A 115,343-nucleotide genomic window follows, 5' to 3' on the forward strand; every position below is an offset into this window, starting at 1 on the left:
CGATGGCTTCAACAAAAAAGGCCGTTCCTTCATACGAGAAAGGCATCCCGAAAATGGGGCCTGCATGTTCCATAAATGTGGGCCATAGCATTCCGAGTTCAAACGAAAGAACTGTTCCGGATACGGCACCAACAGCAAAAAAGATGGCGACACCCTTTGCCCAGGCTTTGGCCAAATCAAGGTAAACAGGATTGTTGGTCCGAAGCCACTTCCATTCAGCCACAAACATAAACCACGGCATCACCATGCCTATACAGGCAAAAACAATATGAAACCCAAGAGAGACGGCCATCTGCAAACGTGCAGCCAAAAACTCATCCATAGTGCGATTTTTTAAACAATTAATTTTACTCCTTGAACACCTAAAAAGGCTTTCTGTTTGATGCCGGAAAAGATAAAAAAGAAGCCAATTAATTATCAGGAACTTGTAAGGCCATTTTTATGGGCGCTAGTAGGAGGGAAGGGGGCTGGGGGAAGAATAAGGAGGACACTGCTGGTTTTTGTTTGCCTTGTAGCGAAGAGCGTATTTTCTCCTTTTGTCAAATTCGTGATAGGAGCACATAGACGAGCCAGAAGGATCTACTTGATTTACTCCCTGACCTCTGCCTTTCTAATGGCCGAACGGAAAAACTCCAACACTTCTTCTTTTACCACTTGAGGGTGTTGATGGCCAATTTGAGGATACGTTTTTACGGTGGCGTTTATTCTGTGATTGCGATAAATTTCGCGGCAACGGTTCCATCGTTGAGGTTGCATCTCTTCTCCCAACAGCAGGTAAATTAAATCACGCTCATCAGTATCGTAGCCATCGGAAAAGGGAATGGCATCATTGTCGTCCAACTCACCCATAAACAAAAATTGCGGAAGCGATTGAAATGCTTGGTTGTTAAAGGTTTTTTCAAAGCGGCTTTCAAAATCATGGGTTCCCAAGGGATAGCTCAAGGGTTTTCCCAGGAGACTGTCTGTTGGAAGCATTAGCAGACCATTGAGTCCTCCGGCAGCAAGCGCCAAAATCTCTTCAGGATGCAGAAGGGAAAAACGGTTGGCAAACGTTCCTGAAGCCGAAAAACCAGTCATTAAAATCTTGTCATTTGTAATAAATCCCATGCTATTTAAGCGTTTTTTTGCATCATCAATCATTGCCAGGAGTTGCAGATCCAAGCGCTCGAGTTCATTATCGTGCTGGTTCATGACATCGCGGTCGAGGGCGTGCGTATATATCTGCCAATCTGTTTTTGACCTTGGAAATACCGGGACCAGTAGCGGATGTTGAAGTTGCTGAGCGATGTAATTCCCCAGATAATAGGAGTTGGAAGCCAGCCTTCGTGCTTTTTCCAGATGCTCTTCAAACTTGTCGCTGGCAAATCCGGAGTTATTGGGTTCTACAATCAGGTAGTGCTCCTTATCCGCAGGCATTTCGTTGGGGAGGAAGACGAAATAAGGGAAATTGAATCCCTGTTGTTGGTTGGCTTCGACATAAACTAATTGACCTTTCTCTTTGGAACAAGAGCAGAGCAAGAATACCAGGATGAAAAACAGTGGACTATATCTCATTGCTTTTTGTTTTCAATGGATTAGTCTTTTTGATTCAGGAAATATTACACTTTTGTAGGAAATTACTAGCACCCATAAGTCCAGACGAGTTATTGCGGAACAATCTGAAGTACCCTGTCGGGGCTGTTGGTTAATACGTAAAGTTGTCCGTTTGGTCCGAATTTAAGGTCGCGAATCCGGCCCATTCCTTTCAGCAGAATTTCTTGTCTCCTGACCTTTTCACCCCGAAGCTCCAGTCGGCGAAGCTCCTGAAACGCCAGCCCTCCAAGCAGCAGGTTGTTATGCCATTTGGGGAATAAGGGGCTGGTTACAAACTCAGTGGGACAAACGGCAATGGAAGGTGTCCACTGCACCACGGGTTGCTCCATCCCTTTCTTTCGATTCTTTCTGGAAATGACTTCTCCGTTGTATCCGATTCCGTGGGTAATGACCGGCCAACCATAGTTGGCTCCTTTTTGCAAAATGTTCAGTTCGTCGCCTCCTTGCGGCCCATGATCTGTTGACCAAATGGCTCCGGTTTGGGGGTGAAGTGCCAGTCCTTGCGTGTTACGATTTCCCAGGGTGTAAATCGCCGGTAGGGCATTGGGTGTGTCAACAAAGGGATTGTCTATCGGAATAGCCCCGTCCGGATGAATGCGAAAGACCTTACCGGAAGGTTTGTTCAGTTTTTGCGAGTCTTTGGCCCGCCCCATATCACCAATGGAAAAATACAGAAGCCCTTCCCGATCGAAAAGCAGGCGGCACCCCCAGCGGTCTCCATGCACCACCTTTTGGGAATCGGGCACTTCAAACAGGGTTTGCTCTTGCTGCCAATGGTTATTGCTAATTTTTCCACGTACGATTTTAGTCATCCCCAGTGCTTCTTTGTCTTTGGGGTGTCCATTGGTGTGGCTATAGGCCAGGTAGATCCATCTGTTTTCGTCGAAATCCGGATCCAGGGCAATGTCCATAAAACCTCCGGTACTGCTTGCCAAGTGAGGCTTAGGCAGCCCTTCGATGAAGCTGGTATCCAATTTTCCTTGAATGAGCCATTTCAATCGTCCCTTTTTTTCAGAAATCAGGGCACTGTCCGAATTAACAAATTCAATTCCCCAGGGAGTGGTTAAATGCTCAACCACTATCTTTTCGATTTTCAGCGTGTATTGGTTGGTTTCAATGGTTTCCGGCTCCGTATTAACTTCAAAAGCTTCTTGGGTGCCTTGTGTTTCAATCAGGTAGTTTGTAATGGCATCGACCTCCTTATTGGTTAGGGCTTTTTCCCAACTGATCATGGTGGTACTGGGAATGCCAAATTTTACAGTACTTCTGATGTAGTCTCTTCCTTCTTCGTTTTTCCAGTGCGGATTAAGGAGCTTAACGCCGGAGCTGGTGCCTTCCAGGTTTAGTCCGTGGCACCCGGCGCAGTGGGTTTTATAAAGTTCCTGTCCGTTGGGTGATTGACAGGAATAGAAGATAAAAATGAAGCTTGAAACAAACGTGGAAAACAGTAAATTTTTCATAAAGGGCGCAATAAGCACGTTTCACACATACCATATTTTTGGATATGTGTGTGTCTTTTATTTTTCCATCCACGCTAAATTATGGTCATAAACAAACTTTAAGAGTTTATGTTTTATGTTGTTTCGAATTCATTTTTGAATGGCTTGTGTATCTAAACCAGAGATTTCTGTTTTTGCAGGATGTAAAAAAAGGCCTTTCATTGCTGAAAGGCCTTTGGGCTGTATCATGTGTTGTGTTCTGCTTACTCAAGATAGGTGTAGCCATACAAACCAGAACGGTAGTTGGATAGGAACTCTTTCCCTTCGGTAGCCGAAATGGTCCCTGCTTTTACCGATGAAGTTACCCAGGTTTCTACGGTGCGTACCATCTTCTTCGGATTGTATTGCACGTAATCCAATACTTCGGCCACGGTTTCGCCGTCAATGATCTGGTCGATGGAGTAGCTGTCTCCGTCAACTGAAACGTGTACGGCATTCGTATCGCCAAACAGGTTGTGCAGGTCGCCCAGAATTTCCTGGTAGGCTCCCACTAAGAACACGCCGATGTAATAAGGCTCTTTCGCTTTTAATTTGTGCACTGGCAAATAGTGCGAAAGGTTCCGGGTTGAAATAAAGTTATCGATTTGGCCATCTGAATCGCAGGTAATATCCTGCAGGGTGGCTGCACGATCTGGTTTTTCATCCAACCGATGAATCGGCATAATCGGGAAAATCTGATCAATTGCCCAGGAATCGGGTAAAGACTGGAACAAGGAGAAGTTGCAAAAGTACTTATCTGCCAGTAATTTATCCAGCTGATGCAATTCATGTGGGACATGTCTGATTTTCCCAATCATTTCCTGAATTTCGCGGGCGATGGACCAGAATAAACGTTCCACCTGGGCACGTGTTTTCAGGTCGAGCAGGCCAAGACTGAAGCGGTCCAGGGCTTCTTCCCTGATTTGTTGGGCATCGTGCCAGGTTTCGAGCATCCGGGGCTGATTAATCGCATCCCAGAGTGAATAAAGTTCTTTTACCAATTCATGATCATCTTCTTGTAGGTCAATTTCCTCTTCCCAGGCAGGTAGCGAAGCCGATTCCAACACTTCAAAAATAAGCACCGAATGATGGGCCGTGAGCGAACGTCCGGACTCGGTAATGATGTTCGGATGTGGAATGTTATTTTTTTCGCTGACATCCACCATCGTTGAAATGGCATCGTTTACGTATTCCTGAATGCTGTAATTGACGCTGCTTTCATTGTTGGCAGAACGGGTTCCGTCATAGTCAACGCCCAAGCCACCGCCAATGTCAACAAACTCAATGTTGAAGCCATTTAAACACATTTGGGCATAAAACTGCGAGGCTTCGCGCAAGGCTATTTTGATACGACGAATTTTATTAACCTGACTTCCGATGTGAAAGTGAACCAATTTAAGGCAGTCTTCCAATTCATTCTCTTTCAGGTATTCCATGGCGTCAAGCAATTCGCTCGAAGTCAGTCCGAATTTGCTGCCATCGCCACCAGAATTTTCCCACTTGCCACTTCCTGAGCTTGCCAGTTTAATCCGGATACCCAGATTCGGCTTAATCTTCAGCCTGCGTGCAATTCGCGCTATCAGCTTTAGCTCGTTCATTTTTTCAACAACGATGTAGATGCGCCGTCCCATTTTTTGGGCTAGCAAGGCCAGTTCAATGTAATCTTCATCTTTATAGCCATTGCAGATAATCAGCGAATCGTTGTTGGTGTTGGTGGCAATTACTGCGTGCAGCTCCGGTTTTGACCCGGCCTCAAGTCCAATGTTAAATTTTCGGCCATGACTTACAATCTCTTCCACAACAGGTCGCATTTGATTGACCTTGATGGGATAGATGATGAAGTTCTGGGCTTTGTAATTGTACTCTTTGGCAGCAAGTTTAAAGCAGTTTGCCATTTTCTCAATCCGACTATCAAGAATATCCGGAAAGCGGATTAACATTGGAGCAGCAACATCCCTGATTTGCAGTTCGTCGACGAGTTCTTTCAAATCAATCTTCACACCGTCTTTCTGGGGGGTAACTACGACATTGCCTTTTTCATTCACTGAAAAATAATTGATTCCCCAACCATTTATGTTGTAGAGCTCCTCTGTGTCTTCAATGCGCCATTTTCTCATATTTATTCGTACTGGAATTGTTCTTTATATCTTTTTAAATTTGGGCCCAAATATAGTTCTTCAAGCAATACAAAAAGCAATATTAAAACGCAAAAGCGAGTCACGCAATTTTTTTTGCCTAAAAAGCTGTTTGGAAGGGAAATAATCTGGGCTTTGTACAAGTTTAAGGCTTTGTTTTGGAGGGGAAAAGTGACTGGCGGAATTTTAACGTCAGGATCGTGCTTCGGATTCCGATTTTTTTCTTGGGAATTGTGGTTCTTTTGACTCCGATTTGGTCGGGCTTTTGCCAGGCCGTGGAAAATGAATCCAATTTACGAAGGCATGTGAGTGTTTTGGGGCATTAAGTCGTATTAAAGAAACTGTGAAACGTTAATTTCGTAATCAGACAAACGATGCGTTGATCCGCGAATTAATGCATTGTATTCTGTATTTGCCAAAAGTTTTGCGTTGGAAAGGGAAGCTTCCCGGGCAGGTTGTTTTCTTTGCAGCTCATATTGCCCAAATGAATAGGAAAGAAGAACGAGAATTATTTCAACTGAATAGAAAATATAAAAAATGAGAACGAGAAGAGATTTTCTGAAAAAAGGAACGTTAACTGTAACCGGACTGGCCGTAGCCGGATCGGGTAGTTTACTGGCAGCAAGCAAGCCAGCGTCTTATGTAACAAACCGGCCAGCTTCCGGAGAAAGACATTTTACGTCGAAAGCGGTAGAGGAAACCATTGTGGCAACTAAAGCCAGGTTGAAGGATCCGAAACTGGCCTGGATGTTTGAAAACTGTTTCCCAAATACGCTGGATACGACTGTTGAATATGGAACAAAAAATGGAAAGCCCGACACTTTCGTGATTACCGGTGATATTCATGCCATGTGGCTGCGCGACTCAACGGCTCAGGTGTGGCCCTACATGCCCTTGGCTAAAAAAGACAAGGAATTGCAATCGTTGCTAGCCGGGGTTGTTAATCGTCAAACACAATGTATTTTGATCGATCCGTATGCCAATGCTTTCAATAAAACAAAAGAAGAAGAGGTGCATTGGATGAGTGACTTAACTGATATGAAACCGGGCTTGCATGAGCGAAAATGGGAAATTGACTCGCTGTGTTATGCGGTTCGGTTGGCCTACAATTATTGGAAAACCACCGGAGATGCCTCTGTTTTTGATGCCGATTGGCAGAAAGCTGCGAAATTGATTTTGAAAACATTCCTGGAGCAACAACGAAAGGATGGTTTGGGACCATACAAATTCATGCGTGAAACAGCCCGTCAGTTGGATACCTTGTCTAATTTGGGATATGGTCGTCCGTTAAAAGCAGTAGGATTGATCAATTCTTCTTTCCGCCCTTCGGATGATGCAGCTACTTATGGTTTTCTCATTCCCTCTAACTTATTCGCAGTGGTGTCTCTTCGTCAAATGGCCGAAATCAGCGAAGAAGTTACCGGTGAAAAGTCGTTTGCCAAAGATTGCCTGAAACTGGCTGCGGAAGTGGATGAAGCCATTCGCGCGTATGGCGTGGTGGAGCACCCTAAATATGGTAAGGTGTATGCTTTTGAAGTAGATGGTTATGGGAATCATACGTTTATGGATGATGCCAATGTTCCCAGTTTGCTAGCGTTGCCCTACCTGGGGCTGGTGGATCAAGCGGATGAAATCTATCAGAATACACGTAAATTGGTTTGGAGCGAGGACAATCCTTACTTTTTTAAGGGAAAAGCAGCTGAAGGCATTGGTGGACCGCATGTAGGCTATTACATGGTGTGGCCCATGAGTATTATTATGAAAGCCATGACCAGTTCAGATGACAAAGAGATTGCCTGGTGTGTAAAAACATTGCGTAATACGGATGCCGACACTGGTTTTATGCATGAAACCTTTCATATGGATGATCCGACAAACTTTACCCGGTCCTGGTTTGCATGGGCCAATACGCTGTTTGGCGAGTTAATTTTGAAGTTGGTGCAGGAAGGAAAAGAAGACCTGCTGAGCTAATAGCTTTTTCCGCTTGGCGGGAAGAATGATAAAAAAAGGGCACGATGCTTATCAAAATACGATAGCTATCGGGCCCTTTTTTACTGAGGATTAGAGAAGGTTCACATCGTTTCGTGCTGTTTTATTCTTGATTTGTTCCCGACAAGGGAATAAAACGAGCTGAAAGGTCGGGATCAGCCATGTCCTTATCCAGCGGATACATGGGGCGAATGATGCGTTGATAGTCCAACCGTTCCAAGTCCTGGTCAACACCACCTGGCGTAAGCGCAAGCAGCCAGTCGGCCTGCATGTTGTACAATTCAGGAACAAGGTAGCCAATTTTAACCATCACAATGTCGGCTTCCCTTGGATTTAGTCCAAGTCTTGTAAAGTCGGCTTCGGTATGGTAGGGCTTACGCTTTTTGGTCACAATTACATCGACACTTCCCACGCGCACCACAACTTCAGTTTCGGCATTCTTATCGCCCTGAACAATGGCTTGAACCGTGCCTGAAATGGGCAGTGGCGGTGCGTAACGATCATCCACCATAGCTCCAACCGTGCCACTCACTTGCTTGCCTACTCCGGCTTCAAGGGCCTTTTCAATAAAGTCGGGTCCCGGAATGGAAGCATAAATCAGCGAAGGGCCGTTGGCGGATTTAAACTCCGGCCTTTTCAATACTTCAGTTAAAGTCCAGGTAACATCGCCGGCTCCTCCGGCTGTGGGGTTGTCACCTGAGTCACTAATGAAAAATGGTTTCTTTGTGCTTTTGATGGCTTGATCCAGACACTCTTCGAGGTTACCGGTGGGGGCTACAAAAGAAAACTCTTTGCGTACATCCCAGAAGTGTTGAGCCAGCTTTTCAGCTACTTCTCCAACTTGGTTCTGGTCATCTCCATAAGCCATCACCACTGCGTGGTTACGAGGCTCATCGGCCCAGGCATAACCAACCCAAATGGCTGCGTCAATGACACCATCTTTTGCTGTTGCCGGAGCTACTTCCTGGTATAGGCTTTTGGCGGGCTCAATACGTGTGCTGGTTTTTTCTCCGGGCAATAAAATAGGAACAGGAATCCAGGCTTTATAAGCAGGTTTGCCTTTTTCGTTTTCAACCCGGTCAAGCAGGTTCTCCAGTGCCCGTTGCCGCGACTCCCAGGCATCTTCGTGTGGTGCCATGCGGTAGCAGGTAATCATATCCGAGTTTTCGGCCAAACGCAAAGAGACATTTCCGTGAAGGTCCATGGAGGTGGAGATTAGTGTTTCGTAACCGATGACATCGCGGATGCATTGGATAAAATCACCCTCCGGATCATCCAGTCCAACGACGCTCATGGCGCCGTGAATATCTAAAAAGAGTCCGTCGTAGGGCTTGTTTTTTTCCAGCAGGTCGAGGGTTTGTCCCACCAACGATTCATAGGTTTCGCGGGTAACAGTACCTCCCGGAAGTGAACGGCTCAGTTTTGTGGGCGACCATTCGGCGCGCTGATAAAGCGAAGAGTCGGAAAAAAACGGGTAATAGGAAAAAATTTCGTCACCTTCCCAGGTGTGAAAGGCATCTTCGTGGGTTCTTGCCGGGGAAAAGGTGCTTGATTCTATTCCCAGACCGGCAATGGCAATGTGTGGTTTTTTATCCTGGTGGCCCGATTGACTACAGCCGAAAGTCATGGCAACCAATGATAAAACAATAAGTCTTAATTTTCTTTTCATACCAGTGTATTTTCTAAGTGGTTAATACAGAGTCGGCTGCTGTTCTGAAAAATCGTCACAGGAGAAAGCCGATTTGAAGCACTAATTTAAGCATATTAGGAACCGTTTCATTATTTATTTCGGATGAATTTGGGAACTATTTTGCAGCCTTGGGCTGTTTGTTTTGGGCCGGCTTTAACCGGGGCTTTTCATTTTCACCAGAATAGCAATTGTATTGCCGTTGAAGGATTATTGCCTGTAGGTTGTTGGGGAGGTGTTTGCAGAAAAAAAAACATCCTTCAGCAAAAATAAACTGAAGGATGTTTGTCGGCATCTATGGTGGATGACTAAAGCTTAGTTGGCTTATTTAGCCCACCACAATTTAGTTGCCTGAATATCCTGCCCTTGCGAGCTTAAAGCTTGCTGCAGGTTGTCGTTGTTGGTGCTGTATGGGCTTGAGCCATAACGCATGCGTTGTGGATAAGCTCCATTCAAGTTACCCGGACCAAAGATATCAAAGTCACTGATTCCCTCGGCTAGAGATGCCGGGTAGCCATTTTTTCGAACAATGGACCAGGCTTCAAAACCTTCGGTGTAGTTGGCCAGCCAGCGTTGGACGACTACTTTTTCCATATCATTAGCTCCATCAAGATTGGCCATTGGTGAGCTGGCCAGGAAGTCTTCAACGTCGGCTTCTTCCACATCCCAAAGCAAGAGAGCGTGTCGTAGTCCTTCGCGATACAGCGTGTTGGCCGTTCCGCTGCCATAGCCGAGAAGAACAGCGTGTGCTTGCATAAGGTATGATTCCGCAGTGGTCAGTACTATTTCAGGAGCGATGTCGGCTCCTTCGTTTTTTGCCTGAATAATATACTGCGCGGGCTTACTGAAAAATTCATAGCGTGCGTAGGAAGGCATTCTGGACCCCATGCGGACTGGTTGGCCTACATAGTAGGTGTTCTCGGCCATTGAAATGACCGATTCGCCTTGCGCATTGGTGGTTTCTGTAAACTCAGCGCCAGCGTCGGTAAGTGCTGCCAGAATGAAATTTTTGCGTTTGGCATACAATTCATTCGAGTCGCTTTCGGGTTTGGGAATCGTAATTTCGCTTCCGCCAACAGCGGGTTGAGCATATTTGGAGAGGCGAGGATCTCCATTTTTCTGAAGGTAATTAATAACCAGATTGCTAACAGTCCAGTCAGAACCTACACCAAAGTTATACCACACATCGCCATAGCAAGAGCTGTTCCATTGGTCAATTAGGGCATCTTTCGGAAGCAGGCAGTTGTCTGTTTCATCGCTAAGCAAAGGTTGCGCCATTGCTTCATTGATGGCCTGTTCTGCAAAAGTGGCTCCACTGGCACCAAGTGCGCGCAAGGCAACCTTTAGTTTGAGTGTGTTGGCTAGTTTTTTCCACTGTTGCAGGTTCCCTCCATAAAACAGGTCGTTTTCACCCAAATCTTCCGTTCCAACCCCGGTGCTGCTTTCGCTGCCAATCAGGTTCATGGCTTCCGTAAGGTCATTGATAATGCCTTGGTAGATGTCGGCCTGGGCGTCGAACTTGGGTTGCAGAATTTCCAGGTTGCCACTCTCAGAATACGGAACTTGCCCGAAGGTGTCTGTAAATTTTTGGTAAAACATACTTTTCATAATCAGAGCAGTGGCGTATGTTAGCGGATTTTCCAGGTCACCACCTGGCTCAGTGAGTTGCAGGTAGGTGTTAATGGTACTATTGTATCCTTCAAAATAATCCCAGGCGGCATCGGTATACCCTGAATTGTAGGTATATCCGAGTTCGTCGGACCACCAGGACCCACTAAACCCGAAGCAGAACATACCGGCATAGCGGTCGGCATGAATTAACTGGGCGCGCCAGTAAGGGAACCGGTTGGGTGCAAATAGTTGCACTTGCGTTCCGGTGATGAAGTATTTGGCTGATATTTGATCGCCAAGAATTGCGTTGGGGTCTTTATTTATTTCCTCAAAATCTGAAGTACATTGAGTCAACCCGAAAACGGCAATTATTGCTATAAGATATCTTGTTAATTTCATAATCGTCATTTTTAAAGCTTTAGAAATTTAAATTTAGGTTGAAACCAACACTCCGGGCTGTTGGTAGTGGATAGTAAACCAGCCCTTGTGAGTAAGATGAAGTACTGTAGCTTGACTCCGGGTCAAAGTTGTCCACCTTCTTGTGAATGAAAAACAAGTTGCGGCCAACAACGCCAATGGATGCTTTCTGAATGAATGTATCGGTCAGCCAGGCGGAGGGCAGGTTCCATACCAGTGAAACTTCTCGCAAGCGAATATTAGTTTGATCGTAGATGTATTCAGAAGTGATGTCGTTTATATTTCCCCAATAATCCTGTGCAGAAATGCTTTGAGAATTCTGCTGCCAGGAAGGAGCTTCAGTTGTACCTGTATTAATTACTCCGTCAACAACGATGCCTGATTCGCGGTATTGTAAGGAGCGTTTGCTGGTTCCTGATCCATCCATGGCAGCATCGGTACCGGCATACACTTCGCCACCAAAACGACCGTCAATCAGGAAGCTGAAGCGCAGATTCCGGTAGGTGAGGGTGTTGGTAAGTCCGCCAGTCCAGTCGGGTTGGTAGTTTCCTAACTTGGAGTATTCGCTGCTGGCTTGTGGTTTGCCATCGGCTGTAAGCACAACGTCTCCGTTTTCATTAGTTTCCCAGGTTTTTCCGTAGATATCACCAAACCCACCTCCAACTGTTGCTTTAACCAGGACAATGCCTGAGTTTGTTGTTGAGAAGGTAAAATCGTCTGTTCCTTCGATCAGCTCATTCAGTTTGTTTTTGTTTTTTGAAAAGTTGACCGAAACATCCCAGGTAAGATCCATTGTTTTTACTGGCGTTCCACCAAGCATTACTTCAAAACCTTTGTTCTCAATTTCGCCTACATTGTCTTTCATAGCGCTGTAGCCAGTTGATTGTGAAATTGGGACATTCATAATCAGGTCTTTTGAAAGAATTTTGTAGTAGGAAAGATCGGCAAACAGTCGGCTATCCAGGAAACGGAACTCGCCACCCACTTCAAAGGAGTTAACCTCTTCGGGAAGCAGTTCGGGATTGAACTTGGTTGAGTTGCGCGACATGGTTGTGCGTCCGAGGTAAGAACTGCTAATGCTGGCCAATGAATAGGTATCATAAAGCTGGTAAGGACTGGTGTCGTTACCAACTTGTGCCCAGCTGGCGCGAACTTTAGAGTAGTTCATCACAGAATCTTCTAATTTCAGCAGGTCATTAAACAAGATGGATGCACTGACTGATGGGTAAAAATAGGACCAGTTGTGGCTTGGAAGTGTGGATGACCAGTCGTTACGCGCAGACAAGTCAAGGTAGAACCAACGATCGTAGGCCAGGCTAATTGTTCCATAAAGGGAACTGATTTGCTTTTTCTGCAAAGGAGTAAAGCCCGGAGTGATAACACTGGCGCTGGAAATTGGAGGGCCGTCAGGGATCCTGAACTTTTCTCCGGAAACACTGTGTCCCCGATAGGTTTGGTGCATGTAGTTACCACCAAAACTGGCATTCAGATTAATGGTTTCAGTCAGATCTCTTTTCAGCATTAGCAAAAAGTCGGAGTTGGTTTCCTGAATTTGCGTTTCGCTGTACGAGAAGGCTCCGGTGGCTTCGTACCAATGGCCGAATTGGGTGACGCTTTCGATGTTCATTGTGGTAAAGTCAGTACCGGTACGGATATAGGCTGAAAGCCAATCGGTAAAGTCGTACTGAATCTTGGCAAATCCCTGGAACCGGTCTTTCCAGTCTTTCCGTATGTCGTGGAAAACGGTCCAATAAGGGTTGGCATTGAGTGAAGTGGCTGAAACGGAACTCAGCGTTACAGGATCCTGATAGTTCTTATAATCATTAATATCAACATTTCGCGGAATATTGTACAGCGTGCTCATAATTCCCTCGGTACCCAGTGTGGGCCTGTTCTTGCCATATTGCTTGAAGTATGTTGCTTTGGCATCAATCGACAGCTTGTCGGATAACTTGGCAAACCCTCTCAAGTTGAAGTTGTTCCGTTCAAGTCTCGAATTTGGAATCATTGAGTTGATCTGGGAATTCGTATATGAAAAACGGATATTCAGGTCAGTATTACCAGCCGTTAGTGCCAGGGTATTGATATAGGTCGACCCTGTGTCAAAAAAGTCTTTGACATTATCGGGGTACCCCAGGTAGGGGCGATTTTCTCCGGTGTAATAGAGCTGACTTGTTCCATCTAACATGGGGCCCCAGGAACCACCAGCGGTTTTTAAGTCAGCCACTGTGGAAGGGATATAGCCTTGTGTTCCCTGTCCGTATTGATTTTGGTAATCGGGGAGGAGCATTGGTCTTTCGAAGGTGGTATTGGAGCTAAATGCCACGCCTACTCCTTTCTGGGCAGATCCTTTTTTGGTGGTTATCATGATTACCCCGTTCGCAGCCCGTGATCCATACAAGGCCGCAGCATTGGGGCCTTTCAGAATGGAGATGGATGCGATATCGTCCGGGTTAACGTCAGCAATACCTGATCCATAGTCGGTTTTGGAGTACTCACCTGGATTATTTTCGGAGGCAGATCCGAAACCGCTGTTGTCCATCGGGATACCATCAACTACATAGAGCGGCTGGTTGTTACCGGTAAGTGAGTTGTTTCCGCGGATGATTACCCGTGAGCTACTTCCCGGTCCAAAAGAGCCTTGGGTGATGGTAACACCCGCTACCCGTCCGGATAATGAATTGATGGGGTTGGTTTCTTTGGCTGTGGACATTTCATCGCTTCCGACTTCGGTAACAGCATATCCCAACGATTTTTTCTCGCGGGAGATACCCAAAGCGGTAACCACAACTTCTTCTAACCCTTTGGTGGTGGGTTCCAAAACAACGTTGTAGGTCATTGTTTGCATGACGGTTGTCCGATGTGTTTGCATTCCTAAAAAGGAAAAGAGGACAACCGATTCGACGGGAACATCAAGAGTGTATACTCCATCGGCATTGGTTATGGTGCCACTATTTGTTCCTTCAATAAGTACTGAAACTCCGGGGAGTGGAGTTCCGTCTTCTGAGCTGGTAACCGTACCGGACAGGGTAGCGACTTGAGCTGCCAGGAAACTGGTACCTGCAAAGAATAATGTTATAACTAACAAATACTTTTTCAACCATTTCATTTTTTGATTCATAAAGCAAATTTTAGATGGTTAATAATTCCAAATTCTATGGGTCTGTTAGTTGGTTGTTGGTTGGAAGGGAGGCCGGGTGGTAAATCCCGTGTACCTTTAGGAAGAGCTTTGCACTTGGAATAGCGAGCCTGAAGGACTCTGTCTTGCAGTATTTATTTTAACGCTGCCTGATCGCTGTTTTAGTTCTGATTTATAGGGGATAAGGCTAATCTGTCAAGATTTGTGGCAGATTGAGTTATTACCTTCTGGGGGAAAGGTCGCATGAGAGTAAGATGCACCTGCGTTTGCTTTGTGTTGCCTGGGCAGTGCATGGTGGGCTGGTTTACGTTGCTTTTAGTGCGAATACTTAGGTGTTGTGTTTTTTGCAGAGTGGGGGTGGGGAGTAGGTAGTTGGTTAGTTGTGGTAGGTTGTGGTTTGTGTAAAAAGCTGTGGCATAGTGATTTTGATCAGTCTCCTTAAAAAGAAAATGATTTAACTGCTTCCAAAGGCCATAGTGCTTCGTTTTTCTTATGGCTAATCGTTTTGTGTTATTTTTTTTGTTTAAAGCCATGTTCTGCCAGTTAGTTGTGAGTTCTTAAAATATCTTCCAAAGAACAAGTGTAACTGAAATTATAAACAGAACTAAATTAGAAAAAAGAAATTTAAAATTAAACATTTTTTAACAGAAATATCAGGACTGGTTAATCTCGTTGTTGTTTTGTATCGTAATGATACTGAATTAAATATGTGGTTTTGTTTGGTGCGTGAGGGAGTGTTTTTAGCTAAAAAAAGGCCGTCTCAAAACGATGATGAGACGGCCTTTATCAATTAGCGAGTAGTAGTGTTATTGCTTTTTAGCCCACCACAGCGGTGTCAATACAGCATCAGCTCCACCAAGGAAACCAACTGCTTGCTGGTAGCCATCCGCGTTGCTGTTTACCAGGCTTGAAGGGTATTTCAAGCGTTGAGGGAAGAACTTAACGCTGTTTGTCATGTAATTTGACGAGCTAAGTTCAGGAAGATCTGTTATTGGCAGGTCAACTGCAGGATTCTCGAAGAATGGCAGCCCTAAACGACGGTGATCATTCCATGCTTCCAAAGGCAACCAAGGCAATTGAGCAAGGTATTTTTGCGTGATAATTTTAGTCAGCGCATCATTTTTAATTTGTCCGTTTTCGTAAATCGTGTTGTTCGGATAGTCAAAAGTTACTGTGCCCGCTTCATTGGTATAACCATCAACAAAGTTCATGGTAAAACCTCCGGTTGGTTCAGTAGTGTGATCAAAGCTTACTGAAGTTCCAACGCGGTTGTAGGCTTCAGAAGCCAGGTAGTCATCAGCAAAAGCTGATAATTCCCAGTAAGCAAAACTTGCTTTAACACCATTTTCGTAGGCTGCTTTAGCATCAATAGGTGTATTCCAGCCTCTGACAGCTGCTTCAGCGATCAGGAAGTAAGTTTCCCAGTTGGCAAAGAAGATACGCTCTGATTCGCTGCCTCTGAACTCCTGGCTCAGACGAGGGTTCGTTCCTGAGAAGAATGAAACCTGGTTTTTGGCTGATTTTTTACCCCAGGCACCAAGAGGCGCAGCGTTCCAGGTAAAGGTTGCATCAATTTCTTTTACAACTTCATCGTTATCATCCACCAAATTGCGGACAACGGTTCTAGCGTCATTGGTCCATGAAGGATAGAAACTGAAATTTGAATTCAAATTCAACGTATCTCCAGGAATGCTGAAAGCTTTGTAAGCACGAGGATCCATAACTTTGTGAAGACCATCAAACCAGTATCCGGCAGATGGGTCATTGGTCATGGTAGTCAGATGATCAGTAAATCTTTGTCCCATGTAGTCAGCAGGCTTAATTTGGCTGTGCATTTCTACAGGAAGAACTTCTTCTGAATCAATTCCACCTAAGCCAATGTAAAGGTTATTAAGCGTTGCAGACAAAAGTTGGCTGTTCCATTCTCTACTCATTACTCCGGTCAGGTTATCCCAACCCGGTTTTTCAGCAATTTTGAAGTTGTCATCAGCTTCCAGAATCAACTGTTGAGCTGCGGCTGCTTCAAACTCTGCTTGTGCTTTTGCCGGATCAACTTCAGACAAACGCATGGCCAGACGAAGTCTCATGGAGTTACCGTATTTAATCCATTGACTGTAGTTAAATCCGTAAGCCTGGTCGTATTTAGTAATTGACTCGGGCAGGACCACTTCAGTATTGATATTAGCGGTAGCATCGGCCAGTTCGGCCAGCATGTGGTAATATACATCCTGTAGGCTGGCAAATTCAGGGTTCTCTCCACTGAAGGCATCAATTGGCATCGGACCGAAATTGTCTGCAAATTCACTCATCAGGTAAACCCGCCAAATCCGGGCAATATGCATTAGGTTTTCAGTATAAGGCAATGCTGAGCCTGCTGCAATTTTTTCTTGAGCTGTTGTAATGGCCAGACTAGATGATTTTAACCAGCCAGATAGCGAGTTGTAGTAATCGTTACTCCAGCCGTCGCTGTATGAACCAAGTGCCAAAGCCCCGTTTACACGGTGTTGTCTTGAGGCCGTTTTCCAATAGAGTACGAAAGCTCTTTCGGCTACGTGTGGGTTTTGCTGTGCTCCAATGATGGAGTTGTTTATAATGTATTCAACTTGAACTTGATCGGCACTTGCTGCTTTGGGGTCAATGTTTACCTCGTCAAAGTCGGAGCAAGAAAAAAGTAACGTGCTGCCAAGTGCTAAAGTGAAAAGTTTTTTTAATGCTTTCATTTTATCTTATTTTAAAATCCCAAGGTGATATTGAATAAAAAGTTTCTTGATGTAGGAGGTGCAGTATTTTCAAAACCTACTGCGTTTGTTCCTGTTGCAAAAGTTGATTCAGGATCAACTCCATTCATGTGACTTTTGATCATCAATACGTTGTTGCAAGAGAATCCTACGCTTGCACGTTGGAAAACTGTTTTTGACAGCAATGACTTAGGCAGTGAGTAGTTCAACTGCAGGGTACGCAATCTGATGTTAGTTGCATCATAAATGTTTGCTTCACCAATTCCCAAGTTTCCTGTTGTGCTGGTAACAGTTGTCCAGTACTGTTGTGCAGTAATGCTTTTGTCATTGGCAACAAATCCGTCGCCGTTGGCAATAACTCCGTCCAGAACCATGTCTTCTCTTGATCCACCGGGAGCAGTAATCTGCGCAGTACCTGCTGCTTGCATCGACTGGTTGGTTGTTGAGAACATCTCTCCGCCAAAGCGACCATCAATCAGGAAGCTCAAAGAAAAGCCTTTGTAAGAGAACGTGTTTGTTAATCCGACCAAAGCATCAGGCTGTTGGCTACCGATTTTTTCTGATTCAGTTGTTCCTTGAGGAAGTCCGTCTTCGGTTAGTAACAGTTTGCCGAAATGAGGGCTGTTAACATCTTCCACACGCAGGAATCTGGTTCCGTGAATCTCACCATATTCTCCGCCTACCTGAGCCAGGATTTTCAAGTTGTCAAAACCTCCCAGATCGTAAACTTGAATGTCGTCATACAGGTCTTCAATCGTGTTTTTGTTGAAGGAATAGTTCAACTGGATATCCCAGTTAAGTCCATCATTGGCATTGTCAATAATGCGACCGTTCACCATCAATTCAACTCCGGTATTTTGAATATCTCCAGCATTGATCTTTTTGCTTGAATAACCACTTTGTGGGTCCATGGGTAAGTTAATCAACTGACGAGTAGCATTTGATTGATACCAGGCAAAGTCGAAACCTAAGCGGTTATTGAAAAAGCGTCCGTCAATACCCACCTCGTATGATTTGATCAACTCGCTTCGTACGCTTGGGTCGTATAATGTATTTCCTACACCTGCTGTTGTATTTCCATTCGGATCTTTATCAATCCAATAGGTGTTATACAATTGGTAAGGAGGAAGGTCGTTACCAACTTCAGCATAAGAAGCTCTCACTTTCGAGAATGTTAACCATGATGGCAAGGAACCGCCTGTTTTGTTAACCATATCAGTAATAACCCATGAGGCGTTTACTGAAGGGTAGAAGAAGGAGCGGTTGTCGGGGTGTAACGAAGATGACCAGTCATTTCTGAATGTTCCTTCCAGGAACAGGTAGCCATCGTAGTTTACTTGCAACAATCCATAAAGAGAGTTAATTTTCTTATGAGAGAATGATTCTCTTACAGTCGGCTTGTCTTTTCCGTTGTTCAGCGCAAATAGGTTAGGAACTTCCAATTCGCCTGAGCTTCCAGAAATGCCGGATGATCTTTGTTCCATCAGGTTACCACCCAAGGTTACCATACCACCAAATTTGCCAAAAACATTGTCTTGTTGTGCTGTCACCAAAGTTGAATAGTTGGTTTCAGTGTGTGTGGATTTTCCCAAGCTATAACGTCCGGTTGCACTTAACGGGCTTCCGCTGTATAGTTTCGTTTCCGTGTTGTTGGTGTACATGTCAGCTCCACCTTTCATCTCCATACTAAGCCAGTCGGTGAACTTGTATTTTAATGATCCGTGGAAAATAAACCGGTCACGAGTATCTTCGTTCAGGTTGTTTTTTTCACCCCAGTATGGATTAACAGCATTTCCACCACCGTACCAGATCATATTGCCCAGTTCATCACTTGCATTTTCAAAGTCTCTGATGTCCATAGAAACTGGAAGCAGATACATGGTTCTGAAGCTGTTTGATGAGTTGTTCCCGGATAACGGTCTGTTGTTGGCAGTAGAGCGAACATACTGAATTTTTGTGTCCAGTACCCAGTTGTCTTTCTCCCCGAAAGTTGACATCGAACGAGTCATCAAGTTGGTCCGGTTAAGTTTAGCACCCGGAATCATACTCTTGTCGTTTGTTTGGGTAACAGAAGTATAAAGCGATGTTTTATTAATCTGTTGCTGGAACGACACATTATTATTCAGGTTGATGCCTGTGTCAAAGAAGTTTTCCACATTGTCATAGGCGTACATCGGAACACTGGTTCCATCCCATTTTACAACAGATTGCCCTGTAATGGCAGGTCCCCAGCTGATGTTCGAACGGTTGTCAAACGAACCGTCTGATCCCTGTCCAAAAGACATTTGCATGTCTGGTGAAATGAATGTTGATTCAAAACCTACAGACGAAGAAACAGTAATGCCCAATCCATCACGTTTTTTTCCGGTTTTGGTTGTAATCAAAATTACACCGTTACCGGCACGTGACCCATAAAGGGCAGCAGCTGATGCACCTTTTAGTACTGACATGCTGGCAATATCTTCGGGGTTAATATCTCCAAGCCCGTTACCCATGTCAGTTGAAGGGTTCCAATAGTCGTTGTTTGAGGCTCCTGTAAAGTTGTCAATCGGCACACCGTCAACAACAATTAAAGGTTGGTTGTCTCCTGTTAAAGAGCTGTATCCCCTCAATACAATTTTTGATGATCCTGCAGGTCCGTTGCTGGATTTAATAACCTGTAAACCGGTTACTTTTCCAGATAGCGCGTTGGTCAGGTTGGCCTCTCTTGATTCCAACAGCGCTTCACCTTTTAGCTCTTGCATCGAGTACCCCAGAGTTTTTTGTTCTCTTTTAATACCCAGAGCCGTAACAACGACTTCTTCCAGACCTGTTGTTTTCGGATTCAATACAACATTGTATGTTTTGGATCCGTCAGCTGTTATTTCGGTTGTTTCCATACCGATAAACGAAAACAGAACGACAGAGCCTTGTGGTACATTAATCGTGTAGTTACCATCCATATCTGTAACCGTTCCATTGGTTGTACCCTGTTGGATAACTGTCACTCCGGGAAGGGGATAGCCATCGTCAGAGCTGGTAACATTACCGCTAATACTCACTTGCTGAGCATGTGCGGCACCAATTCCCATAAAGAGCATTGCTATTGCAAGCAAATACTTTGTAAGCCATTTTAATTTTTGATTCATAGAGATTTGTTTTACATAGTTGTTAAATAAAAAAAGATGTTTATTTGAGAACTTAATTATCCAGGGATTTGTCCCGGAATATTTTTTGAAAGGTCATAACACTTGTTCCTTTTAGCCCCGATTGTTCGCCCATTTCTGAAATTTCAATTTTTACATGGTGTGAAATATTCTCAAGGCAATACTGATTCAAAGCTTGCTGAATGGGCATTAAAATGTATTTCCCGGCTTTTGCCAGTGCCCCATTCAGGACAATGAGCTCAGGATTGTATAGTTGAATGAGGATGGATAGTCCCCAGGCTAATTTTGTACTGATTTTATTTAATAAGGAGATGGCAAGTTCATCGCCGTTTTGCGCACAATCAATAATATCATCAACGGTGATTTTTGAAAGCGCCGACGAAAAACGATTGGTTAACTGCGATACCGTTCCTTTTTTGATTGCTGATGCTGCCATGTCCAGCAGTTTTTGGGTGGAGGCAATGGTTTGAAGACAGCCCTTTTTACCACATTCACACAATTCTCCCTCGGGAAGAATCCGGATGTGGCTGAACTCTCCGGCGCATCCTTTGTCCCCCTGGTAAACTTGTCCGTTTAAGATGATTCCCAGTCCCAGACCCCAGCTCCAGTTTAAAACCAGTGTGTTTCTAGTGTTTTTTGCCTTGCCAAAAATGAATTCACCCAAGGCTTGCATGCGGGCATCATTCTCAATGTAAACCGGCTTATGAAAATGATGGGTTAAACGTTTCCTGATATTTCTGTTCGCCGGATTTTTTATCGTTTGGTTTATGCCGTTTTCAGAATGGATAAGTCCGGGCATGCTTACTCCAATAGCACGGATTTGTTCTCTTTCCAGTCCCGATTCCTCTAGAAGATGGTTAATGGCTGTCTCCATGTGTTCTTCCAGAAGTGGATCATTGATGTTTGTTGAATACTCGTGTATTGCGGTAATTCTCTGATTGAGGCTGTTTATGAGGATGGCTCTGGCTTTATAGTGACCAAACTCAATGGCTACAATGTGATAGGCATTTTCAGCGTGACTGTAGAGTACTGGACGACGACCTCCCTGAGATTCGCCTGTGCCGGTGATACAAACTTTTTTTTCTGAAATTAACTGATCGAGGACTGAACGAACTGTTGGCAAGCTTACGTGCGACTGCTTGCTTAACGATAAAGCAGATTGCGGCGATTGCTTGTACAGGTGAGTAATGATCTGCATCCGTAGCCGGTAGCGTTTCAATTCTCGTATGGCCATATTGTCTGTTTCTTTTTTCCTGTGTAGGACCATGGCTTGATAGTCAATTTACATTGCTTAAATAATTCTTAAAGATTAAGATCTTTTGAAAAAAATTACAAAACGAAACTAGGAAAAGAAAATTTAATTTTAAACTATTTTAACACTAAATGCAGAAAGAAGTTATTGTGGGTGTGTTTTGAGCAAATTGCTTGTTGTTGGTTTGGTTTTGTGTTTGGCTGTTTGGCTGGTTTGCTTTGGGGCTGTCTTCTTGTTTATGGTTGATTTTGTTTTTTGAAGGTATTTTGAAGCGTGAAACTGGTTCTGAGGTCGTTTTTTTACGCTTTATTGAAAAAACTTTAGCAATTAATTAATATTTCCGGTTTCTTTTCGACGCATTTTTAGAAGGTGGATGAAACGTGAAAAGCCTTGGATTTTCATGAATAATTGAAATGGGAAGAGCAAATTATTGGAAAAGTATCTGCGGGATTTTCTAAAAGTTGTTATGTAACATATTTGAGAACTTTCTAACCTTACAATACAAGAGTGTAATCTACTTTTAATAAGTTTGAGACATCTACTAAACATGATGAACTTATTTGTTTGACGATTCAGTGATGATGAGTCGTATCATTTTTATTACAGTTGAAAAAGCAATTTTTAGTCAGAATCGCAATAGTGTAGTTTTTGTGACAAAAGAAAAGTAATCAGTACGTTTAATATCTAATTAACCACTAAATATCAGGAACTAAAAATGAAAGAAATCAAATATACCATTGGACTGGACTATGGATCAGATTCAGTACGTTCATTGCTGGTGAATGTAGAAACTGGAGAGGAGATTTCCAGTGTTGTTTTTGAGTATCCGCGTTGGAAAAAGGGATTGTATTGCGATACTGCTCAGAACCAGTTTCGCCAGCATCCGAAAGACTACCTGGAGGGCTTGGAATACACCATTGTTGAAGCTTTGAAACAAGCTCCGGCAGGAGTGGCTCAAAATGTTGTCGGAATTTCGGTTGATACAACCGGATCAACTCCTGTATCGGTGGATGAAAAAGGAACACCACTAGCATTAACGGCCGGTTTTGAAGAAAATCCGAATGCCATGTTTATGTTATGGAAAGACCATACTGCGGTAAAAGAAGCTGATGAAATCAATGCCTTGGCCCGAAAGTGGGAGATTGACTTTACCAAATTTGAAGGTGGGGTTTATTCTTCGGAATGGTTTTGGGCTAAGTTGTTACATATCTCACGGGTTGATCCGGCCGTTTATCGTGCTGCTAATTCGTGGGTAGAACATTGCGATTGGATTCCGGCAGTACTGACCGGAAATACACGTCCAAAAACCTTGAAACGCAGTCGTTGTGCTGCCGGTCATAAAGCTATGTGGCACGATGCGTTTGGAGGTCTTCCTTCTGAAGAATTTCTGACTGCATTGGATCCGATGTTGGGAGGTTTGCGTGACCGCCTATATAAAGAGACTTTCACTTGTGATGTGGCCGTTGGAAATCTTTCACAGGAGTGGGCCGACAAGTTGGGCCTATCAACCAATGTGGTGATTGGAGTTGGTGCTTTTGACGCCCATTTAGGAGCTATTGGCGCTGAAATTGAACCCTATCATTTAAGCAAGGTGATGGGAACTTCAACCTGCGACATGCTGGTGGCACCCATGGAAGAAATAGGTGATAAGCTGGTATCCGGAATTTGTGGTCAGGTTGATGGCTCCATTATGCCCGGCATGCTGGGAATGGAAGCAGGACAATCTGCTTTTGGTGATATTTACGCCTGGTTTAAGCGGGTGTTGATGTGGCCGGCTGAGCAAATTCTGGCCAATTCATCATTGGTAACAGAAGAGCAACGTCAGGCTTTGCTTGACGAAATGAGTGACAAGGTGATTGTGGAACTCTCTAGGGAAGCTGCTAAAATTGAAATTGCGGAGAGTGGTGTTCTGGCAATCGACTGGATGAATGGCCGTCGTACGCCCGATGCCAACCAAAACCTGAAAGGGGCTATTGCAGGCTTGACATTGGGAACGGATGCACCCCGTATTTTCCGTGCACTGGTTGAAGCCACCGCCTTTGGCTCAAAAGCCATTGTTGATCGCTTTTTACGTGAAGGCGTTCGTATTGATGGCGTTATTGCTCTTGGGGGCGTTGCGAAAAAATCAAAACTAGTGATGCAAATCGTATGCGATGTGTTGAATATGCCAATTAAAGTGGCCCGGTCTGAGCAGGCTTGTGCTTTAGGATCAGCCATGGCTGCTGCCGTTGTAGCCGGTGTTTATGCAACAACCAACGAGGCTCAGAAGAAAATGGGTGGCGGTTTCGAAATGGAATATCATCCCATACCTGAGAATGTCGCGAAGTATCAAAAGCTTTACGAAGACTACCTGGCCTTAGGTGGATTCATTGAAAATAATCTCACAGTAAAATAAAGGTTATTTGTGGTAATTGATTTTACAGAGGCTATTCTTCAGGGAGTGGCCTCTGTTTGTTCAGTATGAGCCAGAATTCAATATGCTTAGGCAGTTGTACTTATTCCTAATAAAATAAAAAAAGCATCTAAATCTATGATTTAAATGCTTTTGTGCCCAGTAAAGGTGCATGTTTCGTAATGTTAATGCGCTTTTATTCAATAGTGTAGATCATTGCCATTTCTTGTGGTCTCGATAAATCACCTTCAACAATATTAAAGAACTTATGCCAACTTAAATATACAAATTGATTAAATTAAATCCAAATCAACCGTTTTATCATTTTATACTGCCGTAATGGTTTTCCTGTGTTTGGAGTGTTTGTAAAAACAGTGGTCTTTATCAATAATTTCATTGCCTTCAGAATCTCCGATAAAGTTTGTTTCTCTTTTCTCTGACCTTTTAAATTTGATAGAATAGAGGATAAGCTTATTCAGATATTCAACTTTGCTGTTAGGTTTGATTTCTGCAGTTTTGGAGGAGTATTTCAAGTCAATTGACAACTATCTTGATTTGACAGTTAGTGTATCTCTTCTCAAGCATGGATAACAACTCCATTGCTGATAGCAAAAAGAAAAAGCTGATTGAATGCTTAGATGGGAGGAGCTTTATGAAAAGATGTTGAAGGAAGAAAATGATTCGAGATAGGAAGGCATGGCAATATGGTGTTGATTTTGTAAGTTTGTCAGCTCAATTAATCTTAAAATTGAATCGACAATAAAAGAATCATATCTGGTATAAAAAACAGAGACGTTGAAATTTTTGAAGAACTGTTTTTTAATTATCACGGTAGACTTGTTCTTTTTGCCAACAAGTTTATTGGTGACATGCAGGTGTCTCGTGATTTGGTACAAGATGCTTTTTTTATGTTGTGGGAAAAGACTGATCAGTTAGATATTAAAAAGTCTCCCAAGGCCTATTTGTACCAATCGGTTAAAAATAGCTGCTTAAATTACAATCGACATTTATCGATCAAAGAAAATGCCGAAGCCGAAATTAGTACAAGAATCGCCGAATTGGAGCGGCAGGTTTATGATGGAACAAAGACGCCATACCTTAGTCTGATAGAGCAAGAATTGGAGGAGAAAATAGCTGAAGTGATTGAACAGATGCCTTCAAAATGCCAAGAAGTCTTCAAAATGAGTCGCTTCGAGGGATTGAAAAACAAGGAGATTGCTGAACGTCTGGGGATTTCTGTTAAAATGGTTGAGAAACATATCTCGAAAGCGTTGGTAATCTTACGTCATGAACTTGCCGAATATGTAGGAGTTTTGTTAGCTATGTTTATTTCAAAAATGTGATTCTTCGATGTCTTTTAATCTTCAATAACCTGATTGTATTTAATCCGTTCCTTCACTGTAGATCGTTTATTCTTTTCACCTTCTCGTTGCTCTTTCAAAAAATATACCTCAAAGAGGTAGGGGTAAACTGTATTCATGTGTCATAGCATTAAACAGAGATACTAATGAGAGAGAAACGATCAATAAAATCATTAATCATTGCTGAGTTAGACGGAGATATCACTAATGCAGAGCGAGCGCGACTGTTGCAGTGGATGTCGCAATCTGATCGTAATGCACGTTACTACACTAAAATAAAAGATTTGTGGGAAAGCTCTGTGGCTGATGTTGCAGAGATGGCGCAAACTACACAAGAGTGGGAGCGATTTAAAAACCGCATAAATACCACTAGACCTGCGGTACTAACTATACGAAGAAGAATTAATTGGTCACTAACCGCAGCTGTGGTTGCTATCGGTTTGCTCGTTGGTAGTTTAATCATGCAAAACTATAAGCAGAAAGTTCCAGTTTATTTGACGACAATAGCACCCAAAGGGTCTGTTTCTCAAACCATCTTACCTGATGGAACACTCATTTACCTGAATGCTGGTTCTGAAATAAAATATGATGTGAATGAAACGAGTAAAAAACGTGAGGTTTTTGTTACGGGCGAGGCTTGGTTCGATGTCAAAAGAAATGAAAAGAAGCCTTTCATCGTTCACACCCCCTATTACAACGTTGAAGTTTTAGGAACCCAATTTAATGTGAAAAACTATGAAGCGGAGCACAGAGTTGTCACTACCCTTGAAAAAGGATCTATCCGAATTTTGTCTTCAGACCATTTAATGTTTAAAGAGGAGATTGTCTTAAAGCCTGGCGAACAATTGGTTTTTGATAAAATCCATCGAAAGATTCAGCGTAAAGAACATGTTGACACACATTTATACACTTCCTGGAAAGATAATAAACTGATTTTCCTTGATATGCTTTTTGGGGATCTGATTAAGCTATTGGAGCGAAAATATGATATTGAAATTGAAGTTGTTGACCAATCAATATTGAATGAACATTATACCGGAACCATCCGAAACGAAACGATACTGGAGGTTTTTGAGATTATAAAACATACTCATCCAATTGAATACCATGTAGAAGAGCGGAAGATAATTATTCAAAAAAAGGTAAAGGGTGAATCCCCTAGTCAAAATTGTAGATAAAAGTCGATGGATGCGCTAACATCCACCGACACTGAAATAAATTAACCGGTGCGCTAACACCATTTTAATAATTTAAAGTCAAACAAATTTATGAAAAAAAAAGTAAAACAATGTTACCCGAGGAGTGGGTGGCACAAACTGTTTCTAATTATGAAATTAGCAGTGATTCTCTTATTGGTGAGTATGCTTCAGGTGACTGCCTCGGTCTATTCGCAAAATAGCAAGTTGTCAGTTAAGGTAAGAAATCAAAGCATTGTAGATGTTTTGAAATCAATTGAGGAGCAAAGTGACTTCCATTTCTTCTATAAGAATGAGCAAATCGATGTAGATAGGAAGGTGTCTATTACAGTTGAGAATAAAACGGTCGAGGAAATATTAGAGACCATATTTGAGGATACTGGAATTGAATACCGTTTTTTTGGAGATAAGTTGATTTTATTGTCAACAAATGATGCAAGATTCAATGGAGGAACAAGAGTTCTGCAGCAAAAAGGAAAAATTAGCGGAAAAGTGGTTGATGAGGAAGGCTTGCCATTACCTGGTGTAACGGTACTTGTAAAAGGAACAACGCAGGGGACAGTTACCAATATGGATGGAAATTATTCTATTTCAAATGTATCTGCCGGCGAAATACTTCATTTTTCGTTTGTGGGGATGCGAACGCAGGAGCTTGTCATTGGTCGGCAGAATAGAATTAATGTAACCATGGAACCCGATGCTATTGGTTTAGAAGAAGTAGTGGCGATTGGTTATGGAACCAAGAGCAAAAGAAAAGTGCTAAATTCAATATCAAAAGTAGATGCAGAAAAACTTGAGAATGCTTCCTACTCAAATATGGGACAAGCATTAGCAGGTGTTTCACCTGGTGTTATTTTGAAACAAAGTGGTGGTGGTCCTGGCAACGATGTCCCTTCAATATCTATTAGGGGCGGAGGTGAACCTTTGTATGTAATTGATGGGGTGGTTAGTTTTAAAAATGATTATGCAAACCTTAGTCCGAACGATGTTCAGGACATTTCAATTTTAAAAGATGCTGGTGCGTCTGCTATTTATGGATCAAGGGCTGCAAATGGAGTAGTTTTGGTTACAACAAAAGAGGCAAAAGGGAACAGCATTAGTTATTCCAATTTGTTTAGTACTTCAACTCCGGCATTGAAACCAGATTTTCTGTCTTCTTACGATTATGCTTCGTTTAACAATGAAATTGCAGGCATGTATGGAATTACCAAGCCTTGGAATGATGAAGCGTTGCAAAAATTCAAAGATGGGACAGATCCCAATTATCCGTCTACCAATTGGTGGGATGAAGTATTTAAACCGGCACCATCACAAAGGCACAACCTAAGCGTAAGTGGCAAAGAGGAATCTATAGATTATTTGTTCTCGCTGTCGTTTCAAGAACAGGGAAGTGCATACAAATCCAGTGATGCACATAATCTTAAAAAATATAACTTTTTATCAAAGGTCGGTAAGTCATACGACAAATTAGGGCTGAAATTTGATTTTACAGTCAGAAGTACATTTACTGATTATAAAGATGTTCCTTTTTCGTACTGGTTTATTTTTGGACATGTGAACAACACATTGCCATATCAAAAGCCTTATGATGAACAAGGCCGCTATTTGGCAATCAACTCAACTAATAATCCGGCTTATGAAACCGATCCGGCTAACGGTTATAATAATTCATGGAATCGTTATTTTAACGGAATTTCTACAGTTACATGGGATGTGCCTTGGGTTAAAGGAATGCAGCTTGGTTTTATGACCAATTACAACCTTAATTTTAGCAAATCTAAACAATGGCGGACTTTACAGCCTGTATATTCCAACGCAGGAGATAAAAATGAGCAGTCAGCGCCAACATTATCTGAATCAAGGGCAACATCAAGGAATTATACTTTGCAGTCATTTATAAAATACGAAAGGACTTTTGGTGATCACAATCTGGATCTCTCTCTTTTTTATGAAGAATCTGAAGGTTATTATTCTAACCTCTCTGCTTCAAGGAGGGATTATGTTTCAGATGCTATTGATTATTTGTTTGCCGGCCCTCAGGACGGACTCACCAACTCAGGAAGTGGCGATGAATATGCGCGAAGGGGATATATTGGGCGTTTAGGCTATGATTATAAAGATAAATACCTGCTATCTGCCAGTTTTCGTTATGATGGATCAGAACGTTTTCGGGAAGATGATCGTTGGGGATTTTTTCCTTCTATTGGTTTAGGATGGAGGATTTCTGAAGAAAGTTTCTATAAAAATCTAATCTCCGAATCAATTATCAACAATATGAAGCTTCGTGCATCTTATGGTGAAACAGGAAACGATGCAGTTGCGCGGTTTGCATTCCTTTCAACATTTCAACCAGTAGAAAAACGTTATTTTTGGGGCGGATCATGGATTGGAGGTTATAGTGACAATGGATTACCTGCGGGAAATATTACCTGGTACACCCAAAAAAGTTACAATGTTGGTTTAGAGACAGATTTTTTTAATAACCGTTTAAAAACTGTATTTGATGGTTTTTATTATCGTACAAATGGTTATTTGGCAAATCCGGAGGATGTTTATACTACGCCTTTGGGAACTTCATTGCCAAAAATTAACTATGGTTCAACTCGTCGCGGTGGCTACGAAATAAATTTAAATTGGAACGATAAAATTGGTGACCTGGAATATTCATTAGGTTTTAACCTAACTCATTATGAAAGTTTCTGGGAACTTAAGCCAGATGAATCGGAATCATCGTTGAAAAATCCAAGAACCCGTGAGACATACGAATCAAACTATACTGGGACAGGATATTCTAGTTTAGGGTATTATAACACAAATCAAGATATTTTAAATAGTCCACGTCGCTTAGGTTCAGTTGATTTGCTTCCGGGCGATTTAAAATATAAAGACCTTAATGGAGACGGGCAAATTAATGGCGATGATTTTGGAAGGATTGGAAACGGAGGTTCTCCTGACTATTACTATGGGATCAATCTTGGTGCATCGTATCGTGGTTTTTACATGTCGGCAGTTATTCAGGGAGCCAGTAATTTCGATATGTGGCTAGACGGCAGATACTCTTACGATGATGGAGGAGCAGACCTTTTAACTGTAAAACCACAAACCGATGTTTGGACCTCTGGCAATCCCAATGCAAGATTCCCACGGATTAATCCAACAGGAAAAAGAGAAAATAATGTGGGGCCAACTTCTGATGCATGGTTGTTAACATTGAGCTATGTAAGGTTGAAAAATATTGAGTTAGGCTATAACTTCAAAATGCCACAACTACAAAAGGTTGGTATTAACGATCTTCGTGTATTTGTTAATGGTACCAATTTATTAACCTATGCCCCAAAAGTTGATGGGATATTTGATCCGGAAGCAAGTGACGGTTTTGGGTATGGTTACCCAGTTGAAAAGGTTATGTCTATTGGTTTAAATGTTAAATTTTAAGAGAAAATAGAAATGAAAAATAAAATAAAATATATTGCATTTCTGGCTTTTTCAATAATAATTGTTGCAGGTTGCCAGGATGATCTATTGGATAAAAAGCCGTTGGATAAAATATCCAGTGCAGATGTTTGGGGAAGTAAAGGCTTGATTGATGGTTATATGGCCGATGTATATGCCCACGTGATACCGATGTACACATTCAATTTTCAAAGTGAGGATGATTGGTCTGACGATATACACTCTGATTTTAACCGTTCAGTAACGCAAGAAGTGATTGATGATTCATACAATGCAGGATGGAACCAATATGGCAAGATCCGTTTGTGCAACCAGGCAATTACAGAACTTGAGAGAAGTGAGGTGCTAAGTGAGCAAGAACAAAAGGAGTCGTTGGCAGAAGCAAAAATGTTAAGGGCAATGACTTACTTTTGGATGGTAAGGCGATTTGGTGGAGTAATGAAAGTAGATCGTGTATTGGAACCTACTGAAGATATGAAATTACCTAGGGCATCCGAATCAGAAATGATTGACTTTATGGTTGAAGACCTAAAATATGCTAAAGACAATTTACCACAAACTTCTCCGAAAGGAAGATTAAACAGGGCTGCAGCACACGCTTTCCTCGTAAGGGTATTGTTGCATGGTTTACGCTACAATGAGGTAATTACAGAAGCCAATGATTTTATAAACGTAAAAGAGAATTATGGCTATGCGATTGATCCTGATTTTAATGGGATACATAATAATTTTGGCGGAGTAAATTCTTCAGATAATATTTTTGTTCGTTATGGAGATTCAGATGGATTGCATATGGAAAATACACCAATGCAATACCGTTTGCCCCTGGCAAATGGAGAAAACGACAAGCCAGAAACAATTAATGACTATGAACCAAGTTATTATGGCTGGGCAATGCAATATCCGACTCAAGATTTAGCTGATGCTTTTTTAATGATTGATGATGATGGAGTAGCTAAAAAATGGTGGGAAACCAATCTATGGCAACAGCATAAAGACGATGGTGAAATGGCAACAGCCTGGATGTACAAAAATAGGGACAATCGTTTCTATGCCACATTAATTTACGATGGTGCAATTTATTCTGGCGATACAATTAACATCCGTCCTCCCTATTGGGCACATCGTTCGCAAATGACCCGTAACCTCCATAGGGCAATGACCGGCTATTTGTTCAGAAAAGGGATGTATGACGACCTTGCTAACTTTGGATGGCCTCCACGTCCGCAAGAATATCATTGGCCATTAATCCGTGTGTCTGAAGTCTATCTGAATTATGCCGAAGCTTTAATCAGGACAGGAAAAGAAGGTGATGCATTACCATACATAAATGCAACGCGTACAATCCATGGCCAATTGCCTGAAGTTACTTCTATAGCAAATATATTAGAGGTATATAAGAATGAAAGACGTTGTGAACTAGCGTTTGAATTGCACCGTTATTGGGACCTTATCCGTTGGGCAAAAGCTGAAAATCTGAATACAGTACCTGAATTAAACGTTGAACCAACGTATATCGATATCAGTTCTGATGGATCTACCTATGCAGTACTCACGGTAAACGGAGATTTTGTTAGTGGCGATCAGGATTTTTACAATACAATTGAAAATAAGGTATATAACAACGGTGGTGTTTTTGCACCTCGGGTATTTACTCAAAAGCGCTTTTATTTTCCTGTTCCCAGAAGTGAAATGCAGGAAAATCCAAATTTAGCACCTCAGAACCCTGGCTGGTAGTATAATTTGTAATGATTTAAAAAAAAATAAGATGAAAAAAAATAAAATATATTTCTTGACCTTTATTGTGGTTTTACTGGCTTTCAGTTCTTGTCGGATGGGCTTGGATGAACTGCCTACCTTTGAAGAAGCTGAAATGACAGATTTTTGGTTTGAATACCGAGAAATTATAACCAAACAGTATCCGGATGGTTCTTCTTATGAACAAGTAGAGTTTACAGATCTTAAATCAGCTTGTTCATTCGAAGTATTAAGTGAGTCAGGAGGGACTGTTGAGGGAAAAGTAACCATAAACAAATCACAAACAGATAAAGATATTAAGCTGTCTAGTATCACTGGTAAAGCAGAGATATCTACAGCTGCAACCATAAGCCCGCTTGATGGCTCTCCCAGGCTTGGTAGCCCAGGAGACTATTCAGGCAAGGTTAGTTATAAGGTTGTTGCTGCTGATGGTAAAACAACCAAAATTTTTGAAATAACTACAGTCTTAAACTAGTTAGTTAGACTTTAATGGGTATGGATGAGACTGCGTTTTATTCATATCCATTTTGTCATTTTGAAGTCGAGTATTAATGTTCTTTATACAATGACATTATCTTAAGTTTTTCATTATAAGCTATTGTTTGTATTCGAAGCATGTATTAGTTGTTGCTTCGAATTATTATTTTAAAATTAATAATATGAAGATAAGTAAAGTCAAGTTGATGGCATTTATTTGCCTTTTGTTTTTTTATTTTAGTACACTGGGACAAATAAATTCCTCAATATTTAAAGTTGATAATGCAACTTATCTCAACAAACATGATATTGTTTATAGAACTCCAGCTTATGAAGGTTTTGAAGGTTTCCCTATAGGTAATGGTGACCTTGGAGGAATGGTGTGGAACCATAAAAATGGGATAGAAATCCAAATCAATAAAAACGATCTGTTTGACCAGCCCAATGCAGAAGCCGGCGCCACCTTGCGTGGAGGAGCTCGTCTTAATATTGATTTTGGGACGCCCACTTTTGAGTGGTTATACCTCAACGATTTTGACGGGCGACTATCGTTAAAAGATGCCGAAGCTACTTTTAATGTCAAAACACCATTTCAGGAAAATAACATCCAGACATGGGTTTCTGCCAATAAAAATGTTTGGTTTATCCGGATAAGTTCGAAGAATATAAACAACGGTAAAACGAAAATTCGTACTTCGCTCGAACGCTGGGGAAGCAGGGCTTTTCCCGGCTGGTATGGCGGCTATACAAAAAATTCGGAAATTGGTTTAGGAAATACACATTCAAAAATTATTGGAACCGACATTGTATTGGAAGAAAGTCTTAGTGGGCTAAATTTTTCAGTTGCATGCCGTTTGATTGGGGATGGTGTTGAAGCACAAAAGATAAGTTCAAACAGGGTCGAACTTGAAACCAAGGTTAATAGGGAGCATGACATTCTTTTGATGGTTTCACTGGTCACTTCCAATGAATCGGAAACACCAACGCAAACCGCAATTGAGTTGTTAAACGAGGCTGAGAATAATGGAATTGAAAATGAGAAGAACCTTCACTCGCAATGGTGGAAGGATTTCTGGAACCAGTCCTTTGTGCATATTGGAGATGATTACCTTGAAAATATTTATTACCTCCGCAGGTATTTGATGGCAAGTAGTTCAAGGGGGAAATATCCGGTTGTTTTTAATGGCGGGCTATGGAACTGGAACCATGATGTGAGAAATTGGGTAACACCTCACCATTGGAACACACAGCAACAATACTGGGGATTGGCACCGCAGAATGATTGCGAATTAATGCTTCCGTATTTAAACACTTATTACCGGATTATGCCGGAAGCGGAAAAACATGCCAAAATGAGGGGCGCAGATAATTCCATTCTTTGGAGTGAGGCACATGATTTTTTTGGTAGTATGACTTTCTGGAACAGAGGGGATATGATTAACAATTTCACCCCTGCCAGTCAGATTGCCGGATTCTTTTGGGAATACTTTCAATATACCTGTGATACTGTATTTTTAGAAAAGAAAGCCTATCCTTTTTTGAAGAAAGCTGCTGAATTTTATGTACAGACCTTACAATGGGATGAATCAAAAAAAGAGTTTTTTATATCTCCTTCGCAGCCGTATGAGAGTCCACGTTCTAACAATCTGAAGAATACGATTACAGACCGTAATATGATCATTTCAACGATGACTGCCTGCATTTCTTCTGCAAAAATACTGGAAAGAGACAATAAAAAAGTTAAAGAATGGCAGCATATCATTGACCATTTGTGGCCTATTCCTTTCCGGGAAGAAGAAGGGATTGGAGAAATTATGCAACTGGGCTATAACCAGGATGGATCGGTTTATCCTAAAAAAGAAGACTATGGAGACTGGACCAATCATTTCAGCGCTAACACTTCGTTGGTCTTTCCTGCAAATATTATTGGCATTGACCAAAAAGGGAGCCGGGAGTACAATGCTGCTGCCAATGTTGTAAAGAGCCATTCACCTTCGAAAAATGCGATATCACCCGATCCGATAGTGGCGGCCCGCTTGGGTTTAGGCGAAGTTGCTTTGGAGCGGATAACCAACCAGGTTCGACGTTTGCAACACTTTCCACAGGGCCTTTTTTATAACATTGACCATTGGTACTATTTGTCTCTGTATGCAGACTCCGTTAAAACACCGGATATTACCACTCAGCGTGACTATCTTTATGATGAGCGGTGTAAATACGAAAAGGGGCATCCTGCAAAGCCGTTTATCCAATGTGGATTAGAACCAATGAGCATATTTACTTCTACAATCAATGAGATGTTATTGCAAAGTAATGAAGGTAAAATCCGGGTTTTCCCAGCGGTTCCGGAAGGTTGGAATCCGGCATTTAAACTTCGGGCAAGGGGAGCATTTATCGTTTCGTCGGAAATGAAAGAAGGAATTGTTGCAGCGGTTCAAATTGAAAGTATAAAGGGAAGTACTTGTAAATTGGTTAATCCTTGGCCAGGTCAAAGGGTTGATGTATTGAATGCGAATGATGAATCTGTAGTTAAGGTAAAAAAGGAAAAGGATGGTCTCATTGTATTTGACACAAAAGCATTGGGAAAATACATTATTGTGATGAAAGGAACAAAGCCATCAATGAATAGAACAGTATTCAAAAGTATTCGAAATGATAAACCAAAATATTTTAAAGAAGCGGTACTTGGGAAAGAGCGGAATTTTTAATCAAGCGTTAAAAGATTATTAAAGAGATGGATAAAAAAAGAATATTAGGAATTCATTATAAGGCAATATTAATGCTGTGTACATTTATCATCTGGGGCGGAGTAACGATAAATGCCCAAACCAAAAACAGATTGGCCACACCATCCCCCGAACAAATCTTGTGGCAGCAAATGGAACAAACCATGTTTATCTGCCTCGACCCATGTACCTGGGAAGGAATTGAACAAGGCAATCACACCTATCCAATTGAAAAAATCAATCCTTCGAAGTTAGATGTCAATCAGTGGCTGGATGCAGCAGAAGCTTTTGGAGCTAAAATGGTTTTATTTGTAGCAAAACACTCCAGTGGCTTTTGTTGGTGGAATACTGAAACTACCGATTACGGTATAAGAAATACTGCGTATAAAAATGGTAAGGGAGATGTACTTAAAGAATTATCAGATGCTTGCTGGCAACGAGGAATTAAATTAGGGATTTACGTTTATCCCGGCGACCTAACCTGGGGAGCTTACCTGGGCGGAGCAGGACGAACCAAAGACCCCGCAAAACAAGAAGGATACAATAAAGTGCTTCGCCAGCAATGGGAAGAAGTTTTATCGCGTTACGGCGAGGCAACCGAAATATGGTTTGATGGGAACTGTATTATCCCCATCGATGATATTAAAGAAAAATATGCCCCCAATGCTATTGTTTTCGGTAGTTCTATGGCAAATATCCGTTGGGTAGGAAATGAGCGTGGCTATGCCCCGTATCCGGCATGGAATACCGTTAAAAAGGAAGATGGAGGAACCGGTTCTGCAACTGCTGCGCATAGCGACCCCAATGGGGATATGTGGATGCCCCTTGAGGTAAACACCACCTTAAAAGACCACTATTGGTTCTGGTCTCCGGAAAACGAAAAACACTTAAAATCATTAGACCAGCTTGTGGAGAACTATTACAAATCTGTTGGTAGAGGTGGGGTGTTTTTACTGAACTCAGCACCCGACACATCTGGTTTGATCCCTGCTGCCGATATGAAATTGTATCAGCAATTGGGAGATGAGATTCGCAGAAGGTTTTCACAAAGTATAAAAGAGACTTCAGGAAAAGGTAAAACTGTAGAACTTGACCTTGGAAAAGTAACTGAAATAGACCACGTAATAACCATGGAGGATATTGCCTTTGGTGAACGCATAAGGAAATATACCCTTGAAGGTTCCAAAGACGGAAACACTTGGTTTGAAATCGTTAAAGGAATTTCAGTAGGACATAAACGCATTGATAAATTTAAACCCGTAAAAGTCCGTAAAATACGTTTCTGTGCCAACGAATATGCAGCGTCACCTGTGATAAAGAAACTGGCTGTTTACATGGTTGGTGATAAAAAGAACTACGACAGGCTAAAAAGCGATAAAGATGATTTTGGTTATTCATGGGAGGCTGGTCAGTCGAAAGAATATATCGATTTGGTGGAAGTTGGAAAAGCTTCAGGTTTTGCTGAAACGACAAACGAGCGACAGTTTACCGTTGATTTATCTAAAATAATTGACCGCCCCGGACAATATGAACTGTTCGTTGCAAAGAAAGTAAATGGTACTACAAATAAACCATCGGAGGCTGCAATTCTTTTGGAGGGAAACGAGACTCCAGGTTTTTGCAAAATCGACTGGGTTTTTGGACGTATGGAATTAAACATTACCGCGCACCCAACCATGAACGAAAATTCAATTAAAGTAATTTTTAATCTGGCTGATAAAGTTCAGGATGAAAAGGTATTCCTGAGAAAAGTAATTTTTAATTAAAATCAGTTCATTATGCTTCCTATAGAACCTCTTTTATTGCTCTAATTTTACTGGCCATTGTTTCATGTAAAAGTGAAATTGTTGAACAGAATAATAGTCTCTTTGCGGAGGCATTGGAAAATGATGACCAAAATATTTTAAAGAAGCTGTGCATGGGAAAGAGCAGAATTATTAATCAAACGTTTTTTAAAATTATAAATGAGTGCAGATGAAAAATAAATATTTAATTGGTATTATCATTCTTATACTGGGCAGTTTGAATATGGTTGCCTGCAAACAAAAAAAAGGCTCTGAATCAGGAAAGACAAAAACTGCAGTAATGGTTAATGCAACAGATACTGCAATTCCACCTAGAATTTCCAGAGAGTTTATTGACCGTTTAGAATATTTGGGCGTCATCCTGGATAGGCCTGGTTATCATACATGGGGGACTTCAGTCGTTCAGGGAGATGATGGTAAATATCATATGTATGCTTGCCAGTGGTCAACAGAATACGGTTTTGGTGCCTGGGATGTAGAATCTGAAGTGAATTACTTCATTGCCGAGAATCCAGAAGGTCCGTATTCTTTTGTAAAGAACATTATTCCATCCAGGCCGGGAGGAGATAAAGAGGGGGTGTGGAATCGCTACACAGCACATAATCCAGAAGTGAAAAGAATTGATGGGAAATATGTATTGATTTATCTTTCCTATCCTGGAATAAACACCGGAGCTGAAGGAAAAATAGGATTGAGAATTGCTGAAAAGCCAGGTGGCCCATGGAAAGATTGTGGCATGATAATGCAGAAGTCGCTTATTGAGGGGGTTCCATCCTATAATAGTTTACGCGGCACTGATAATCCATCGTTGGTTAAATACAACGATAAATATTATTTGTTCTTTATGTATAATTCCAGACTTTATGAAATTGATGGCAGACTTATGGACAATACTTCTTTGGGAGTAGCTGTTGCAGAAAGTCTGGAAGGACCTTATGTTGAACAGACAGTGCCGGTTTTTGCCCCACCTCCGGGGAAAAAAGTTGAAGACCTCTGTGCGTTTGTATCAGAAGATGGTAATATCGTTGCAACTATGTGTGATAACTTTGGGATGTATGCTGAAAATGGAGGTATTTATTGCGAAATGGACCAGTCGCATTTTGCAAAAACAGGTGAAATAAAAATGACTCCAACATCTGTAGCATGGGAAACGCGTCCGGTTATGTTTCCTGAACAGGACTTCAGTAAAGGGAAAGCGGTATATGCCAATAATAAGTTTGAACGCCCAAAAGTAATCAAGGTAGATGGAGTGCCTGCTTATATGTTCTTACCCAGTGGTTTTAATGCAAAAGGCGATCCCTGGACAGTGCTTCATGGTTTCCGAATTCAACCTGAAAATAGTAATTAAACGCCTATTTTCTTATGAAATATATATTAGCAGTTGGCTTTATGGTTTTTCCCCTTTTTCCCTATGCTCAGGAAACAGGCATTAAGTACGTGGAAAATACATACTACGAAGGTACATCGGTGTTAATACCGGAGAATGTGACGAAAGAAGAAATGATTAAGCTGGCGGCTGCAGTAAGGCCATCTGCCAAACAACTTCGCTACCAGGAATATGGAACTATGGGATTTATTCACTTTAACCTGAACACCTTTACCGGAAGACAGTGGGGAACAGGAGTGGAAGACCTAAGCATTTTTAATCCAAAGAGTGTGAATGTTGACCAATGGATGGAAGCCTTTGTCGCAGCTGGTGTAAAGTCGGTAATTATGGTGTGCAAACATCACGATGGGTTCCGGTTGTGGCCCAGTTCTTATCACTCCAGAAATATTTCTAAAACACCTTATAAAGAAGGTAAGGGAGATTTGGTAAAAGAAGTGTCGGAAGCAGCCCAGAGGCACGGACTTCGTTTTTGCGTGTACTATTCTCCGTGGGACAAACAGGAACCATACGGGACGCCTGCTTATAACGATTTGATGGTGGATGAATTGACTGAGCTGTTGACCAATTACGGCTCAGTGGATTTAGTTTGGTTTGATGGTGCAGGTATCAGTACTAAAGTTAGTGGTGTTGAAATGGATTTTGACTGGGACAGGATACATGCTACCATTCATAAGTTACAACCTTCGGCTATTATTTCAGGTGTTGGCCCTGATGTGCGTTGGGTTGGAAATGAAGCCGGTCGGGGGCGCACAACAGAATGGTGTGTTCAAGGGGTTGTTTATGATACAAAAGATTTCCCGGGTGCACATGCCGGTGTACCTACAATGGCACCTGAATTAGGTGATATTAGTCAGTTAATGACATTAAAAGGAATTGATGATATGACCGGAGATACTTCTAAACTCAGGCAATTGACCTGGATGCCGGCAAGGGGTGGTTTACCTGTTCATACCAAATGGTTCTGGAATCCATTGGAGAAGGTGCGTTCGTTAAACTATCTTACTGAGTCATTTTTTAGTACCATTGGCTGTAATTCCGGAGTAATACTGAATATGTCTCCTGATACTACCGGCTTGGTTCCAGAAGAAGATATGGCAGTAATGAAGGCTTTTGGTGAATGGAGAAGAGAGTTGATGGGACATAATTACGCTTTGGGCGCCAGGGCCGAAACGACTCCAACTGGTGAGGGCGGTTACAATGTAAGTTATATGTTTGACGATGATATACGTACCGGCTGGGTAGCTCCTGAAGGGATTGAAACAGCAGAAATAGTGATTAATCTATATGGAGAACAAACTTTCGATGTTGTTTATCTTCAAGAAATGGTGGCTGACTTCGGACAGCGAATTGAAGCGTTTGCAGTGGATGCCATGGTAGATGGCAGGTGGAAGGAGTTGGTAAAAAATACTACTGTTGGTTTTAGACGAATTCAAAGAGTAAAATCAACCACTACAGATAAGATTCGAATTCGGATTCTTTCTTCTCGTTTGTCGCCAAGTTTGGCAACTGTAAAACTATTGAAAGTACCTGAGTTAATAGAGCCTAACAAAATAAATAAGAAAAAAGAGTTATCCAGGGATAACTGGAAAACAGATGCTGCCATTAAGGATGGCGACCTGAATACCTGTTGGACAGGAGAATTGAAAGATGGAAAGCCTGCTTACATTGATATCGATTTAGGAGAAGAAACAACCTTGTCTGTGTTTACTTACATTCCTCCTCAGGGAAGTCCGGAAGAGCTTGGTCGGGTAGAACGATTTGAAGTGTATGTTGGCAATGATCCGGAAAATATCAACTTTAAAGTGGGTGAAGGTAAGAATGAAAACGTGGATAATAATCCTGTGCCACAATCCGTAACCCTCCACAAACTGGCAAAAGGCCGATATTTGCGGTATGTGATGCTTTCTGCAACACGAGGGCAGAACGTGGTGAGAATAGCAGAAATAAAAACTGAATCTTAATATATTTATATTAAACAGTCGAATATGAAAATTAAAGGACACTTATCCTCCTTGTTCATCATGCTGGTTCTTTTTTCATGTACCAACGAAAAGAAAGAAACAAGCACTCAAGCTCTAAAACTCTGGTATAACCAACCGGCTGATGCTACTGTGAAAGACTCTCCCGATGGATGGAAAGACGATCCGGAGTGGCTGAAAGCCCTGCCTTTGGGCAATGGCTCGTTAGGCGTCATGGTTTTTGGCGATGTAAACAAGGAGCGCATTCAGTTAAATGAAGAAAGCATGTGGTCGGGTAGTGTTGATGTCAATGACAATCCCGTGGCAAAGGACGCTCAGGCAAAAATGCGCCAATTGCTTTTTGAAGGGAAGTATAAAGAAGCCACTGAGTTAACAAACAAGACCCAAATTTGCGTCGGAAAAGGTTCCGGGCATGGCAATGGTGCGGAAGTTCCATTTGGTTGTTTCCAGACACTCGGTGATCTGTGGATTGAAAACGGAAAAAATGCTGGCTATGAAAATTATTACCGGGAACTGGATATGAATGATGCCGTTGTCCGTGTAAGGTATTCACAGGAGGGGGTAAGTTTTCAACGGGAAATATTTACAAGCCAACCGGATCAGGCGATGGTTGCCCGTTTTACTGCAGATAAAAAGGGTCAGATTTCTTTCAAATGTTCAATGAGCCGCCCTGAAAGGTTTAAAACATATTCTGAAAATGACCAGTTGGTAATGTCTGGCGCTCTTTCTGATGGTAAGGGAGGAAATGGCTTGCAATACATGGCTCGGTTAAAAGCAGTCAGCAAAAATGGTTCAGTAAGCTATACCGATTCAACAGTAATTGTTGAAAATGCCGATGAAGTTGTGCTTTTTCTTACAGCATCAACAGATTATGTGTTGAGTTATCCTGAATATAAAGGAAGGGAGTACGAGAAGATAACAAACGAAAATATTGAACGTGCTATAAGTAGGCCATATCAGGAGTTACTGGACACTCACAAGAAAGAATACCAGGCCTATTTTAACCGGGTAAGTATTGATTTAACACCAGAAAATAGCATTGATATTCCAACAGACCAACGTGTAATCGATTTTAAGCAAACAAAATCAGATCCTCACTTAGTTGAGTTGTTATTTCAATACGGGCGTTATCTTTTAATTTCTTCGTCCAGACCAGGAACATTGCCGGCTAATTTACAAGGAATTTGGGCCAATAAAATCCAGACACCATGGAACGGAGATTACCATACCGATGTAAATGTGGAAATGAACTATTGGCCGGCAGAAGTAACCAACCTGTCGGAAATGCATTTGCCGTTATTTGATTTAATTGAATCTTTGGTTAAACCAGGTGAGAAAACGGCACAGATACAATACGGGAACAAAGGTTGGGTGATTCACCCAATTACAAATGTATGGGGATACACTTCGCCTGGCGAAATGGCTAGTTGGGGAATGCACACAGGAGGAAGTGCCTGGATTTGTTCTCACATAGGAGAACACTATTTGTTTACTGGCGATAAAGATTTTTTGAGAAGAATGTACCCTGTTTTGAAGGGAGCGGTAGAGTTTTATCTCGATTGGCTGGTTGCTGACCCGAATACAGGTTTGTTGGTTTCCGGTCCGGCAGTTTCGCCAGAGAATAGTTTTATTGCACCTGATGGGAGCCGAAGCCAGATAAGCATGGGGCCAGCTCATGACCAACAGGTAATATGGCAGCTTTTTTCCGATTTTATTTTTGCATCAGAAGAACTCGAACTCGAAAATAAAACCGTTCAGGAAATAAAACAAGCCATCGATATACTTGCCGGTCCGCAGATTGGTTCCGATGGCCGTTTAATGGAATGGATTGAAGAATTTCCGGAGGTGGAGCCAGGACACCGTCATATATCTCACCTTTTTGCCTTGCACCCGGGCAGACAAATTAGTTTGGAGAATACACCTGAATTAGCAAAAGCTGCACAAAAATCGCTGGATTACAGGATTGCCAACGGAGGGGGACATACCGGATGGAGCGCAGCCTGGCTGATTAGTCAATATGCTCGCCTGAACCAGGCAAAGAAAGCAATAGAAAGCCTGAACACTGTTTTGGCGAAAAGTACTTCTCCCAATTTATTTGGACTGCATCCTCCGTTTCAGATGGATGCCAACTTCGGTGCTACCGCTGGAATTGCAGAAATGTTAATCCAAAGTCATGATGGAGCGGTTCATTTGCTGCCAGCCTTACCATCCGAATGGCCAATAGGGGAAGTAAACGGATTAAAAGCCCAAGGTGGTTTTGAAGTTGATATAAAATGGCACAATGGCGAGTTGGTGTCTGCCCATATCTTGTCGAAGTGGCAAAACAAGGTTATTGTAAAGTATAAAGGAGCAAAGGAGATTCTTCATCTGAATACAAATGAAAAAACGGTTTTTGAGGTCAAATAAATTTAGAAGATGAAACTGAAAAGGATCAGCATTTCCTTCAGTAGTGATGAAAAATCCTAATAAGAAAGTTTAAAATAAAAATATAAAACATTATCAGTATGATTCGATTTTTTTTGTTTGGAGTTTTTCTTTTATCTCCGATATTTTTTGTGTTCGGGCAAAGTCTTCCCAAACCTACAGATGTACAATACAAATGGCAAGAACAGGAGCGACTAATGTTTCTGCATTTTGCACCAACAACCTGGTCGGAGGTGGAACAGAATGACAATTCTGTATCATTAGACAGGATTAATCCTACAAAACTGAATACCGATCAGTGGTGCGAAGCAGCGTTGGCTTTTGGCGCAAAACAAATCATATTTGTTGCTAAACATTCGGGTGGTTTTTGTTGGTGGCAAACCGAAACTACCAATTACGGAATAAAAGATACACCCTACAAAAATGGCAGAGGCGATGTGTTGAAGGAAATCGCTGAGTCGTGCAAAAAATATGGCTTGAACCTTGGGGTTTATATCTATCCCGGAGATCGTACCTGGGGAGCAATGATTGGAAGTGGAGGAAAAACTAAAGATCCGGCAAAGCAGGAAGCGTACAACAAGGTTTTTAGAACACAACTTACTGAAGTGCTTTCAAACTACGGAGAGATGCTGGAAGTTTGGTTCGATGGCAGTTGTGTTATTGATGTTTCGGATATAATGGAGCAATATGCCGCAAATTCGGTTGTATTTCAGGGGCCACATGCTACATTGCGCTGGCCTGGTACCGAATCGGGAAAGCTGTTTTACCCCGCATGGAATACCGTCAGAAGTGAAGACCTGAAAACAGGGGTTTCTACTCAAATTCATGGTACTCCGAATGGAGATGTATGGGCCCCGCTTGAAACAAACACAACGCTATACGACCATTATTGGTTTTGGTCGCCCGAGAAAGTAAAAAAACGGAAAACGGTTGATGAGTTGATGGATTGCTATTATAAGTCGGTTGGATATGGAAGTGTATTCTTGTTAAATGCTTCTCCTGATACCACCGGCTTAATTGTTGAAGGAGACATGAAACGCTATAAAGAATTTGGCGACGAAATCAATCGTCGTTTTTCCAATCCCATTGCTGAAATCAATTCTCAAAAGGGAAATGAGCTTGTATTGCAGTTGGATAAACCGACCCGCATTAACCATGCTGTTGTTATGGAAGATTATCGCGAAGGGGAGCGTATCCGTGAATATCGTATTGAAGGTTATTCGGATGGAAAATGGCTTGAGCTAACCAAAGGAATTTCAGTTGGCCGTAAAAAGATTGATTATTTCGATGATGTTGAAGTTGAGCGACTTCGTTTGGTGGTTACGAAGGCAGCTGCGGAACCTCTTATCCGGTCATTTTCCGTTTATCATGTCAGCAACTTTATTCCTCCCAAAAAACAAAGCATGCATGTTTGGTCGAATCCACAAACGGTTGTTTCGTGGAAAAAAACGGATGTGAACAATAACAAACTTGAATTGAAAATTAATCTCGGTGATAAAATAAATGTTCCGGGCCAATATGTTTTAACCGTTTTGCCGGAAATGAAACAAAATGTAAGGGTGGAAAATGCTGCCATGTTTTACGATGGAAATAAAGCCATGCAAGAGTTTGTGCAGATTAAAGACAATAAAATACAAATCAACCAGACGGCTCAAATTACAGGTGAAGCTGATTTATATGTTGAATTTATCATTCATATTGAGCAAGCATGCAATGGAGTAGTTGAGTTTAAACCACTGCAAATAAATTAAGTTATTAGTATGGAACGATCAAATAAATGTTTGGGAAAATTAACCCGGATGAATATGGCCTTAAGTCATCAAGAGCCAGATCGTGTGCCTATTAGCGATTTCTTTTGGGGAAGTTTTGTAAAGCGTTGGCGAAAAGAATTAAACCTGCCTGATGATGCAAGTCCATACACTTATTACGATTTGGATTGGATTGTAACCATGCCAAATATGGACCCGAAAATACAATCGTTCGAAACAATAAAAGAAGATGGTTTGGAGGTAATCGTTAAAACCGGGTTCCGAACAACCATGCGGAAAAAATTTGACATTCCTATGCCTGAATTCATTTCGTGGGAAGTTGATACCATTAAAAAACTGGAAAAATTTGAATTTGATGATCCATATGACAAGAGAAGATATTTTGAAGCTGGCGACAATCAAATCGCCGGAGTTGGAGATGGCTTTGAGCGTAACTCACCGGCCTGGATCGATACGGTAAAAAAGTTACATCCGGATTTCCCGGTTTATGGAAGTATAATAGAATGCTCAGAGTGTTTAACCAGATTATTGGGTCAGGAAAACACACTCTTCTGGATGGGAATGTACTCTGATCAGTTCGGGGTGCAAATAAACCGGATTGGGCAATTTTACCTCGATTGTATGAAAGCTCAGATTAAAGCTGCTGATGGTTTACTCGACGGAATGGTAATATGGGGAGACGTGGCATACAAACAAACCATGTTGTTCGACCCGGAATACTGGAGAATGTATTTCAAACCTTGGGTAAAAGCAATGATAGAAGAGTGCCATAAAAATAACCTGCCCGTTATTTATCACGGATGTGGAAATGTAGAGCTGATTTTTGAAGATTTTATTGAAATGGGACTGGATGCTTATAATCCACTTGAAGTAAAAGCAAACATGGATGCAGTGGAGCTAAAAAAGAAACATGGCAATAAAATAGGCTACTGTGGCAATAATAATATCCAGGTTTGGGAAACAGATGATAAAGAGCAAATTCGTAAAGAAGTGTTATTTAAATTGAATGCAGCCAAAGGTGGTGGATATATTTTTCAGTCCGACCATTCGGTGTCAAGTGATGTGTCAGGTCAAAGCTACGATTACATTGTGAAGCTGGTGCGAGAACATGGAAAATATCCTTTGCACTTAAAGGAATTTGATGAAACTATTTGAATCATTTGTAATTCGGAAGTCAATGAATAGTAAGTTAAATAAACCTGGAAAGTATTAAAGGATACTAAGAGTCATATCCCATGATGTGGCTTTATATAATATTAAAAGTAACACGTGTAATATTCAGGGCTACACAAATTAAACATAATGAATAAAACATAACAATAGTGTATGTATAAATATATTCATCGAATGAAAAGCATATTTACTACAATAATGATATTCTTGACCCTGCATTTAATGGGGCAGCAAAGTGAATTGGTAATTATTCCACAGCCTTCAAGTATCAACGTTAATGATGGCTATTACTCGCTTTCAGAATACAGCACAATTGCAACACAGTCAGACGTTGATTTATCGTTTGAGGTGGCGAATTTGAACAAGCAGATAAAATGGGTCATCGGGACAAATTTAAAGTTAGTCAAAAATGAGACAGAAGCAGAAAATCAGATTGTACTGAAATGCACACAAGGAAATGGTGATTCAGAAGGCTATTCTCTTTCAATTGGTGATAAACAGATAATTATTTCAGCTATTGACCGTACTGGCTTATTTTATGGCATTCAAACTTTATCGCAGATTATAGACAATGCAGACGATGGTCATAAAACGGTTCGGATTCCTTGCGTTAAAATAGATGATAAGCCGAGATTTAAGTACCGTGCCTTGATGCTTGACCCGGCTCGTCATTTTTTACCTGTTGATGATGTGAAGAAATACATCGATGTAATGGCCATGTATAAGTTCAACCACCTGCACCTTCACCTTTCTGATGACCAGGGATGGCGTGTTGAAATTAAAAAATATCCAAAGCTGACAGAAATTGGTTCATTCCGTCCGCAAACAGAAGGAGATGGAATACCTCATTCAGGGTTTTACAAGCAGGAAGAATTGAAGGAGTTGGTTGCTTATGCAAAGGATAGAAAGATTACCATAATTCCTGAAATAGACGTGCCGGGTCATAATTTGGCCGCGGTGGCTGCGTATCCGGAACTGACCTGTTTTGAGGGAGAATATAAAGTAATGACTGTTCCCGGGGTTTCAAAAGATTTGCTTTGTGGTGGAAATGAGCAGGTTTTTGAATTTTTAGATGATGTATTTGGTGAACTGTCCGAAATATTCCCTTCCGATAAGTTCCATATAGGAGGCGATGAAGCTCCACTTGACCATTGGAAAGAGTGTCCAAAATGTAAGATGAAGATGAAGGAACTGGCTATTTCGAAACCTCAGGAATTAATGAGTTACTTCTTCGAAAGGGTGAATGAAATATTTGCAAAATACAATAAAAAGCCACTGATTTGGTATGAGCTGGATGTTCCCGGATATCCCCAAAACAGTACCATGTACTCATGGCGGTTAGGGCTTTCGGATGAGGTAATCAGAAAATCCCGCGAGTTGGGTTATGAATTGATTTGTAGTCCGGGAGAACATGCCTATTTCGATTATCCGCAATGGAAAGGGGAAGAAACCTGTAATTGGATGCCTATACTCAATCTTGAAAAAGTTTATGCGTTTGACCCCGGCTATGGATTGGAAGAAGCAAAACAAGCTCACATTATTGGAGTGGAAGCTACCTTATGGGGAGAATATGTTAAAAATATAGACCGTGCTTTTTATATGACCTGGCCAAGGGCTTTTGCACTGGTCGAAGCCGGTTGGTCGGAAATGGAAAACAGGAGTTGGGAATCCTTTCAAAAGAGGCTTTATCCACAGCTGGAACGATTTAAAAAAATGGGAGTTAATTTTAGGTTCCCGTCAGAATTGAAAATACCATTTAAACAGTAATATTTCAGAAATGTTAAAATCTTCAGTTTTTATCTTGTTTGTACTGCTTTGTTTCTGCTCAATAGCTCAACCCATTAATGACTGGGAAAATCCAGCAGTAACTGGTATTAACAAAGAACCTGTTACTGCATCATTTTCATCATATTCAAATTTTAATGATGCTATCGGTTTTCTTCAGCCAGATACGGAGATATCGCTAAATGGAAAATGGAAATATAATTGGGTAGCAAATCCTGAAGAAAGGCCGCATGATTTTTATAAATCTGATTTTGATATTTCAGGCTGGGATGAAATACAGGTTCCAGGTAATTGGCAGATGCAAGGGTACGGAATCCCAATCTATACAAACATTAAATATCCTTTTAAACGGGAGCAACCTAAAGTTACACTGGAACCACCGGAAGAATATACTGGTTTCAAGCTGAGAAACCCGGTGGGAAGTTATAAACGCAAATTTGCAGTTTCACAGGAATGGAACGGAAAAGAGTTATTCATTCGGTTTGATGGCGTTAAGTCTGCTTTTTATTTATGGATTAATGGTAAAAAGGTTGGCTATAGTCAGGGAAGTATGATCCCGGCAACTTTCAATGTTACAGAATTTGTAAAAACCGGAGAGAACGACCTGGCCGTTGAAGTGTATCGGTGGTCAGACGGTAGTTACCTCGAATGTCAGGATATGTGGCGGCTGAGTGGTATATACCGCGATGTTACCCTGGTGGCCAGAAACAGAACACATATCCGCGATTTTAAGATTACAACTGATTTTGATGAAAATTATGAGGATGCAGAGTTAGCAATTGATGTAAAGCTTAAAAATGCATCGAATGAAATTGCAAAAGGCTTAAAGGTACAGGCAACAGTTTTCGATGCCAATAAAAATATAATTCAGCAAAGCAATACCATTTTGCAAGCACAGCTACCTGAACTTTCTTCGGAAGAGGAGAAAGATATGAGACTGAAAATGTTGGTAAAAAAACCACTTCACTGGAATGCTGAAACACCAAACTTATATACCGTCTTGTTTCAGTTAAAAGATTTACATGGAAATGTAATTGAAAATATTCCGTGGAAGTTTGGTTTCAGGGAAGTTGAAATAGACGGGAACCTATTTAAAATTAACGGACAATTGGTAAAGCTAAAAGGTGTTAACCGCCACGAACACCACCCACGGACCGGACGATATGTTGACAACGAAACCATGCTTGCCGATATAAAATTGTTAAAGCAATGCAACATTAATTTTGTACGCACCAGCCACTATCCTAATCGCATACAATGGTATAAACTCTGTGATGAATATGGTATTTATCTGATGGACGAAGCCAACCAGGAGTCGCATGGCTACAACATCGGGAATAAAATTTTAGGTGATAATCCCGAATGGAAAAAAGCCCATGTTGACCGAGCTGTTTCAATGGTTGAACGTGATAAAAACCACCCAAGTGTAATAATCTGGTCGTTGGGCAATGAAGGAGGTCGTGGACAAAATATGAAAGCTATGGCTGAAAGTATCCGCCAAATTATTTCCAATGCCGTGGTATTTTGCGACAGCGATATGGATGCTTCCGATATGTACGACTTTTCATACATCCATCCTGATAAGGTACGAACAATGGTTGAAGACCATCTCGACCGTCCAATAATTATGCGCGAATATGCCCACGCCATGGGAAATTCTCTTGGTAATTTAAAAGAATACTGGGATGTAATTTACGATTTTGACCGCTTTGCCGGAGGCGCAATTTGGGACTGGGTTGATCAGGGAATTGCGAAACCAATTGATGGTTCGCCTTTAAAATATCCTGAAAACCCGCAACAGTTGGAATTGAATGATAATGAATTTTTTGCCACTGGAGGCGATTTTGGGGATTCGCCAAATGATGCAGAATTTTGCATAAACGGGTTAATTTCACCCGACCGTAAACCTAATCCGCATTATTACGAGGCGCAAAAAATCCATCAATCAATAAAGTTTGAATGGCCTGATGCCGAAAAACCGTCCGTGATAATTACAAACCTATATGATTTTATTAATCTGAATGAGTTTAATTTTGAATGGGAACTTGCCTTAAACGGGAAGGAAATCTCGAAAGGAAAATTAGGATATTTAAATGTTACGCCTGATAAATCAATTATAAAGGACATAGACTTACCGGAACTGAATAATGAAAAAGGCGAATACACGCTAAACATTTTTGCATGCTTAGCAAAAAAGGTTGCTTGGGCAGAACAAGGTTTTGTGGTCGCCAAAGAACAATTTATTTTAAGCGAATATATTACTCCCAAATTGGTGGGAAATGAACATATATTAAAGCTTTCGCAACATGATAAATTAATTGAAATAAAAGGCGAGAACGTTAAAGTAAGCATTGATTCGCAAAATGGTGCTTTAACGGGGTACGTCTTCAATAACAAAGAGTATATAGTTAAGCCGCTTGAACCCTATTTTTGGAAGCCACCCAACGATAATCAGGAAAAGAACAATTATGTGCTTCGCTTGGGCGATTGGAAGGAAGCTGCTCGAAATAGGAAAGTTTTAAAGGTGAATATAGTTGAGGATAAAGAAGACAATCAAGTTGTTGTAACGTTTGCAATTCAACTGGATAAAATTGAAGCCAACTATGATTTAATATATACGGTTTCAGCAAGTGGGGAACTGCAGGTAAACTGCGATTATAATCCAACAGGCAATTCAAACCAGCTAATGCCAAAGTTTGGGTTTCGCATGGCAATCCCAAAACATTATTCCCGGATAGAATGGTACGGAAGAGGGCCGCAGGAGAATTATCCCGACCGGAAGAATGGGGCATTGTTAGGGCTGTATAAATCAGCATTGGATGATTTTATAACACCATACATTTCTCCGCAAGACAATAGCAATCGCTGCGACACACGCTTTGCTCAGTTTACAAGCGAATCGGGAGAAGGAATTAGAATAAATGGCATAAAGCCCTTTTCATTCCGGGCATGGCCATACCTTGAAAGTGATTTGGAAGCAGCTAAACACAACTATGAAATATCCCGTCGTGATTTCATTAACATCAATATTGACTATAAAATTCATGGAGTTGGAGGTGACGATTCATGGGGGGCACGAACACATGAAAAATATACGATTGATGGCAATAAACCTTATGCGTTTGGATTTATTTTGAAACCATCGGAAAATTAATCGCTAAACAATTTACATATATGAAAAACGATACATTTAGATTGATTTTGTTCTTTTCAATAGCATCAATGTTCTCTTGCTCATCCAAAAGAACAAAAGATAAACATCTGGAGCTATGGTACGATAAACCGGCTAATGAATGGATGACCGAAGCTTTGCCTTTTGGAAATGGTTACATGGGGGCTATGTTTTTTGGTGGAGTTGAAAAAGAACAGATTCAGTTTACGGAAGGTACACTATGGAGCGGTGGCCCGCGCTCTAATACGGATTATAATTATGGCAATCGGCCTGAAGCCTGGAAAAACCTTGCAAAAGTACGAAGTTTACTTGATGAAGGAAAAACAAACGAAGCGCACGGGTTGGCCAGCCGGGAACTAACAGGCGTAATTCATAAAAAGAAAGAGGGGGCCATGTTTGGTGATTATGGCGCCCAGCAAACGATGGGCGATCTTTTTGTTGAGATTAAACATACAGGCACGCCGGTCAATTACAAACGTGAACTTGATTTGACCAGCGGAGAAGGACGAGTTTCATATGAAATGGATGGAGAAAGCTACTCCCGGACTTATTTAGGCAGCTATCCCGCAAAAGCCATGGCCTATCGTTTCGAGAGTTCTGCGAAAACAAATTACTCAATTGCGTATAGTTCACCCCACAAAAAGAATAAGGAAGCTTTTTTCAACTCTGTCTATTCTTTTCAAGGTGAAGTTGAAGATAACAGAATGCAGTTTGAAACTTGTTTAAAGGTTGATACCGATGGGGATGTGATTTTTGAAAATGAAAAAATAAATGTATCTGGGGCCAGATACCTGAACCTTTATCATGTAGCTGCAACAGATTATACCTTGCAATTCCCGGAATACACAGGGAACGATTTTCTGGCCAACAATAAAATCGCTTTACAGAAGTTGGAGCAAAAGTCTTTTGATGAAATAAGAACAATACACCAGAAAGATTATAAAAATTTATTTGAACGTGTTGAGTTGAATCTGGGAGAAAACTCCCGCGACAATATTCCTGCCGATCGGCGTTTAACAGAATATGCTAACGGAATGCCCGATCCAGGGTTGGAACAAATTTATTTTCAGTACAGCCGTTATCTCATGATAGCCGCCTCGCGCCCAGGAACCATGCCTTTAAATTTACAGGGAAAATGGAACAACAGCACCAATCCACCCTGGGCCTGCGATTACCACATGAACATTAACCAGCAAATGTTGTACTGGCCTGCAGAGGTTGCCAATTTAGACGAGTGCCACCTTCCGCTATTTGATTATATGGAAAGTTTAGTTGAACCCGGGAAAATTTCTGCAAAGGAATTTTTTAATTCACGTGGCTGGATTGTCAATACAATGAATAACCCATTTGGCTTTACAGCACCGGGGTGGGGATTTCCATGGGGATTTTTCCCCGGTGGTGCAGCCTGGTTGTGCCAGCACGTTTGGGAACACTACGATTTTACACGTGATAAACAGTTTTTGGAAGAAACTGGATTTCCGCTAATGAAAGAAGCCGCTCTCTTTTGGCTAGACTATCTGGTTGAAGATGAAAACGGATATTTGGTATCGTCACCATCTTATTCGCCCGAACACGGTGGAATATCGCTTGGAGCATCAATGGATCATCAAATAGCATGGGATTTATTAAACAATTGCATTGAAGCTTGTAATGTTTTAGGTATTGACGATGAATTTAAACGACAGGCAATAAAAGTAAGAGATAAGATTTTACCGCCAACTATTGGAAGCTGGGGACAGTTGCAAGAGTGGAAAAAGGATGTTGACGACCCAAATAACAAGCATCGGCATGTTTCACATTTGTACGCTCTTCATCCCGGGAAACAAATTACAACCAAAAACACACCTGACCTGTCAGAGGCTGCAAAAGTGAGTCTGAATGCTCGTGGCGATAGTGGAACTGGCTGGTCGCTGGCCTGGAAAGTGAATTTTTGGGCAAGATTAAAAGATGGCGATCGTGCTTATAAACTGTTTAAACGTTTACTACGTCCGACCGGGCAAAAGGGAACAGATATGATGAGCGGGGGCGGTAGCTATTCAAACCTGCTTTGTGCTCATCCCCCGTTTCAGTTAGATGGGAATATGGGTGGGTGTGCTGGAATTGCTGAGATGCTTTTGCAGTCGCACACTGGAACTTTAGAATTGCTCCCTGCCTTACCAACTGCATGGAAAAATGGCCATGTTAAAGGATTGAAAGCACGTGGCGGTTTTATAGTAGATATGGACTGGAGGGATGGAGTATTGGTTTGGGCAAAAATAACAGGGAATCCAGGAGTAATGTCTAAGTATAGGCTTGAGAACGATGTCGTAGAATTTGAGATCCCTGAAAATGGAAATATTATTATTAATTAAATAGTACTAGCAATAATGAGACTGACAATTCGATTAGTTCTGTTAGCCATTGCATTAAATGCAGGCTCTTTCTTACAGGCTCAAAATAAAGTTCTAATAATTGGTATTGATGGCTGTCGACCTGATGGTTTTCTGGCTGCAAAGACTCCTAATTTAGATAAGATATGGGAAAACGGAGCTTATTCCTTTTCTGCCCAAACAGATCCTATCAGTAGCAGTGGAATATGTTGGACTGCAATGTTAACAGGTGTCTGGCATGAAAAACATAATGTGCTTACTAACGAGTATAAGGATCCAAATATAGGGGAGTATCCGCATTTTTATCGTAGAGTGAAAGAGCAGAAACCGGATTTGAAGCTTTATTCAATTGTTAATTGGTCTCCAATCCATAAAATACTACAGAAAGGAGATGCTGATATTGTTAATTACCTTTTGTCGGATGAGAAAGTAACGCAAAGAGTAGTCGATTTACTTCAAAATGATAATCCTGATGCTGTATTTGTTCAATTGGATGAGGTAGACGGAGCAGGACATAGGTACGATTATGTTCCCGAAAGTTCAGAATATTTGAAAGCGATAGAAAAAGCTGATGAGTTAGTTGGAAGCATGATAACGGCCATTAAGAGAAGAGAACTTATAAAAAAAGAGAATTGGCTGATCTTGGTGTCAACAGATCATGGAGGAAGTAAAAAGGGACACGGAAAGGATATTCCTGAGCATACAACAATTTTCTTTATTGCAAATGGGAACGATGTCCAAAAAGGTAAGATCAAACAACAAGTAAATGTAGTTGATGTTGCAGTGACAGCGTTAGAACATTTAGGGATTGAGAGCGAAGAAGATTGGAACTTGGATGGGAAGGTAATTGGTATCAGGTAATAGCAGATTTACAAGTGTCGAATCTTATGCAAAAAAGATTATTGGATTTAGTTGAATAAAAAATAACTGTCTATCAAATAGACAAATCTGCTGTAAAATAATGACAAATGAAGAACACATTACAAAATATGCATGGGGAAAGATTTGAGAGAGAGTTCAATGGAGAGCTATTTAAAATAAATAAATTAGAACAAATAAAAGCTTTATTGTTATGTTTATGTGTCACGTTCTTAAATATTTCTTGTTTAAGAGAACCGAATGTTAAAACTAATCGTGCAGGAATTTGGTTTGATAGTCCCGCTCAAAACTGGAACGAAGCCATCCCTATTGGTAACGGAACCCTTGGCGGGATGGTGTATGGTGGAGTAGAATCGGATACTATAAAAATTAATGAAGAAACACTTTGGTCGGGCGGTCCGCGCGATTTACAGAATTACGAAGCCATTAAACATTTGCCTAAGATTCGTCAGTTACTCAATGACGATAAAACCAAAGAGGCAGAAAGATTGATTAACTCAACAATGCTTGGCGAATACAATGAATGTTACATGCCCATGGGCGATTTGGTAATAAACACAAATTCACAAGAAAAAGCAGAAAATTATATTCGTCAACTTGATTTAGAAACAGGTTTGGTAAATATTAACTATTCGATTGGTGGCGTTCAGTACAAAAAGGAAGTATTTTCTTCTTACCCTGACAAAGTAATTGTTGTTAAATTCACATCCAGCAAAAAAGGACAACTGAATTTCTCTACATCACTAACAAGTTTGTTAAACCATCAGGTAAGTGTTGATGGCAATCAGGTAATTTTAAAGGGAAATGCACCCAAACACGCTTACCCTCATTATCTTGGTGAAAAGCCACCGGTGTACGAAGAAGGACATGGAATGCGTTTCCAAATGAATTTACTGGTTCGTAACAAAGGAGGGCAGGTTAATAAAAATAACAAGGAATTAGTAGTGGAAAATGCTGATGAAGTTGATTTGATTTTAACGGCAGCCACAAGCTTTAATGGTTTCGACAAAAACTCGGTTACCCAAGGGAAAGATTACGAATCGATTTCAAATCAAAAAATTTCAGAATTGCGGAATGTGGATTATGCTGAACTTAAGGAGAATCATATCAGCGATTATTCTGAATTGTATAGTAGGGTAAAACTTAATTTGGGTGAAAGTGAGGCCGCAAACCTACCCATAAATCAACGCATTAAAAAATACAAACCAGGAACCGACCCTGGCTTAACTACTCTATATTTTAATTTTGGACGTTACTTGTTAATTTCCAGCTCCAGACAGGCAAAACATGCTCAGCCTGCACATTTACAGGGAATATGGAGTAGATTGTTAAAACCTGCATGGAGTGCAAACTGGACACTTAATTGTAATGCCCAAATTAATTACTGGGGCGTAGAAATTACCAACCTCTCAGAACTTCACTTACCATTAATTGAGCTTACTAAAGAGCTTACGGTTGATGGTGCACGTACAGCTAAAAATATGTATGGCGCAGGTGGTTGGATTGCACATCATAATGCCGATATCTGGCGAACAACCTCACCAGTTGGCGGAAACGGATTATGGGCTATCTACCAAGTGGGTAGTGCCTGGCTTTGTCACCATCTTTGGGAACATTATGAATTTACGCTTGATAAGAAATACCTAACAGAAGTGTATCCCGTATTAAAAGGGGCAGCTATGTTTTATATGGATAATTTGCAACGAGACCAAGATGGCTTTTGGGTTACTAATCCTTCGGAATCTTTTGAAAACCATTTCCGGAAACCTGATGGTACAATAGGATGGGCTTGTGTTGGTGCAACTCAAGACATGCAAATTATTCGAGATCTTTTTCAGAATTGTAGACAGGCTATTAGAGTACTTGAGAATGACTCTGAATTTGATGTGAAATTGGAAGGTTATTTAAAGGAATTACTGCCTATGAGAATAAGCCCGACTACCGGACGCTTGCAAGAATGGAAAGACGATTGGGAATCAGCATATGCAAATAGTGGGCAGTTAGCTCATGGTTGGGGGCTGGCAGTGGGAAGCCAGATTACACCACGTGGAACACCCGAATTGGCAGAAGCGTTTATTAAAACACTGGAACACCGAAAACCATGGGAACAAAATGAATGTGGAAGCTGGACTGGCAGTTTTGCCGCAAAGTTTTGGGCACGATTAGAAAACGGAGAAATGCTTCAAAAAGTTTTTGATAACCATTTTAGCTGGGCTGTGTTTCCAAACCTGACCTCTAATTTTCGTGGTTTATGGGAAATTGATGGAAATCTTGGGATTATGGCATCTATTGCCGAAATGTTGTTACAAAGCCATTCTGGAGAAATTGTTTTATTGCCAGCATTGCCAAGAAAATATCCAACAGGAGAAGTAAAGGGATTATGTGCTCGAAATGGATTTGAAGTGGATATAAAATGGGAGGATAATGAGCTAACGAAAGCTGTTATTTTTTCAAAGCAAGGAGAAAACTGCAAGGTGAGGTATAAGGAAAAGATTATTGAATTAGATATTAAAAAAGGTGGAAGCCACAGCCTATTTCTAGATGATTATAAATAATGAGAGATGAAATCACGTAAGGCGATTGGAATAATATTAATTTTTGTGTCTCAATGTTTCTGGTTATTAGCCCAACCTAAAACCATCGATCTTTCCGGTAATTGGCAATTTGCACTCGATTCGTTAGGATTGGGAGAAAAAGAGGACTGGTTTAACAAGAACCTTCCATTGCAAATAAAACTCCCCGGAACTACAGACGAAGCTCAACTGGGTGAGAAGCATATTAATAGTACAAACTTATATACCGGAGACCCTGAAATCTGGCAACTGGCACGAAAATACAGGTATATTGGGAAAGCTTGGTACCAAAAAAATATTGAGGTACCAGGCGATTGGGAAGGTGAAAATATCACGCTATTCTTGGAGAGGTGCATGTGGCAAACCAAAGTTTGGGTGAATGGCAGATTTGTGGGTGAAAACCACAGTCTGAATACAGCTCATAAGTTTGAAATAGGAAGCGATTTAAAAACCGGACAAAACACGATTTCATTGCTTGTTGACAATTCACCATATGTACATTTGGGTTCCTGGAGCCATGGTTATTCGCCTGGCATGCAAACTATCTGGAACGGTGTTGTGGGAGAAATAAAACTGATAGCAAAGGATAAGACGTACTTAAAAGATATCCAACTATATCCTTCGTTTAAAAAGCAAGAGTTAAGTATAAAAGGGAAAGTGATAAATACGGGTGACAAATATTTAAAAGGAAATCTGGAGTTTACCATAACAGACAAAGACAGCAATGTAATCCTTTTGCAGGACATGGATTATATTGTGGATAAAGGCAATCAGTATTTTGAAACAATAATTACGCTCAATGAAAAACTGTTGCCATGGGATGAATTTCAGCCTAATCTTTACACCCTTGAGGTAAAGTTGAATTTTGAAGGCAGTAGCGATACAGAGCAAATTCGTTTTGGGCTTCGCGATATTGAAGCTGTTAATGGACGTTTTGTGGTAAATGGGAACAAAATCTTTATGCGTGGGCAGCATGACGGAGGCAGTTCGCCCTTAACCGGATATGCACCTATGGATAAAGCAGAGTGGCTAAGGATTTTTAAAATAGGGAAGGCACATGGATTAAACCACTGGCGTTTTCACTCGTGGTGCCCCCCAAAAGCAGCCTTCGAGGCGGCCGATGAACTCGGCATTTACCTGCAACCTGAGCTAACACTATTTTCACAGGACTGGGAAGGGACATTGGTAGGAACAGATGATGAAAGGGATGCTTTTCTTTTTGAAGAATTAAAGAAATTACTTGAGACCTACGGAAACCATCCTTCTTTTGTTTTTATGTGTATGGGAAATGAATTGCGGGGTGACCCCAAAGTACTGGAAAAGTGGGTGGCCTGGGGTAAAAACCATGACCCAAGGCATTTGTATGCCAGTAATGCCAACCTGGAAGCAATGGGTCTTTACGAAAGGCTTGCAGGAGATGATTACCAGGTTGCCCACGGCGGAAAAAACAAGGGAAAACGCGTGGAACGAAGGATGCATAATTATTTTAATACAGAGTTGCCGAATACACAAAAGGATTTTAGCCACACATTACAGCCTCCATTTAACCAGTGGCCCATCATTAGCCACGAGGTAGGACAGTGGCTGGTCTATCCCGATTTTTCAGAAATTGAAAAATATACAGGCGTCTGGGCTCCACGGAATATGGAAGTTTTGCGTAGCCGCTTGCAACAAAAAGGAATGTTGGAGCAAGCCAACGAATTCTTGATGGCTTCCGGAAAATTATCGGCATTATTGTACCGCGAAGAAATGGAACGCTTGCTCCGGACTCCCGGGATGGGAGGTTATCAATTACTCGATTTACGTGATTACCAGGCGCAGGGAAGTGCATTGATTGGGATGTTGAATGCATTTTGGGAGCCAAAAGGTTTTATTTCAGCCGATGAATTCAAACAATCGAACAACAAGCTCACTTTGCTTTTGAAAATGCCAAAACGTACCTGGCTGAACAATGAAACATTTGATGCAGAATTGGTAGTTTCAAATTACAGCAATTCAGTATTAAACGAATTGGATGTTGAATGGAAGGTCTTGGGTTCCGGCAAAGAATTATTTAAGGGGAAGCTGAATAAATCAATTGTTGAACAAGGTGAAGTTGTTTCAATAGGAAACGTTTTATTTCCTTTAAATGATATCAGAAAAGCTGCCAAACTGGAGGTCAGGCTTGCTGCTCCCGGCTTGCAAATTGAAAATAACTACGACATTTGGGTTTATCCGGAAAACATAGAAGAGGACAATCAAAAAGAAATTGTAATTGCGGCAGAGGCAAGTCCTGAATTACTTGATGAAATTGAGACCGGGGCAACAGTCTTACTTGTGCCGGACAAAGGTTTTGATGCTGAACGGACCCAATTTACTACTCCCTTTTGGTCAACTATTTTGTTTAACTATCAGGTAAAAACCATGGGGCTTCTATGTAATCCCAATCATCCTGTTTTTGCTGATTTCCCAACTGACTTTCATACCAATTGGCAGTGGTGGGAATTATGCAAAGATGCCTCTGCGGTCCGGTTGAACCAAACCGCCAAAGGTTATCAGCCAATTCTTCAGGTAATCGACCATGCAGAGCGCAATGACAAGTTAGGTGCAATTGTTGAAACAAAAATTGGCAAAGGCAAACTATTGGTTTCCACATTCGATATTTTATCTGATTTAGATGAACGACCGGTTGCACGCCAGTTAAAGCACAGTATCCTGAATTATATGAATTCACCTGAATTTAATCCTTCCGAAGCAAAAGGTATTAAGGAAGCCTTTTTTGATGGTGAAGATAAATCGATGGTGAGGTACAAGAAAATAACGGCTACTAACGAAAACTCTGAATCGCCCATTATTTATGCTTTCGATGGTGATGAAAAAACTTTTTGGCAAACAATCAAAAAGGATGGTGAAAAAATTATTATTGAGATTGAATTGCAGGAACCAAGATACATTAAAGGATGTGAATTTTTAATCAATGAGAATCTTAACCCTGGGAAATTTGAAATTTATGTTTTCAATGATAAACAGGATATAGGTGATGTTGTAGTTGCCGGCAATGGAGCCTTAAAATCAACGTTCCAGGCGAAAAGTTGGGATAATGGTTTTACCATTCAGGAAGGGAAGGAAGGTGGGCTTATCCGGATCGAAATGGATCCGGGCACGAGCAGCGGAATGCTGAGTTTGAAAGAATTAAATTGGATTTTAGGCGATTAGTAAACAGATATAATTTAAAAATATAATGATGAAAGAAAAAAAAACAACGGGGTTAAAACAATTGGTTTTATTGGCATTAGTCCTTTTTATTCAGATAGGAAGTTTTGCCCAGAAAAATTTCAATGGCACAATAACAAACCAGCCGGCTACCCGCTGGGAAGAAGCCATGGTAACAGGTAACGGGGTGATGGGGGCTATGATGTACGGTGATCCGTACCAAGAGACCATTGTTATTAACCATTGTGAACTGTTTCTTACGCTTGGTACAAAAGAGTTTGTAAAAGACCTTTCAGCTTCAATGCCCGAAATAAAAAAGGCCGCCCTGCAAGCTGGCAAAAATGGGCCTTCGGTTGCACACCAAATGATGCTGGAAACGGCCAATCAAAAAATTTCATGGACTGACCCCTTCCATCCGGCTTTTACATTTCACATTGAACAGTTCGGGGATTATGGTGAAGTGAAAAACTATCAATTGACCGAGAATTTTGAAACAGGAGAGCTAAAAGCATCCTGGGACAACGAAGCAGGACACTGGGAGCGGAAAATGTTTATTTCCCGCCCCGATAATGTGGTGGTAATGGAATTAACCGGTCCCAAAGGGAAAGTAGATGGTAATTTTTCAATGAAAATGGAACATGAGTTGATTGATGTTGAAATGACAGCAACGGATACCGAGATAAAGGCACATGCTACCTATGTAAAAGGGAAAGGGGGGTACGACAACCTTGTCCGTTTTATTCCAACAGGGGGAAACGTTACGGCTAAGAACAATGAAATAAAAGTTAATGCCGCAGATAAGGTGTTAATTGTCATGCAGGTAGAACCATGGCGTGCACCACTTCCGGAGTCGCAAAGTGAAGTTTGGGCTTTTTCACCAAAGCATCCCGATTTTGTGAATGGATATCCTGAAAACAAGTTGGCTGACATGGAAGCGTATTTGGATGAATTGGCCATGGATTACAAGAGGTTGTTAAAACCACATGCAAAAGCACATGGCGAATTGTTCTCGCGGGTGAAATTAAATTTAGGTGAAACGCAATCTACATCTCAAGAGATGCTAAACTCGGCAGCTGAGAATGGGACAATAACACCGGCTTTGACACAAAAGCTATACGATGCATGCCGGTATTTAATTATTTGTAGCACCGGCAAAAATCCGGCAAACCTGCAGGGGATTTGGACCGGTACCTGGAAGCCAGAGTGGAGTGGGGACTATACCCTCGATTCAAATATTCAACTCGAAATTCAATCCATAATGAGTTGCAATATGCCCGAACTGATGGAAGGTTACTTCAAGTTAATTGAGTCATGGTTGGTGGATAGCCGTTTAAACGCCCAAAAATTATTTGGCTGCCGAGGAATTGTTTCCAATCCAAGGGCTTCAAACACAAACTTGTTCTTGCATTGGGGACGATGGCCCGGCGAACAATCGATTGGTACAATGGGCTGGATGCTGCACTTTTTTTATGATTATTATCGCTTTACCGGAGATAAGGATTTTCTGAAAGAAAGAGTGGTGCCTTTACTTAAAGAAAATGCATTATTCTACGAGGATTTGCTAAAAGGTACAGAAGACGAAAATGGGAAATATACCTTTTGGATTTCATATTCGCCTGAGCAGGATCATTTGCTTTATGCTAACTCTACCTTCGATATTTCGGTATTAAAATCTGTTTTGAGTAACCTTGTCGAATCTTGTGAGCTACTTAACATTGAAAACAACAACTTGCCGAAATGGAAAGCAATGTTGAAGAAACTGCCGGATTACCAAATCAATGAAAAAGGGGAATTGCAGGAGTGGGCTTACGAAGGTACAACGGAGAATTACAACCAACGTCACCATTCTCACTTATTGCCACTTTATCAGTTTTGTGAATTTGACAAAGAAAGTGACCCTGTTTTATGGGCAGCTTCTGAAAAAGCCTTTGAAGGAAAGAAAAAAGGATTTCTAAATAATTGGAAAAACCCGGATAGTAATCACATCACCCATGGAATTATTAATCAGGCACAATGTGCAGCACGTTTAGGGCGGGCTGATGTTGTTCACGAAGTACTATCAAGACTTGTTGCGAAAAAATATGTATTTCCGAGTTTTATGATTTCCTACTGGCCGGATAACAAAGGTTATGGGTTTGATCCCGTCGGTACAATTCCTGATGTGATCAATAATTCTTTGATATTTGCCTGGGATGGAAAATTAGATGTTTTACCAGCATTGCCTAAAGAGTGGGAAAAAGGTTCTCTTGAAAATGTGCTTTTACGTGGACAAATGCAGGTTGAGGAACTTGTCTGGGATGTAAACAAAGGAAAAGTAAGTTTGAATATTAAATCCGAAATTAAACAGGAAATTGAGGTTCGTTTGCCTGAATGCCTGAACTTCAATAACATTGAAATAAATGGGAAACAATACACTTTAGGCTCAGAAAAGCTTATTGTAAAACTATAGCTTGTTTACTTACGGTTTGTTTAAATAATTAATACATTTAGACAATGAAATGCATTTTGATTTTCATCTTGTTACTTGCAATATATGAGATAAATAATCTTAAAGTGCAATTAGAAAAGAACTTTACGGAACGAGGCATTGCACCCTTCTTGTGAGTAAAAGAAAGTTAGTGGAACAAATTGTATTGAAGCAGTTTCAAAGTAAATAGATCTTTTAATGCATGTTTAGGATTAAAATAATATCGAGAGCTTAGTATTTTAGAAAGTAGGATTTGTGCATTTCTTGAGCTGATTTGTGTGATGTATTAAAAGAAAATGCATCATATCATTGTATGGGAATATATCTAACGATTAGCGTCGAAAAATAGTGATCGAAATAAATTATGATAATATCAATGTCGTTTGTTATTCTTTCTTGCCAATTTTTCTGAGTAAACTAGTCTCAAGGCCAAAAATGACCCTTATTGAATTAAGACTTTGGTGATTGTTTAGTAATGGAGTTTGTTTTCTGGAATACTCATTGAAGGACGGAGTTGCTTCATTAACTAAATAATATAGTATGGAAAAAACTAAAATAGCCTTTAATTTTTTTATTATGCTTTTTGTAGGTGTGGTGTTTTTTGCTGCATACTTCACAGCACAGGTAAAATATACCGTTCCCGCCATAGAATGGTAAGAGCCGTTTGGAAATCATCGTGCAGAATTGCAAAACCTAGAGATATTGTTGCCCTTAATTTGTTATGGCGCAAGCATGATAAAAATCTAGAAGACAGGCAATTTATTATAGCGAATGCAGTTACCGGTGATACAATAACCAATATATACCGACATGAGGTAAATAACGAAAGATGTCGAATTGCTTTTGGGCCTATAACACAACCTGGGACTTATCATCTCTATCATTTGCCTTACACTCCGGAATACAAGGATTTTAGTGCAAGGAAATATTTGACAAAAGAAAAAGAACCAGAAAAAGAATGGCTTAACAGAACAGGATTAACAGGTGGAGAGCTACAACTTGATGATCTGCCAAAATGTAGTGTTGATGTTATTCAGGCTAGATCCGAATTTCACTTTTTTTATCCTATGGAGGTTCCTGCTTTGAAAGATGAAATTCAAAAATATGTCAGTAAATACGATGAACCCTATCTTGTGTTTCGGGAAGATCGTATCCGTCCAATTAAAATGTTGGATGCTTTGCCATTAATTTGGCTGCAAAGCCAACCGTCTTTAAGGTTCAGGGGAACGGACTGCAGAAATGAATATTATGCCTTACAGTCTGGTGTTTATGCTTCTAAGGTTTCGTTAAAAGATCTGAAAGTAAATTTTCTGAACTGGTAAATGATTCCGGTGATCGAATACCTGCATCTTCAATGACCTGTTTTAATAAACATGGGGTAGATATTGAGCGAAACCTTTTGTACTTACAGTTAATGTTGGAAAAGGGAAAGTTCAATCGCTATGGATTGGAATTGACATTTTGGAAGAAGCTATTCCGGGAAATTATAAAGGCATTTTTACAGTGGAAGCCGATGGTTTGAAGAGTAAACAGGTTGAAATTAATCTTGAAGTAGAGAATTCTATTTTGACTAACAGAGGTGATGGCGAAACATGCAGGCATTCAGGGGAAAGGTGGCTGAATTCAACAATAGGTATTTACGATGAACCGGTGACACCATGTACAAATATTTCTGTAAAGGAATGAAAATTGTCATGTCTTGCCCGGGATATAGAATTAAACCAGGCAGGATTACCAGAAAAAGTATTGGCATGGGAAAATGATGCACTGGATGGTGCAATTCAGTTTACCATCGAATCAAACAATAAGGTTCTTAATTTGGACTCTAAATCGTTTCAGTACACAAAAGGGAAAATGGAATTGTTGCCTGTGAAGCTATTTCAGAGAATGAAAGCCTTAGATTAACTTGTAAGGGGGCAATGGAATTTGACGGAAGGCTTAGTTACGATTGTATTGTTACAGCAAAAAAGAATATACACCTGCAAGACATCAGGTTGGAGATTCCGTATCGAAAAGATATTGCAGAATATATGATAGGTATGGGAAGAATGGAGGGCTATACTCCTGAATTTGGTAAATCGATATGGCGCAGGGAAGAAGAAAGTTTTTGGTTAGGAAATGCGAAAGGAAGTTTGCACTGTGAACTGTGCGGAGGTTCATATCATGGATCATTGCTGAATTTGTATCAACTTAATCACCCCAGGTCATGGTACAATGGGGTAAATGGCGGTTTTAGAATTGATACGAAAAATGAAACTGTTGAGGCAATGGCTTACAGCGGCTACCGGCCGATGCAAGAAGGAGAAGAAGTGACTAATAAGTTTGCTTTGATTGTTAGTCCTGCGGAACCATATAACCCGAACGATCAATGGAAATATAAATATGAACACAATCCCAAGCCACGCAAAGAGGTAGTAGTTAATGGCAGAAATATGATGAATGTGCATCATGCCAATAAGTACAACAGAGGAAATTGTAACTGCAAATACGAAGGGATTGATCAGCTTGGAGTTGCAAAAAGAAATCGAGTGTTTATAAAAAAAAATGATGAAAAAATAGCCATGATTTGTGGATATGCATAAGGAACCTGAATGTTTAGCCAAGTATCGAGACTGTAAAATAAGCTCTGTTTAATAATATTAATTTAGTGCCGATAGAGAAATTATGGAAAGCGTAGAATTTGAAGCGATGAGTGACAAAGCCCTAGGGCAGTTACGCAATGGGCAATCTCTAACTGGAAAAGATGGTATTTTTGCACCTATTACTGAAAGAGTTTATTGAAAGTGCTCTTGGTGGGGAGATGAGTTCCCATTTGGGAGATTGGGAGCATTTATTAGACAATAATCGTAATGAAAAAAAGCAAAACACTCAAAACTGATTCGAAAGAAATTGAAATTACGACAACACAAGAACGCTAGTGCTGCTTGGAACCGAAACTGGTAAAAAACCATGCCCCTATAATAATTGGATTATAGGGCTGAGATGAGTTTTCTGTACATCTCCAATGAAATCAAAGAGATTTACGATTTCGACATCTCAAATTCTACATTAAACGAGATAGCCGACCGTATCATTCTACAGGTTAAAGCGTGACAAAGCCGCCCATTTGAATCGCTTTACATGATTGTCTACCATTGATGCTATGCACTACAAGGTCAGAGATAAAGGCTGTCTGGTAAGCCGCGTTGTGTATATCGATTTTACTTTTCTCATCTAAATTTTCGACAGCTTAAAGTTGTTTGCTTAGATTTTTCATGCGGAATACACTTGGTGTAACTCCTTCCCATTTCGAAAAAGTGGATGAGAAGTGCTGCGATGAATAAAAACCGCAATCCAGAGCTATACTGGTCAGTGTGCGCACCGGATCTGTTAATAGTTGCTTTGCCTTTTCTAGTCGTATGTAAATTAAATAATTGGCAGGCGTGTAGCCCGTGTGTTCTTTTACAAGCTGGGTTAATGTGGTAATACCTACCTTATTCATGCAGGCCATTTCCTGTAAGGTCCATTTTTTGGCAAGCTTACTTTTTAGCATGGCATCGAAATTTGAAAACCACTTGCGGTTCTCTATCCAAAGACTATCGCGGTTTTGGATGATGCGCACTGTGTTGATCAGAAATTCCTCAACTAAATTGCAAACTCGCTGGTAATACCCGAATTCTTTTGTTTCAAGCTCTTGTTGCAGTTGTATAAAAAGCTGTTTAAATAGTTGGGCTTTCTGAATTATGTGCTTCGGATTTTGAGAAAGCACATTTCCAACTACTTGATTTTCGCAATCAGAAAAACGTGACCAGTTACCCAGATAAAACTGTCCGTTTTCGGTGAAAGTTTCAGGTTTGATAACCATCCAGAATATTTCTCCCAAATCAAGAGCTTCGCGTGGACTACCGTGTTTTTCCCACGGACAGGTTACAAAACCATTGCCTGGAAGAAGCAAATATTTTTGCTCCCCAACAATCCATTCGTATCTTCCTTTGGTGACATAACACAATTCGATTCCTTCATTATAATGCATTTGCAATGGTTTTTGACGAATGTCTTTGTATTCTTCAAAACCAAAGTCGTTGATAAACGGAAACTCCCGCAGAAGTTCAAATCCTGCTGCGTCACTGTCAGTTCGTGAATAGAAAAAGTGCATGTTTGTATAATATCTTTCAGTGTAAAATTATAGTATTTTTTGATTTTGCAAAACGATTTCTTTGTTTTTAATTCTTACTAAAAAAACCATGAATAAACTAATTCCTGAAATGCGTACCCTCCAAAAAGCATTTCAAAACGAGCTGCATCACAATATTTTATCTTTTTGGATAAAGTTTGGTCTTGAAGCTGATGGAGACGGTTTTTACGGTGCAACCGACTTGAATGGAAATCCGATTCTCAATGCTCCCAAATCATGCGTATTGAATGCCCGCATCCTTTGGACATTTGCAGAAGCTGCTAAAGATTTTGGAAATGAAGAGTATGCTAATGTTGCTCACCGTGCATATCAGGTTCTGAAAAATGATTTTGCAGACTCGCAGTATGGTGGATATTTCATGAGTATTGATTCTGAAAATAAACCACTCGATACCATTAAGCACACTTATGCGCAAGCATTTGTTTTATATGCTTTGAGCAAGTATTACGAATTTGCCCCATCGGATGACCTTCTTCAAAAAATAAAAGTCTATTTCTCTTTTTTGGAAGAAAAAGCCAAAGATCAACAACAACTAGGCTACCTTGAGGCCTTCACCCGCGATTGGCAAGTGTATTCCGAAAACCGAATGGCCGATAATAACGAGCCACGGTCGATGAATACGCACCTGCACATCATGGAAGCTTACGCCGCCTGCTATAAAATTTGCAAAGATGAGTTAGTCGAAAAACGACTAAAAGAACTATTGGTATTGTTCATCGAAAAAATTATCCGACCAGACGGGCATCTGGGAATTTTCTTTGATGAAGCGTTTAACGAAACAGAATCTTCGAAAGCAATTTGCTCATTCGGGCACGACATTGAAGCTTCGTGGTTGCTGTGGGAAGCTGCTGAGATTTTGGGTGATCAGGAAATTATTGAAAAGATGAAACCACTTTCAGTAAAAATGCTGAATCGTGTTGATCGCGTGGGAGTGGATAAGGATGGCGGATTATTTCTGGAATCGACTCGCTTTGGCAGCCACGTACGTACCAACAAGCACTGGTGGCCGCAAGCCGAAACAGTGGTGGCCTTTATGAACGGGCTGGAATTGACTTCGGATAAAAAATATTGGGACAAGCTCAAATTGAGTTGGAACTTTATCGATAAGTATATCATTGATCACGAAAACGGAGAGTGGTTCACCAAGGTAAATCGTCTGGGAATTCCGTATCTTATTGAGCCGAAAGACGATCCTTCGCCATATTACCGGAACGATTGGAAAATTGATCCATGGAAGTGCCCATACCACAATGGGCGGGCTATGATGGAACTGATTTCGAGAATTGAAAAGATGATAAGCAGTAAACAAAAACCTTAATCATGAAACTAAACCACATTGTCGTTACACTAATTATTTTATTGACTGGCTTTCAACTGAAAGCGCAGGATGATTCACTGAAAAAATTGGCAACCGAATCAAGCAACTGGTTCGAGGGCTTTCAGAAAAACATCGGAGGTAACGAGTTTACTTATCACAGTTTTCGTAACGATGTATCTGCATCATTGATTACCCGTTGCACCGATGGGGAAATGGGCATTGAATGGGAAACCGCTGTTGTGCCGGAAAACTGGAATAAAAAAAGCACCGGTTTTTTATGGATTGCGGCTATCGATTTAACATCGAACAAGCACATTTTCGATGTGTATGTAAACGGAGAAAAACGCTTTGAAATAACTTCATCGGAACAAAAAAACTGGAAACTGGAAACTGCCGATGGCGGAACACTTTCGTATATCACCCTCGAAACCGACCACAGCAACGATGCGCACGGTTACATGTCAATGATTGCCCCAACCGATTGGCTGAGAAAGGGAGCCGCCCAAACGATTAAAATAGAAGGACGGGCACACAAAGACAATACATGGATCATTGTTTATCAGGCCACCGATGCTCTTTCATTTCTGCAGAACTCGATTGAGTACGATGTTTGGATGGAGATCGAGCTGCGTGAAAACGCAAAAAAGCTTACGGCACAGTTAAAAGCCCCCTTCACGCTTGCCGGCAAAACTCTTCAGTATCGTTCTGATAAGAAAACAAAAACGATTCAACTAAGCGAAAAGGAAGGTTTTGCCATTGGCGAATTAACTCTCCCGCTTTCTGCAAAAAATAAAGCTTTTGCGTTGAATGACCCAATGGGCGAAGTGTTTAAGCTTGATGCGCTGGGAAAAGATTTCAAATCGACTCGCTTGCTGGCAAAAGCTGTTTTACTGAACGAAAGTAAAACCTATGGCGGCAAGACACTGATGACTGCGCGCCGAAATTACAAACCCAATACCGTTTCCGATTTGCTGAAACTCTCGAAGTCGAGCTTGGGAGATGGACAAATATTGCTTATGAACTCGAGCCACCAGGATATTGCCTGGATGGATTCGCCCGAGAAATGTATCATCGAGCGCGACACTATGTTGTTAGCTCCGCTTTTCGAGATGGGACAGAAAGACAAAAGTTACCGCTTCGATGTGGAAGATGTGCTGATGCTGAAAGAATTTGTTGAGCGGCATCCTGAAAAGAAGGAGTTGGTCAGGCAGATGCTTGCTGACGGGCGTATTTCCTGTGGCTCAACCTACATTCAGCCTTATGAAGAGATGTACTCGGGCGAAGCACTGGCACGTCAGTTTTATTTTGGAGCCAAATGGCTGAAAGATCAGTTTAATTACGATGCAACTGTTTATTGGAACGAAGATGTGCCAGGACGCACTCCGCAAATGATGCAGATGATGCGCAAAGCAGGCACCAAATACATGATGATTAGCCGCCACGAGCGTGGTTTGTTCAATTGGTATAGTCCCGATGGATCTTTTGTTACAACATTTACTCCTGGACATTACGGAAATGCTTTTTCAGCACTGCAACGCGATTTTCACGAGTCGGCACAGTTTCTGGCAAATAGCTCTCTCGACTGGGAAAAATATTACAGCCTGAAAACAAAAAGTCCGGTAATTCCTTTATTGTCGGATAACGACATGAGTCCGGCAGTTGATCACAGCAGTTTAGTGCGCAACTGGTCGAATATAAAAGAACTTCAAAATGAAAAAGGGAAGTATGTTCCGGTACAGCTTCCCTCGATAAAGATTGCATCAGCGCCCGAGTTCTTTGATGCTTTGATGGCTCAAAAACCAAAACTTGGAAGCATTAGTGGTGAACGCCCCAATGTGTGGCTTTATATTCATGGTCCCGGGCATCAAAAAGCACTGAAAGCAAGTCGTGAGGGTGATATTTTGCTAACTATGGCCGAAAAATTTGCCACTGCCAATGCGCTGGTTGATGGCTCGTTCGTCAATTACCCGGAAACGGAATTGCGCAATGCCTGGGAAGCCAAAATTTATCCCGACCACGGATGGGGCGGCAAGCAAGGGGATATTACCGATGCTTATTTCCATCAGAAATATGAATTTGCCAAAGCTGAGGCTTTAAGAATTGTGGATAGAAGTTTGAACGAATTGGCTGCGAAAATAAAAACAGAAAGCACGATGGGCCGTCCTTTGGTAGTATTTAACAGCATGAATACCGACCGAACGGATCCGGTTTCGATTGAAGTGCGTTTTGCAAAATCGCAAGCTTTGGGACTTCAACTTCAGGATGCACACGGCAAGGAGATTGATCTTCAGTTAATAAATGTGAAAAACTATTCGGATGGATCGATCCAATCGGCCACTCTAAATTTTATTGCCGAAGAAGTTCCTTCTATAGGTTACAAAACCTTCTATCTGAAAAATAATACAGAAGAATTAGCGACTCAAACATTGGTCTTTTCTCCGGAAGTAGAAAACCGTTTTTACAAACTTCGCTTTGCTAATGGTGGCCTTGCTTCTATTTTTGATAAAGAACTGAATCAGGAGCTGGTCAATTCTGATAAATTTGTAGCTGGTGAAATTTTCACCATGCACTCGGAAGGCAATGGCGCCGGCGAATTTATTGATGTTCAAAAACCCGACATGCTGGGATTCGATAAAACCGGAAACTACAAAACCAATTGGGAGATTGAAGAAAGCGGCGCGGTTTCGACTACCTATAAGTACCGCCAAAAAATACGGCATGCGGTAGTCGAACAACGAATTGTCGTTTTTAATCAACAAAAACGTATTGATTTCGAAACTCAAATATTGAATTGGGAAGGTGTGTTGTACCGCGAATTCCGTATGGCTTTGCCGCTAAACATGACCGATGGCCAAGTGGCTTACGAAGTGCCCTTTGGCGTGGTTGAAGTGGGTGAAGACGAGATTGAAGGAGCAGCCGGCGAACGTTATACAACCATTTGTAAAACGATTCACCCACGTGGCATCGAAAACTGGATCAGCGCTAGCAACGCCCGGTTTGGGGTAACCCTGAGCTCATCGGTAGCAGTGGCCGACTGGATTGATCCCACCGATAAGCCTCTTGCAAATCAGATTTTGCAACCAATATTGTTTGCATCAAGAAGAAGTTGCCATTGGGAAGGCAATGAATATCTGCAAACCGGGAATCACTCGTTTAAGTTTTCCATTACTTCGCACAAACCCGGCTGGGAAAATGGTGCAAACTTTGGTCGTGCTGCAAACGAAACGTTGAAAGCTGTATGGGTTGATCACTCATATGCCGGTGCAAGCCTGCCCGAGTCGTTGAGCTTTTTCCAAATCAACTCGGAGAACGTACTGGTTTCGACAGTAAAAAAAGCTGAAGACAGCAATGATGTTGTTATCCGGATCGCGGAAATGGAAGGAACCGATAAAACAGTTGATCTTGAAAGCTTCAAAAAAATAAGCCAAGCAAAAACGACCAATTTGATTGAAACAGAAGGTGAAAGACTTCCGGTGCAAAACAACCGACTACATCTGAAGTTGGGACACCATGCGATTGAAACCTTCAAAATAAACTACGAAATAAAATGAATAAAAGTCTTCTGATTTCCACATTTGCTGCGGCATTGGGTGGGTTGCTATTTGGATACGATACTGTGATTATTAATGGGGCAATGGTCGATCTGGTTAATTATTTTGAACTCAGCCCCTCCTTGCAGGGATGGACCGTTAGTTCGGCTTTAATTGGCTGCATTTTGGGAACCATCTTGATTGGCAAACCAGGCGATATTTTTGGAGCTAAACGCTTGTTGCAAATCATGGCCGTTTTGTTTTTTATTTCATCTGCCGGATGTGGTCTCGCGTCCAGTATCAGTATGTTTATCATCTCTCGTTTTATTGGGGGGCTGGCTATTGGAGCTTCGTCGGTTTTGTGCACCGTTTATATTTCAGAAATTGCACCTCCAAAGCACCGGGGCATGCTGGCCTCCACCTTTCAGCTAGCTATTGTCGTTGGAATTTTGCTCTCGCTCATCTCCAATTATATGTTGCTGAATATAGGAGAGAACAACTGGCGCTGGATGCTTTTTAGCGGTGCTTTTCCTGCAGTGGCATTTTTTATGATGCTTCTTTTTATCAAGAAGAGTCCTCGTTGGCTGGTGAAAAAAGGGCGCATTGGCGAAGCCCGGGCAATTATTGAAGAGCTTTCGATGCACGAAATTGATACCGAACAAACCATTCGCGAAATTAAGGAATCAATTCATAACGAAAATACAGGAAAGCGAATTCAGCTATTCAAAAAGCCTTATCGGAAAATTATTTTCATCGGAATTTTTGTTGGCATATTCAATCAACTTACAGGGATTGGTGTGGTATTTTACTATTCATCACAGATATTTCGGATTGCAGGTTTCTCTGCCGATAGTTCAATGGCACAAAGTGTTATTTTGGGGGCAACAAACCTAATCTTTACACTAATTGCCATGTCGGTGATTGATAAGGTAGGACGAAAAAAGCTTTTGCTTTTTGGTCAGATGGGAATGGTCGTTGTGCTTGGCTTGTTTGGCTACGGACTGCTTTCAGGCAATATTTCCGGATATTGGTTAGTGGCTTTATTGGTTGGTTATATTGCATTCTTTGCTGCCTCGCAGGGAGTGGTCGTTTGGGTGTTGCTTTCCGAAATGTTCCCGAACATTATACGTGCAAGGGGAGCATCTATGGGGTCATTTGCTAACTGGATGGTTAGTGCTACTCTTAATTTCTTGTTTCCTGTGGTTATCGGATTATTCGGTTCCACACTGGCTGCCCAGCAGCTGGGCATGAGCTATGCCTTTATCTTTTTAGCAGTAGTTTCCCTGATCGGATTTTTCTATCTGAAAAGAAACCTGATTGAAACCAAAGGGAAAACGCTTGAGCAAATTGAAAAAGAAGTACTTTGCTGATAATTCAAAACTTGAATCTTTTATCCTTCAAAAAAATAAACGATGGAAAGACGAAATTTTATAAAATTAACCGGAACTTTTGCTACACTTATGATTGGCTCCGATCTGCTAACAGCTTGCAAAAGTTTAGATAACAGTAATCTCGAAGAAGAACTAAAGATCAAAGCATTTGCAGCTTTCGATCGTTTTTCTGAAATATGGAACTTCAACGATTTTTGGAAACGGGGAAATACCTTCGATGCCTGCCTCTCCTTTGTTGATGCTGTGCTGCAACGTTGGCCTGAAGCACCAAAATCTCAAGAAATGCAACTGAAGGTAAAAGAAATGCTGGAAGAGAATCTGACCTTTTTTAACCGTTTTGATCCGGGTGACTTGTGGGCCGACGATTTTGGCTGGTGGGGACTAATGGGGCTGAATGCTCGTAAACACCTTCAGAAAATGGGTGAGTTAGAACTTGCAGAGAAATACCTGAAACTTTCAACTGATTTGTGTTGGGAATATAAAAAAAAGAATGCCTATGATCATACAACAACCGCTTTGCCTGTTCCTCATGGATGCCGTAATGGCGATGCCAAAGGGGTGAGCAAAGGGGTGAAAAATACAGTAACCAATGTGTTGTTGTTCTTGCTCTCATCGCGCATTTATCGTTTAAGCCTGACTGAAGATATCAGTGACAACGAAAAATACCTCGATATGGCTTACCGTCAATGGTTGTGGTTCGATGAATGGTTTAAACTGGAAGAATATCAGTATCTGAAAAAGCTTAGCAGCGAAGGAGCGTTGGTGCAAGAGCGCCCGATGGCTGAATTTGAGGGGTCGGATTATATGGAAAAAATTCACCCGCCTTGGGCTAAAGGCTGGGTTTGGACTGGTGATCAGGGGATGTTGATTGGTGCACTGACCGACATGCTGGCGGTACGAAAAGAGCTGTCAGCATGGATTGCCGCAAATAATATCGATGCAACTTTTGACGTACTCGCATATGAAAAAAATATTCGCGCGCTTATCCAGTTGCTTGGAGAAGGAATTAAAACAGCTCTGGTTAGCAAGAAAGATGGAATTATCCGTGAAGCCCCATGTTTATCAAGTTTTGGTCCAGCTCACGGAAACGATTATTTGGCCGGACGAGGCATTATGATGCGCTACATCGGATCACCGGAAGAAAGAGCTTTGCTTGGTGTTGATCTTTCCGAAAATATTCTGGCAACGACTGAGGCCATCTGGCAAACCCGCGATGAGTCTAACAATCAATTTCAACCAGAGTTTACAAATGCTGAAAATGATCGGATATACATTGAACAATTCCGTGAACAATGGGGACTGGCAGACGATGTTATTGAGTGGGATTTGAAGAAGATGAAAGAACAAAACAAATTCGGAGTTTGCCAATCAATAGGAATGGATGCTCTGGGAGCAGCTATTAAGTTGCTATGAGAAATATAATTTAATAATTTTTACGAATGAACGGATATGAACGAATACAGGCAGCTCTAAAGGGAGAAAAGCCGGATAAAACACCGGTAATGCTGCATAATTTTATGATGGCGGCTGAAGAGGCCGGAGTGAGCATGGCAACTTATCGGGAAAATCCCAAAGTTGTATCTGACACTTTTATTAAATCGGTTGAAAAATATCAATTTGATGGAGTTTTGGTTGATTTGGATACCGTTACGTTAGCTGGAGCAGTGGGTGTGCCGATTGACTTTCCGGAGCACGAACCAGCAAGGTCTGCCATTGGAAACCTGAATGATTTAAGCGAAGTGAAATCGTTGAAAAAGGTCAATATTGAAAATTATCGCTATGTGCAAAACTGGCTCGAAGCGGTAAGTTTGATCAAGCAACATTTCGGTAATGAGATATTCGTGCGCGGCAATTGCGATCAAGCTCCTTTTTCGCTCGCTAGCATGATGCGTGGTAGCCAGAATTGGATGCTCGACATGCTGATGGAAGAATCCGAAATGATTCAGGAACTACTGGAATATTGCTCCGACATTAGTTGTCAGTTTATTCGCCTGATGGCTCAAACAGGCTGCGACATGGTATCGAATGGTGACAGTCCTGCCGGTCCGGAAATGATTTCCCCTGAGATGTATGAAATGTTTGCCATGCCTTTTGAAAAACGGGTGGTAGATGTTGCTCACGAATGCAAGTTGCCTTACACTCTGCACATTTGTGGAGATACCGAGCCGATTATTGAAGCCATGTTTAAAACTGGTGCCGATGCATTCGAGCTTGACTACAAAACCAATGTGAATAAGGCATTTGAAGTATTTCATGACGATGCTTGTTTCATTGGAAATATCGATCCAAGTTCGGTGCTGGCAATGGGAAGCCCTGAATTGGTTGAAAAGAAAACCATCGAATTGATGAATATCTTCTCGAAAACCAATCGGTTTATTCTGAATGCAGGTTGTGCGATCCCTTCGAATACCCCAGAAGAAAACTTAAGAAGAATGATTCAAACAGCAAGAGAATATTGCTTTTGATAATATAGTTTTATTATGAAGTTGTTTAAATACAAAATGGAATTTCAAATGTTGATATTTGTATTCATCTTGTTATTAACATAATACATGTTTTCTCAGGATTTTCGAGGGAAGGATATATATTAATGTAGTTTTTCAGTTGCTGTCTGATGATGATGGATACCATTTTATAAAAAGCTTAATTTTAGCTTCAGTTTGCTCTTTCTCAAAGTAATCAGCATGTTGGGCTGCAAGTTCTTCTTAATCTGTTTGAAATACTATTTGAAATTCTCGAAATAGATGGGGCTTACTTTTGAAAATAAAAAATAAGAATATTGTGAATCATTAAATTGAAAAGGAACAATTAAAAATATTCCGGGTTGCCGGACAACAATGATTTTTAGCAAAGTAAGATTTTACATCTTTTTCAAAGATCGTACTTTTTTTGAGTTGTTTAATGTTACGACTATTGTAAATAAAAACTAAATCTGAATATTATGAGTGACATATTATCTAAATTATCCGACTGCATTGAATTCGGAAAAATAAACCTTGCATCCCCATTTCCTCCTCAAATGAAAGAACAGGAAGGTGCCGATGAGCTGACTGCAAAAGCCCTTGCGCAAGGAATAAACCCTCAAGATGTTTTGACTCAGGGACTGATGCCCGGGATGGAAAGAGTAGGAGTTAAATTCCGCGAAAATAAAGTTTTTGTACCTCAGGTTTTGATGTCGGCCAAAGCGATGGGGACGGCCATGCTCCATTTAAAGCCTCACTTTCTGTCAGGGGCTGCCAAACAAAAAGGAACATTCATTATTGGAACTGTTTTGGGCGATTTGCATGATATCGGAAAGAATTTGGTAGCTATGATGGTTGAAGGAAGCGGCTACAAGGTAATAGATCTGGGAACCGATGTCGATGCAGCTAAATTTATTGCAGCCTTACGTGAGAATCCGGGGGCAGTGGTTGGATTGTCAGCTTTGCTAACTACGACGATGGTCAATATGGAGAAAATAACCCAAGAGATAAAACAGGCGCTTCCCGATACGTTAGTTACCATTGGTGGTGCCCCCGTGAACAACGATTTTTGCAATAAAATTGGAGCAGATAATTATTCGTCAGATCCACAGGGAGTTGTTGAGTTTTTGAATACTAAAGTTGCCTAAGTTATGAATGGATTGGAGCGTATTGAAAAAGTTTTCCGAATGGAAGAAGTCGACCGGATCCCTTGGGTTCCCTTTGTTGGCGTGCATGGTGGAAAACTGGTTGGTGTTGATGCCGAAGAATATCTCAAATCGGCTGACCGGGTGGTTGACGGAATTAGTAAGGCCGTTGAATTGTATCAGCCGGATGGTATTCCGGTGGTATTCGACCTGCAGATTGAAGCTGAGATATTGGGATGCAAGTTGGTTTGGAGTAAAGAGAATCCGCCTGCAGTGGTGTCGCATCCTTTAGCCGATGGCGTTGAGCTGAGTTCATTGAGTCTTCCTGAAAAATCGGATGGACGTTTCCCGATTGTGTTGGAAGCTACACGTGAACTTCGGGAAAAATACCCTGACGTCGCACTGTATGGATTAATCACCGGGCCATTCACCTTAGCCTTACATCTTTTAGGCACTGAAATCTTCATGAAATTATTTGAAGATCCGGATTACGTGAATGAATTGATGGATTTTTGTACTCAGGTGGGAATTAAACACTCGGAGATGCTATTGGATGCTGGCTGCGATGTTATCGCCGTGGTGGATCCGATGACTAGCCAGATTGATCCCATGTCGTTTGAAACCTTTGTTAGCCCTTATGTAAGTCAGATATTTGATTTTGTTCGGGCAAAGAAAAAATACAGTTCGTTTTTTGTATGCGGACATGCACAGCAAAATATTGAAGTGATGTTTGACTGTCGTCCAGATAATATTTCAATAGACGAGAACATTCCACTGGATTATGTCAAAGAAATTGCACTAAAGAAAGGGATTAGCTTTGGTGGAAACCTGAAGTTGACCAGTGTGTTGCTTTTGGGTAATGAATTGGATTCGAAAAAAGAAGCGGTGGATTGTCTGGACTTGGGAGGAACAAAAGGTTTTATCTTGGCGCCAGGTTGCGACCTGCCAATGGATACTCCCATTGCCAATTTGCAGGCAGTATCCGAGCAGGTTCATAATGAATATGCCCGGCAGGTAACCCGTGAGATGGAACATGTCTCATCGCTGGAGCCCCTTAACCTGGAAGGGCATTGGGTTGAAGGAAAGGTAATTGTTGATATTATCACGCTCGATTCAGCTTCCTGTGCTCCTTGCCAGTATATGGTTGAAGCTGTTAGGAAGGCGGCGAGTGGGTTTGCGGGGAATGTAGAAGTGAACGAGCATAAAATCAAGGATGTGGATGGTATCCGGATGATGATGGCTCTTGGTGTGCAGAATGTCCCAACAACCTGTATTAATGGGAAAGCTGAATTTATCAGCCAAATTCCGAGGAAATCAGAAATTGTGAAAGCCATAAAAAATGTCATGGGGCGATGAGCATTCCTTTGCATTTAGTAACCGGTTTTTTAGGAAGCGGTAAAACATCATTTCTGAATCATTATCTTGAAAATACAGATTCAAAGAGTAATATCGCAATTATTCAGAATGAATTTTCTTCCATCAATATTGATGGAAGAAAATTTCAACAGGATGCAAGTTATCAGGTGTTGGAAATCAATAATGGCTCGGTTTTTTGTGTGTGTCTTCTGGGTTCGTTTATTAAGTCTTTGAATGAATTCGTTGAAAAATATCAACCCGATATGTTGATCATGGAAGCCTCTGGATTATCCGATCCGACAGGGGTAGGGCAGATTTTCCAATCGCCACAGTTGAAAGGGAAAATCTACCTGGAGCATGTGTGGTGTTTGGTTGATGCCTTAAACTTTAAGCGGATGCCATCGCTAAGGTTGCGAATGGAGCATCAGTTGCGTTGCGCCGATACCATCATTATCAATAAAACGGATCAGGTCGGAAACGACACCGATGAAATTGCAACGTGGATTAGACATGTCAATCCTTTTGCTAACCAGTTGAAGGGAGAATATGGACGGGTGGCTACTTCGGGCTTTAAAAAGGCACTAAATCTGTTTCCTGATGATCAGAAAGGTGCCTTAGGAAGGCCTGATGTGGAGTCCGTTGTTATTCGAGGTCATCGAGGGATTCATCTTGAGCAGTTAAGCCGATTTATCGATCGAATAAAAAAGGATTGTATTCGCTCTAAGGGGTTCCTGAAACTTAAAGATGGAGAAGCTATCTTTGTACAGGGTGTCTTTTCAGAGTTTACCTTTCAGGAGATCCCCTCGTTTAAGGGATCGGGAGAATTGGTGCTGATCGGAACATTTAAAGGAACTGAAAATCTTCAAATCATATACGATGAGCATTGTTAAAACAGCAACTGAACTCAAATTTCATTTTAGAGACCTCGTTATTGATCAAGATCAGATCATCAAGCTATTGGGCTATAGTTCGGATTGTTTGCCTGAGCCTTTTGGGAGTTACCTGAATGAGACCATTCGGGATTGCAGCCATCTGGAAGATATTAGAGGCACTTACCAGATTATTGAGGACGTTGAACTTGTGGCCCGGAGATCTTCAATTTTGGCTAACCACCTTGAGTTTAAAGTAGGAAAAACGATACGTAAAGAACTTGAAGGCGCAGAAAAACTGGCTTTTTTTGTTTCTACTGCAGGAAGCACACTTAGTGAAAAAGCGGTTGCCTTGCTTGGGGGAGAAGATCCTGTTTTGGGCTATGTTTATGATATTTTGGGAGGCGCCATTGCCGAAGCAGTGGGAGATAAGCTGCAGCAACTGATCAGGCAAAGGGTTAAAAAGGATGGTTGTAACATTACCAATCGCTACAGTCCCGGGTATTGCCACTGGGATGTTTCTGATCAATACAAACTCTTTCGCTTGCTTGGAGGTAGTCCTAGCGGAGTAAGTTTGACCCCTTCATCACTAATGAATCCGGTCAAATCAATTAGTGGAGTGATTGGCATTGGAAAGGATGTACACTTTCGGGAGTACCAATGTGACTTGTGCCAAATGAAGAATTGTTTTTACAAGAAGTAGTTGTCATGCCCATGGTTGCTTGGCGTTTTATTTTAAGACTTTGTATAGTGATGCAGAAAGAAGATATAATCAAATGGAGACTTTATGAAATAAATTATTAGAATAAGAACTTTATGGTTAGCAGGAGCAGATTCAGAAGTGAGGTTTTCAAATATTTTTCAAGGAGAGTATATATTGGAAATAAAAAGTTGGTTATTTATTTTTTGTTACTTTGTTCAAATCCTTGCACAATTTAATCTTTACGATGTCCCTAAAAATTGGAAATATAGTTGAGAGAGAGCTAATCGTACGATTTATCAATGGTGATATGAAGGCTTTTGATGATATTTATTCCATATTCGATTATAAGCTTCAAAAATTTATATTTTCATTGGTTAAAACAAAAGCGGACACTGAAGATCTTGTTCATGAGGTATTTGTTAAAGTCTGGGAGAACAAGCAGAAGTTAAGGAACCCGGAATCTTTTGATTCCTACCTTTTTACAATAGCGTACAATACTACAGTCAGCTTTTTGAGGAGTAAAGCAAAGAATACGGAGTATATTGAGTATGTTAAGTCGGTTCAGATAGATATTGATGAAGCCGAAGTTTTAGATGGGGTGAATATAGAGGCATTTAATGAAAAACTCAATCTACTGGTAGAGACCTTGCCACCACGTCAGCGTGAAGTTTTTAAAATGAAACATTTTAAGAACTATTCTTACAAAGAAATAGCAGAGACCCTAGGTATTTCTGTTAATACTGTTGAAAATCACATTGTGAAAGCCCACAAATACCTTAAAGAGAACTTAGGGGAAGCCTATTTGTCACTACTTCTCTTCCTATATCTTTTTTTATAAAAAAAATCACGATTGGACTAGTGGTTTTTTAATTTGCTGCGTCTAACCTTTAGTAAGAGTGAAAATTCTTATCGAAAGCCTGTATCTATTTATTCTTTTTTTCAATGCGAGAATGAATTGGTCAGCTAAATCAAAATAGAAATGGACAAAAGACTTCTTCATAAATTTGTATCTGATCAATGCACCTCAAAAGAAATTGATGAATTTTTTGCGAGTCTCGATAAACCACATAAAGTAGATTTAAAGAATAAATCATTATTTGAAAACTACTGGAATGATATCGATATTACTGAGAATCCAAATACCGAAGCTGCGCAAAGGCGGTTGGATCGAATTCACCATTCCATAAACTTAAACCAGTCGAATCCGAAAAGAGATACTAAAACTCTGTTTCTGATTTCGAAAAAACTAAAGGTCTCTCCATTTCTATCAAGGGTAGCCGTATTCCTTTTAATGCCAATTTTGACTTTACTAATCTATACGCATTTTATTCAACCCGAAATTTACTCCCTGTTGAGCATGTCCTCCAAATATGAAATTGAGGCACCTGCTGGTTCCAGAACCCATTTTGTGCTACCTGATGGAACGCAAGTTTGGCTTAATCAAGGCAGTAAACTCGTTTATCCCAAGTGGTTTACAGGAGGTGTTCGAGAGGTTGGGTTGATTGGTGAAGGGTATTTTGATGTCGCTCCGGATAAAAAGAAACCGTTCATTGTTGAATCTAATGGTATGGCGATAAAGGCTGTTGGTACATCGTTCAATGTTAAAGCATACGCTGATGACGATGTTTTTGAAACAACCTTGGAATCAGGGAAAGTGATTGTTTTGAAAAATGCCAATGATAAAAATTCAGAAGTATGCGACATGCAACCAGGAGAGAATTTTTCTTTTAATAAATTAAACAATAAATATTCGATTACAAAGGTGAACACGTCTAAGTATGTGTCGTGGAAAGATGGAAAGCTAGTATTTAAGGATGATGGCTTGGGAGTGGTTGCAGAACGATTATCGCGTTGGTTTAACGTTAAGGTGACTATCGCAGATCCTGATTTAAACTCACTCTCTTATACCGCTACATTTATTGATGAATCATTGGATCAGGTTTTGGAAATGATGAAAATTGTGACACCCATTTCATATACCGTTTCAGGCCGGCATAAACTGTCGGATGGAACATTTTCAGAAAAAGAAATTTTAATCTATAAAAAAGGAGGAAAAGTGGAATAAGAAAAGATTAAAAAAAGCAGCAGGGTAATGCCCCACATCACCCTGCCAGTTTAATTAAAAATTCTCAGAAGAGAGTTATTTCTAACTATTAACAAAACAAATGTATGAAAAAAACAATTCATTTCGTCTTTAGGGCGGGAAATGCGTGTTTTGCGCGAAAATTATTATTATTCATGAAACTAACTACTTTTCTACTATTGTTGTCAGTATTTCAGGTTCTGGGACTCGAATCCTATTCCCAGGAAACAACAATCTCATTGAATTATAAGAGTACCTCGCTACGAGAGATTCTTACAAAAATTGAGGATGAGACAGAGTTCTATTTTCTTTACAGTTCTGCAATGATTGATGTGGATACAAAGGTCAATGTGGAAGTAGAGAAAAAATCGATTCCGGAGGTACTTAATACTGTGTTTAAAGATCTTGGAATTCGATATGATATCAAAGGTCGGCAAGTGCTTCTTTTTGCTGATGATTTTCAGAATAATCACAACTTTGGTTCGCAACAATCGATTTCCATTCAAGGAAAAATCACCGATTCATCAGGTCAGATGTTACCCGGAGTTGCTGTTGTTGTTAAAGGAACCACTATAGGGATTGTTACTGATTTTGACGGAGTCTATAAACTATCCAATGTCCCCGCTGATGCGACTTTAGTTTTCTCGTTTGTGGGTATGAAAACTCAGGAAATAGCAGTCAATGGAAAAGCACAAATTGATGTTACCATGGTTGAAGATGCCATTGGTTTGGAAGAGGTAGTAGCAGTGGGGTATGGTACTTCAACAAAACGAAAACTTACCAGTGCAATTACTGAAGTAGAAACCAAACGTCTTGAAGATGTATCTTTTTCAAATGTAGGAGAATCACTTGCAGGAAGGGCTGATGGTGTAATTGTTTATAAAAAAGGTGGTGAGCCAGGCGCATTACCTACAATCTCAATCCGGGGGGGAGGAGAACCTCTTTATGTTATTGATGGAATTATCTCCAACAAAGAGGTATTTGCAACATTGCTCCCTGAAGACATTAAAGATCTTAACGTTTTAAAGGATGCTGCAGCAACTGCTGTTTACGGTGCAAGAGCAGCAAACGGAATCGTACTTGTTAATACCAGAAGAGGAAGTAAAGGTTCTACGCCAATAATTACTTATAAGGGAACGTACGAAATAAGTCAACCAACAGTTAATCCTGACCGACTTGCTCCACACCAAATTGCTGAAATGACCAATGAAGGTATGACACGAGATGGTTTGGAACCTGCATGGACACCAGATCAGATTGCAAAAATGAAAGATGGCAGCGACCCGGAACATTTTCCAAATACCGATTGGTTTGATTTAGCTTTGAAAAAAAGTGCTCCTCAGCAACGTCATTCGTTATCTGCAACTGGCGGAGGGAAAGTGGCTAATTATTATCTTTCTTTAGGCTATCTCGATCAGGGAAGTATTTACAAAACAGACAACCTAAACTCAAAAAAATATACTTACCGAAGTAATATAACCACCACTTTTGAAAAAATTGGATTGGATGTAGGATTCTTTTTAAGTGGTTCAATCAATAAATACGATGGACCTTCAACCGGACCTAGCCAAATTTTTGGTCACGTTGCACATCGTTTACCTTGGGAACATGCCTATGTTGTTAACGATCCTTCCAAATTAGCAAGGGTTGCCGATTCTCCGATAATTGAATTGGATAAACGTTCTGGGTACGACAGGAAAGAAACTAACTTTAACCATTCGCAGTTACGTTTCGATTGGACTGTGCCAAATGTAAAAGGGTTAACCGTATCAGCTCTTGGTAATTACAGTAGAACCTATAAACACAATAAGTATTGGAAAGCTTATCCCGAATTTTATGATCCAATTACAGGAGAGGTGTCTCCATCTTCTTCTAAACCAAGTTTAAGTACAAGTTTTGAAAAAATTTGGGAGTGGAACCTTGAAGGGCATGTAAACTATAACAGAACTTTTGATAAGCATTCTGTTGGTGCTACTTTGGTATATTCTATGCAAGAAGGTGCCGGGGATTGGTTTAGTGCGTACAGAAGAAACTATGAGTCGTCGGTTGTAGATCAGCTTTTCGCTGGTTCTAACGATGGTAAAACAAATGATGGTAGTGCATGGGAATCAGCACGTAAAGGTGTTGTTGGTAGGTTATCTTACGGTTATAATAATAAGTATTTTATCGAAGGTAGCTTCAGGCGTGATGCAAGTTTGAAATTTGAAGAAGATAAACGTTGGGGATTTTTCCCTTCTGTTTCTGGTACTTGGGTTGTTTCTGAAGAGGGATTTATGCAGGAATTGAATGATAAGGATATTTTTAACTTATTCAAAATACGTTCTTCTTATGGTACTGTTGGGAATGATGGCGATGTAAGTTTGTTTAGTTATATTCCATCTTATAATCTGGTTAATAGTATTTATGCCGAAGGTAGTACAGTTTATAATGGATATCGAGAGGGGGATTTGGTAAGTCAGGATCTGAGTTGGTATACTCAAAAATCATTTAATGTTGGATTTGATTTCGCATCGCTTGGAAATAAGTTGAGCGGGAAATTTGATTATTTCTATGCCAGGACTACCGGTTACTTGGTAAGCCCGGCGGGAAGATATATAACTCCACTTGGAAAAGATTTACCATTAGTAAAATCGGATGGAGCACACCGTAGAGCAGGATTTGAAGCAGCTTTGAGGTATAAAAATAAGATTGGCGAATTGGGATATGAGATTGGTGCCAATATTACCAAGTACGACCAACTTTGGGAAAAGAAAGCAGATGAAAATGAAGTGGATCTTAAAAACCCATTAGTTCGTGTAACACATTCTAAAGATTATTGGGGGAGAGCCTATGTAAACGATGGCTATTACCAAACAGTTGATGAAATACTTAACGCTCCGCGCAGAACCAGCTCATCGGCTACAAAACCAGGCGATATAAGGTATCAGGATATTAACGGTGATGGAAAGCTGGATGGTAACGATTTTGTAAGAACCGGAAGCCAGGATTTTCCTCATGTTTACTACGGACTTGATTTTGTTTTAAAGTATAAAGGTTTAATGGTTGACGCTCTTTTCCAGGGAACAGGTAATAGGTCGTTGTATTTAACACCAGATGTGAATCCATACGTAGCCGGATCTTTCCACGGTGCTGACGATGCAAGATGGACCTACCAGTTGGATTACTGGACGGAGGATAACAAAGATGCGGCTTTCCCAAGATTGGCATCATATCCAAAGCATAATTCTGCCAATAACTATGTAACCTCTGATTTCTGGTTATACGATGTACAGTATTTCAGATTAAAGAGTTTAACCGTTACTTACGACCTAAAACGTGAGTTGCTAAAAGATCTTGATTTCTTCAGCAGTTGTGTGCTAACCTTTAACGGAACTAACCTGTTAACATTCACCAAGTCAGGAATAAAAGATTTCCTTGATGTTGAAACCGCGTCAGCGCAAGGGTATGCTTATCCTGTACAACGTGTTTATTCTTTTGGTGTACGTGTAGGTTTTTAGTGTAATCTTTAAAAATGGAAAAAATGAAAAAAATAATATATAGTTTAGTTCTATTATTAATGATATTTTCTTCTTGTGAAGAAGATATTATGGACAAAAAACCGTTGGATAAGTATTCCGAAATTGATGTTTGGTCTGACAGGAATCTGGCAATGGGATTTGTACGAGATGTTTATAACGATGTTTTAGGTTCTTACTATTGGGATTATACTGATGATTATACAGATAATTCTGTACTATGGAGTTTTGTTGGAAACGCTTCAAACGTAAATCTTGCATTCGACAATATTGATCAGTTCTTTAGCGATGGATACAATCGTTATCCTACTATACGTAAATGTAACCTGATAATTGAAAAAGCAACATCTTCAGAAGGACTTACCGAAGATGATAAAGCTTATTTTGCCGCAGAGGGAAAATTTCTTCGGGGTATGATGTATTTTTGGATGGCCCGCCGTTATGGAGGATTAATGATAGTTGATAAAGTATTGACTCCTGAAGATGAGATGTTGTTATCCCGATCATCATTGGAAGATACCTATGCTTTTATTTTAAAAGATTTGGAAGAGGCTGCTCAGAACTTGCCTGAATCTGCCGCTCCGGGCCGGGCAACTAAAGGTGCTGCTTATGCAATGGTTGCAAGGGCTGCCCTTCAGGCTGCTGCATATACCGGAAATGATTCTTATTTTACAAAAGTAAAAACAGCTGCAGAACAGGTAATTGGTATCGGTTATACTTTGGATGACCAGTTTCAGGATATGCATAACTCCTTTGCTCGTGGGCAAAGTTCGCCTGAAATTATTTTGGCATTCTTTAAGAGTGAAGAGAATAATTCTTTTGAAAGTACTTTAATTCAAGGAATTTGTGGGTTGACTGCAAATGACAGAAACAGACCTGAAGTAACTCCACAATTGGTTGAACCTATGTGGGGATGGCCACAACGTTTTCCTTCCCATAATTTAACTGATGCATATCTGGTTGTTGACACAGATGGTAAAGCAAAAAAATGGGAAGAGTCTTCTTACCACGAAGAATATGTTGCCAATGGAAACAGCGGTTTGGTAAGCGAACTTCTTTACGCCAATCGCGACGCCCGATTTTATGCTACTATTGCCCACGATTCTTCACAATATTTTGTTAATACTATTACAACACGTGAAGATGGCAATATGCATTGGAATTCTAACCATCAATCTTATGGATGGGGATTATCACGCTCAGGTTATTACATAAGGAAAGGCCTTTACGAGGGGAAAATGGTATGGCACAGCGATCCAACTGCTCATCACCGTCCAATAATCAGGTTAGGTGCAGTTTACCTCGATTATGTTGAAGCATTGTTAAAAACAGGTGATAACGGGAAAGCCGTTGAATACTTGAATAAAACACGAACAGTTCACGGTCAATTGCCTGCATTAGATGCCGGATTAAATGCTGAAGAACTTTGGGAAGCATATGAAATTGAAAGACGTGCTGAATTGGCGTTTGAAGAAGATAGGTATTGGTCGCTGATGAGATGGGGAAAATATGAAGGATTGGATATTATTCCTGAACTAAATACTCCAACTACACGTGTTAATATCGCTGCTGATGGTTTGTCATTCTTTGTTGATGATTCAACAGAGGGGAATAACCATATGAGAAAATGGTCGAACAGAAGATATCTTTTCCCAATACCGGAAGGAGAAAGACAACAGAATAGTAACCTTACCCAAAATCCTGGGTGGTAATGTTTAAAATTTAAAAATGATAGCAATGAAGAAATATTATTTATTACTGATACTTATATTGTCACTCGGGTTAAATTCTTGTCTGGAATCGGGACTCGAAGACTTGCCTGCATTTGAAGATGCAGATATCACAAACTTTAATTTTGAAGTACGTTGGAAAGATGCTACGACCGGTGATTTTAGAGTGTATGGATTGCAAAATATCCCTACAATAGATACGGATAACAATACGGTTTCCAATAAAATTACTGTTCCGGCAGCTAATGCAAATTTTCCTGAAGAAATTAGAAATGCGGTTTCGGTGGGAAATATTGTAGGATACTGCGATTTATCAACTGCAGCAACCATTGAGCCGGTTGAAGGTGCACCTAAACTTGGAGTTCCAGGCAATTTCTCCAGCTCAGTGAAATATAAGGTAACTGCTGCCGATAAAAAAACTGAAAAAATATGGACTGTTAATACAACTATTGTAAGCCAATAATAATTTCCGCATAGATTTGGTTTAGTTAGTTAAAGGGGCATCTCTACTTGGATGCCCCTGTTTTTTAATTTTTTATATAATGAAATCAGAAAGACTAAAATCGCTGGACGCCCTTCGTGGTTTTGATATGCTCTGGATTATTGGAGGAGAATTTGTTATCAGAAATCTGGCTAAGGCAACCGATTGGAAAGTGTTTAATGTATTGGCTCAACAAACCATTCATAAAAGCTGGGAAGGATTCCATTTTTATGATTTAATCATGCCATTATTCTTGTTTATGGTTGGCATGTCAATTCCATTTTCTTTCAACAAGAGAATATCGCTGGGAGAATCCCGGAGAACCATTTATTTTCATTCTTTTAAAAGAGCTGTAATATTATTTATTCTCGGAATGGTTTGCCAGTGCAATCTTTTGGCAATTGATCCGGATGACATGTTTCTTATCCATGATACCCTTCAAGCTATTGCAATCGGTTATTTTTTTAGTACACTAATTTATTCAACACTAAAAATAAAAGCACAATTAATTTTTACCTTTGGATTGGTAGGAATTTATTGGGCCATTATGCAGTTTGTTCCAGTACCGGGTTACGAGGCTGGTATATGTACACATGAAATAAATCCCGCAAAATATATCGACAAATTAGTGCTTGGTAAATTTGATGATCCTACCGCAGATTACACATGGGTATTAAGTTCCCTGGGGTTTGTTGCCACTGTAATGACCGGTGTTTTTGCAAGCACAATAATTAGGGCAGAAAAAATTAAAATGCGTTTTGTTCATTCACAAAACTCAATGATTCATAAAACAGTAATACTTGCAATTCTTGGAGCTTGTATGGTTACCGCCGGGCAGGTTCTAAATATTTGGTACCCCATTATAAAACGTCTTTGGAGCGCCTCATTCATCCTTCACTCATCCGGATTAAGCTTTCTGCTAATTTCGGTTTTTTATTACCTCATTGATGTAAAGGGATACCAGCGCTGGGCGTTCTGGCTAAGAGTTATTGGAATGAACAGCATTGCGGTTTATATGGCCAGCTACTTATTTCCATTTCAGAAAATAGGGCACATCTTCATTTTCGGACTGGAACAATATACCGGTAGTTTTTATCCGGTGCTTAACTCAATTGTGTCACTTGCCTTTGTATATCTGATCATGTATTGGATGTACAAGAAAAAAACTTTTGTAAAAGTGTGATAGTTACTGTTTATGTCAACTTATTTGTATGCAATTAAAACAAAAATATAAAATGAGAAATAATTATCTAATCATCCTCTTAATAATTTTGATGATTCCCTACTCAGGAAAGAGTCAGGAAGCAAAAAGCAAAAATGATTTAGCAATAGAAGAGGCTGTAAGTGGAGTCCTAGAACGAACGTTTGGCGACAAACTAAAAGGAATAAAACTGTATGAGATTCCAGAAAAAGATAACCGAGATGTTTTTGAAATTGAAGCTCAAAACGGTAAAGTTTCAATAAGTGGCTCAAGCCCGGTTGCGCTTAGTCGCGGTGTTTATCAGTATATTCGCGATAATAAACTTGGTATGGTTACCTGGAATGGAACACGTCTTGACACTCCAGAAGCCTGGCCGGAAGTGGATAAAACGAGTTTCTCTACTCCATATAAAAATCGTTACTATCTAAATGTTTGTGCATTTGGTTATTCAACTCCTTATTGGGATTGGAACCGATGGGAGAAAGAGATTGACTGGATGGCCCTGCATGGAATGAATTTCCCGTTGGCATTGGTGGCGAATGAAGCAATTGCAACCCGGGTTTGGAAAAAACTTGGACTGAAGAAGGAGCAAATCGATGCATTTTATACGGGGCCTTCATTGTTGCCATGGCAACGCATGGGAAATATAAACGGCCTTGATGGCGATGTACTGTCTGATGAGTGGCACGAAGATCAAATTGCACTTCAGCATAAAATACTAAGCCGAATGAAAGAACTCGGGATGAGTCCTATCGTTCCGGCTTTTGCTGGTTTTGTCCCGAAAGGAATTACCGAAGTTTATCCTGATAATAAATTACTAGAAGTAAGTTGGGGAGGACTTCCTCAGAAATATCATGGTTATCTTTTAAGCCCGGGAACCCCATTGTTTAACAAAATAGGAAAGCTTTTTATTGAAGAATGGGAAAAGGAATTTGGGAAATGTAAATATTTTCTTGCTGATAGTTTTAACGAATTAGATCTACCAAAAACAGATCAGCCGGTAACCGAACTTTTGTCAGACTATGGAAGTGCTATTTATGAATCGTTAAGAGCAGCTAACCCCGATGCAGTTTGGGTTGTGCAAGGTTGGATGTTTACTTACCAACGTAATATCTGGAATAAAGAAACTACCAATGCTCTTTTTAGCCGAATCCCGGACGACAAATTGGTAATTTTGGATTATGCTTACGAATACAACGGCATAGCCTATAAAAACGGGTATAATTACGATGTTTTCGAGGGCTACAACAATAAACCCTGGATTTATGGATTTATGCTGAACAGCGGAGGGAAAACCGGTCACACGGGTGTACACGATTATTATGCGACAAATCCAATTGAGATGTTAAATTCTCCTTACCGAAAAAATCTTTCTGGTTTTGGATTTGCTCCTGAAGGAATAGAAAATAACGATGTTACGTTCGAATTGGTTGCCGATATGGCTTGGCGAAAAGAAGAAATAGATCTTGATACCTGGTATATCGATTATTCAAAAGCACGTTATGGAGCTTGTCCTGAAGCAATGGCTGAAGCATGGCAATTGTTACGCAAAACAAGTTATGGTACGATGACCGACCATCCACGCTTTGGTTTTCAATCTCATGGATTGTGGTTTCAGGGAACAATAAATAAGGATCCACGTGTTTTAGAAGCCATTGAAAAATTTCTTTCGTGTGCCGACGAGTTAAAAGATTCAGAACTCTACAAGGCTGATGCAATGGAATTCGCAGCAACGGCACTTTGCCACAAAGCAGAAGATTGGTTTGGATATGCCTACAATGCGCACCAGTCATTTCAGCCCGAGATTCGTGACGAAGCGGGTGCATGGGCTTTACAATTACTTACCGATGCTGATAGATTGCTTGAAGATCATCCAACATTAAACCTTGAACGCTGGATTAACTTTGCACGCTCGCATAGCAATAATCCTGAGGTGCAGGACAAATACGAACTCGATGCGAGAAGGATTGTAACGGTTTGGGGTGCACCCAAAATAAAATCGGGGGTAAACGATTATGCAGCCCGTATGTGGGGTGGTTTAATTCGCGATTACTACCGCGATAGAATGGCGCTAAATTTAAAATGTTTAAGAGAGAACAAACCCTTTGATAAACGGGCATTTGAAGATGCTTGGGTGTTAAAAAAAGGAGTTAGCGAAATCGAACCTTTTTCAAATCCGCTTGAGGCAGCACAAGAACTGGTAAAAAATGCGATTAATAAACCCATACCTGTAATACCAGAAATTAGTGACCGAATTATTGGCGACTGGACCTCTAGTGAATTGTCAGAAAATTGGATTACAAAAGAATGGGCTATAAAAAGAGAATATATTTCACAAATAAAAGGTGTTAAATTCGAATATATCAAGGGGAGTCAAACCAGTAGAATTCAAATTGTGGAATTGGTTGCCGATGGAAAAGTTATTGCAAGTGACAACCATATCGAGTCAGTTGGACATAATTTGTCACCACAATATGTGCTGGATGTTCCCAATGACACAAAAGCAAATAACGGTCTTGTTTTACGGGTTTCCCTTTCAGCTGCAGAGGATGGGGGGAAAGTCAGTGGTAGGGTTATTTTGATATTAGATAGTGATGAGTAGATCCTATTTGAAAGTGCAACATTTGACAAAATGGGAAGTAAAGTTCATTCCATGAAATGAGCGGAAAGTTAGGTTGATTTTTTTAATCTTAGAGTAATAATTGAATACGACTAAAGATTAAGCATCGGTTAATAGTTGTTTGACTTATGAATTGTACTGAACAGATAAGTAGGCTACTAGAGTAGTATTCCTATGAATTAAATAAGGAATGTGAAATATTTATTGCTTATATTTTCACTTTTGAAGAAAATCCCGAGAGGAAGCTTTTGCTCTCGGGATTTAATTTTGACAAATTAATTATATTGCGATAGAAATAGCTTATCAAAGTAGCATCCTGAAAATCTGAAATTTAATTTGTTAATGGGTTGGTTTTGGGAAGATCCAGAATATTAACACGATTAAATTTTATACTATGGAGATGTATTGGGATATCATCTTTGAACTGAAAATGGAGTTGTCAAAGATAGAGGCCGTCTCGAATAATACTATTGATCAGGTGGAGTATGCCATTGGTCATTGCAAGATTGCTTTGGAAAAATTGCGCAAATTGGTTGTGGTAAAGGGATTCCCCGATCGCGAATCGGAGATTCTGTTTTTCAAGGAAATCAAGCCTGCGGCCTATGGACGGTTACTGTATTATCAATTGGTTTTCGAGATTGAAAGTAAACGCAGAAACGCCGATGTCATGTTAACCAAACGGTACCTTCAGAACTGCCTTTACAAAATCAATGAGTTCATGGAGAAGCGTCATCTGAAAGTACAGTATTACCGTTGTGGCTATAAGCATTTGGATGAGCAGTATTTTCTACGATCAAACGCTGAAATTCCCCTGGAGTTGAAAGACAGCAGAGAGCTATTGGATGAAGCGTTTTTTACCTGGCACGACCATACCTTTTCGGTGATTATGGCCAACGAAATGCTGCTGGATTACCTTGGTAAAGAAATCGAGAAACTCGAAAACCCTGGCAATAATAATGTCAATGGGGCCAATTCAAGCTACCTGTGGTGTGGTAAAAAGATTGACTTGGCAGAGTTGATCTATGCCTTGCATTATGCCAAGATGGTTAATGGAGGAAAAACAACGATTCGGGAGCTTGCGGGAATGTTCGGACAGTTATTTGGGGTGGAGCTGAGTAAGGATATTTACCGGTTCCATGCTGAAATCCAGCAACGAAAAATCGACCGGACCAAGTTTTTGGATTTTTTACGTTCCGTGCTTCAGCAACGGCTGGATGAGGATAACGAATAAATCAGAATATTAACCTTCAAAAAGCTATATATCATGTCAATCGAGACACCAAAAATTCGTAAAAATGTTGATTTGATTAATGCCTTTTCTGGCTGCCCCATGGGCAAACCCTTGGAAGATTGTCCTTTTCGCGCTTACTATGAGCTCAACAATGAACGGGAGCAGATTCTTCAAATTGAAAACATTGAGCAGGAAGAACTGGATCGGATGAGGGAATTTCACCGGGATTGTGTACTGCACTATCGTGAAAGGAAAAGAAAAGGAATGGCAGTGTCTTCGTGATTTTTGCTTTAGTGCCCTAAGTGCTTCGCGATTCACCTGAAAAACCACACATGTCTTGGTGCTACTTTACGATAAAAAACACCTTACCTGACAAGTCCTTGATAACAAATTAATGCTGAAGGCTGCAATTTTGAATGAAATCAAAATGATCGTTTCGATTTAGCGAGTGTAAAGTCAACCTTGGTTGAGTTTTACCGATCGAGAGAAACGACTCCTAATTAATGAATCATTCAAAAGTAAACGCTATGCCATCAGAAATTTTAACCACAGACGATCTTCGTGAGTTCAAAATCGAATTATTCGACGAGCTTAAAAAACTGTTCAAAGAAAACCAGGGGCTGCCTTCCAAGAAGTGGCTTCGTTCGGGCGAAGTCCGTAAGTTGTTGGGTATTTCCCCGGGAACCCTTCAAAATATGCGGGTAAACGGTACGCTTCCCTTTACCAAAATGGGAGGTGTTTTGTACTAACCTGAGTTCGATTATTAACCCACTGAATATAAATGAATTGAATTAAAAATTACCGTTGATTTATTTGAATAAAAGCATGGAATTTACTAATTTAAAAGTCTGATAAACAAATAATTAGAAGTAAAATCCATGCAATTAAGTGACGATAAAATTACCGAAATTTTCTACTTGGCAGACGAATTCTGCAAGGAATTTGAATTAGTAGTTTCAAAACATAGTTTGGGAAATAAACCCAAAAGAACACCCAAAATGAGCCAAAGCGAGGTAATAACCATTATGGTTCTTTTTCATTTTGGTGTATTTAAAAACCTAAAACACTTTTATCAATACTTTGTAAAAGAACATCTTAACTCATATTTTCCACAAACGGTTTCTTACAATAGGTTTGTAGAGTTGATGCAATCTGTTGCCCTACCAATGACTTTGTTCTTAAAGACCTGCTGTTTGGGTTCGTGTACAGGCATTTCTTTTATCGATTCAACACCAATAAGGGTTTGTAAGAACAAGCGAATCCTCCGTCATAAAGTATTCGATGGCATTGCCCAAAGGGGGAAATCGACCATGGGTTACTTCTTTGGCTTCAAGTTGCATTTTGTGATTAACGACAAAGGAGAAATATTGAACTTTGTTATCACACCCGGAAATACCGATGATAGGGAACCATTGAAGGACAAAAAGTTTATTGAGAAACTAAAAGGAAAGCTTTATGCCGACAAAGGCTATGTTTCACAGAAACTTACAGAGGTCCTGTTTGTAGATGGCCTACACCTGATTACCCATATCCGAAACAATATGAAAAACGTGCTGATGGAAATGAAAGACAAGATCTTGCTCCGTAAACGATCCGTAATTGAAACCATTAACGATGAATTGAAAAACATCTGCTCAATTGAACATTCCCGCCACAGATCTTTCGAAAACTTCATCACAAATCTGATTTCAGGGTTAATTGCTTATTACTTTTTTCCTAAAAAGCCTGCAATAAAATATGAGATGATCAAAACCGATCAAATTACTCTTTTTTAAAATCGAACTCAGGTTACTACGATGCTCAGGATATCTACAAGATTCTGGAAAAGAACAAAAGCCAGTCGCTCATTCGATTGGGGCAACGGTAATGAATTACCTCCGGCATCTAAACGGTTTCTTTGAGCGGCTGGCCGGGGATAAACGCCTGTCATCCTACCACATCAGCCTGTACCTGGCCTTGTTTTGGCAATGGAATGCCTGCCGGTTTCAAGACCAGTTTGTAATTTCTAGGGCGGAGATGATGGAGCAGGCCCGGATTGGTTCTGCCAATACCTATGCCCGCTGCATGAAAGAACTAACCGACTGGGGCTACATTCACTACAAATCATCCTCCAACCTGCACCGGGGCAGCGAAGTCCGTTGTATCCGGTTTGATCAGACAACTGACTCACCTGCTGATGCTGATTTTGATACCAGTATCAACGCTGGGACTGCAGAGAATACCGGAAAAGATACAACAGGAGATACCAGTTCTGCCACTAAGCTTAAAACTGATACGACAGGGAAGACAGCAGACGATACCAGTACCAGTTCGAAGACTGCACGAAATGCATCAGTTAATACCGCAGGAAAGACTGGTATTATAGGCGATATCAAAAAAGATACTTCAGCCAATACTACAGATGCTAGTAGTAGGATTACCAGTAGCAAATTGGATACTGCAAAGGATACCTCCAATCCCCAGGATCATTTTACCGGTATACAAGCTGATACCGGAATTGATACAGCAAGTGATACACTTCTTATAAAGAATACAAACAAGAATAAACAAGAAGAGAATCAAAAGAGGGTCGAAAATCATAGAAGTGAAAATCGACTAGAAAAAGTGAACATGGAAAATTGGAGACCTGGGAAGAATCTGGAAACAGAAGAAGAGTCCGGAATTCCGGATTTTTCGGAGGTGTCATTTTTCTTTGAGCAAAATCGATTTCCCAAAAGTGAAGCCCAACAGTTTTATTCCCGTTACCTGTCCCTGGGATGGAAAACCGGAAATGCGCAACGAATTGTTTCCTGGCAAGCCCTTGCCCGGAAATGGATGTTAAACAGCCAAACACAAAAAAATCATGAAAGACCATTCAATCAAATCGGCGCAGGCCGCTTCAGTAGCACGACCGACAAGGATTATTCAGAGCCCTTATGAGCAAATTGCAGCGTTTAAAGGTGGGGTATTCCATTTCAATTTTCAGAGAAGTGTGCTCTGGATGGAAGAAAAAGGGAAAATGTTATTCGGGGATAATTTTGCCATTGCTCCCGCAGATATGAACCTGATCTACAAACTGTTGATCTATGCCATTGGAGACAAGGAGAATGCAGAAAGACTGGGTCTCAGTCTGAGGAAAGGCTTGTTGATTTCGGGTCCAATTGGCTGCGGAAAGAGTTCGCTGGCCAGGCTGATCAGCTATTTTTGTCCGCGCGAAAAACAGTTTATGGTCAAGCCCACCCGGGAAATCAGCTTTGAGTTTGAAAAGAACGGGTATGCAGTGATTAATAATTACAGCAAGGGATCGTATTTTCGGATTGGTGGGGTGCCCGTGCCCAAGGTGTACTGTTTTGACGACCTGGGCCTGGAACAAACCCCCAAGCACTTCGGAAACGAATGCAATGTGATGGCGGAAATCCTGTTGGCCCGCTACGACCTGTTTGTTGCCAAACGTATGCTGACTCATTTGACAACCAACCTTTCGGCCTCGGAACTGGAAGCCATTTACGGGAACCGGATTCGTTCCCGGATGCGCGAAATGTTTAACCTGGTTGCCTTCGATCAAGCGGCGAAAGACAAACGGGTATGATACTCCCTGCGGCCCGTTCACTTCGTTTGCTATGCACTTCGGGAACAAGCCTCGGGCTGCCAGTGAAAGCGGCCTGCCTGGTTTCAACAAGCAGCGTCAGGACAATGCCTGACGAACCGCTCTGTTCTCACACGCAGGCAACTTTCTGCTTTTAACAGGTTTTATCCCTTGATTTTTTAGAGTGTATGATCCTAACTTAAAGGTTTTCCCGTGCACCGGAACCATCGCTCAGGCTCACTCAACCGCTTCCTTTATCCGCTCGCTGCCGCGCACGAAACCAGTCGCTTTTTTGCTCACCTTCACTCCGAATCCGGTTTGCACCTCACGGCAAGAGTCGCCCCGTTTGTTTCGCTTCGCTCCACGCCCGGGCGACACTTGCCTTTAGCCTGCCCACTTCAATAATTTGTCCTTTGAAATTCCCAATCAGCCAAAACCAAAAGGAAAGCCAATTTAACCGGTCTCCCCGAAGTCCTGCGCTGAGCAAACTGCAAGGCCAGAGCAAGTGGCCCACCTTTCCGATTATTTTTCACCGAACCAATTCAACATTTTTGTTTTTGGATTGGTGGCCCAGCCTTGCACTTTTGCCCCGACCGGCTGAGCAATCGGCTTTCTTTCTTTTTTTGCCTTTTTTCTTTCTTTGAGGTAATGGTTTGTGAGCAATTCAAAATCCAATAAAATACCCCATTAAAGACGGGTTTATTTCCCAAAAAAAACCTTGGAACGAACAAAACCATTCAAAGAACCTGAAAATAAAAGCGCTCCCTGTTTTTTGCTTAACCATATAAAACACCCCACCTGACAAAGACTGTACAAAAAGTCAGCGCCTGCTTTCCAACCTTTGTTGCGGTGATTTGAAAAAGTGCTTTTGCCGCTTTCAAACTTCACCAAAGTTTAACCTCTAAAACACGCAGAACATGTTTGGAATTGATCAAATCAGCTGGGGACAGTTTGGCACTTTTATTTTGATACTACTCGCACTCTGGTACCTGTCGGTAATTTTGATGGCTATTGCTCATCAGGCAAGGTTCAAGCGGAATCACCCTTTTGAAGAAGATCAAGCCACCAGCTTTGCTCCGGAAAATTTAAGGCCGATTGCCGTTAGCTCCTTGGATCTTCCTTCACAACTGATCCCATTTTCACTGGAAATGGCTATTGCGCTGCCCGTATCCTTTTACGAGGAGACTGGCCTGGATGAAGGCTATGCCATCAGCTGCTTTGCCCGCCCCAACGATTCCCGTCTTCCTGCAATTCTGGAACAAGTCCAGTATCAACAATAACCCTTAAAAATTTTAGCGATCATGAAAACAAAGGTTCAACGATTCTTTTTCAAGGCAGTCCCCGTGCTTGCAGTTGTTTTTCTCCGTGGTGCTTATGTTTTGGCCCAATCCTCTGCCGGAATTGATCAGGCTACCGCTGAAGTCAGCTCTTATGTCGATCCGGTCTCCAACCTGATTATTGCCATTGGCGCCGTGGTTGGCCTGATTGGCGGTGTGCGTGTTTATATCAAGTGGCAAAGTGGTGACCAGGATACCCAGAAAGCCATCATGGGCTGGTTTGGTGCCTGTCTGTTCCTGATTCTGGTGGGGGTAGTTATCAAATCCTTTTTTGCCTGATGAAAAGCTATCCGGTCAAAAAAGTCGATACCCGTTTGTATATCAAGGGGCTTTCCGGCTCCCTGGTCTTTCGGGCGCTCTATGGGATACTGGCAGCCTTTTTCGGCTTCTCTGGAATCTACATTCTTTGGGGAGTTTTTCCGGCTGTGCTGCTGGTTGTCCCGATGTTCTTTACTTATCTCTACCGGCTGCATAAGATTCAGGCAAAATATGGACCGGAAGGCTGGGATAAAAAACGGACGGCCCGGAAGCTGCCTCAGTTTATCAGTTGTAAACGAAGGATCAAGTGCGCGCATCAAACCCTACAGCCCCTGAAGCCATGAAAATCAACAAGCTTGAAAAAATGCTCCCCATACTGGGATTTAAGGAAGATATCCTGCTCAGTAACAACCTGGATCTGACCCTTGGCTTTCGGCTGGAGCTACCCGAAGTACTGTCCTGTAGCCGGGAAAAGCTGTACCGGCTACACGATACCTTCCAGCGTATGATTAACATGCTGCCCTCGGGAAGCCTGGTACATAAACAAGACCTGTTTTTGGTTCGATCGTTTAACCCACAGGAAAAGATCGCTTTCAGCCGGGGGCATGATACCGGCAGTTTAAATGCCAGCTACCTTCGCCACTTCAAAGGGCGCCAGTCTTTGAGCCACGAATGTTTCCTGTATATCAGCCTGCTGAACCGGGGCCTTTTAAAAAACTACCTGGAGTCGGCTTTGATCTTATCGCGCCGGGAGCATAAGCTGGAGAACCTGCGCTTTGACAGGATTATGGAACTGAAAAGCAACCTGACGGCTGTTTTTACCCAAAACGGAATCGGTTGCCAGCCTCTTACCCTTACTGAAGCAAGCGGAGATGAAAACCGACTGGGCTTAATTGAGCGTTTTTTAAGTCTGAACTTTACCGATGACCATCCGGTGCTGGGTGGAATTGACTTTCGTGACCGGCTGAAGGTGATGGATCAGTTTGTGGAGATCCTGAGTTTGAGCGATTATTCCCATATCCCGGGTGAGCTGCGCCCCTGGACATCGCATCCGCAAACCGGCCTGCCGGTGTCGATGGTGTATCCGGTGAGCTTTCACCTGCCATTTTCACACATCACCAACCAGTTCATCTACCTGCCCGAGCAGCAGGAGATCAAAGCTTACCTGGAAAGTAGCTACAAAAAGATTTTTAGCCTGTCTAAATTCTCCTCGGAGAATAAGGTCAATGCCGGCTTGATTGAATCTTTCCTGGATCAAACGCAAAGCTCGGGAGAGAAGGTTGTGAAAACACATTTTAACCTAATGTTGTTCGATGCGTCTCTGAAGCAGCTGAAACAGCATAAAAGTGAAGCGGCCTCAGCCTTTTCTCTGATGAACTGTTTTCCCTACCGGCACAGCCATGATTTACCACTGTTATTCTTTGCCTGTGTGCCATATTCCACCCAGCTTCCTGAAACGGAGCTGTTCATTACCCAGGTGCCCCAGGCCTGCTGTTTGACCAGCTTTGAAGGTGAAATCCAAAACAGCAGCTCAGCTTTTACCATCTGCCTGTCTGATCGGCTGGAAGGCTGCCCGGTGGATATTGACATCTCGGATGAGCCCATGCAGCGCCACCTGATTCATAACCGTAACAAAATCATCATTGGTGGATCAGGTTCCGGGAAATCGTTTTTCACCAACCATTTGCTGCGTCAATATGCTGAAAGCGAAAACTGCCACATTGTTTTGCTGGATGTGGGACGAAGCTATGAGCTGCTGACCCGCTACCTGGATGAACGGCTCAAAGCCCGGGGAGGAGCTATGATGGTGGAGTTCACCGCAGAGAACCCCATTTCGTTTAATCCTTTTATGCTGGATGGACAACCTGATATTGAGCACAAACAGACCATCCTGTCGGTGATCTACACGATTTACAAAGAAAACCTGTCGGAAATGGAGAAAGATGTGATTGCCCATTCAGTCACGGCCTTTTTTGATTCCGATCGGGTAAGCGAACGCTCCTTTAACGGGTATTATGAGTTTTGCCGGGATTTTATCCCTCAGCTGGTGAAAGAACAAGCCCTTCGGTTCAATGTCAACGAATTCTTCTTTCTGCTTTCGAAATTTTACCGGGGAGGGGAGTACGACTATTTGCTGAACCGGCCCATGAATACCGATGAATTTTTCCGTTGTCCGTTTCTGGTATTCGAGCTTGATGCGATCAAAGACCATGCGGTGATCTTTCCGGTAGCTACCCTGATTATCATCGATATCTTTCTGCAGAAGATGCGGCGGCTGAAAGGCGTGCGCAAAGTCATCTGCATTGAAGAAGCCTGGAAGGCCATTGCCACCCCGCAAATGGCTTCGTACATCAAATATTTCTTTAAAACCATCCGGAAATTTTTTGGAGAGGCGATGGTGGTTACCCAGGAGGTGGACGATGTGATCTCTTCTCCGGTGATTCGTGATGCGGTGATCAATAATGCAGATACCCGCATTCTGTTAGACATGAGTAAGTTCCGCAATAAGTTTGACAGTATCAGTAAAACACTGGGATTGTCGGAGTTTCAGAAAGAACAAATCCTGTCGATCAACCGGAACCTGCCTGCAGGGCGCAAGCTGAAGGAAGTATTTATCGGTCTGGGCAGTTACTCGCAGGTCTATGCCCTGGAAGTCAGCCGACCGGAATACTATTGCTATACCTCTGAGCAACGTGAAAAGGAGGAGGTGCTGAACAGCCTTTCCCGAGGGGCTGGTACTTGCTTTTTAGAAACCTTAAAATCCATTTGTCATGAACTTTAACTACAATGTGAAATCCCTGTTTTTAGCCTTGGTTGTGCTGATGTTAACGCACTGCCTGACAGTTGACAATGCACGAGCTCAGGCCCCGGTAACCGATGTGGGAGCCGGGATCCAACGTGAAGCCCTTTGGGATCAGGAAAAGGGAATTCTATCCGAAATCAACTGGTACAACATCCTGATCAAAGTCCTGAACGGAGATATCAAGGGATTGACCGGTGAGCTGTTAGGCATTGACCAGCAGATGCTGGAAAGCCTGCAGAAAGTATCTTCTCTGATCAAAGACTACAAGCGGGTGAAGGAAACCAAGGACATGCTGGATAAAATCATCCAGGTGTATACCGAAAAGCTTCCCCTGCTGGTGGAGGATGAGAATTTTTCGCCGCGCCAGGCTGAAGCTATCGTGCAATCCTTTGACCTGATACTGGATGACAGCCGCCTGCTGATTACCACCGTTTTGAATGCCATCGTGAAGGACGATCTTTTTTTAATGGATGATAAACAGCGTTATGACACGATCAATGGCATTTATGAGGATGTCCGCAAACATTACGGAACGATCTGCTATTTGTACAACAAGCTGTTGTATGCTTCTTACCAGAAGAGCTTTGAGTCCGGTCAACTGAAAAGCTTTGCCTTTTACTACTCCCTGTACAATTGATGGTCGGTCGATGATAATCCAAAAACAGAAAATGATGCTTAAACCAACAGTCATGAAAACAACGTATTGGGTCCTGCTACTGCTTCTCTTAGTGCTTCTTGGGGAGCGAAAGTCCCACGCCCAGCTATTGAATGTCAAGCCCTGGCACGGATACTATCCGGAAATGAACGGTACTTACCCTCTGAGCTTTGTTGCTTTTAAAGGCTGGTTAATCCCTACACCTCATTTTTTTGTCCGGAGCTGGCCGACACACTACTATGTGGAGCTTGGTGCTTTGCCCGTTTCTGATGCCGGCGGCTATGCCGATATGCTTCGAATCAATTTTTTGAAACTGGTTTCCCGCCTGATTGAAAAGGGGCAGATGAAAGGCCGGTATCAGGAAACTGCCCGGATTAAAGATTATACGCAGGAACAAAAGGAGATCGAAAAGCTTCTTTTTGATACCCGCTCAGACCAATTGCCGGATGTGTATGACCTTGCTGGTGCTTTTATCCGCCTGTATCAAAGTATTAACCGGCTGGACAAGCTGGAAGACTGCCATTGGATGAAACAACTACTGGAAAAGGATGCAGATGGCCTGCTGGTCCGCTTCATCTCGGTCAACCTGCTGCAAACGGATCACGGTCAAAAACTGGAAGCCTTTTCTAAAATCCGCCGTGAACTTAGCCGCCAGACCGGTGATGCGGACTATGCCTACCGAAAGGTGCATTATTACCAGGCTTATGCACAGTCTGGTCAGAGATCCTTTGCCTTTATGATTCAATAGATAACTGTTAAAAATGAAGATAATGCTATTACAGGTAATAAGCACCAATGACTTCTTCTCTTTTACAGAGGTGCTGATCCGGGGAGGGCTGGACAATGCCCGGCTGCTGGTCAATATGGCGCGCGCCATTGGTGGTATTGCGGCCTTTTTTTACATCTCCAAACGGATCTATGAGCAGCTGATTGCCGACAATCCCATTTCAATCCTGCCTTTGCTCAGGCCTTTTGCCCTGGTGCTGGTGATTAGCTTCTGGGGACCGTTTGTTCAGCTGCTGATGGTACCTACCAATGGATTAACCAGATTGTCGGAGGCCATCTATGCCGATAAAAAACACCTGGTAGCCGAGCGTCTGGAACAAAAGCAGGAGGCCATTCTGTATGCTGACCTGCCAGCCTTTCAGGAGAATGAAGAGAAGGAAGCGATGCTCTGGGACAAGGGCATCAACATGCTTCTGACCACTTATAACATCATTTCAGGGAGGGCACTGCGGCACCAGATTAACTTTTACCTGATGGACGGAATCCGTCAACTGCTGGAGGCCTTGTTTGAGGTGCTGATCTACCTGGTTGCTTTTCTTCGGACCATCTTTTGCGTGCTTTTGGTGGTCTTTGGTCCCCTGGTTTTTGCCATCTCCATCTTTGATGGATTCCAGGAAAACTACCTGAGCTGGATTGCCCGCTTTATCAATGTGAACCTTTACCTGCCCATTGCCTTGATCATCCTGTCGCTGGTGCAGGAGGTGCTGATCTTTGTGCTGGAAGCTGAAATTGCTCAGATCCAAAGCTCCCTGATCTATACGCCGTCGCTGTATTATGTCTCCAACCTGGTAGTGCCGGTCTGTGGCATTGTCGGGCTGATGATGGTTCCCAAAATTGCCTCCTGGATCATCAGCGCTTCCGGAACCAATACCGGCGGCGGCCGACTGATACGCACCGCAGCAGTGATGGCCATCACCAAAGGAGCCCTGAAATAACAGGCAGTAACTTAAAAAGTCAATATTAAATACCATTTGTCCATGAAAAAGATTTTTGATATCCAACGCAAGTTTCGGTTTACCGTCTATGTCCTGCTGGCAGTCAGCCTGGTGTTAACGGGTTTTAGCTCCTTTGTTTTTGTCCGCTCGCTCAAGCTGGTGGAACATTCCCGGGAGAAGATCTACGTGCTGGATAACGGGAAATCGCTGCTGCTGGCGCTTCGGGAAGATATCTCTGAGAACCGTCCGGCTGAGGCCCGCGATCATGTGAAGCGCTTCCATGAACTATTTTTCACCATGGAGCCCGACAAGCAGTACATCGAGAACAACACGCGGGAAGCTCTCCACCTGGCGGATGGTTCGGCCATGAAGCAACACCGTTCCTACAAGGAAAACAATGTCTATAACCAGGTTATTGCCTCAAACATCAGCATGACCCTGCAGACGGACTCGGTGCAGATCGATTTTTCGGCTTATCCCTATCGGTTTCGGTATTTCGGGAAGCAACGGATCGTCCGGAAGTCAACCATCACCCTGCGTAAGCTGCTAACCACCGGGCAGCTTCGTAACACCTCCCGCACAGACCATAACCCACACGGTTTTCTAATTGAGAACTGGCTGATTACCGATAATCGGGATCTGGAAACCCACAAGCGCAAATCTTTTTAACCCTTAAAACCCGGAACAAGTGACTCGATTTTATTCATCAACTAAAAGGCAAAAGCCGGAAACGCCAAGCTTTCAGGACGTGAGCCGTTTTACGCGAATCATCAACCAGCTGGACAGCCAGGACCGGAAGCTCGATCCCCAAAAGCGAAGAAGCAAATGGATGCTTGTTCTTTCCATTCTGTTCCTGCTTTTCCTGGCCTCTTTCCTGATTCCCTTCCCGAACTTTTCCCATGAGAAGATTGGAACTAAAGAGCAGTTCTTTCCCAGTGAACCAGAAAACTCCGGGCAAGCAGCCATCCCCGGTTTTGAGCTGCCGGTGGATTCCTTTGAAAACCTTTTAAAACAACATATCCATGAGAGCATACCTGAAACGAAATAAACCCTTATTGTTCCTGCCCCTGGTGATGGTTCCCTTTCTTGTGCTGATTTTTTACATTCTTGGCGGAGGGGAAAACCCCAAGGGAAAAGACCAGAGTCAGACACGGCAAGACAGCCTTCAAGGGGCCAATTATGACCTTCCTGATGCCGACTACAGCCTGGAGATCCTGGATAAAACAGCGGTAAGTCAACAGACCGGTGAAATCATCCTAAGCCAGGATTACGGTCTGTTTGAAGATTCCTTTGAAGAAGAAAACGACTTGTCAGATCGCAGTACCACAGAGGAAGCGTCGGGAAAGGGGAATGAGTCAGCAGTCGTGGCAGAGCAGGGAGCACGTTCCACTGATCCTGATAACTTGTTACGCCACATCCAGCGTCGGGAGCGAGAAATACGCCGTGAGCTGGAAGCCGGTCAACCCAAACAATCAAACCCCAAAGTCAGGGTGTCAGAGGAAAAACGCCCGGTAAAGTCGGTTGAAAAGGAGAATGTTGTAAATAAGGCTAAGCCAGCAGATCAAGCCTTTCCAGCAAGCGGAATCGAAGAGTTAGACCGTGTTTTTCGACAGGCCCAGCAATTGGCCCGGCAAAATGACTCCCTGAAAAGCTCCCTGAAGGAAGCCAATGCTTTTCGGGAGAAGCTGGAAGCCGAACGCTCCCGATCGTTTACCCTTGAAAAAGGGCAGCGTTCTGCATTTAAGCCTGCTGAGGCCCCGACCACCTTATTGAAAGCTGAGGTGTACGAAACAAGCACAGTACTGACTGGCAATCGCATTAAACTGCGACTGCTGGAAGAGGCTTCAGTCGGGGGAATCACGATCCCGGCAGGTACCTTTATCTACGGAATTTGTGAAGTTGCCAATGAACGGCTTCGCATCACGGTCCATCAGCTTCCGCATCAGGGAGCGTTTATCCCGGTTGACCTTAGTATTTATGATCTGGATGGACTGGCCGGGCTGTATGTGCCGGACAATGCTGCACGGAAAGTAGCGAAAGAAGTAGGCAGCTCAACCAACACCTCTTCCATGTTTGGGATGACGGGAAACCCCTTAAGCTATGCCGGTGTTCAGGCAGCTGACCGGACCGCACGCTCCCTGCTGCGGATGGTCAGGCTCAGAAAGGTCACCATCAAGAAAAATACCCTGGTTTATTTAATCAATCAACCCAAATAGAAACCCTTATGAAAGCATTAGTTATTCTTATCCTTGGCATCTCGCTGTACTTGGCGGCGAGCGCTCAAACCACGACCAATTTTATTCAGCTATCCGATACCAAGACAAGCCATCTGGTTTTTCCTGAACAGGTGGACTATGTGCAGGCAGGCGATTATTCCCTGGTACAGGCGGAAGTCGTGCCGGAACTTTCTAACCTGGTACGCATGAAAGCGAGCCAGGCCTTTGAGAAGCCGGTGTCTTTGACGGTGGTTTGTGCCGGCCGGATTTATGCGTTCGAGCTTGGCTACGGAAATGAGGCACCTATTATCTACCAGGCCGAGTCTTTTCATGCTGAAGATGCCCAAACTTTTAGTGGCAAGCTGCTACCCGATGGTGTGCTGAGGAACTTGTGTGATCAGGTTTTGGATAAGCACCGGAAGAACTACCGGAACCGAAAGGTTCAAAGGGAGGGGATTCGTCTTCGACTAAACTCCATACACCTGCATGATGATGTTCTGTTTTTGGAGTTGGAAATTCGAAACCGGACTCCCATGGCCTACGATGTGGAGAGTGCTCATTTCTGGATTACCGATAAACGCCAGGTAAAAGCAACCAACGTGCAGGAATACCTGATTACGCCGGATTACATCCGAAATAAGATCAGTCGTATTCCGGGCTACACCACGGTTCGGGAAGTGTTTGTCTTTGAAAAGATGACTATCCCCAACCAGCGCATCCTTCTAGTTGAACTGAACGAGAACGCACTGGGCAATACCGGACGAAAACTCAGTCTTGAGCTTAAAAATAAGGATATTCTTCAGGCGCGTAAACTCTAATCTCTTGTCATCTGAATACTCTAATCTTCTCATTCTTCAACATTCCAATCTTCCAACAATGAATCATGAGCCACACGACCTGGTCAAACTGCACGAGGGATTCCGCTTTTTCAGCTACCTGTTACTGATCTTGTCTTTGTACGTGGGGAGTATCGGTTACTTCACCCGGCAGGGGCTGGTAATCCCGGAGTTTTCTCCTTTGCTGGAAAAGCTGCAAGGCCTGCAATTTCTGTCGGATGTGCAGCTGTCTAAACTGGTATGCCTGGTCTTTCTGGCCATCACCTGCATTGGAACCAAAGCACACAAGGATCGGGAACTGGTAGTACCTGTTGTTGTCCGTCAGGTGGTGTTCGGACTCCTTGTTTACTGGGGAAGTTTACTCTTTTGGGATTGGTACCCGTTGACTTATATGGGACTGAGCTTCGCCGGCTTTGTACTGCTGAATATAGGCTTTGATAACATCTCCAAGCTAATTAATGTGAACCTGATGAAAGATCGCTTTAACATCGAGAACGAGAGCTTTCCACAGGAAGAAACTTTGCGGGAGAACGAATATTCGGTGAACCTGCGCTCCACTTACCTGTATAAAGGCAAAGAACATTCGGGATGGATCAACATTGTGAATCCCTTCCGGGCCACGATGGTGATTGGCACTCCCGGTTCCGGCAAATCCTTCTCGGTTGTTTTGCCCTTTATTCGTCAGCATCTGGCGAAAGGCTTTTCGATGTGTGTGTACGACTTTAAATATGCTGATCTTTCAGAGGTCGCCTATAACCATTTTCTGAAAGCCCAAAAAAGCGGGAGTCTTCCAGGCTCCGCCCGCTTCTATGTCATCAACTTTGAGGATATTCGAAAATCCTTTCGCTGTAATCCCTTGGCTCCGGAGCTCATGGAAAGCCCTGTCGATGCCTTTGAATCCTCCCGCACGGTGCTGTATAACCTGAACCGGGAATGGATCCGTAAACAGGGGGAATTTTTCTCGGAAAGTGCCGTGTCCTTTTTTGCTGCGGTGATTTGGTTTTTGAAAAAATACCGGCAAGGGGAGTTCTGCACCCTGCCGCATGCCATTGAATTGTTGCAATTGGATTACGATGAGCTGTTTGCCGTCCTGGAACAGGAAAACGATGTAGCCAATATCATCAACCCTTTTATCAATGCTCACAAACGCGGGGCTAATGAACAACTGGAAGGGCAGCTGGGAAGTTTGAAAATTGCCATTTCCAAAATCATTAGTCCGGAGATTTACTGGATCTGCTCCGGGAATGACTTTTCGCTGGATATCAATCACCCACTGGCTCCTAAAATCCTGTGCCTGGCCAATAATCCATTGCGTGTGGAAATGTACGGGGCCGTTCTTTCCCTGTTTATCACGAGGATGCTGAAAATCATAAACCGAAAAGGGCAGCACCCTTCATCCCTGATCTTTGATGAGCTGCCAACCCTATACTTTCGGGGGCTGGACACGCTGGTTGCCACGGCCCGGGCCAACCGGATTGCGACCCTGTTGGGCGTTCAGACCATCGACCAGTTGATTCGGGATTACGGGAAAGAGCAGGCCAATGCGATTACCAGCAACATTGGCAACGTGTTTTCGGGGCAGGCAGCCGGTGAAACGGCCCGGTTTATCCAAAACCGGATGGGCAAGATTTTGCAGGAACGCCAAGCCATCAACATTAACCGGAATACCCAGTCTTCGACCTTTTCAACCCAGCTGGACTACCTGATGCCGGAAGGCAAAATCGCCACCTTGCCCCAAGGCTGGATGGCCGGGCAAGTGGCCGATAATTTTGGAGAGACCGTGTCCCAACGAAATTTCAACGGACTGATTCGGGTAGATGTCAATGCCTGGCAGCGTGAAGCGGCCCGTTATGTGCCCATTCCTGATTGTTACAGCTTTGATAACATCCCGGAGGTACTGGAACGAAACCGGATTCGGATTCAGAACGATATCCGCTTGATGGTTAATCAGAAGCAGATGGGGCCTAAAAAGGCTCAAGTATAAACACACGAAAAAAAGACTTCCTATGATTGAACATGCAAGCTACCTTACATGCCGGCCCTCTCAATTGCTTAACCTGGGGAACTTTTTACTGGTATTGATTCCGGTACCGGCGCTTTTATTGTTGAATGATCTTATTGATAGGCATCTGCTGGTAAGGTTTATCCCGGAAAATATGGAAGATCCGATGCTTTGGATGCTGGTTTTTTGGGGAATCGTCACTGGCGCAAACTTAGTCTATCACATGCTCCGGATACAGAGTATCCGTTATGAAATTACAGCCGAAGAACTGCAGTTTCACTCGGGTATTCTGAGCCGGAAACACGAATACATCGAGCTTTACCGGGTAAAGGATTTTCAAGTTCAAAGGCCTTTGATCTACCGGATTTTTGGTCTGGGCAACCTGCTTATTTATACCTCGGATAAAACCACTCCGGTATTAAAAATGGCAGCAATCCGGAATCCGCGAACGATCTACAAAACCCTTCGCGATTTGGTAGAACAGAATCGCAGGGAAAAACATGTTTTCGAAGTTGATTAATAACCCTTTAAAAATTAGAGATTATGGAACAAAACACACGCATGAAGGTGGAAGATATCCCCTTCGACAAACTGGAAAAAGCCGGAATTGACCGCAGTTTTGTGGACCGGATGGAGAAACGCGAACTGAACGATTTTTTGAACGGATTCCGTTCCGAAAAACTTTACACCATCAAGGCCCGGATCAATGACCAGGATTATAAGATTCCGGCTAAGATTCGCCTGAGACAAGATCAGGATGGGAACGTTGATGTGAGAGTCCATCCCATTCAACGGCTTCATATCCCTGATGAATACCTGGGGCACAAGTTCAGCAAGGACGAAAAGGGGGCGTTGCTGAATGACAAGAACCTGGGAAAGACCGTTGAGCTAACCAGTAAAAATGGGCAAAAGGATACCTACTACCTCGGAATTGACAGCAAGACCAATGAGTTGATTGCCTTGAAGACCCGCTATATCCAGATCCCGGATAAAATCAAAGGGGTGAGCCTAACAGCGGATCAAAAGGAAAAGCTTGCCGCAGGGCAGAAGGTGACCATTGCCGGGATGACCGGTAAAAACGACAAAAAGTTTGGAGCAACACTTCAGGTGGATGCTGCCGGCCGGAATATCAGTTTTAAAGATTTTAAAAGTGAAAAGCAGGAGCAAAGTCCGGAGCAAAAGGCTGAGAAAAGCAAAGGAACCCAACAAAAAGTGAGTTAATCGTTAGTCAGTCTCGTTTTCAGGGAAGGGGAAATTCTGAAGTCAGGTTTCCCTTTCTTTTGCCTCGTTCAGCGATGAAACGAAGAAGAAATTCAGAAGGGAAATCTTGATAGAAAGAGGGGAATGCAAGATGTGTTTTTATGGCCATAAAAACCTTTCATCCTGAACCCGACGCTGTCGGGAGACATTCCCCAAAGGCATCATGCATTCCCCTCTCAAAAAGCAAGAAGTTACCAATTGATAATCGATGCGACCCAGATTGATAGATAAAGAGAAACGGACGATTGTCGTTAAACTATTAATGACTCCGGAAGAAAAGCTTCGGCTTGATTCCTGGGTTAAACGGGGAAAGTATGCTTGCCGAAGTGACTATATGCGGAGCCGAATTTTCAGGACTGTGGACCGAAAACAGATTTCCCTGGATGCTGAGACTACCGAGCAGTTGAAAAGCCTGGACTTTGAGCTAAACAAGATTGGGGTCAACCTGAACCAGCTTTCTAAGCGCATGAATTCTTTCTCTGGTTACAGAATGAGTGATCAGGACAGGCATTTGTTAAGGCAGGCTTTTGATCAAATGCGCGATTGTCTACTTATCCTGCAAAAGCATTTGCGGTAATTTCAAAAAGGGAAGGAGTAAGTATGGTTATTAAGATCCACCAGGCCTGCAGTACTAAAAACGCTTTGTTCTACAACGAGCGGAAGGTCGAAAGGCAAAAAGCGTGTTTTTACCACAGTCAGAATTTGCCTGTGGTAAATCCATTTCTGGGAGATAAGAACGATCGGTATAAGATATTTCAGGAGATTGAGGATCGGAATACCCGTGTTAAGAAGCCGGGGCTACATATATCAGTGAATCCGACAGTCAGCGATTTGGTTCTTCTGGGCGATGCCGGTATCAGAAATGAGATTGGCAAGCTAATGGAACATCTGGGCTACGGGAACCAGCCCTACCTAGTTTATAAGCATGCCGATTTGGAGCGCGTGCATTTTCATATTGTCTCCACGCGTATTGATTGTGATACCGGCAAGAAGATCAAAGACAGCTACGAGAAGGAAAAGACACAGCGATTTATTAAGTCACTGGAGCAGAAATATGGGCTTAGCAAAGATGATCAACCAGAGAAACTCAACTATCGCTTTTCCAGTTCGAGCAGAAATCTGAAGCAAAACCTGGAGAGTTTGTTTTCTCAGCTCAACCGGATGGAGTTTATCACTTCCAAAGAACTGTATGAACAGGCGCTTGAGTTGTTCCAGGTGGAGATCAGAAGAGCGGGTAGGGGGCACCTGGTTTTTGTCACCGATGAGAATGGAAATCCCATCCGGTATCCGGTTCGGATGAGTGATTTTGAGGAAAGGCCGAGGTTTTTTAGTGGTCAAACATACAGGCATGCTCCAGTGGAAAACCGGTATCGTGAACCCCGGCTCCCGGATCATTTTAAACGTGAGTTGTTGAAAGCCTTGGTTTACCAGCTGGAGGAGTCTTCGACAAGGCGAGACCAAGCAGGGCGCAAGCGAAAGAATAAGATTGGAAGAAAGAAAGGAAAACGGCATTAGAACGCTAGTCAGACGATTTAGCCCTCAGCAGATTCTATATTTTAAAGCATATAATGATCAATTTTATTGTTGTGTTATATTTCTTTGCATATAATTGACTACCTTTGTTTGAGATTATATCTAAATACATGTAATGAAACAACTTGCAGACTTTGTTAAAGAAAGGCGAAAGGAAGTGAATCTGACTCAGGAAGAGTTTGCCGAACGTGCAGGAGTTGCCCTGACTGTGATTCGAAAAATAGAGCAGGGGAAAACAAACTTGAATATGGATAAGGTTAACCTGGTACTCAGCATGTTTGGACATGAACTGGCTCCGGTTAACAGCAAAGAACTGAAAGCATGAGGTGTGGAAAGGTCTATTATAGAGAGTATCTGGCAGGAATGATAACCGAGACAGATGATGGTGACTATGTATTCCAATACGAAACGGAATATGTGAAAACCCACCCGGATTTATTCATCACCTTTACGATGCCGGTAAGAGAGGAGGCATACAGTGAGAACCGACTTTTCCCGTTTTTTGAGGGGCTTATTCCGGAAGGATGGTTACTTGAAATAGCGTCAGAAAGCTGGCGAATCAATAAAAATGATCGCATGGGGCTGCTATTGGCGTGTTGTCAAAATTGCATCGGAGCCGTAAGTGTTGTACCCGTAACAGAAGAATATGAAGCCTAGATGTTTGTATTGTTATCAGCCGCTTGAAGGGGAGCAGGATTTTCATCGTAAATGTTCGATGGACTTTTTTAGAACTCCAACACCCCCGGTCATTGACTATTCACTTAACCAGATGAGTGAGTTGGCCAAGTCAGTAGTGGAACGAAGTATTGCAGTGCCCGGAGTTCAACCCAAATTATCGATGTCATTGGTTAATGCCGTGAAAGGCAAAACAGATAGCCGCTTAACGGTTGTTGGGGCCCTGGGAGGACAATATATTTTTAAGCCGCCATCCGATCGTTTTCCGGAGATGCCGGAAAATGAGCATGTAACCATGCGGATAGCCGAAGCATTTGGAATCAGAGTGGTTCCATCTTCCTTGGTTCGTCTGGCCTCCGGCGAATTATCCTACATCACCAAACGAATTGATCGCAGCGATTCTGGCGAAAAAATACATATGTTGGATATGTTTCAAATCACGGAAGCTTTCGACAAGTACAAAGGTTCTTTGGAGCGGGTAGGCAAAGCCTTGAATCGTTATTCAGCGAATACCTTACTTGATAAAATCTTTTTCTTTGAGCTGGCCCTGTTCTCTTTTCTCACCGGAAATAACGATATGCACCTGAAGAATTTTTCGATGCTGAAACAGCCTTTTGGCTGGGGACTGGCTCCAGCTTATGATCTGCTGAATGTGGCTATCGTGCTTCCAGAGGATGAAGAAGAATCGGCCTTGACATTAAGTGGTAAAAAGAAGAAATTGAATCGTGAGCACTTTGAACTCCTGGGCGAGGGGATGGGACTGACCGACCGGCAAATAAAGGGAAGCTTTAAGCGAATGGTTAAAAACCACACCAAAGCCCTAACATGGATAAGCGAATCCTTTCTTTCGGAGGAGATGAAACAAAGCTACAGGGAAGTGCTGCAAGCCAAATACCAACAATTGGGGCTGATTGCCACGCGATGAAGCAATGGATGCCAAAGACGAAATTGCATTTAACTGAACCGTGAAAGATTCAGTAAAGAAATAGCTTAAAGTGATCGTTAAGCATTCACAGCGACAATATGGTTACCTTCCTGATTTGCAAAAACTGGCAACCGATACGGTATTGCAACAAGCCGAGGCCTTGGCTGAGTTTTGGAATAATTGATAATGTGAAAAATAAAGTGTCAAAGAAATCCCTTATTCATGTTGGTTAATTTTAAAGCTTTGTATAAAGATGAATGAATAAGATATATCAAATGGAGACTTCATCAAGTAGATTATCAGAATAAGAACTCCATGATTATCTGCAGCAGATTCAGAAGCGAGGCTTTCAAATATTTTTCTAGGAGAATATATATTGGGAATAAAAGTTGGTTATTTATTTTTTGTTACTTTGCGCAAATCCTTGCGCAATTTAATCTTTACGATGTCCCTAAAAATTGGAAATATAGTTGATAGAGAGCTGATCGTACGATTTATCAATGGTGATATGAAGGCTTTTGATAATATTTATTCCATATTCGATTATAAGCTTCAAAAATTTATATTTTCATTGGTTAAAACAAAAGCGGACACGGAAGATCTTGTTCATGAGGTATTTGTTAAAGTATGGGAGAACAAGCAGAAGTTAAGGAACCCGGAATCTTTTGATTCCTACCTTTTCTCAATAGCGTACAATACTACAGTCAGCTTTTTGAGGAGTAAAGCAAAGAATACGGAGTATATTGAGTATGTTAAGTCGGTTCAGATAGATATTGATGAAGCCGAAGTTTTAGATGGGGTGAATATAGAGGCATTTAATGAAAAACTCAACCTACTGGTAGAGAACTTGCCACCACGTCAGCGTGAAGTTTTTAAAATGAAACATTTTAAAAACTATTCTTACAAAGAAATAGCTGAGACCCTAGGTATTTCAGTGAATACCGTTGAAAATCACATTGTGAAAGCCCACAAATACCTTAAAGAGAACTTAGGGGAAGCCTATTTGTCACTACTTCTCTTCCTATATCTTTTTTTATAAAAAAAATCACGATTGGACTAGTGGTTTTTTAATTTGCTGCGTCTAACCCTTAGTAAGAGTGAAAATTCTTATCGAAAGCCTGTATCTATTTATTCTTTTTTTCTAGGCGAGAATGAATTGGTCAGCTAAATCAAAATAGAAATGGACAAAAGACTTCTTCATAAATTTGTATCTGATCAATGTACCTCAAAAGAAATTGATAAATTTTTTGCGAGTCTCGGTAAACCTTATAAAATAGCTTTAAAGAATAAATCATTATTTGAAAACTACTGGAATGATATTATTGAGAATTCGAATACAGAAGCTGCGCGAAGGCGGTTAGATCGAATTCATCATATCATAAATTTAAACCATTCGAATTTGAAAAGAGATACTACAATGGGCTATTTGATTTCGGAAAAACTAAGGGCTTCTCAATTTTTATCAAGAGTAGCCGTATTCCTTTTAATGCCAATTTTGACTTTACTAATCTATACGTATTTTATTCAACCCGAAATTTTACTCCCTGCTGAGCATGTTTTCCAGATAAGAGATTGAAGCACCTTCCGGCTCCAGAACTAATTCTTTAAATAAAAACTAATAAATATTTTGCTTTATGGTGTTGATATGTTGTGAGTTAAGTTGGGTGGATTTGAAGTTGTTTTAAGTGATTGAATTACTGTTTTTTAAATAAGAACTGTTATCATGATAAGGAAGACTTTTTGTGTTATTACTATTATTATAGTGACCTTGTTCGGAAATTTAAATGCTCAAACTACAATTTCTGAAGAGCTAATTGAGTTTAAAACTTATCCCTTTTCCGATCCTAATCCGGTGCCGGAAATAAACCGTATGTATCCGTATTTCTATTTTCATGGTTACACGAACCATGCCGTTCAGCAAAAATGGAAAATGGTTGTATTGGAAAACGAATACATAAAAGTGTTTGTTTGTCCTGAGATTGGAGGAAAGATATGGGGAGCCATAGAAAAATCGACTGGCAAAGAATTTCTCTACTACAATGATGTCGTTAAGTTCAGAGATGTCGCCATGCGGGGAGCTTGGACATCTGGTGGACTGGAATATAATTTCGGAGATATCGGGCATATTCCAACCTGCGCTACTCCCGTTGATTATGCTACGATGGAAAATGAAGACGGAAGCGTTTCGTGTGTGGTCGGGGCAATCGATTTACCATCGGGAACCAAATGGAACGTAGAAATTAAAGTTTCGCCGGGAAAAGCTTTCTTCGAAACAAAGGCAAGCTGGTTTAATAACACCGAACTGCCTTGCACCTATTACCATTGGATGAATGCAGCCGCCAAAGCCGGGGATGATTTGGAATTTATTTACCCTGGTAAAAACTGGATTGGACATGGCGAAGAAACCGGCAATTGGCCAACCGATAATAATCGTGAAATAAATTGGTATAAAAACAACAATTTTGGAAGCTATAAATCATACCATGTAATGAACTCTTACTCCGAATTCTTCGGGGGATATTGGCATAACGAAGATTTTGGCTTTGGACATTACGGTAATTTTGATGAAAAACCAGGGAAAAAACTCTGGATTTGGGGACTTGCACCTGAAGGGATGATTTGGGAAGATTTAATGACCGACACCGATGGACAATACATCGAATATCAGGCGGGGAAGTTATTTAATCAAGCTGCCAATAGTAGTACTTTAACACCATTTAAACATAAAGAATTTGTACCTCACGATGCCGATATTATGAACGAAATCTGGTTTCCCCTGAAAGGAACCAAAGGAATGAAAGCTGTTTCAGAATATGGAGTGCTGAACATACTGAAAAATGAAAGAAAGCAGAAAGTTGTTTTAAGTGCTTTGCAGCCATTAAACGACCAACTTTATATGTATAAAAATGGCGATCTTCTTTCTTCTGCAAGAATTGAATTAAAACCGTTGGAATTATTTGAAACTTCAATAAATGTTAACCCAAGTGATGAAATAAAAATTGTTTTGGGAGATAATAAACTTAGCTATTCATCCAACAAAAATGAAACACTGGTTGATCGTCCAATATATCCCAATAACAATTTTAACTGGGATTCAGCATACGGCCAATTTATCAAGGGATTAGAGTTGGAAAAGCAACGCGAGTATACCCGGGCAAAAACGCACTATGAAAAAGCATTGAAAGAAGATCCCGGTTTTTTGCCGGCCATCAATCGTCTCGCTCTTTCTTATTACCGACAGATGGATTACAAAAAAGCTCTGGCGTTAATTTATAAAGCGCTGTCGATTGATACCTACGATGGAGAGGCGAATTATTTGCTTGGATTAATTTGCAGGGAGGGTGGTAACATTACACTGGCCAAAAGCGGTTTTTCAATTGCTATGGGTAAAGTTGCTTTTCGCTCTGCAGCAGCTACTGAGCTAGCTAATTTATTTCTGAATGAAGAAAACAGGTCGAAGGCAGAACAATATGCCAATAAGGCTCTGGCTTATAATGCCTATAATTTGGATGCACTAAAAATACTGGCACTTTCTAAGCGGAAATCCGGGGATAAGGAAAGAGCAAAGGAAGTTTTAAAAACAATAGCAGAATTGGATGGAACCAACCATTTTCAGAAATTTGAGACCTTTCTTCTTTCTGAAAACCTGGAAGACCAAAAGCTTTTTGTGTCAGGGATCAGCAATGAGCTACCCCATGAATCCTATCTGGATCTGGCAATTTCTTATTACGAGAAAGGGTGTAAACAGGAAGCAATAAAAGTATTGGAACTCGCTCCTGAAAATCCGGTTGTGAACCTGTGGTTAGCACATTTGAAAGGCACTGGTAGGGAAAATTACCTAGATAAAGTGGTATCGCAGTCAGCTCAATTTGTATTTCCGCATCGTGCCCAAACGGCAAAATTAATTGAATCGTTTTTAAACACACACAGTCACTGGAAGCTCAACTATTATCTTGGGCTTGTTTATTGGAACAAAGGACTGCTTGAAAAAGCCGTCCAGCAATTTGAGCTATGTGAGAACAACCCTGATTTTGCGGCCTTTTATCTGGCAAAAGTGAAGTTGTTGGAGTCGATAGAAGAAAAGCTGCAATGTGCAAAAATGGCCTTGGAGCTTGAACCCGAAAGTTGGAGGGCAGCTCTGGAGGTAGCTAATTTTTATTTAAAGGATAACAGGGCTTTAGCCGCAAAGAGAATCATCCAGCCATTCTTGCAAACTCATCCCGAAC

The 115,343-nt window shown here is 41.6% G+C and carries 81 protein-coding genes and 1 pseudogene (2 of these 82 running past the window's edge); 69 read left to right on the plus strand and 13 right to left on the minus strand.

Features of this window, described 5'->3' with window-relative positions; all coding sequences use genetic code 11:
- From Q1A18_RS05670 to speA, 4 genes are all read right to left on the minus strand, one after another.
- Window positions 1-322, minus strand: partial view of a cytochrome ubiquinol oxidase subunit I gene (locus Q1A18_RS05670; RefSeq protein ID WP_299577958.1) — the 5' end (the start) only. The gene continues 989 nt to the left of window position 1, outside the view; 322 of the gene's 1,311 nt are visible here — the first part of the coding sequence; its start codon is at window positions 320-322; its stop codon lies off the left edge, out of view.
- Window positions 323-588: 266 nt separating this feature from the next.
- Window positions 589-1,554 (minus strand): hypothetical protein, encoded by a 966-nt coding sequence (locus Q1A18_RS05675; protein WP_299577959.1) that lies wholly within the window; start codon window positions 1,552-1,554, stop codon window positions 589-591.
- A gap of 89 nt (window positions 1,555-1,643) precedes the next feature.
- Entirely contained in the window at window positions 1,644-3,053 is a 1,410-nt protein-coding gene (locus Q1A18_RS05680; RefSeq protein ID WP_299577960.1) for a PQQ-dependent sugar dehydrogenase, read from the minus strand.
- Between the two features lie 242 nt (window positions 3,054-3,295).
- On the minus strand, window positions 3,296-5,188 hold the full coding sequence (gene speA, locus Q1A18_RS05685) for a biosynthetic arginine decarboxylase (RefSeq protein ID WP_299577961.1): 1,893 nt from the start codon (window positions 5,186-5,188) through the stop codon (window positions 3,296-3,298).
- A gap of 555 nt (window positions 5,189-5,743) precedes the next feature.
- Here speA and Q1A18_RS05690 point away from each other — a divergent pair.
- On the plus strand, window positions 5,744-7,177 hold the full coding sequence (locus Q1A18_RS05690; RefSeq protein WP_299577962.1) for a glycoside hydrolase family 125 protein: 1,434 nt from the start codon (window positions 5,744-5,746) through the stop codon (window positions 7,175-7,177).
- A gap of 121 nt (window positions 7,178-7,298) precedes the next feature.
- Here the strand turns inward: Q1A18_RS05690 and Q1A18_RS05695 are convergent, their stop codons facing one another.
- The 6 genes from Q1A18_RS05695 to Q1A18_RS05720 all read right to left on the minus strand — a co-directional run bounded on the left by Q1A18_RS05695 (window position 7,299) and on the right by Q1A18_RS05720 (window position 21,167).
- The gene (locus tag Q1A18_RS05695) at window positions 7,299-8,864 is read right to left on the minus strand and encodes a M81 family metallopeptidase (protein ID WP_299577963.1); all 1,566 of its coding nucleotides are present in this window, start codon (window positions 8,862-8,864) and stop codon (window positions 7,299-7,301) included.
- A 342-nt stretch (window positions 8,865-9,206) separates the two neighbouring features.
- Window positions 9,207-10,892 (minus strand): SusD/RagB family nutrient-binding outer membrane lipoprotein, encoded by a 1,686-nt coding sequence (locus Q1A18_RS05700; protein ID WP_299577964.1) that lies wholly within the window; start codon window positions 10,890-10,892, stop codon window positions 9,207-9,209.
- Window positions 10,893-10,911: 19 nt separating this feature from the next.
- Complete coding sequence (locus Q1A18_RS05705) at window positions 10,912-14,031, minus strand: SusC/RagA family TonB-linked outer membrane protein (protein ID WP_299577965.1); 3,120 nt, start codon at window positions 14,029-14,031, stop codon at window positions 10,912-10,914.
- An 824-nt stretch (window positions 14,032-14,855) separates the two neighbouring features.
- Window positions 14,856-16,769 (minus strand): SusD/RagB family nutrient-binding outer membrane lipoprotein, encoded by a 1,914-nt coding sequence (locus Q1A18_RS05710; protein ID WP_299577966.1) that lies wholly within the window; start codon window positions 16,767-16,769, stop codon window positions 14,856-14,858.
- 11 nt (window positions 16,770-16,780) lie between these two features.
- Window positions 16,781-19,915, minus strand: a complete 3,135-nt coding sequence (locus Q1A18_RS05715) for a SusC/RagA family TonB-linked outer membrane protein (RefSeq protein ID WP_299577967.1) — start codon at window positions 19,913-19,915, stop codon at window positions 16,781-16,783.
- Window positions 19,916-19,967: 52 nt separating this feature from the next.
- Window positions 19,968-21,167 (minus strand): ROK family protein, encoded by a 1,200-nt coding sequence (locus tag Q1A18_RS05720; RefSeq protein WP_299577968.1) that lies wholly within the window; start codon window positions 21,165-21,167, stop codon window positions 19,968-19,970.
- A 733-nt stretch (window positions 21,168-21,900) separates the two neighbouring features.
- Between Q1A18_RS05720 and Q1A18_RS05725 the strand changes: the two genes are divergently transcribed.
- Together Q1A18_RS05725 and Q1A18_RS05730 are read left to right on the plus strand one after the other, a co-directional pair.
- The gene (locus Q1A18_RS05725; protein ID WP_299577969.1) at window positions 21,901-23,580 is read left to right on the plus strand and encodes a ribulokinase; all 1,680 of its coding nucleotides are present in this window, start codon (window positions 21,901-21,903) and stop codon (window positions 23,578-23,580) included.
- Window positions 23,581-24,356: 776 nt separating this feature from the next.
- A complete protein-coding gene (locus tag Q1A18_RS05730) occupies window positions 24,357-24,920 on the plus strand; it encodes an RNA polymerase sigma-70 factor (RefSeq protein ID WP_299578137.1) in 564 nt (187 codons plus the stop codon).
- A gap of 14 nt (window positions 24,921-24,934) precedes the next feature.
- Here Q1A18_RS05730 and Q1A18_RS05735 read toward each other — a convergent pair whose 3' ends face one another.
- Window positions 24,935-25,057, minus strand: a complete 123-nt coding sequence (locus tag Q1A18_RS05735; RefSeq protein ID WP_299577970.1) for a hypothetical protein — start codon at window positions 25,055-25,057, stop codon at window positions 24,935-24,937.
- Between the two features lie 27 nt (window positions 25,058-25,084).
- Between Q1A18_RS05735 and Q1A18_RS05740 the strand changes: the two genes are divergently transcribed.
- From Q1A18_RS05740 to Q1A18_RS05840, 21 genes and pseudogenes are all read left to right on the plus strand, one after another.
- The gene (locus tag Q1A18_RS05740) at window positions 25,085-26,116 is read left to right on the plus strand and encodes a FecR domain-containing protein (protein ID WP_299577971.1); all 1,032 of its coding nucleotides are present in this window, start codon (window positions 25,085-25,087) and stop codon (window positions 26,114-26,116) included.
- 150 nt (window positions 26,117-26,266) lie between these two features.
- Window positions 26,267-29,569, plus strand: a complete 3,303-nt coding sequence (locus tag Q1A18_RS05745) for a TonB-dependent receptor (protein WP_299577972.1) — start codon at window positions 26,267-26,269, stop codon at window positions 29,567-29,569.
- 12 nt (window positions 29,570-29,581) lie between these two features.
- Entirely contained in the window at window positions 29,582-31,324 is a 1,743-nt protein-coding gene (locus Q1A18_RS05750; protein ID WP_299577973.1) for a RagB/SusD family nutrient uptake outer membrane protein, read from the plus strand.
- A gap of 31 nt (window positions 31,325-31,355) precedes the next feature.
- Entirely contained in the window at window positions 31,356-31,820 is a 465-nt protein-coding gene (locus tag Q1A18_RS05755) for a hypothetical protein (RefSeq protein WP_299577974.1), read from the plus strand.
- A gap of 184 nt (window positions 31,821-32,004) precedes the next feature.
- On the plus strand, window positions 32,005-34,530 hold the full coding sequence (locus Q1A18_RS05760) for a DUF5703 domain-containing protein (protein WP_299577975.1): 2,526 nt from the start codon (window positions 32,005-32,007) through the stop codon (window positions 34,528-34,530).
- 26 nt (window positions 34,531-34,556) lie between these two features.
- The gene (locus Q1A18_RS05765; RefSeq protein WP_299577976.1) at window positions 34,557-36,314 is read left to right on the plus strand and encodes an alpha-L-fucosidase; all 1,758 of its coding nucleotides are present in this window, start codon (window positions 34,557-34,559) and stop codon (window positions 36,312-36,314) included.
- Between the two features lie 208 nt (window positions 36,315-36,522).
- Window positions 36,523-37,701 carry a glycoside hydrolase family protein gene (locus tag Q1A18_RS05770; protein ID WP_299577977.1) on the plus strand — a complete coding sequence of 393 codons (1,179 nt, stop codon included), beginning with the start codon at window positions 36,523-36,525 and terminating at the stop codon, window positions 37,699-37,701.
- 14 nt (window positions 37,702-37,715) lie between these two features.
- Window positions 37,716-39,701, plus strand: a complete 1,986-nt coding sequence (locus Q1A18_RS05775; protein WP_299577978.1) for an alpha-L-fucosidase — start codon at window positions 37,716-37,718, stop codon at window positions 39,699-39,701.
- Window positions 39,702-39,725: 24 nt separating this feature from the next.
- Window positions 39,726-42,125 carry a glycoside hydrolase family 95 protein gene (locus Q1A18_RS05780; protein WP_299577979.1) on the plus strand — a complete coding sequence of 800 codons (2,400 nt, stop codon included), beginning with the start codon at window positions 39,726-39,728 and terminating at the stop codon, window positions 42,123-42,125.
- 98 nt (window positions 42,126-42,223) lie between these two features.
- Window positions 42,224-43,894, plus strand: coding sequence for an alpha-L-fucosidase (locus tag Q1A18_RS05785; protein ID WP_299577980.1), 1,671 nt, complete (start codon window positions 42,224-42,226; stop codon window positions 43,892-43,894).
- Window positions 43,895-43,903: 9 nt separating this feature from the next.
- Window positions 43,904-45,067 (plus strand): uroporphyrinogen decarboxylase family protein, encoded by a 1,164-nt coding sequence (locus tag Q1A18_RS05790; protein WP_299577981.1) that lies wholly within the window; start codon window positions 43,904-43,906, stop codon window positions 45,065-45,067.
- Window positions 45,068-45,259: 192 nt separating this feature from the next.
- Complete coding sequence (locus Q1A18_RS05795) at window positions 45,260-46,852, plus strand: beta-N-acetylhexosaminidase (protein WP_299577982.1); 1,593 nt, start codon at window positions 45,260-45,262, stop codon at window positions 46,850-46,852.
- A 10-nt stretch (window positions 46,853-46,862) separates the two neighbouring features.
- Window positions 46,863-50,024, plus strand: coding sequence for a glycoside hydrolase family 2 TIM barrel-domain containing protein (locus tag Q1A18_RS05800; RefSeq protein WP_299577983.1), 3,162 nt, complete (start codon window positions 46,863-46,865; stop codon window positions 50,022-50,024).
- A 20-nt stretch (window positions 50,025-50,044) separates the two neighbouring features.
- Window positions 50,045-52,393, plus strand: coding sequence for a glycoside hydrolase N-terminal domain-containing protein (locus tag Q1A18_RS05805; protein ID WP_299577984.1), 2,349 nt, complete (start codon window positions 50,045-50,047; stop codon window positions 52,391-52,393).
- A gap of 15 nt (window positions 52,394-52,408) precedes the next feature.
- Window positions 52,409-53,272, plus strand: a complete 864-nt coding sequence (locus Q1A18_RS05810; protein WP_299577985.1) for an alkaline phosphatase family protein — start codon at window positions 52,409-52,411, stop codon at window positions 53,270-53,272.
- Between the two features lie 107 nt (window positions 53,273-53,379).
- Window positions 53,380-55,845: a glycoside hydrolase family 95 protein gene (locus tag Q1A18_RS05815; protein ID WP_299577986.1), complete on the plus strand. Its 2,466-nt coding sequence runs from the start codon at window positions 53,380-53,382 to the stop codon at window positions 55,843-55,845.
- A gap of 6 nt (window positions 55,846-55,851) precedes the next feature.
- On the plus strand, window positions 55,852-59,058 hold the full coding sequence (locus Q1A18_RS05820) for a sugar-binding domain-containing protein (RefSeq protein WP_299577987.1): 3,207 nt from the start codon (window positions 55,852-55,854) through the stop codon (window positions 59,056-59,058).
- Window positions 59,059-59,083: 25 nt separating this feature from the next.
- Window positions 59,084-61,504, plus strand: a complete 2,421-nt coding sequence (locus tag Q1A18_RS05825) for a glycoside hydrolase N-terminal domain-containing protein (protein ID WP_299577988.1) — start codon at window positions 59,084-59,086, stop codon at window positions 61,502-61,504.
- A 668-nt stretch (window positions 61,505-62,172) separates the two neighbouring features.
- Window positions 62,173-62,844, plus strand: coding sequence for a glycoside hydrolase domain-containing protein (locus tag Q1A18_RS05830; RefSeq protein WP_299577989.1), 672 nt, complete (start codon window positions 62,173-62,175; stop codon window positions 62,842-62,844).
- An 82-nt stretch (window positions 62,845-62,926) separates the two neighbouring features.
- A pseudogene (locus tag Q1A18_RS05835) lies at window positions 62,927-63,208 on the plus strand (glycoside hydrolase domain-containing protein); the annotation flags it as partial.
- Between the two features lie 143 nt (window positions 63,209-63,351).
- The gene (locus tag Q1A18_RS05840; protein ID WP_299578138.1) at window positions 63,352-64,104 is read left to right on the plus strand and encodes a glycoside hydrolase domain-containing protein; all 753 of its coding nucleotides are present in this window, start codon (window positions 63,352-63,354) and stop codon (window positions 64,102-64,104) included.
- A 647-nt stretch (window positions 64,105-64,751) separates the two neighbouring features.
- On the opposite strand, the gene Q1A18_RS05845 is transcribed toward Q1A18_RS05840, so the two are convergent.
- Entirely contained in the window at window positions 64,752-65,657 is a 906-nt protein-coding gene (locus tag Q1A18_RS05845; protein WP_299577990.1) for an AraC family transcriptional regulator, read from the minus strand.
- An 88-nt stretch (window positions 65,658-65,745) separates the two neighbouring features.
- Here Q1A18_RS05845 and Q1A18_RS05850 point away from each other — a divergent pair, with 88 nt between their 5' ends.
- The 22 genes from Q1A18_RS05850 to Q1A18_RS05955 all read left to right on the plus strand — a co-directional run bounded on the left by Q1A18_RS05850 (window position 65,746) and on the right by Q1A18_RS05955 (window position 94,899).
- Window positions 65,746-67,014 carry an AGE family epimerase/isomerase gene (locus tag Q1A18_RS05850; RefSeq protein ID WP_299577991.1) on the plus strand — a complete coding sequence of 423 codons (1,269 nt, stop codon included), beginning with the start codon at window positions 65,746-65,748 and terminating at the stop codon, window positions 67,012-67,014.
- 2 nt (window positions 67,015-67,016) lie between these two features.
- Window positions 67,017-70,565, plus strand: a complete 3,549-nt coding sequence (locus Q1A18_RS05855) for a glycosyl hydrolase-related protein (RefSeq protein WP_299577992.1) — start codon at window positions 67,017-67,019, stop codon at window positions 70,563-70,565.
- A complete protein-coding gene (locus Q1A18_RS05860) occupies window positions 70,562-71,914 on the plus strand; it encodes a sugar porter family MFS transporter (protein WP_299577993.1) in 1,353 nt (450 codons plus the stop codon). Before Q1A18_RS05855 ends, Q1A18_RS05860 begins: the two co-directional genes overlap by 4 nt.
- Before the next feature lie 42 nt (window positions 71,915-71,956).
- A complete protein-coding gene (locus tag Q1A18_RS05865; protein ID WP_299577994.1) occupies window positions 71,957-73,348 on the plus strand; it encodes a hypothetical protein in 1,392 nt (463 codons plus the stop codon).
- A gap of 26 nt (window positions 73,349-73,374) precedes the next feature.
- Window positions 73,375-74,400, plus strand: a complete 1,026-nt coding sequence (locus tag Q1A18_RS05870; RefSeq protein ID WP_299577995.1) for a uroporphyrinogen decarboxylase family protein — start codon at window positions 73,375-73,377, stop codon at window positions 74,398-74,400.
- 476 nt (window positions 74,401-74,876) lie between these two features.
- Entirely contained in the window at window positions 74,877-75,545 is a 669-nt protein-coding gene (locus tag Q1A18_RS05875) for a corrinoid protein (protein ID WP_299577996.1), read from the plus strand.
- A gap of 3 nt (window positions 75,546-75,548) precedes the next feature.
- Window positions 75,549-76,898: a uroporphyrinogen decarboxylase family protein gene (locus Q1A18_RS05880; protein ID WP_299577997.1), complete on the plus strand. Its 1,350-nt coding sequence runs from the start codon at window positions 75,549-75,551 to the stop codon at window positions 76,896-76,898.
- The gene (locus Q1A18_RS05885) at window positions 76,895-77,788 is read left to right on the plus strand and encodes a CobW family GTP-binding protein (protein ID WP_299577998.1); all 894 of its coding nucleotides are present in this window, start codon (window positions 76,895-76,897) and stop codon (window positions 77,786-77,788) included. The genes Q1A18_RS05880 and Q1A18_RS05885 overlap by 4 nt, the downstream gene beginning before the upstream one ends.
- Window positions 77,775-78,470 (plus strand): vitamin B12 dependent-methionine synthase activation domain-containing protein, encoded by a 696-nt coding sequence (locus Q1A18_RS05890; RefSeq protein WP_299577999.1) that lies wholly within the window; start codon window positions 77,775-77,777, stop codon window positions 78,468-78,470. Before Q1A18_RS05885 ends, Q1A18_RS05890 begins: the two co-directional genes overlap by 14 nt.
- A 244-nt stretch (window positions 78,471-78,714) precedes the next feature.
- Complete coding sequence (locus Q1A18_RS05895) at window positions 78,715-79,308, plus strand: RNA polymerase sigma-70 factor (RefSeq protein WP_299578000.1); 594 nt, start codon at window positions 78,715-78,717, stop codon at window positions 79,306-79,308.
- Between the two features lie 141 nt (window positions 79,309-79,449).
- Window positions 79,450-80,535: a FecR domain-containing protein gene (locus tag Q1A18_RS05900; RefSeq protein WP_299578001.1), complete on the plus strand. Its 1,086-nt coding sequence runs from the start codon at window positions 79,450-79,452 to the stop codon at window positions 80,533-80,535.
- A 104-nt stretch (window positions 80,536-80,639) separates the two neighbouring features.
- Window positions 80,640-84,050 carry a TonB-dependent receptor gene (locus Q1A18_RS05905; RefSeq protein WP_299578002.1) on the plus strand — a complete coding sequence of 1,137 codons (3,411 nt, stop codon included), beginning with the start codon at window positions 80,640-80,642 and terminating at the stop codon, window positions 84,048-84,050.
- Window positions 84,051-84,073: 23 nt separating this feature from the next.
- Window positions 84,074-85,780 carry a RagB/SusD family nutrient uptake outer membrane protein gene (locus Q1A18_RS05910; protein WP_299578003.1) on the plus strand — a complete coding sequence of 569 codons (1,707 nt, stop codon included), beginning with the start codon at window positions 84,074-84,076 and terminating at the stop codon, window positions 85,778-85,780.
- A 25-nt stretch (window positions 85,781-85,805) separates the two neighbouring features.
- Window positions 85,806-86,261, plus strand: a complete 456-nt coding sequence (locus Q1A18_RS05915; protein ID WP_299578004.1) for a hypothetical protein — start codon at window positions 85,806-85,808, stop codon at window positions 86,259-86,261.
- A gap of 79 nt (window positions 86,262-86,340) precedes the next feature.
- The gene (locus Q1A18_RS05920; protein WP_299578005.1) at window positions 86,341-87,462 is read left to right on the plus strand and encodes a DUF5009 domain-containing protein; all 1,122 of its coding nucleotides are present in this window, start codon (window positions 86,341-86,343) and stop codon (window positions 87,460-87,462) included.
- Between the two features lie 52 nt (window positions 87,463-87,514).
- Window positions 87,515-90,082, plus strand: a complete 2,568-nt coding sequence (locus Q1A18_RS05925; protein WP_299578006.1) for an alpha-N-acetylglucosaminidase — start codon at window positions 87,515-87,517, stop codon at window positions 90,080-90,082.
- 412 nt (window positions 90,083-90,494) lie between these two features.
- Window positions 90,495-91,331, plus strand: coding sequence for an RteC domain-containing protein (locus Q1A18_RS05930; protein WP_299578007.1), 837 nt, complete (start codon window positions 90,495-90,497; stop codon window positions 91,329-91,331).
- 33 nt (window positions 91,332-91,364) lie between these two features.
- Window positions 91,365-91,613 (plus strand): hypothetical protein, encoded by a 249-nt coding sequence (locus tag Q1A18_RS05935; RefSeq protein WP_299578008.1) that lies wholly within the window; start codon window positions 91,365-91,367, stop codon window positions 91,611-91,613.
- Window positions 91,614-91,858: 245 nt separating this feature from the next.
- Entirely contained in the window at window positions 91,859-92,080 is a 222-nt protein-coding gene (locus Q1A18_RS05940) for a helix-turn-helix domain-containing protein (protein WP_299578009.1), read from the plus strand.
- Window positions 92,081-92,209: 129 nt separating this feature from the next.
- A complete protein-coding gene (locus Q1A18_RS05945) occupies window positions 92,210-93,106 on the plus strand; it encodes an IS982 family transposase (protein ID WP_299578010.1) in 897 nt (298 codons plus the stop codon).
- A gap of 91 nt (window positions 93,107-93,197) precedes the next feature.
- Complete coding sequence (locus Q1A18_RS05950; RefSeq protein WP_299578011.1) at window positions 93,198-94,250, plus strand: hypothetical protein; 1,053 nt, start codon at window positions 93,198-93,200, stop codon at window positions 94,248-94,250.
- Window positions 94,174-94,899, plus strand: a complete 726-nt coding sequence (locus Q1A18_RS05955) for an ATPase (protein ID WP_299578012.1) — start codon at window positions 94,174-94,176, stop codon at window positions 94,897-94,899. The genes Q1A18_RS05950 and Q1A18_RS05955 overlap by 77 nt, the downstream gene beginning before the upstream one ends.
- A gap of 519 nt (window positions 94,900-95,418) precedes the next feature.
- Here the strand turns inward: Q1A18_RS05955 and Q1A18_RS05960 are convergent.
- On the minus strand, window positions 95,419-95,571 hold the full coding sequence (locus tag Q1A18_RS05960; protein ID WP_299578013.1) for a hypothetical protein: 153 nt from the start codon (window positions 95,569-95,571) through the stop codon (window positions 95,419-95,421).
- Window positions 95,572-95,813: 242 nt separating this feature from the next.
- Between Q1A18_RS05960 and Q1A18_RS05965 the strand changes: the two genes are divergently transcribed.
- From Q1A18_RS05965 to Q1A18_RS06070, 23 genes are all read left to right on the plus strand, one after another.
- On the plus strand, window positions 95,814-96,176 hold the full coding sequence (locus Q1A18_RS05965; RefSeq protein ID WP_299578014.1) for a hypothetical protein: 363 nt from the start codon (window positions 95,814-95,816) through the stop codon (window positions 96,174-96,176).
- A 21-nt stretch (window positions 96,177-96,197) separates the two neighbouring features.
- On the plus strand, window positions 96,198-96,512 hold the full coding sequence (locus tag Q1A18_RS05970) for a DUF4134 domain-containing protein (RefSeq protein WP_299578015.1): 315 nt from the start codon (window positions 96,198-96,200) through the stop codon (window positions 96,510-96,512).
- Entirely contained in the window at window positions 96,512-96,835 is a 324-nt protein-coding gene (locus tag Q1A18_RS05975) for a DUF4133 domain-containing protein (RefSeq protein WP_299578016.1), read from the plus strand. Before Q1A18_RS05970 ends, Q1A18_RS05975 begins: the two co-directional genes overlap by 1 nt.
- Window positions 96,799-99,273, plus strand: a complete 2,475-nt coding sequence (locus Q1A18_RS05980; protein ID WP_299578017.1) for a TraG family conjugative transposon ATPase — start codon at window positions 96,799-96,801, stop codon at window positions 99,271-99,273. Before Q1A18_RS05975 ends, Q1A18_RS05980 begins: the two co-directional genes overlap by 37 nt.
- Complete coding sequence (locus Q1A18_RS05985) at window positions 99,263-99,931, plus strand: hypothetical protein (RefSeq protein WP_299578018.1); 669 nt, start codon at window positions 99,263-99,265, stop codon at window positions 99,929-99,931. The genes Q1A18_RS05980 and Q1A18_RS05985 overlap by 11 nt, the downstream gene beginning before the upstream one ends.
- A 52-nt stretch (window positions 99,932-99,983) precedes the next feature.
- Entirely contained in the window at window positions 99,984-100,697 is a 714-nt protein-coding gene (locus Q1A18_RS05990; protein ID WP_299578019.1) for a hypothetical protein, read from the plus strand.
- A gap of 22 nt (window positions 100,698-100,719) precedes the next feature.
- A complete protein-coding gene (locus Q1A18_RS05995) occupies window positions 100,720-101,670 on the plus strand; it encodes a hypothetical protein (RefSeq protein WP_299578020.1) in 951 nt (316 codons plus the stop codon).
- 42 nt (window positions 101,671-101,712) lie between these two features.
- Window positions 101,713-102,339, plus strand: coding sequence for a conjugative transposon protein TraK (gene traK / locus Q1A18_RS06000; RefSeq protein ID WP_299578021.1), 627 nt, complete (start codon window positions 101,713-101,715; stop codon window positions 102,337-102,339).
- A 19-nt stretch (window positions 102,340-102,358) separates the two neighbouring features.
- The gene (locus Q1A18_RS06005) at window positions 102,359-102,718 is read left to right on the plus strand and encodes a hypothetical protein (protein WP_299578022.1); all 360 of its coding nucleotides are present in this window, start codon (window positions 102,359-102,361) and stop codon (window positions 102,716-102,718) included.
- Complete coding sequence (traM, locus tag Q1A18_RS06010; RefSeq protein WP_299578023.1) at window positions 102,693-103,886, plus strand: conjugative transposon protein TraM; 1,194 nt, start codon at window positions 102,693-102,695, stop codon at window positions 103,884-103,886. The genes Q1A18_RS06005 and traM overlap by 26 nt, the downstream gene beginning before the upstream one ends.
- 8 nt (window positions 103,887-103,894) lie before the next feature.
- Window positions 103,895-104,704, plus strand: coding sequence for a DUF4138 domain-containing protein (locus Q1A18_RS06015; protein ID WP_299578024.1), 810 nt, complete (start codon window positions 103,895-103,897; stop codon window positions 104,702-104,704).
- A gap of 58 nt (window positions 104,705-104,762) precedes the next feature.
- Window positions 104,763-106,706: a YWFCY domain-containing protein gene (locus Q1A18_RS06020; protein ID WP_299578025.1), complete on the plus strand. Its 1,944-nt coding sequence runs from the start codon at window positions 104,763-104,765 to the stop codon at window positions 106,704-106,706.
- A 22-nt stretch (window positions 106,707-106,728) separates the two neighbouring features.
- Entirely contained in the window at window positions 106,729-107,244 is a 516-nt protein-coding gene (locus Q1A18_RS06025; RefSeq protein WP_299578026.1) for a PH domain-containing protein, read from the plus strand.
- A gap of 23 nt (window positions 107,245-107,267) precedes the next feature.
- Entirely contained in the window at window positions 107,268-107,945 is a 678-nt protein-coding gene (locus tag Q1A18_RS06030; protein ID WP_299578027.1) for a DUF3945 domain-containing protein, read from the plus strand.
- 247 nt (window positions 107,946-108,192) lie between these two features.
- Window positions 108,193-108,561 carry a plasmid mobilization relaxosome protein MobC gene (gene mobC, locus Q1A18_RS06035; protein ID WP_299578028.1) on the plus strand — a complete coding sequence of 123 codons (369 nt, stop codon included), beginning with the start codon at window positions 108,193-108,195 and terminating at the stop codon, window positions 108,559-108,561.
- Window positions 108,562-108,584: 23 nt separating this feature from the next.
- Window positions 108,585-109,499, plus strand: coding sequence for a relaxase/mobilization nuclease domain-containing protein (locus Q1A18_RS06040; protein ID WP_299578029.1), 915 nt, complete (start codon window positions 108,585-108,587; stop codon window positions 109,497-109,499).
- A gap of 133 nt (window positions 109,500-109,632) precedes the next feature.
- Window positions 109,633-109,842, plus strand: a complete 210-nt coding sequence (locus Q1A18_RS06045; RefSeq protein ID WP_299578030.1) for a helix-turn-helix transcriptional regulator — start codon at window positions 109,633-109,635, stop codon at window positions 109,840-109,842.
- Complete coding sequence (locus Q1A18_RS06050) at window positions 109,839-110,174, plus strand: HipA N-terminal domain-containing protein (protein WP_299578031.1); 336 nt, start codon at window positions 109,839-109,841, stop codon at window positions 110,172-110,174. Before Q1A18_RS06045 ends, Q1A18_RS06050 begins: the two co-directional genes overlap by 4 nt.
- Window positions 110,175-110,232: 58 nt before the next feature.
- Window positions 110,233-111,117 carry a HipA domain-containing protein gene (locus tag Q1A18_RS06055; protein ID WP_299578032.1) on the plus strand — a complete coding sequence of 295 codons (885 nt, stop codon included), beginning with the start codon at window positions 110,233-110,235 and terminating at the stop codon, window positions 111,115-111,117.
- Between the two features lie 70 nt (window positions 111,118-111,187).
- Entirely contained in the window at window positions 111,188-111,301 is a 114-nt protein-coding gene (locus Q1A18_RS19105; protein ID WP_363322883.1) for a hypothetical protein, read from the plus strand.
- A gap of 261 nt (window positions 111,302-111,562) precedes the next feature.
- The gene (locus Q1A18_RS06060; RefSeq protein ID WP_299578033.1) at window positions 111,563-112,156 is read left to right on the plus strand and encodes an RNA polymerase sigma-70 factor; all 594 of its coding nucleotides are present in this window, start codon (window positions 111,563-111,565) and stop codon (window positions 112,154-112,156) included.
- Between the two features lie 141 nt (window positions 112,157-112,297).
- Window positions 112,298-112,693: a hypothetical protein gene (locus Q1A18_RS06065; protein ID WP_299578034.1), complete on the plus strand. Its 396-nt coding sequence runs from the start codon at window positions 112,298-112,300 to the stop codon at window positions 112,691-112,693.
- A 294-nt stretch (window positions 112,694-112,987) separates the two neighbouring features.
- Window positions 112,988-115,343, plus strand: the 5' portion of a protein-coding gene (locus Q1A18_RS06070) for a DUF5107 domain-containing protein (protein ID WP_299578139.1). 641 nt of this gene lie beyond the right edge of the window; the window shows 2,356 of its 2,997 coding nt (coding positions 1-2,356); the start codon lies at window positions 112,988-112,990; its stop codon lies beyond the right edge, outside the window.

This window comes from uncultured Sunxiuqinia sp. (assembly GCF_947495665.1).
GTDB classification, from domain to species: domain Bacteria; phylum Bacteroidota; class Bacteroidia; order Bacteroidales; family Prolixibacteraceae; genus Sunxiuqinia; species Sunxiuqinia rutila.

What these genes read in the sequence shown, in the direction of transcription:
- mobC (WP_299578028.1), top strand. Translation starts at nt 108,193, where the DNA reads ATGCGACCCAGATTGATAGATAAAGAGAAACGGACGATTGTCGTTAAA.
- Q1A18_RS05785 (WP_299577980.1), top strand. Translation starts at nt 42,224, where the DNA reads ATGATTCGATTTTTTTTGTTTGGAGTTTTTCTTTTATCTCCGATATTT.
- Q1A18_RS06050 (WP_299578031.1), top strand. Translation starts at nt 109,839, where the DNA reads ATGAGGTGTGGAAAGGTCTATTATAGAGAGTATCTGGCAGGAATGATA.
- Q1A18_RS05900 (WP_299578001.1), top strand. Translation starts at nt 79,450, where the DNA reads ATGGACAAAAGACTTCTTCATAAATTTGTATCTGATCAATGCACCTCA.
- Q1A18_RS05935 (WP_299578008.1), top strand. Translation starts at nt 91,365, where the DNA reads ATGTCAATCGAGACACCAAAAATTCGTAAAAATGTTGATTTGATTAAT.
- Q1A18_RS05760 (WP_299577975.1), top strand. Translation starts at nt 32,005, where the DNA reads ATGAAGATAAGTAAAGTCAAGTTGATGGCATTTATTTGCCTTTTGTTT.
- Q1A18_RS05950 (WP_299578011.1), top strand. Translation starts at nt 93,198, where the DNA reads ATGAATTACCTCCGGCATCTAAACGGTTTCTTTGAGCGGCTGGCCGGG.
- Q1A18_RS05945 (WP_299578010.1), top strand. Translation starts at nt 92,210, where the DNA reads ATGCAATTAAGTGACGATAAAATTACCGAAATTTTCTACTTGGCAGAC.
- Q1A18_RS06065 (WP_299578034.1), top strand. Translation starts at nt 112,298, where the DNA reads ATGGACAAAAGACTTCTTCATAAATTTGTATCTGATCAATGTACCTCA.
- Q1A18_RS06040 (WP_299578029.1), top strand. Translation starts at nt 108,585, where the DNA reads ATGGTTATTAAGATCCACCAGGCCTGCAGTACTAAAAACGCTTTGTTC.
- Q1A18_RS06045 (WP_299578030.1), top strand. Translation starts at nt 109,633, where the DNA reads ATGAAACAACTTGCAGACTTTGTTAAAGAAAGGCGAAAGGAAGTGAAT.
- traK (WP_299578021.1), top strand. Translation starts at nt 101,713, where the DNA reads ATGAAAAAGATTTTTGATATCCAACGCAAGTTTCGGTTTACCGTCTAT.
- Q1A18_RS05720 (WP_299577968.1), bottom strand. Translation starts at nt 21,167, where the DNA reads ATGGCCATACGAGAATTGAAACGCTACCGGCTACGGATGCAGATCATT.
- Q1A18_RS05905 (WP_299578002.1), top strand. Translation starts at nt 80,640, where the DNA reads ATGAAAAAAACAATTCATTTCGTCTTTAGGGCGGGAAATGCGTGTTTT.
- Q1A18_RS05915 (WP_299578004.1), top strand. Translation starts at nt 85,806, where the DNA reads ATGAAGAAATATTATTTATTACTGATACTTATATTGTCACTCGGGTTA.
- Q1A18_RS05675 (WP_299577959.1), bottom strand. Translation starts at nt 1,554, where the DNA reads ATGAGATATAGTCCACTGTTTTTCATCCTGGTATTCTTGCTCTGCTCT.
- Q1A18_RS05690 (WP_299577962.1), top strand. Translation starts at nt 5,744, where the DNA reads ATGAGAACGAGAAGAGATTTTCTGAAAAAAGGAACGTTAACTGTAACC.
- Q1A18_RS05700 (WP_299577964.1), bottom strand. Translation starts at nt 10,892, where the DNA reads ATGAAATTAACAAGATATCTTATAGCAATAATTGCCGTTTTCGGGTTG.
- Q1A18_RS05725 (WP_299577969.1), top strand. Translation starts at nt 21,901, where the DNA reads ATGAAAGAAATCAAATATACCATTGGACTGGACTATGGATCAGATTCA.
- Q1A18_RS05705 (WP_299577965.1), bottom strand. Translation starts at nt 14,031, where the DNA reads ATGAATCAAAAAATGAAATGGTTGAAAAAGTATTTGTTAGTTATAACA.
- Q1A18_RS05880 (WP_299577997.1), top strand. Translation starts at nt 75,549, where the DNA reads ATGAATGGATTGGAGCGTATTGAAAAAGTTTTCCGAATGGAAGAAGTC.
- Q1A18_RS05940 (WP_299578009.1), top strand. Translation starts at nt 91,859, where the DNA reads ATGCCATCAGAAATTTTAACCACAGACGATCTTCGTGAGTTCAAAATC.
- Q1A18_RS05870 (WP_299577995.1), top strand. Translation starts at nt 73,375, where the DNA reads ATGAACGGATATGAACGAATACAGGCAGCTCTAAAGGGAGAAAAGCCG.
- Q1A18_RS05965 (WP_299578014.1), top strand. Translation starts at nt 95,814, where the DNA reads ATGTTTGGAATTGATCAAATCAGCTGGGGACAGTTTGGCACTTTTATT.
- Q1A18_RS05820 (WP_299577987.1), top strand. Translation starts at nt 55,852, where the DNA reads ATGAAATCACGTAAGGCGATTGGAATAATATTAATTTTTGTGTCTCAA.
- Q1A18_RS05815 (WP_299577986.1), top strand. Translation starts at nt 53,380, where the DNA reads ATGAAGAACACATTACAAAATATGCATGGGGAAAGATTTGAGAGAGAG.
- Q1A18_RS05740 (WP_299577971.1), top strand. Translation starts at nt 25,085, where the DNA reads ATGAGAGAGAAACGATCAATAAAATCATTAATCATTGCTGAGTTAGAC.
- speA (WP_299577961.1), bottom strand. Translation starts at nt 5,188, where the DNA reads ATGAGAAAATGGCGCATTGAAGACACAGAGGAGCTCTACAACATAAAT.
- Q1A18_RS05920 (WP_299578005.1), top strand. Translation starts at nt 86,341, where the DNA reads ATGAAATCAGAAAGACTAAAATCGCTGGACGCCCTTCGTGGTTTTGAT.
- Q1A18_RS05735 (WP_299577970.1), bottom strand. Translation starts at nt 25,057, where the DNA reads ATGAATACAGTTTACCCCTACCTCTTTGAGGTATATTTTTTGAAAGAG.
- Q1A18_RS05860 (WP_299577993.1), top strand. Translation starts at nt 70,562, where the DNA reads ATGAATAAAAGTCTTCTGATTTCCACATTTGCTGCGGCATTGGGTGGG.
- Q1A18_RS05795 (WP_299577982.1), top strand. Translation starts at nt 45,260, where the DNA reads ATGAAAAGCATATTTACTACAATAATGATATTCTTGACCCTGCATTTA.
- Q1A18_RS05800 (WP_299577983.1), top strand. Translation starts at nt 46,863, where the DNA reads ATGTTAAAATCTTCAGTTTTTATCTTGTTTGTACTGCTTTGTTTCTGC.
- Q1A18_RS05710 (WP_299577966.1), bottom strand. Translation starts at nt 16,769, where the DNA reads ATGAAAGCATTAAAAAAACTTTTCACTTTAGCACTTGGCAGCACGTTA.
- Q1A18_RS05810 (WP_299577985.1), top strand. Translation starts at nt 52,409, where the DNA reads ATGAGACTGACAATTCGATTAGTTCTGTTAGCCATTGCATTAAATGCA.
- Q1A18_RS05875 (WP_299577996.1), top strand. Translation starts at nt 74,877, where the DNA reads ATGAGTGACATATTATCTAAATTATCCGACTGCATTGAATTCGGAAAA.
- Q1A18_RS05845 (WP_299577990.1), bottom strand. Translation starts at nt 65,657, where the DNA reads ATGCACTTTTTCTATTCACGAACTGACAGTGACGCAGCAGGATTTGAA.
- Q1A18_RS05695 (WP_299577963.1), bottom strand. Translation starts at nt 8,864, where the DNA reads ATGAAAAGAAAATTAAGACTTATTGTTTTATCATTGGTTGCCATGACT.
- Q1A18_RS05985 (WP_299578018.1), top strand. Translation starts at nt 99,263, where the DNA reads ATGAACTTTAACTACAATGTGAAATCCCTGTTTTTAGCCTTGGTTGTG.
- Q1A18_RS05790 (WP_299577981.1), top strand. Translation starts at nt 43,904, where the DNA reads ATGGAACGATCAAATAAATGTTTGGGAAAATTAACCCGGATGAATATG.
- Q1A18_RS05825 (WP_299577988.1), top strand. Translation starts at nt 59,084, where the DNA reads ATGATGAAAGAAAAAAAAACAACGGGGTTAAAACAATTGGTTTTATTG.
- Q1A18_RS05755 (WP_299577974.1), top strand. Translation starts at nt 31,356, where the DNA reads ATGAAAAAAAATAAAATATATTTCTTGACCTTTATTGTGGTTTTACTG.
- Q1A18_RS05975 (WP_299578016.1), top strand. Translation starts at nt 96,512, where the DNA reads ATGAAAAGCTATCCGGTCAAAAAAGTCGATACCCGTTTGTATATCAAG.
- traM (WP_299578023.1), top strand. Translation starts at nt 102,693, where the DNA reads ATGAGAGCATACCTGAAACGAAATAAACCCTTATTGTTCCTGCCCCTG.
- Q1A18_RS06030 (WP_299578027.1), top strand. Translation starts at nt 107,268, where the DNA reads ATGGAACAAAACACACGCATGAAGGTGGAAGATATCCCCTTCGACAAA.
- Q1A18_RS05885 (WP_299577998.1), top strand. Translation starts at nt 76,895, where the DNA reads ATGAGCATTCCTTTGCATTTAGTAACCGGTTTTTTAGGAAGCGGTAAA.
- Q1A18_RS05775 (WP_299577978.1), top strand. Translation starts at nt 37,716, where the DNA reads ATGAAATATATATTAGCAGTTGGCTTTATGGTTTTTCCCCTTTTTCCC.
- Q1A18_RS05855 (WP_299577992.1), top strand. Translation starts at nt 67,017, where the DNA reads ATGAAACTAAACCACATTGTCGTTACACTAATTATTTTATTGACTGGC.
- Q1A18_RS06015 (WP_299578024.1), top strand. Translation starts at nt 103,895, where the DNA reads ATGAAAGCATTAGTTATTCTTATCCTTGGCATCTCGCTGTACTTGGCG.
- Q1A18_RS05715 (WP_299577967.1), bottom strand. Translation starts at nt 19,915, where the DNA reads ATGAATCAAAAATTAAAATGGCTTACAAAGTATTTGCTTGCAATAGCA.
- Q1A18_RS05830 (WP_299577989.1), top strand. Translation starts at nt 62,173, where the DNA reads ATGGTAAGAGCCGTTTGGAAATCATCGTGCAGAATTGCAAAACCTAGA.
- Q1A18_RS05850 (WP_299577991.1), top strand. Translation starts at nt 65,746, where the DNA reads ATGAATAAACTAATTCCTGAAATGCGTACCCTCCAAAAAGCATTTCAA.
- Q1A18_RS06055 (WP_299578032.1), top strand. Translation starts at nt 110,233, where the DNA reads ATGGACTTTTTTAGAACTCCAACACCCCCGGTCATTGACTATTCACTT.
- Q1A18_RS05865 (WP_299577994.1), top strand. Translation starts at nt 71,957, where the DNA reads ATGGAAAGACGAAATTTTATAAAATTAACCGGAACTTTTGCTACACTT.
- Q1A18_RS05770 (WP_299577977.1), top strand. Translation starts at nt 36,523, where the DNA reads ATGAAAAATAAATATTTAATTGGTATTATCATTCTTATACTGGGCAGT.
- Q1A18_RS05990 (WP_299578019.1), top strand. Translation starts at nt 99,984, where the DNA reads ATGAAAACAACGTATTGGGTCCTGCTACTGCTTCTCTTAGTGCTTCTT.
- Q1A18_RS05895 (WP_299578000.1), top strand. Translation starts at nt 78,715, where the DNA reads ATGTCCCTAAAAATTGGAAATATAGTTGAGAGAGAGCTAATCGTACGA.
- Q1A18_RS05890 (WP_299577999.1), top strand. Translation starts at nt 77,775, where the DNA reads ATGAGCATTGTTAAAACAGCAACTGAACTCAAATTTCATTTTAGAGAC.
- Q1A18_RS05805 (WP_299577984.1), top strand. Translation starts at nt 50,045, where the DNA reads ATGAAAAACGATACATTTAGATTGATTTTGTTCTTTTCAATAGCATCA.
- Q1A18_RS05745 (WP_299577972.1), top strand. Translation starts at nt 26,267, where the DNA reads ATGAAATTAGCAGTGATTCTCTTATTGGTGAGTATGCTTCAGGTGACT.
- Q1A18_RS05750 (WP_299577973.1), top strand. Translation starts at nt 29,582, where the DNA reads ATGAAAAATAAAATAAAATATATTGCATTTCTGGCTTTTTCAATAATA.
- Q1A18_RS05765 (WP_299577976.1), top strand. Translation starts at nt 34,557, where the DNA reads ATGGATAAAAAAAGAATATTAGGAATTCATTATAAGGCAATATTAATG.
- Q1A18_RS06025 (WP_299578026.1), top strand. Translation starts at nt 106,729, where the DNA reads ATGATTGAACATGCAAGCTACCTTACATGCCGGCCCTCTCAATTGCTT.
- Q1A18_RS05780 (WP_299577979.1), top strand. Translation starts at nt 39,726, where the DNA reads ATGAAAATTAAAGGACACTTATCCTCCTTGTTCATCATGCTGGTTCTT.
- Q1A18_RS05680 (WP_299577960.1), bottom strand. Translation starts at nt 3,053, where the DNA reads ATGAAAAATTTACTGTTTTCCACGTTTGTTTCAAGCTTCATTTTTATC.
- Q1A18_RS05955 (WP_299578012.1), top strand. Translation starts at nt 94,174, where the DNA reads ATGAAAGACCATTCAATCAAATCGGCGCAGGCCGCTTCAGTAGCACGA.
- Q1A18_RS05970 (WP_299578015.1), top strand. Translation starts at nt 96,198, where the DNA reads ATGAAAACAAAGGTTCAACGATTCTTTTTCAAGGCAGTCCCCGTGCTT.
- Q1A18_RS05930 (WP_299578007.1), top strand. Translation starts at nt 90,495, where the DNA reads ATGGAGATGTATTGGGATATCATCTTTGAACTGAAAATGGAGTTGTCA.
- Q1A18_RS06060 (WP_299578033.1), top strand. Translation starts at nt 111,563, where the DNA reads ATGTCCCTAAAAATTGGAAATATAGTTGATAGAGAGCTGATCGTACGA.
- Q1A18_RS06020 (WP_299578025.1), top strand. Translation starts at nt 104,763, where the DNA reads ATGAATCATGAGCCACACGACCTGGTCAAACTGCACGAGGGATTCCGC.
- Q1A18_RS05925 (WP_299578006.1), top strand. Translation starts at nt 87,515, where the DNA reads ATGAGAAATAATTATCTAATCATCCTCTTAATAATTTTGATGATTCCC.
- Q1A18_RS05995 (WP_299578020.1), top strand. Translation starts at nt 100,720, where the DNA reads ATGCTATTACAGGTAATAAGCACCAATGACTTCTTCTCTTTTACAGAG.
- Q1A18_RS05910 (WP_299578003.1), top strand. Translation starts at nt 84,074, where the DNA reads ATGAAAAAAATAATATATAGTTTAGTTCTATTATTAATGATATTTTCT.